This is a genomic window from Brumicola blandensis (genome assembly GCF_031846165.1).
GTDB classification, from domain to species: domain Bacteria; phylum Pseudomonadota; class Gammaproteobacteria; order Enterobacterales; family Alteromonadaceae; genus Glaciecola; species Glaciecola blandensis.
The window spans coordinates 230,685-336,297 of the sequence record NZ_JAVRIE010000005.1; the positions used below are offsets into that span (position 1 = coordinate 230,685).

The following is a 105,613-nucleotide window of genomic DNA, read 5'->3' on the forward strand; positions in this document are numbered from 1 at the left end:
CCATCCAAAGGGCTGCTCAGTTGAAGTGCTTGATTTGTTTTTTAATACTCCCGCCAGGCGTAAATTCCTAAAAGCTGAAAAAACAGAGTTTCAGCACATAGAAGAGATTATCAAAAGAATTGCATTGAGCCATTACGAAGTGGCATTCACTCTAAAACATAATGGTCGAGTTGTTCATCGATTTCCAGCAGTAGTAGAAGAGCTAAAACATAAGCGGATAGCGAATGTTTGTGGCCAGGGTTTTGTTGATACTAGTATTGCTATTCATGGAGAGTTTGAGGGCGTCGTCATCACAGGTTGGTGCAATGCTGTTGGACAAGGGCGCCGAACAAACGATTTGCAATATAGCTTTGTGAATGGTCGCATGATGAAAGATAAGGTGATTATTCACGCAATCAGGCAAGCGTTTGAAGGCATGATAGATTCACAAACATACCCCTCATTCGTATTGTTTATTACGATGCCTCCTGATGAACTTGATATCAATGTTCACCCAGCAAAACATGAAGTGCGTTTTCACAAAACTCGCCAAGTACATGACCTAATTTATAAGAGTATTTCTGATGCGCTATTACTGAGTGCATCTACCAGTGAGATCGAGTTTACCCAGGAAGAGCTAGAATCTGACGGTAAGCAAGATGGTTTGCCAGCAGCAAGTAAGGTAAGCGATTTATTTGCGGAAGTTAAACATGGCTATGGTTCGTCGCCAACGCCAAGCCCGCAGTCGTATGCTACGCCGAGCCCAAATGCTGATTATATCGCGCCATTGCAACAAAAAGAGTCGCGCTTATCGCAATCTAACTACACGCCTAAATCATCGGGGTTTCAAGGTAAGGGCCAGGTATCTAAGAGCGCGTCAGTCAGTTATCAGAATTTGATGAGTTCCCAAAGCAGTCGAAACGAAGAGAGCAGAATAGAGCCATCATGGCTGTTGTTACCGAATAATCAAATGTTGGTCAAACAAGCTTCAAACCAGAAAACGAGAGATGAAAGCCTTGTGGCTCTCAGTTTATTGCCCGCTTGGTTCGTTCCAGCTGAAGCCCTATTCAAACAAATTCAGTCATCACAAGTGCAGCAGCCATTATTAATGCCAGTGTCGGTAAAAGAGCAAGAGCCCCCAGCAATGTTGGATGAAATGAAAACATTAGGTATGGATATTCAATTCCAGATGAACAAGTGGATCCTCAAGCAAGTCCCTGCAGCGCTCAGGCAACTGCCTTGGGTATCAATATTTCCACAACTTGTTGCTCATTCAAAGCCTGTTAGCGGGGCACAGGAGCTAATGCAAATTTTATGTATGTATTGGTCGCAAGCTCATGAATTTAGTTATGTTGAACTAGACAATTGGTTGTCTTCGCTAGCGACAAGTGAACAATCTGAGTTATTACAGAAATTTGGCTCAGCATTTGAAATGCCCATAAATTCGAGTGTAGAAGGCATGAGCACAAAGCATGAGTGAAATAATTCAAGCTGAGACTAATCTTGCCAATCAGCCTCAAGTGATTACGCTGATGGGGCCAACTGCGTCTGGCAAGACCGCATTAGCGATAGAATTAGCCAAACAAATAAATGGCGAGGTTATTAGCGTAGATTCTGCGTTGATATATCGTGGTATGGATATTGGTACGGCGAAACCTGATTTAACTGAGCAAGATGGCATAAAACATTGGCTGATTGATATCATCGAGCCAAATCAGACTTATTCTGTTGCCGAGTTTCGGCGTGACGCGATAGCTTGTATTGAAGATATTGTTGCAAGAGGAAAAGTACCCATTCTGGCTGGTGGCACAATGATGTACTTTAATGGTCTTATTAAGGGCCTATCAAGTTTGCCGAACGCGGATGAAAACGTACGCACTCAAATCCAAGCATTTATTGATACTCATGGGTTGAGCGCAGCACACCGTAAACTGAGTGAGTTAGACCCAGAGAGCGGCCAACGTATTCATGAAAATGACCCACAAAGGATTATGCGGGCTCTTGAAGTCTTTGAACTCAGTGGTAAAACAATAACAGAGCTTCAAGCCATTAAACCCAAGCCTTTGCCCTATATGTTTACTGAATTTAGTCTGATGCCACAGGACAGAAACGTCTTGCATGAGCGCATTGCGCAACGCTTCGATTTGATGCTAACGAATAATTTTGAACAAGAAGTCGCAAAACTGCGTAATGACACTACACTACATATTGATCTCCCGGCAATTCGTAGCGTAGGTTACCGCCAAATGTGGCTTTATCTCGCTGGTGAATATGGCACAGGAAAAGTCGCTTGGGAGACAATGCGAGAAAAAGGCATTATAGCAACCAGGCAATTGGCAAAGCGTCAAATTACTTGGCTAAGAAGCTGGTCAGACGCTATTGAGCTTGAAACTGGGAATGTCGATAATATCAATGCGGTAATGCGCAGGATTAGGTAAAATTCGGTACATATTTCTGTTTTAATAGTATACACTGCATCAGCAGTGAGACTATTCGCAAAGAATAAAACATAATAATAAGAGTAAGGATCGCAAATGGCTAAAGGTCAATCACTACAAGACCCATTCTTGAACGCATTGAGAAAAGAACGCATCCCTGTATCAATCTACCTAGTTAATGGTATTAAATTACAAGGCCAAGTTGAATCGTTTGATCAATTCGTTATTTTGTTGAAAAATACTGTTAGCCAGATGGTTTATAAGCATGCGATTTCTACAGTGGTGCCAGCACGCGCTATTGTCATGCCAACACAAGGCGATGGAGACGGTCAAAGCGAATAGTTCGCACGGCTTCAACTTCACGTCAATTTATCACGTTCAGTAATCGGAGCCCTATTTGTTTGATCGTTACGAAGCCGGTGAGCAGGCTGTCTTAGTTCACGTTGATTTTTCGGATGAGAACAACAAGGAAGACGTTAACGAACTTCAGATGTTAGTGAGTTCAGCCGGAGTGAAAACCGCAACCGTGCTGACTACGTCTCGTCATGCCCCTCATGCTAAATATTTTGTCGGCAGCGGCAAAGCCGAAGAAATTGCCGAAACTGTGCAAGCTATCGGGGCAGATGTCGTTATTTTTAATCACCAACTATCACCTTCACAAGAGCGCAACTTAGAAAAACTCGTTTGTTGCCGTGTGCTTGATAGAACCAGTCTTATATTAGATATATTCGCTCAGCGAGCACGAACCCATGAAGGCAAGTTACAAGTTGAATTGGCCCAATTACGCCATATTTCCACTCGCTTAATCCGAGGTTGGACTCACTTGGAGCGTCAGAAAGGTGGTATTGGCTTGCGAGGTCCGGGCGAAACTCAATTAGAAACCGACCGACGTTTGCTGCGTGGCAGAGTAAAAGCACTCTTACGCCGTTTAGCAAAAGTTCAAAAACAACGTGAGCAAGGGCGACGTTCACGGAAAAGGGCGGAAATACCAACTGTTTCTCTCGTTGGTTACACTAACGCCGGCAAGTCAACGCTCTTTAATACCATTACAAATGCGGGAGTGTACGCAGCCGACCAATTATTTGCGACTCTCGATCCCACACTTCGCAAAATTGAACTAGCAGAAGTTGGACAGGCAATACTGGCAGATACGGTTGGCTTTATTCGACATTTACCACACGATCTAGTTGCCGCTTTCAAAGCAACATTGCAAGAAACACAAGAAGCCGACATATTGTTGCATGTTATTGATTACGCAGATGATCAATATCGTGAAAACATTGACCAAGTAAATGAAGTTCTAGATGAAATAGATGCGGGTGAAGTACCGCAACTCATCGTTTGCAACAAAATTGATCGCTTAGAGGGTGTTGAACCGAAGATAGATCGTGATGATGAAGGTCGACCGATACGGGTTTGGGTTTCAGCACAGGAAGGTTTGGGTATTGATTTATTAAAATCTGCCCTCACTGAATGTTTACACAAGACGATGGTGCAGCATAAATTAAAAATACCTCCAAATGAGGGCAGGTTGCGTGGAATACTCTATAATCTAAATTGTATCTCGGAACAAAGCTACTCGGACGAAGGCGATTGGCTTGTTGATGTAAAAATGCTGGAAAGTGATTGGAATAAAATAGATAAGCAACTAGAGCATCGTCTAACCAATTATATCTTGTAACAGAATTATTTGCGTAATCGAAAATCTAATCGATTACGCTTTACGTATTCACATTAATGACATTACTTACGGAGTAACTATATGGCTTGGAATGAGCCGGGTGGTGATAAAAACGACCCTTGGAAAAATCGCGGTGGCAAGGAACAAGGGCCACCAGACTTAGATGACGTACTAAAGAATTTATTTGGTAAATTCGGCAAAGCTGGTGGCGGCGGTAGCGGTAAAAGCTATACCGGCATGGGTGTCGGATTACTATTAGTGATCCTATTGGTCGTGTGGGCACTCAGCGGCTTCTATACCATCAAAGAAGCAGAGCGTGGTGTGTTATTACGTTTCGGTGAGAATACTGGAATTCTAGCGCAGCCTGGTTTGAGTTGGAAAATGACGTTTATCGACGAAGTTATTCCAGTCAACGTTCAAAGCATCAGGGACCAAGGTTCTGCAGGGGCGATGCTAACGGAAGACGAAAACATGGTTAGGGTTGAAATGGAAATGCAGTATCGTATCTCCGACCCATATCAATGGACGTTCTCTGTTACAGACCCTGAGACTAGTCTTAGTCAAGCTTTAGACAGTGCAATTCGTTACGTTGTTGGTCACACTAAAATGGATGATATCTTAACTGATGGTCGTGAAACGGCTCGTCAGCGAGTTCGTGAAGAGCTTGAGGGTATTATTAGTGCTTACAATATTGGTGTGACGATCATCGATATGAACTTTAAAGATGCGCGACCTCCTCAGGAAGTAAAAGCAGCATTTGATGATGCTATTGCGGCGCAAGAGGATGAAGTCCGTTTTATCCGTGAAGCAGAGGCGTATGCACGTGAACTTGAGCCGAAAGCTCGTGGTCAAGTAAACCGTATGAACGAAGAAGCACAAGCGTATAAAGAGCGCTCTATCTTGGAAGCACAAGGTGAAGTTGCACGCTTTGAAGAACTCTTACCTCAGTATATTGCTGCACCGGAAGTGACTCGACAGCGTATTTACATCGAAACGATGGAGCAAGTGTTCAGTAGCACTAGCAAAATCATGGTCGATACTAAAGGTAGCGGCAACATGATGTACTTACCATTGGATAAAATCATGGAGCGTCAGAACTCGCAAACCCAAGCTCAGCGTGATCAAGCGAAAAACACCTTAGAAGGTTTACGTAATTCGTCTGATGCTGAATCATTGTTAAACCGAGTTCAAAATAACAATATCCGCTCGACAACCAGACAAGGGAGAAACTAAGCATGAAGAATTTATTAGCAGTTGTTTTAGTTATCTTGTTGGCGATTGGTTATGGCTCAATCTTCGTAGTTAAAGAAGGGACACGTTCTATTGTTGTGCGCTTTGGTAAGGTATTACAAGACAATGAAGGCGTAACACAAGTGAATGCCCCTGGTTTACACTTTAAAATGCCATTCTTTGATCAAGTAAAAGTCTTAGATGCACGCATCCAAACCTTGGATGAGCAGCCAGACCGTTTCGTGACAATCGAGAAAGAAGATTTGATCGTTGACTCTTATGTGAAATGGAAAGTTCAAGACTTCGAACGTTACTATCTGTCTACAGGTGGCGACCGCTTCCAAGCTGAGAGCTTACTTAAGCAAAAGGTAAATAACGGTCTCCGTTCTGAATTTGGTTCACGTACTATTAAGCAGATTGTTTCTGGTGAACGTAGCGAGCTTATGGATGAAGCGATGGAGCAAGCATCTGGGAGTTCTGATGAGCTAGGTATCGAGATTGTTGATGTGCGAGTGAAGCAAATCAATCTACCAACTGAAATCAGTGAATCGATCTTTAACCGTATGCGTTCTGAGCGTGCTGCAGCAGCAAGAGAATATCGTTCAGAGGGTCGAGAGCAGGGTGAAATCATTCGTGCTAATATCGATGCGAAAGTAACGATAATGCTTGCCGATGCTGAACGTAATGCACGTCAACTGCGCGGTGAAGGTGATGCCCAATCAGCTCAAATATACGCAGAGGCCTTCTCAAAGGACACTGAGTTCTACTCATTCCTAAGAAGTATGGATGCATACAAAAATAGCTTTAATAGCAAACAAGATGTCCTGATTTTGGAACCAGACAGCGATTTCTTCAGATATCTAAATGCCCAAGGCGGAAAAAAGTAAGGTATCTTCAAAAGGTAAATAAAGCCAAAAGCCTGAACTGTCATAGTTCAGGCTTTTTTTTGTGCGATTAAAATGACAATTTTTACGTCTTGGGATACTCTTATTTTTTAGTTCGGTGAATTCAGATTGGAATACGCTTTCATCGCTTTATTTATTTAATCACAGGAAGCAGCGCACTTCATGCAAATGAATATTCAGAATATCACCTTGGATGATATTAAAGAGCGCTTAACCACAACGCTCTTTAACCTTTCTGCTGCTTTTGCCATTATCACTCTTATTGCGTCCCTAAGCCGAATATCCACTCTGGGTTTCATGCCAGTCATGGCTCTGCACACTGTTATTGTGATTAGCATGATAGTGATTGTCATTTTTAGTAAAAATATTCACTACACTTATCGCGGTCAGTTTCTCTGTATCACCTTATTTATAGGCGGTGTTGCTGGCTTGCATAACTTTGGTTTGTCAGCTGGTGGGACTATTTTTCTCTATGGTTGTAGCATTATCAGCGCAATGATACTCAACTTTAGAGCAGCTATTGCCTTTAATGTTGGTGGTGCGGCAGCATTAATCTTGTATTTGGTATTTATCAATAAGTTAGGTTATACCTTTAAAGTTGATGTTGGTGAGTATGGTCTAAGAACGTCTTCTTGGTTGGTCTATATACTCAGCTATGTTTTTATAAATTCAGTAGTATTGTTTTTGGTAATTCGTGTGAATCAGTATTTAATCAAACTTAGCGAATTGCAAAAAGCCAACTTGACGCGCACTGAAGTAAAATTAGACTATTCTCAAACTATATTGAACACAGTGCTTAATAATCTACCCTTTGCAATTTTATGGAAAGATGCTGATTCTAATTACGTCGGTGCAAATAAACAGTTTTTAGCACAAATGGGACTTAAAAACCTATCTGATATAGCAGGTTCCAAGGATTCTGATTTTCTGCCCAATGATCAGGTGCAAAAGATACAGAAAATGGAGCAAACGCTTATTGGCGATAGAGAAGCCAAAATTCGTTATCATGATATATTCGAAGACGAGCAAGGCAATCGCAAGCATCGAGAAATAATGCGCATCGGTATGCATTCTGACAATGGAGAGTTAGTAGGGTTATTGGTTTCTTTCAATGACATTACAGAGTTTAAACGTCTTGAAGAAAAAGCTCAGAAAGCAATGGAACAAGCCACTGCAGCGAACACCGCAAAATCTCGTTTTCTGGCAAATATTTCACACGAACTTCGAACACCTATGAATGGTGTATATGGATTATTAGATCTGTGCTTACATACTGAGGTAACAGAACAACAAGCTGACTATTTGCTAAAGGCAAGCACGTCAATTCGTTTACTCACGAGAATCATTAATGATCTCCTAGATCTGTCAAAGATTGAGGCCAACCAGCTTCAACTAGAACAGATTCCATTCAGTTTTAAAGAGCTCTTAGTGGATGCTGAGAATCTATTTAGAAAGGACGCTGAAGCAAAGGGATTGCAGCTAGAGCTAGACTATTATGGTAAAGATGATTTGGTTCCGATAGGCGATCCAACAAGGATAAGCCAGATAATCTTCAATTTGTTGTCCAATGCAATCAAGTTTACCGACAGTGGAAAGGTAAAAGTGACGATAAAGTCATTAGAATACTCGGGCATTTTGACTACAAAGATATACGTGCAAGACTCAGGCAAAGGAATAGCTGATGAAAACTTGGATAAAATATTTGATGCTTTTACTCAAGCTGAATTAGCAACTACCCGAGAAAGTGGTGGCTCTGGCTTAGGTTTGTCTATTGTAAAGAAGCTAGTTGAGCAAATGGAAGGCTTGATGTCTGTCAAAAGTAGTGTAGGGGTTGGTACTAAGTTCTGTATTACCTTAAGACATAAACAGCAAGGTAAAGAAAAGCGGGTAGATAGAAAGAAACGCAATTTAATTGATCTTAAAGGAAAATCGATATTAGTTGTGGATGACAACCTTATTAATATCGAGATTGCTGGTGCGATTCTCACGCAAAATGGTGCAGAAACTCATTCAGCGTATAACGGTGTTGAGGCGATTGAATTTTTGAACAAGCAAACTGTTGATTTAGTGCTTTTGGACATTGCCATGCCTGTGATGGACGGTTGTGAATGTATCAAGAGAATTCGAGCAATGCGATCATTAAGAAACTTGCCTGTTATCGCTCTCACAGCAAACGTAATGGCCAGTGAGGTTGAGACTTACAGAGAGCTAGGCTTTGACACCTATATCCCTAAACCGTATGAACGAGCCCATCTATTGGAAACGATTGCTAACTATTTGTAACAGACGCTAAGCCAAGTACCAATTTCATTTTTTGTATCAAATTTGTTCAAGTTGTTTGGTAAGTAACCGTTATTATTGTTAACTTAAGCTAATCTTTATAAGCAATGACTATGAAAAAAGCGCTGATGTTTGGTACTGGAAGTTCTGCTACTCACTTGATTAATAATCTGCCTAATGACCGGGTTTATTTAGCGGCAGTAGACAACGATACAGCACGTCACGGTAAGGTCTTTTTTGATATGCCTATTATTCCTCCTGAGCAAATAGGTGATTATGATTTTGACGAAATAGTGATTGGGAGCTATTGGGAAGGCACCATCAAAAAGCAGCTCATTGAAGATTTCAATATTCCTGAATCCAAAATTTTCACACCAAATAAGAAGTATTTTAAAAACGATGTTGAAAATCAGCACCCCTTTCGTGACCCGGCAACCCTAGGCTTAGCAAGAAACTTAGTCAAAACTATTTGCGGCAATGCATGTAAGGAGAATGTCCCACTACACATTGACTATGGTACTTTACTCGGTATTGTAAGAGAGAATGACCTTATCGAATGGGACGACGATGTTGATCTAGCTGCCGACGTTATCCATGCGCAAAGTGTTCAAGATTTTCTATTGCGAACCGTCAGTAAAATTGATGATAGAGTTGACTGGCATATACGTCGTGATATTGATCAAAATGGGCGGATTATTTTCTTTAGTCTGACATTTCAGGCAAAAGAGGGATATCACTTCAAGCCTTTTGCCACATCTATCGCGATGAAAGGTGTAGAAGATGGAAAAGCCGTCAAATTAAAAAGCTTTGGTGCGTGGTTTACGCCAGCGCACCATCTTCATGAGCTAGATTCCCTTTTGTGGGAAGATACCAGAATCCTTGTACCCAACGATTATGATGGGTACCTTAAGTTCACCTATGGGGATTGGCATACTCCTAAACAAGATGTTTCGATAGGTACAGGGGCCAATTGGCAATGTGTTCCAATCGAAGTCATTAAAAATTCAACTTTTACAAGTGAAGTCATCTATGGAAGTGACCAAACCGATGCCTAGTAAATCAAAAACCATATTCATTTTTGATTTGGACGGAACAGTGACAAAGCAAGAGACATTGCCGTTGATTGCTAATTCATTTGGTCTTGAAGATGAAATTAATGCCCTAACCGAACAAACGATTGCTGGTAATATTCCTTTTGTTGAGAGTTTTATACAGCGTGTTGCGATTCTTGGGAAGCTTGATGTCAATGAAGTGAACCAGCTTCTCTCCAATGTAAAGCTTTTTGAAGGTATCGCTGAGTTTATTAATACGCGTCATGAACAATGTGTTATTGCGACGGGTAACTGTTGTGAGTGGGTAAGTGGGCTTGCCTCCCGATTGAGTTGTGAGTGTTATTCATCAAGTGCAATCGTTGAAAACAATAAGATTGTGAAGCTTAAATCGATTTTAAAAAAAGAAAGCATTGTAAAACGCTATCAAGCTGAAGGTTATCAAGTTGTGTTCATAGGTGATGGCAACAATGATATGGAAGCGATGCGTCAGGCCGATATTGCTATTGCCTGTGGACTAACCCACTATCCAGCTAACAGTATTATGTCAGTAGCAGATTACGCGGTCTTTAATGAATGCAGTTTGTTGAGACTCCTGCACCAAATCAACCATGCGCAACAGGGAACGTCAGTTGTGCTAAGTTGCGCAGGTATTGGTTCTCGTTTAGGTCTAGCCAAAACGAAAGCGCTCATTGAAGTAGGCGGTAAAAAGTTGATTCACTTTCAGCTAGAAGTGTTTGAAAAGGTCGAGGATTTACGCGTAGTCGTGGGCTTTCAGGCACGTAGCGTCATTCAAGCAGTTTTAGATAAAAGAGAAGATGTGATTTTTGTATACAATCATGACTATTTTCAAACAAAAACAGGGACAAGCTTTTTTTTAGGATCACGTCATGCAAATGAATTTTGTGTCGCGTGGGATGGTGACCTGGTGGTGCATCCTGATGATGTAGACCATTGCATTGACTTTGACGGGGAGTACGTTGGTTGCAGTGATATTGTGTCTGAAGACGCAGTTTTTATAAAAACAGACGACAATAAAAATGTCATTGCTTTTGCTTTAGACAACGGTGACTTTGAATGGTCTGGACCGGCCAAAATCAAACGAGATAACATCAAATACCTATCGACTAATGTATTCAATCAAATTGAAGGTTTACTACCTCTTCCTTATCTAAAGATTAGAGCTCAAGATATCGATACGTATGAGGATTACAAAAACGCGATTAAATTTATAGAGAGTTGGTCAAATGAAAAATGAAGATGTAATCCAATACTACGACAAAATGGCGGAGCGAATCCAATGTCCGACCGAAACAAGAAACAAAGCAAAGGACTTTTCACAGTACGATATTGAATTTATGAAAAAGCGAGCTTCTAAACAGAAGACACTATTGGATTTGGGCTCAGGAACAGGACTCTTGATAAATGCCTTAGTAGATGACTTTAAGCATATTACAGCCGTAGAAAAATACCAAAACTTCTCTAAATTCATTTCAACGTCGCCGAATATTGAAGTGATAAATGCCGACCTCTTAGCGCTACCCATCAAACAAAAAACCTTCGATATCATCTCACTGTTTGGTGTTATGAATTGCTTCAACTTAGCAGAAGCGAAGTCAATTTATCAACAAGCTTTCGATTTGCTGAAGCCAGGAGGAAGCTTGATAGTTAAGAATCAAATGGGCATACATGAAGATGTTACCGTTAATGGTTATTCTGAAGAAATAGGATCTAATTATTTTGCTAACTATCGCCATGTCGAGGCAGAAATGGCCTTGTTAAATACATTTGGCTTTACTGATGTAAGAAAATTCGACATCTACCCTAAAGAGTATAATCGTTGGGAGAATACTCACTTTTACGCTCTAAGCGCCAGCAAATAAAACGACACTAAGATGTGTGAGGGGTTATTCTTCGACTAGCCAGCGTTTACTAGTGTAATAAAATCATCAACCGGCAAAGGTCTACTCAAGTAGAATCCCTGCCCTGTTAAGCACTCATGTTCCTCTAAGAAGCGTTTCTGCATCTCATTCTCAATGCCTTCAGCAATTACTTTCAGCTTTAAGCTTTTCGCCATAGCGATGACCGCTAGCACAATTGCTTGATCATCGGGATTGGTTGCCAGGTCAAAAACAAAAGATTGATCAATCTTCAAGCAGTCAATCGGGAGATACTTTAAATAGCTTAGCGAGCTATAACCTGTGCCAAAATCATCGATAGCCACCCTAACACCCATTTCTCGAAGCTCTTGCAGCAGCTTACGGACCTTTTCATGGTTATCGACAAGGACACCCTCAGTTATCTCTAATTCGAGTAAATCTGGAGATACTCTATTTTTGATGACTGCATTGTTGATGAAGTCGAATAAATGTCTATCTGAAATCTGACGAGGAGAAAGGTTTAAGCTCAGAGGCACAGATAGGGATTCTTTGGTTAACCTTGCGAGCACGCGGCATACTTCGGAAATGACCCAGCGACCAATTGAAATAATTTGTCCGCTTTCTTCTGCAATTGGAATGAATTCCTCTGGGCTGATTGTTTCCTCATCATCCATATGCCAACGAAGTAGGGCTTCAGCCTTCACAATTTTGTTACTACACAGATCAAAGATAGGTTGAATGTGTAATTCAAATTGGTTTTTTTCAATCGCGTGTCGCAAAGCTTCCTCTAGCTTTAACCTTCTTTCCGATGCGATTTTTAAATCAAGAGAGTAAAATTGAACCGGTTCAGCTCCCCTTTGCTTAGCATGGTGTAGCGCTAAGTCAGCATACTTCATTAACTCTTCAATTGAGCTTGCATCAGAAGGGTAGTTCGAGACACCTATTTTGAGTGGTAATTCACAGCGATCGTTCTTACTCGTGTAGTAGGGCTCCAGACTGGCGTTATGAATATTGTTTGATAGCATTATCGTATCATCAAGAAAGGCCTTGAAGTCTGGCTTGCTGGCATTCTCCGAAAAGTGAACAATGGCAAATTCATCAGCGCCAATGCGAGCCAGAAAGTCCTTATCTGGCAGTAGGCCGCGTAAACGCTGAGCTATTTTAGCCAACATTTGGTCGCCCGTTAGATGACCATGTAATTCATTGATATTTTTAAAGTTGTGTACGTCTAAATAGATAACATAGAAAGGTATTTGTGACGCAATAGTCTGATCTAGGGTCTGCCAAAAATACTGTCGATTCGGAAGGTTCGTGAGCGCATCGTGCAGTGATAAGTCTTCATTCGTTTGTAACAGGTACTTCACTCGAGTAACGTCACTTAGTGTGAATATCCAGTTCTGTATGGTCCCATTTTGATCTTTGACTGGGTTAATACTCACTTGGATCCATTTATGGTGATTGGGGGGAGAATGCCAATATAGCTCCCCCGACCAAGTTGAACCAGTTTCAAATATCCGCTCTTTTTCCGGATGTTGCTTACCCAACAAAGACATCATTATGTTGATAGGTTGTTGATCAGTAATTTCAGCATCTAGTTCAAATAATGCAAAAGAGGATGGATTGGATTCAAGGATGTTAAAATGAGTGTCAGTGATAATTACACCAATTGAAGCGTACTGGATGGCTTCGCGCATGGGAATACTATCTTCCATACCAAGGTTGGAACGCAACAAGACTGAGCGTAAACGCTCATGCATGTAATCGTGTTTTTCAATGACTTTATCATTTGAAATAAGTAATTCGCGGGCCAATTGCAAAGTTTCTTGTTGTCGCTGGTAAGCTTGTTTAACGTTATTAATGACCAAGTAACGCTCGTTATCCGCGCTTGCCGCAATAGCTTCTAAGTGCAATTGACTTGAATTGAGCACTTCGGTCCATATACCGCTGTGAACTTGACCTTCTGAATGCAGTTGCCAGAATTCGTGGGCATCAACAAGGAAGTCTGTTAGAAACAAACTGACCTCGCCTAAATCAACTTGTTTTCCATCATTCGCATTTGGGATCAGTTGCTGTACCCATTCCGGGGAGGCTTGAACCACTTCAAAATCATTATCTTTTTGCAGCTTAAAGACTGCGCAATCAATAATCCCAAGGGCTTGAATGATAGATGGTTGCATATGGCTATTCCGTTAACATTGTGGCTAAGAAGTGAAACATTTCTTCCACCTGATGGCCTGTTTTGGCACTCGTATGAAAGCTGCCTTTAAACGCCGCCGACAAGTCCTCCAGAGAGTTATTATCCCAGCTCATAGCCGGAGTTAAATCATGTTTATTTATAACAAGTACTGCTGGGATGTCACTGTGTTTTTGCGCTTCTTTAAAAATCTCTACAGCCTCTGTGAAAGATGCACTGCGTGTTTGGTCCATGACAATAATGTACGCGGAGGCCCCTCTTAAATACCTCGGATTAAAACCGCAGTATTTATCGATGCCTTCTAAATCCCAAAGCATCAGTTGAACCGGCGTAAAACTTGAATCTACAATTTTTTTGTCAATCTTAACGCCTATGCTAGTCAGGTATTTTTCCGAGAAAATACCTTCCACGAACTGCTTAATCAGACTCGTTTTTCCGACTCCCGTGGGACCTAATACGCAAATTTTCTTTTGCAGCATATGAATACAACTCAGTTATTTAGTTCGGCGAACATGACATTAAACAGGACCTTACGCGTGGATTTGATATCACCCGGTAAGTCAATTTCGCCAACACCAACGGAAAACACATGTTCAGGCTTCAAGCCTCTCTCTACGAGGGCCTCCCGAACGACTAACGCGCGTTGTCTACTTAATCTTTGATTGTATGCGCTTTCACCAGTACTGTCACTAGCACCCACAATCACTAAATTCGCACTACGATTTAATCGAGTAGCAAGTGCCTCGACTTTTAAATAGAGTTCTCCAACCTTATCTAAATTGGCGCTTTGGTCTTCACCTAAGCCAGACTCACCACTTTCAAAAGTGATTTGTACCGTACTGATTTCACCGACAAGCGTAACAAAAAGCTGTTCATTGACTGCTTGAGATTGTGATAAGTCTATTTGATTATTCAGCAGTACAACTTGACTAGTATCAATTTGTAGCAATTTTTGGCCAGGAATCTGATTCAGTTTGCTTGTCATTGATTGGAACTCGCTAATAGGGAGTTCTCCGCCTAATGTCATGGCTTCGATATCAAAGCGTAAAGTCGGGTAGTCAGAGATAGTTTGGGTAACTTTTTGCGCAATCACTCGCTTATCGACAGACAAAAAGACGACTTCTTTTAGTCGAATAAAATCTGTGTTTATGTTGTTTTCAGCAAGCCAAGTATATGTTTCTGGGGCGATGGGGTCTCTGAGTGATGAGAGTTCAACTTGATATCTTCCGCTACTACTCAGTGATTGTATCACGATGCCAGGAGGTGGATTTAAGTCCTCAATCTTGCTAACTACTTGGTGCGTTACCCACCATCCATATAAGTACCAAGCTAAGACTACAAAGAGAAGACCAAGGGTAATCCAGCCATACCAAGGGCGTTTATTCTTATCATCAATTTCAGCCTTTTCTTCTGCTAACAAACAGTCTTGGAGAAGGCCTGAAGTACTATCGAAGGGCTTTGCATCACCTGCATAACTCTGTAATTCATTGAAGTAAATGCGTTGTATTTCTTCTAATGTGAATTGCAGTTGCTCGAGGCCGGTTCGTGACATATTACCTGTAACAGCAGCCACTAAGATGACTTGCGGCGCTTGTCGAATGAATAGGGTGAAATCATCCGTTTTGATTTGACCTAAATGCTGTTCACCACTCTCTTGCGTTGGACTTTGAAAAGAGTCAGCGACGAAGTCATTAATTGCCCCTAACATTGCAGAAACTAAGTCGGCGTCTTGTGTATCCGTTGTGCTGGCTGCGAGGGAATGCAGTAAGTTACCGGTTTCTTTGTGAATTAAGAGTACCTGTTCAACACGAAATAAAAACGTTTGTGAAGCCACATATTCACTGAATGAAATGCCAGAACGCCATGCATTAATTCGCCATTTTAAACCTTTAAATGTAAAGCTGTTCTCAATGATGTCATTGGTTTTCTCGATAAAGTCAGTAAAGAATACAGCAACTGCTTTTCTAACTAAACTGCCTACGAGAGGGTAAAGATAGTCAACGAAATCTTGGCGTTGTTTTTTAATTGAGCGTTCAACCGACTTAGCGACCATAGGTTGCAACACTTTCTGCACGGAACCGTCTGCACTGTCTCGGTCATGCAGAGCTTCTGTTAGGACTTGTGCAACGGCTGCACGGGACTCGGATTGGATTTCTGACTTTGTTTGTTCTAGCTTTTGCTTGAGCAATATCTGTCGCACTTGCTCAAGTTGTTGTTCTTCTTGAGTGCCGTCCTTTTGCACTTGCTCATCTTCTTGCATGAGAAATTAATCTGTTTCCAGATTAGTTGCCATTGTTGCCAAGAGCCTAGCCAAGGTTTTCCTATCTGTTTTACTGTCTGTCAGTTCGTGTGTTACTTGTTCTAGCTTTTTCATTGCTTCTGCGTATTTTGCTTCAAATACGACATTAATTTGCGCAATTTCTTTGCTAATTCGATCATTTAAGGCATCAGCATCGTCTTTACCTGCTGACTCTGTCATTTCTATTTGAGATTGGAGGCTTTCAGCGGATTTTACTTGGGCACTGTGATTATCTTCATGGTGGGCATCAATACTGTCGAGTTTAGTTTCCATTTCAGCAAACTTAGCTGTCATGCTTTCATTTAACTCTTCATATTGTTTTAACTGAAACTCTCTGAGCGCCTCTATGGCTTGAGATAAGTCCGTATGAACTTGAGTAATCTGTGTCTCTAACGCGTGTTTAGCATCGCCAAATACCAGTTGTCGCAATTGTTCCATTTCACTCAACTGAGTATTTTCTTGTTTCGATTCTTGACCAGACTCGTTCGACTTTTTTGACATTCCCTTCGCCCTTCTTGGTACGATCTCAGGAGACCATTTATCTAACTTGGATGAATTCTACTCTGTTTTTGACTGATTTATAAACTTATTTTGTGATCCCCATCAAGCGGGGCGATATTGGCCGAGTAATTTTTCATATCATGAAATCATAATTTAGGTATAATTTAACATTAGAATAACAAGAATAAAAAAAGTGAGTGAGATTTGAGTAGCAGTAAAAACACTTCCGGTTCATCTTCTTCCAAACCCCAGGACATGGCACAATCGGGTTGGTTTTCCCGATTCTTAGCAACCGTTGAATGGCTAGGTAATCTTCTTCCACACCCGATTACTCTGTTTGCTATTTTAGCCGTCTTTATTGTCATCCTGAGTGGCATACTCGGTTACTTCGATGTCAGTGTGGCTGACCCACGTCCATTAACAGCGAAGGGTCGCGATCCTGACGGCATGATAGAAGTTATTTCCCTAATGAATGCTGAAGGCCTAATGAGAATTGTGACAGGCTTAGTCACAAACTTCACTGGCTTCGCACCTCTGGGGACAGTACTTGTTGCTTTGTTAGGTGTTTCTGTTGCAGAACATTCTGGGCTATTAAGCGCAGCAATGCGCTCTATGGTAATGAACGCATCAAAACGTATGGTCACCATCGTCATTGTATTTGCCGGCATTGTTTCAAACACGGCGTCTGAATTGGGTTATGTTGTATTAATTCCATTAGCCGCGATGATTTTCCATTCATTGGGAAGACACCCCTTGGCAGGTTTGGCGGCAGCATTTGCCGGTGTGTCCGCTGGATACAGTGCAAACCTGTTATTGGGCACAGTTGATCCTCTGCTAGCCGGTATTACTGAAGCGGCAGCCCACATGATAGATCCTGAGTATGTGGTTGGCCCTGAAGTAAACTGGTACTTCATGTTTGTAAGTACCTTTGTTGTTGCCACTATGGGCGCGATTGTGACGGAGAAAGTGGTTGAGCCTAGACTAGGTGAGTATAATCCCTCAGAGGCGTCAATTGATTTGGGCGAACAAAAAATGGATGCACCCACAGCGCAAGAGAAGAAAGCGCTTAAATGGGCAGGTGTTTCTTTTTTCCTTGTATGTGCCGTGCTTGCTTTAACAGTTGTGCCAGAAGATGGTATTTTACGTCATCCTGAAACGGGCTTAGTCCAAGGTTCTCCTTTCCTTAAGGGCATTGTTGCTTTCATTTTCATTACCTTTGCCATTCCTGGTTTTGTGTATGGTCGCATTGCGGGTACTATGAAAAATGACCGCGATGTGATTGATGCCATGGCAAAAAGTATGAGCTCTATGGGTTTGTATATCACTTTGGTATTCTTTGCTGCCCAGTTTGTTGCTTTCTTTAAGTGGACAAACTTAGGCACAGTTTTAGCGGTAAAAGGCGCAACATTCTTGCAAGCTACTGGTCTTGATGGTCCGGAAGTCTTCCTGTTATTCATTATGATGTGCGGTATTGTCAACCTTTCTCTTGGCAGTGCATCAGCGCAGTGGGCAGTGACTGCCCCGATCTTTGTACCTATGTTAATGTTGATAGGCTATTCCCCTGAGGTAATTCAGGCGGCATACCGAATAGGTGACTCCGTGACTAATGTGATTTCACCCATGATGAGCTATTTTGGCCTTATCTTAGCAATTGCTGCGAGGTATAAGAAAGATCTCGGTATGGGAACCTTGATTGCAATGATGTTACCTTACACGCTTACCTTTATTGTAGGTTGGTCAGTATTATTCTACTTATGGGTATTCTTATTTGGTTTGCCAGTTGGACCTGGCGCAGAAACCTACTATATTCCATAAGAACCGAGCGATACGGCAAGTCCAAATCTGGGGCTTGTCCGTATGTGAACACATTGAATCAATATGTAGTTGAAATGGAATCATGAAATATCAGTCCCAAACTAGCTTTACGCATGCTCAAGCCGATAAGATTGGCGTGCTGGTGTCGAATTTAGGCACGCCTCAGGCGCCAACAAAACAGGCACTTAAGCCTTATCTTAAACAGTTTTTGTCTGATCCGAGAGTGGTTGAAGTGCCCAAAGTCATATGGTGGTGCGTACTTAATCTGATTATTCTTAATATTCGACCTAAACGATCCGCTGAAGCTTACAGCACTGTATGGACAGAAGAGGGCTCTCCTTTACTGGTGCATACTAAAAATCAGTCGGTAGCGCTTGAGCGTAAGTTGCAAGAAAAGTATGGCGATAATGTCATTATCGATTATGCAATGCGCTATGGACAACCTTCGGTATCAAACGCGATTGAAAGTCTCTTATCAAAAGGCGCGAGAAAGATCGTCGTGCTACCCTTATATCCGCAATACTGTGCATCAACAACCGGATCGACATTTGATGCCGTTGCCGAAGATTTCGTAAAGCGTCGCTGGTTGCCAGATATGCGCTTTATTAGTCACTATCACGATAACCCTGAATATATTCAATGTATCGCTGACAAGATCAAAAAGCATTGGGAAACCCATCCTCGTGCGGATAAATTAATTTTTTCTTATCATGGCATTCCGAAGCGCTATTTGTTAAACGGCGACCCTTATCACTGCGAATGTCACAAGACAACTCGTTTGGTTGCTGAGGCTCTTGGGTTGCATTCCTCAGAATATATGACCACTTTCCAATCTCGCTTTGGACGTGAGGAATGGTTAAAGCCCTATACAGACCATACCTTAAAGGCGTTACCTGAGACTGGTGTGCGATCTGTGCAAGTCGTCTGTCCTGGTTTCTCCTCTGATTGTTTAGAAACAATAGAAGAAATTGGCGAAGAAAATCGTGAATACTTTGAAGAAGCGGGTGGTGAACGCTACGAATACATAGAAGCGTTAAATAGTGACGACCAGCATATCGATATGTTGTTTAATTTGATTGAGAGTAATCTTCAAGGTTGGAACACAGAGCTCAATGATGCTAGCGTTTATGAGCAAAGAAATAAGTTAGCAGAAGAGATGGGTGTCGACCAAGTGAGTGATAAATAAATGGAAGATGAAGACTTTCGCGCGCCGAGTGCCTTGCTACAAGCGCAAGCGATAGCCAACTTACTCGATACCGCGATTCCCATTCCCTTCGTTGGTATACGTGTAGGTCTTGATTTTTTAGTCGGACTGATCCCCGGGATAGGTGACGCCATCATGTTGCTGGCTTCACTAAGGATTGTGCAACTAGGTAAGCAATTAGGCGTACCACAACCGCTTCGTACAGCTATGTTACGAAATAGCGTTATCGATTTTGGTTTAGGTTTTATTCCTATCGTGGGTGATATTGTTGATTTGTTTTACAAGGCCAATCAGAAAAACGTTCGCATTATGGAACGCTGGTGGATTCAAGAAAACAAGGCGAGGGTGGACGCAGCAGCGAAGCAAAAACTAGTAGAGTGGGAAAAGGCCCAAGAAGTAGACCCTTCCTAGTATTTACTAAGCTAGTACTCGTAAACCAGTTTAATTCCGAAGTTTCGCCCTTGCTGTTGAGGGGCGTCTTCATCTGCCGCGGCTCGAATATCTTCGTTTAGTAGATTACGGCCATAAATGCTAAGTTTAAGGTCGTTGTTTACACGGTAGGCTGCAGTTAAAGACCAATCGATGTAACTGTTCCGGCTCGCCTCTCCATCACCCACATCATCTTGTTTCAGCCCATGTTGAATCACATTATCAAGCGTCCAATCTCCGCGTTGCCAGTGAGTCTTTATATCTACCCGAGATGCCAATATGTCGCTTAGCGTGGCACCATTAGTATCTTCACCACTTTGCTGCTGATAGGCGAAGCTTTGTGTAACAAATGAGTTTACTTGCCAAACTACTGACGCCTCAAACCCTTTGATGGTTGCTTCATCAAGGTTTCTAAATGTCCTATCACGATTTTCTAAACGAAATCTTTCAATATAGTCATCGAGTGCGTAATAGTAAGTTTGTAAGTTCAGCGCAACGTTATTGCTCGCAGCGTAATCGAAAGTAATCTGGCCGCCCTGGCTTTTCTCTGATTTTAAATCTGGATTTCCAATGGTGTTGCCACGAGGCGTTAAGCCATTGAAGTACAGTTCTGAGAGCGTTGGAAACCTGAATCCTGTGCCAAATTCAGCATGCAAAACCAATGCTTCTGATAGCAGCCATTCAGAATTAAAGCTGTAATTAATGCGGTTTGCTGAACGCGATGTAGCACTGATACTTTCTTCTTGTTCTATGTGGTCAAAACGAATACCAGCAGAGATGCTGTGGTCTTCCATTCGCCAATGCTGATCGATGAAGAGGCCAACATTGTCTTGCTTGCCTGCCAATATCTTCACGTCCGCTTGGATATTATTTTCCAAGTCGAATTCTTTGTCGTTAATATCCACGCCTGCACGAGAGACGATATCGAAACCAATTCGTCCATTACCATCAAAGAAAGACAAAGCAGCTAAGCCTGTTGCCCCGATCGTATTAGATTGATACTCAGTAAAATTACGTCGAGATCCGACCCGCAGTGTATCTGTGTCCCAATTTTGATAGTGATGATACAGGCTAAGTAACCAATCACTAGATGAGCTTATTTTTAATTTCGCCAAATTGTGGATTTCGCTGGGATAGCTAGTTTGTTGTTCGATGGGGAACAAGCCAGAGCTTTTGCCAATATCGCTACCTTTGCTGGTAAGCAACATAGCTTCAACATCCAGGTCATTGAATTCAGTCTTATATTTGGCTAAGCCAGTCGTTTGTTCGAAGCCATCATCTAAGTTGTTACCGTTTGCATCTTCACGCTGATTAGATTGTCGATGGCTTATCCCGCCTTGAAACTGATGGTTTTCATAATCTGTCGCAAATGTCGCAAAAAGCTCTGCGTTTTGACCATTAGACTCAGTGACGACGCCCACTTGTTCTACTCCGTAGTTACTTGTAAATAAACTGACTACGCCACCTAATGCATCCGAGCCATAAAGGGTTGAGCTTGGTCCTTTTGCAACATTTAAACCCGACATTAAAGATTGCGGTACGAATGACACTGAATTACCAGCTCGACGGTCAGTAAAAATAGGAATACCATCAACTTCTGTGCGCAATCGCCATCGACTAAACCCTCTCACACTATAACTTTGAAACAGACCTCCTTGGCCAGAAATATCCACTCCTGGGAGAGTGGCCAAAAGATCTGCTACTCTGACTTGGCTGTCGTTGATATCCGAAAAATTAATACCCACCGTGCTTTGATTAACCAAACCCTCGGTACCTAATAAATTACGCTGACTAATGATACTAATCGTTTCAATAGCCTTGGCATCAGCAATATCATCTGAGGCAAAAACGGTGCTTGGAAGAGAGTATGAAAGCGCTAAACAAGTGACAAATCGATTAAAACGGCATAACCTAGTTGGCAACATATATTTTATTTCTCGAATCGATGATGGGTGAAATAACAAGATTAAAGCGCACAACATCAGTGGTGCGAGTTAATCGCGAATCGGTCCTTTTGATTCCTTTTGATTTTCTTGATTCAGTGTCGAAAGGATGCAGGCTTAGCCTGAAAAAGCGATTTTAGGATAACATACAGGATTACATGCATGAAGCGTTTAACGTTGACTTTTATTGCAATTTTTTGCGTATTTTCTTTAAGTGCTTGTCAGGAAAACTCGATGAAAAATGAAGAAACAACAAGTATAGATAATCAGGATTCTATAGATTGTAGCAAAACCAGCGATCCCGAAGCATGTGAACAGGCCAAACGAAGTTCAAAATCATTAAAAAAATTGAGCGAGTCCACTGCAAATAAATTAGAAACTACTTGTAGCGAAGAGTTCCGCAATGAAAATGGCGATTGTGAAATTCCGAATCAAGAACAGCCTGAAGAATTAAAGAAAAAACCCCCAACAAAAACAAAGGTTAAATAATACTTCATGTATGTCCTAATGAATGCTTTTAACTCTTGTTACACAATTGCCAAAAAAGATCACTTTTTTTTTGGTTTACATATAGTTTCAAATCGGCATACTAGGGTATCGTTGGTTGTACTTTAACCATCAGGAAAGTCTCACGGATGGGTTTTCTCCATTACGTGATGTTTCTTCAACTCGTGACGAGCAACAATAATATTTACGGCCTTGTAGTTTAAGGGCGAAGTAAAATAAGGCTTTACGTCACATTCATAAAAAGAAGGCAGGGAACGTGTCTAGATATATAAAAAAAATAACCACCTATTGTGGGTTGGGTATTTTTGGTCTAGCTGGTGCAGTTGGTGTTGCCCAAGCAGACGAAAAAAATCCAAATATTACAACAAACCTTTCAAAACCTAAATTAAGTAAACCATTCCGTGATGTTGCAAAACCTTTGCCAAAACTGACCCCGGCAAGAGTTGATAAAATGCGTGCATCTGGCGACAAAGTGCCAGGCGATGAGCTCGGATATGCGGTACCTAACCAAAATTATCCTCTCGCTTCAGAATACCTAGAGAACGCAGCTGGCGTCGATGCTGATTCTGTTCTTCAGTACGAAATTACGACTGGCGGTAAATTCCAGCGTAACTCCGCTGCGAACGTGACCGTCGGTTTCGGTTTTGATGGTGTGGGTAACGTGACTGGTGCAACGCCACCAGATACCAATGCTGACGTTGGTCCTGATCATATTGTCCAAACTGTAAACGTAGCACTTGCTATTTGGGATAAAGAAGGTAACCAATTGGTAGCGCCTACTTCTATCAATGCACTGTGGGACGGTTTCGGTGGTCTTTGTGAATCAAATAATAACGGCGACCCTATCGTACTTTATGATTCGCAAGCAGACCGTTGGATGATTACTCAATTTGCATTCCCAAGTGGTTTCACTAACAACCGTCAGTGTATCGCGATCTCGCAAACGGGTGACCCTACAGGTGAGTATTACCTATACGATTTCTTATATAGCACCACTAAATTTAACGATTATCCGCACTACGGTGTGTGGACTGATGCTTACTATGCTGGTGTGAATCAATTTTCACAGTCACTTAGCTTCGTAGGTTCAGGTGTTGTGGCTTATGAGCGTGATAAAATGTTAGCCGGTCAGCCTGCTCAACAAGTTATCTTTGACTTAGAAACAGCTGCTCCAAACGCATTTACGCCAATGCCTGCCGATATTGATGGTATTTTCTTACCACCTGAAGATATGCCGGGTATTTTTGTTACTGCTGATAACCCAGGTGAATTGAATGTTTGGCATTTTGATGTTGATTGGAATGACACAGATAACAGTTCATTTACTCTAGCCGATACACTCACTGTTTCTCCATATAATGGTGCCGTGTGTGGTTTTAGCCGTGACTGTATTGAACAGCCTAATGCGCAAAACCTAGATGTTATCGGTAACCGCATGATGTTCCGTTTGGCATATCGTAACCTTGGTGGCACACAGCATAAGCTAGTCGCTAACCATAACGTTATCGGTTCTTCAACAAGCAACGACATCTCTGGTGTTCGTTGGTATGAAATTGATCTTACTGATACTGGTATGCCTTCTTTAGCTCAAAACGGTACGTTTAACTTAGACGACGGTAATTCACGTTGGATGGGTAGTGCTGCAATGGATGCGGTTGGTAACATTGGTGTTGGTTATAGTGTATCGGGTAACGAGACCTTTCCTTCAATACGCTTTAGTGGTCGTTCACAAAGCGACGCTGACAATGTATTGACTGTGCCTGAAGTTACCTTGAAAGCGGGTGAAGCGTCTCAATCTGGTTCAAACCGTTGGGGTGATTACTCTAGCTTAAGCGTTGATCCTACCGATGATTGTACTTTCTGGTTTACTACTGAGTACTACAAAGAAGGGGATGACAATTCAACGGCTTGGTCTACTTATATTGGTAGCGTGAAGTTCGATGACTGTATTGCTGGCCCATCAGGTACTATTGCAGGAACGATTACTGATTCTGCTGGTAACCCTATTGCTGATGCTCAAGTCACAATTGGCGCGTTAACCGCTAGAACAAACGCTGCGGGTGAATACACTGCAACACTGCCCGTTGCTGATGGTTTCACAGTAGAAGCCTTCAAATACGGTTTCGATGCAGCATCAACTGCAGACGTAGACGTAACAGAAGACGAAGAAACAACGGTTAACTTTAGCCTTGATGCTGCTACGCCAGTAACAGTCACCGGTGTGGTGAGTGATGGTTCTGGTTTAGACGTTCCATTATTCGCTGAAATCGTTGTCGATGCCCCAGGAACTCGTTTAACTACCTTTACTGACCCAGTAACAGGTGCGTTCAGCATTGATTTGTTTGAAGGTACCTTGATCAAGATGACAGCAATGTCGGCTGATCCTGGCTACATGGCACAAGCTGTAGATTTCACGCCTGCCGCTGGAACACCTCAAAACTTTGACCTAACGGTACTAGCTAGCTGTACTGCTCGTGGTTACGGTTTCTCTGAGCCTTCATTTGTTGAAGATTTCGAAGGCGGTGTACCACCAACAGATTGGACAATTAACGCGACTGGTCCAGGTGGAACTTGGTTTGCTGCATCGACTAGTACTCGTGGGGACTTACTCGGTTCGGGTGAGGCTGCGATGATTGATAGTGATGCTGCTGGTTTCTCTAATACGTCAGCAACCTTGACTACACCTGTTATTGCGGTAGCAGATGTTTCTTCAACAGTTGTTGCGTTTGATAGCTGGTTTAGAACTTTCGGTGGAAGTGATGTCTACAATTTAGAAGTCAGCGTTGACAGTGGCGCATGGACTGCAGTTCAGGCAATTCCTGCAACAAACCAAGCTGAGTCACTCATCGTTGACCTTGCGGCTGAACTAGCGGGCGCGACTAACTTCCAGCTTCGTTGGAACTATGACGCTACCTTCGAATACTATGCGATTGTTGATAACGTAGCATTAGGTGGTAACACTTGTATTCCATTAGACGGTGAGATTGTTCGTGGTGTCGTTGTAGACGCTAACACTGACGCTCCATTGAATGGTGCAACAGTTAGCTCTAGTGCAGACACTGCAACGACAACGTCTACTGACAGTGCTGACTTCCCGGGTGGTTACTTCTCATTGTTCGTACCTACTGGTGACACCAATGTTTCAGTTGCGCTTTCATTGTATGAAACAGCAACAGTAGCATTAGCAGACGTACTTCCTACGGCGCCTATCGCGTTGAACGCCCCTCGTTTCGAAATTGCTGATTCATTGGCAACGGTAACGGTAACGAATGGTCGTGTTGGTACTTCTTCTATTACATTGGATAACACCGGTACTGCTGACGGTGACTATATTGTATTGTTTACTCAATCACCTACGAGTGCTCCAGAAGTAACGGGCCCTTTCCACGCAACTTCTCGTCACTTCGGTCCTAAGAACTTAAGTGATTTAGATGCGACGAAAGCTCGTCACGTTGTTGACCAAATGGCATTGAACCTACCACAAGCGGCATCTGATGTTCTTGGTGGATTTGGTACGCCTCAGATGGCATTCCCATGGGGTGTTGCAATTAACCAAGACACAGGTTTCTTCTACGTAGGTGACCTAGCTGCTGGTGGCGCTCCGGTTGATGCTATTTTTGAGTACAATGCAAATGGTGCTTTCACAGGCAACACTATCGATAACTCAGCATCATCTGCTATCTTTGGTGCAGACATGGCTTACAACAATCGTACCGGCATGATCTGGCAGGTTGAAGTAGGTGATGATAACTGTATTCACGAGATTGACCCTGTTGCTATGGAAGTGACTGGTAAGCAAATTTGCCCAGCATTCGGCACATCGCAACGTGGTTTAGCTTATGACCCAATTACCAACACGTTCTACTCTGGTTCTTGGAACGATAGCATCATCCACCAATTCGACGTTGAAGGTACGCTACTTCGCTCTGTCAATGTTGGCTTATCAGTGTCTGGTTTAGCGATTAACCCAGTATCTGGCAAGCTTTATGTTATGCAGAACACGACTACTGGTTTTGACGTGACTATTTTGGATTCAACAACAGCAGAACTTGATGCAGAAACAGGCTTCAACCTACTAGCAAGTGATGCGCTTCCTATTGATCCAATCGCAGGTGGTGAACAATCTGGTCTAGCTGTGACTTGTGACGGTATCATGTGGACGCCTTCTCGTTCGTTAGGCGGTATCATCGCATTTGAAAGTGGTGAAACTAACTTCTGTGATTGGAAAAACTTACCTTGGGTAACGCAAACTTCAGCTGTCGCTGGCACTGTTGCCGCTGGTGAATCTGTTGATATCGAGCTAGAGTTCGACACTACAGCACTCGCAACAGGTTCGTTCTCTGCACAAATGGTGACTTCAGGTAATACACCTTACCCTGATTCAAGCACTGCTGTTTCACTTAATGTGACTGCACCAATTCCTGGTGATGTTTCATTGGTTGATTCTACAGTGAGAACACAGAATGGTCAGCCAGCGCTTATTACAGTTGAGCGTGTTGGTGGTGCTGACTTCGAAGTTACGGTTGATTATGAAATTGGTAGTGGTACTGCTGAACAAGGCATAGATTTCATTGGATTGGCTGGTACATTAACATGGGCTGACGGCGATACATCTCCGAAAACCATTAGTATCAACACTGTTAATCAAGAGACGACAGACGATATTGGTTTCTCGATTGTGATTACTAATCCAACTGGCGGTGCTGATATCATCCGCTCAACAACTGCAGTCATCATCGAAGGTGATGAGCCGAAAGATAGTGGTAGCTTAGGCTTCTTACTAGTTGCTCTTTTAGCTGCAGGTGGTTTAGCAAGAAGACGTTATAAGTTCTAAAGTGAACTAAGATACACAATGTAAAAACCCCGCTTTTGCGGGGTTTTTTTTGCATACTATTAAGGTGGTGAAGTTTACTCTGATTGTTTGTGACTATACTTTTCAAGTACATCAAGTGGAATAATGTTGAGTGCACTTTCATTGGTTGCCTCTAAGTCAATCTTCGGAGCAACATCCATATATAAAGCTTCACGCCAGCGCATTGCACACAAACACCAGCGGTCGCCAGGTTTTAAGCCTTGAAATTGATATAATGGGTTAGGTGTGATTAGGTCATTCCCTCGAGATAAAGAATAGTTTAAAAACGCCTCTGAAACGATGGCGCAAACACTATGATTTCCTACGTCACCTTCTGGTACATAGCAGAAACCTTCTCTTGTATAACCAGTATTTCCGCAGCACAGTTTTAAAGTGCCACCTAAGACGTTTTTTTGGTTTGCCATTTCTAATCCTTAAATTACTTCTCACGTATACATACAATACAGCTCATCAACCAATATAGCTCATAAGATGTTAGACAAGAGTAAGCTCAGCAAGCTTTCAAGTAAATCAGACGAAAATACAAATGTGTCTCAGTCAGAGATAGCACGTTTTGACCTTTTGGCAGAAAGTTGGTGGGATCCGAATGGTAAATACAAAACGGCCCTCATTTTTAACCAAGCTCGTATCGATTATTTTGTGCCGCAGATCTGCAAGCACTTCAACCGAGACATCGATGATGAAAATTGCCTTGCTGGTTTGAGTGTCTTAGATGTTGGTAGCGGCGGCGGTTTGGTGTGTGAGCCTTTAGCGAAACTTGGCGCTAATGTAACGGGTATTGATGCTAGCGAAATGAGCGTTGAAGTCGCCAGACGACACGCACAGAAAACAGGCCTGAATATTCATTATCAGCACATCCTGTCGACAGATAAACTCAAAGAAGGGAAGCAGTTTGATATTGTGATAAATGCCGAGGTAGTAGAGCATGTGCCAGACCAAAAGGCGTTGATAGCCGAATGTGCACAACTGACAGCAAATGGAGGCTTTACTATTTTGGCGACGCTGAATCGCACTCCAAAATCATTTGTTATTGCCATTATTGGCGCTGAATATATCATGCGTTACTTGCCAATCGGTACACACAGTTGGGCCAAGTTTGTGAAACCAGTCGAGCTTAATCAGATGGCAGTTGTGGCAGGCTTACAACAGGTTTCTGAATCAGGAATGGCCTATAACCCTTTGTCAGGGAAATGGCGGCTAAGCAATAGTTTGGCTGTGAACTATATACAGTGTTATAAGAAGAATAAATAGCCAATTTATTGCGCCAAAGTAAAGCTGTTTTATACTAGTTGTAGTTCAAGGCTAATCAGAGAAAAGCTAGCATGAAAATCTACGACACTAAAACGGCTCCCACTCCCCGACGCGTTCGCATATTCCTTGCAGAAAAGTCTATTCCGATGGAGTATGTTGAGGTCGATTTGCAAAAAGGTGAAAATCTCTCCAAAGAAATGAGGGAAAAAAATCCCATTGGTAAAATACCGATATTGGAATTGGACGATGGTACCTGTATTAGCGAGAGTGATGCTATTTGTGCTTACTTTGAGGCCTTACAACCCGAACCCTTCTTATTCGGAGAAAGTGCACTCGAAAAAGGGCAGGTTGCTATGTGGCAGCGTCAAGTTGAGTTTGGTTTGTTCATGCAAGTGGGTATGTGCTTTCAACATACGACAGGTTATTTTAAAGACCGAATGAAGCCCATCAAAGAATACGGTGTTGAGGCGGGTATAAATGCGGCTAAGTTTTTGAAATTGCTCAATCGCCAGTTAGAGCAAAACCAGTTTATTGCTGGAGATAAATTCTCTATCGCTGACATAACAGCAATGTGCTCGATTGATTTTGCACGAGTCATCGATGTCAGAGTCAAAGACGAGTATACGGCTCTACAAGCTTGGTATGACAAGGTTAGCGCCAGGCCTAGCGCTAAAGCTTAATTACAGGGACGCTATTAAATGTAGTGAAGGCATTGATTGTGTTCATTTGAACACTAACTCTCAATACTTTCCCCAACATCTTCGAGCAGTTCAGCGCCATCCATGGCTGTCGTAAAAACGACTAGTTCGCTTTTATGTCGAAGCGGTCGTTATTCATTATTTTTGACCATGCTGCGACAAAGTCCTTAACAAATTTTTCTTGGTTATCATCCTGAGCGTAAACTTCCGCATAAGCTCTTAAAATTGAATTTGAACCAAAAACTAAGTCAACGCTAGTCGCTGTGTATTTGACTTCGCCCGAGCGTCTATCCCTAAGCTCATAGCTCTTATCAGCGACAGGATGCCAGCTCATTGACATGTCAGTTAGGTTAACAAAGAAGTCGTTAGTCAGTTGTCCAACCCGCGACGTAAATACACCATGCTCTGATTCATTATAATTGGTCCCAAGTACTCTCATGCCACCAACTAAAACAGTCATCTCTGCTGCGCTCAAGCCCAGTAATTGTGCTTTATCCAAAAGCATCGCTTCAGGTGATACAGCATACTCCTTTAATTGAAAGTTCCTAAACCCGTCAGCGAGCGGCTGCAAGACATTGAAGCTTTCTTTATCAGTTTGTTCCTCAAGCGCATCACCACGCCCTGGCAAAAACGGTACATTGATGCTCATGCCAGCCGCAGTGATAGCGTTTTCTAAGCCAACACCGCCGGCAAGTACTATCGTGTCAGCTACAGATGCGCCGTGCTGTTTGGCGATTGGTTCCAATACCGACAATACTTTTTGCAACCTGTTTGGTTCATTGGCAGGCCAGTTTATTTGCGGAGCAAACCGAATACGGGCACCGTTTGCACCGCCGCGCTTATCTGAACCACGGTAAGTTCTTGCGCTATCCCAAGCCGTGTTGATTAGCTCTACATTGGATAGGCCTGACTCTGCGATAGCAGCCTTTAAAGCATCTACGTCATAATCGCTAGGGCCTTGAGGGATTGGATCCTGCCAAATGAGATCTTCACTCGGTACATCCGGTCCATAATAATTGCTTCTGGGTCCCATATCTCTATGCGTTAATTTAAACCAAGCGCGAGCAAAGGCATCTTTGAAATACTCTGGATCACTCATGAACTTCTGACAAATTTGATTGTAAATAGGGTCAACCTTCATCGCCATGTCTGCATCAGTCATCATTGGCATTTGCTTAACATTTGGATCGCTCGGATCGAGTGGTTTCTCGGATTCAGGCATATCAACTGGTTGGTATTGGTGCGCGCCAGCCGGGGATTTAGTCAACTCCCATTCGTAACCAAATAAATAATCAAAGTAACCCATGTCAAACTTCAAAGGCTCTTTTGTCCAAGCCCCTTCTATACCAGAAGTGAATGCTTTATTGGCTTTTCCTGCCTGATCTGGGTTTTCCCAGCCCAGTCCTTGAGCGTGCACAGGGCAGCCCTCTGGTTCTTTACCAATATTGGCTTCTTTATTCATGCCATGAGCTTTGCCAACGGTATGACCGCCGCAAGTTAGCGCTGCTGTTTCCTCATCATTCATCGCCATGCGGCTAAAAGTTTCTCTGATGTGAAGAGCTGTTTTTGCTGGATCAGGTTCACCATTTACGCCTTCTGGATTGACATAAATGAGACCCATATGGACTGCAGCCAGGGGGTTTTCAAGTGTACTTGGCTTTTCTAATTCGTTATATCTATTTTCTGAGGGTGCTAGCCATTCATTCTCAGCCCCCCAATAAACATCTTTTTCAGGACCCCAAATATCCTGTCTGCCAAATGCAAACCCGAAAGTCTTAAAGCCCATCGATTCATAGGCCATGTTGCCAGCCAACATAATTAAATCGGCCCAACTTAGAGCATTACCGTATTTTTTCTTTACAGGCCATAAGAGTCGTCTAGCCTTATCCAAGCTAGCGTTGTCAGGCCATGAATTTAATGGCGCGAATCGAATGTTGCCTGTTGCAGCACCACCACGGCCATCGCCTAATCGATACGAACCTGCAGAATGCCACGCTAGACGGACCATGAGGCCACCGTAATGGCCCCAATCAGCTGGCCACCAATCTTGACTATCTTTTAACGTAGCTTCAACGTCAGATTTGACTGACTCATAATCGAGGCCTTCCAGTGCTTTAGCGTAACTAAAGTCATTATCCATCGGATTAGTGCGTGTATCGTGCTGGTGTAAAATATCCAAGTTAAGGGATTCAGGCCACCACTTAGTCACTGAGTTTTCTGAACCTGTGTTACCACCATGCATGACGGGGCACACGCCGTTTGACGATTTGTTAGACATATATTCTCCTAATGTAGACTTTACAAAATGAAGTCTTTGCACTTGCTTTAGGTTAATACTAGACACAATCAAACGCTTTTACACACCGAATAAATAGATTGCTCTAATCGCTTTTATTATATTTGAAGAAAACATCAGGCGATGTGCATCCCACTTTACGCCCAAAATATGATCCCGATGACTCCGAATTTGAGCAAAAAAAGCATCACACAAAAATGCACACCCGATGCAATTGTGTAATACCAATAGCTCGATTTATTGACATTGTTGCTTTTTTTAATAAAAACAGTCGCTATGGCAAATACTGAGCATAATGCAAAAATAATCGTCATCAACATGATGCCAATAGATACAATCGTTGGTCCGGCCATATAGTAATATGGGTTTGAGCCAGCAACAAAGAGCAATCCCCAAATGCTGATAAATGCCCATGAAGCAAGTAATGGCCATCTTCTGAGCTGTTTCACTTCAATAGGAACACTACGACCACGTAACTTTGCAATACCAATACCCAGTGTTTTAAATAGTGAAAATATAATAATCAATAACCACAGAAACCCGATTAGTAACTGCGTATAACCTAGCCAAGGGTTTATTTTTTTTAATACCGAGGTCTTAACGGCACTAGCACCATAAGCATAGTGCAATACTTCACCCTCAATCGGGTCGACGACTCTAGCAAGGGAGATTAAACCGGTTTCATCAGAGCGATATAAATCGTCTGAGACTGGGTGATAATAGTTTTTGCTAGCCCCAATGGCCTTTCCTTGAATGAGTGTGTTCTCGTCAAAGGAAAATGTTTTCATATTTGAAATGTAATTTATAAAGCTGAACAACTCTACTCGCGGATTGATTTCGTAATATAGGCCCTCGATTGCCGGTTTTGTTTGCGTGGAAGCCAAAAACGCTTCCTCTGTTTTATTCGTTTTTTGATCCATCAGAAGCACAGCTGCAGGTGCTTCTGAACGACTCAACTGTTGTGTCTCGTAATCTTTAATTAAATTAGAAATTTTTTGAAAAGCCGCAATGTTTTTCGTATTTAATAAAATGACGTGTCCTGTTTGCTGTTCAGGGATATAGGAAATTTCAGACATATAACCTTCAATACCGCCGCGATGCTCACGATATACCCATTGCTTGTAACCCGCACTATAATTACTGAGGCCATACCCCGTTTGCATACCTTTTTGTGCAGATAGCGATGAACTTGGCGTCTCCATTCTCACTAAAGACTGCTCGCTGAGAATTTGCGTACCATTGAACTGTCCTCGCTGAATAAACAGTGTGAGTAAGTTCGTCATATCTTTGATAGAGCTATTCAAAGCGCTTGCGGGACGATTGATGAAATGATGATAGTCGATCGGTCGGTTCTTATCGTCATAGCCAACGGTTGGCATTGAAGTAAAAACCTCATCATACAAAAATGTGCTGTGTTGCATATCTAGCATGTTGAAGAAATGCGTTTGTACGAACGCTTCAAATGTTTTTCCGCTGACTTTTTCTACAATATACGCAGCTACCGTCGGTCCAGTATTATTGTATGCATACCTGCTTCCAGGGTGCCAACGCGAGGTTCTCGAGTGAGGATGAAAATCAAGTCCATCTTTAAGTGAAATAGGCGGTGTTTGGTTATGAGCGAATTCGGGGTAATGCTGTTCGTCCCAACCTGTGGTGTGCTCCAAAAGGTGCATAATCCTTATCGGATGTGTAGCCGCATATGGGTTATTAAACTCAATCTCTGGTGCCAAATCGACTAACTTATCTTGTAAACTAAGCTTTTTATCTTCTACGAGCTTCAATACGCTCAGGGCAACCAACATTTTTGACGTTGAACCTAAACGAAACACAGAATCTGTATTAACAGAGATGTTTTCCTCTCGATTCGCAAGGCCAATAGCATCAAAGTAAACAAGACCTTGTTTATCTATCATCGTAATACCCGCGGCTGGCACTTTATAATGCTGCATTAAATCAGCCAAGGCGACTTTAAGCTCTTCAATGTTGGACGGAGATTGATGCCGTTCTCGACTCTGATTAGCTTGCACAGATAAACAAAACAAAAAGAATGTAATGAGTAACAATAAAATAGGTCTTAGGTTTTTCATTTGGGTTTCCAATAAATAAAAGGCACATGCTAGATATTAGCGACTATTAGATAGCCGCCGATACCTCACCACTTATGTTTTAAAATAGATTCTTATACTAAGCAGAAATACTTAGATGATTGAGAAGAGAGCCACTTACGTGTCGGGCAATTTACTTTTTGTATACAGCCTTTTAATATCAGCTCGAGTGAGGGTGATGACTATCCAGTAAACAAACAGTAAATTGAAGCAGTATTCTGCTATTAAAAGGTAATCTATATCCAAGGCACTCAAAGACAGCTTACTCGTCATGGCTTTGATAAATACTTCAGCGAGTAATCCGCCATTGATCAAAAAGAACACACCACAAATTCCTAACATGGTGTACCTTGCCCAACTTTTTAATCTAAATAGCGGGTAGATGACAGCCACAAACAGAATACAAAAACTAATGACGACGCCGAATAACCCGGAAATGGCAATGCTATCAAAATTCTTTTGCGGTTGACTTATGATCAGAATAATCGAATTGATCAGTGTATAACTGGCAGAAATAGCCAATAGTGAAAGTATTGCAATCAGGCTATTGGGTATCTCTTTATCATCCATTGGCAATATTCGTCGCGTAATAGCTAAAACCAAAATTCTCAACTCCATCCATAATGGCGCAAAATCAATTTCATCTGTTGAAAACTCGAGCTTGTATGCTTCAACGTCTAGTGCATTCGCAACTGCATTTAGCGTTTTTACAGATACCATACCTTCGTTTTCCATTCGCTGAATCGTTCGTGAGTGCACACCAGAGACTTCTGCAAAATCTTCCTGAGTCCAAGATTTTTGCAGCCTTAACTTTTTTATTAGTCCGTGTTTGACTTTAATTTTCATAACTATTCTCAATCGACGCTTAGTTGCCATTTTGCTCGGCGTGCCATTGTTTGTCCACGACACGGCCACGACATAAGCAAATAATTTTCGATTAAAGTGAAATTTTAGGGCTTAAAATTATCTAAACGCTTATATTGATCATTTAAGTGTTATTTCCACGACAAAGATTAATTAAACAAAATAGGCATTTCTCGTCAGACAAGTTGACCCAGAATGGCAGTCCTACATATGGCGTAAAAAGTTTCTATATAGAGATGAATGAAATGTTCAAGTTTTGTGGAGCTTAGTAAGCGCAGACAACTATCTTAGGTCGTTAATCGTTAAATCCAGAAGACTCATCAAAGTGGTAAGCTGCTCAGGTGAAATGGAAGAAAACTGACACTTGATCTTTTCAGGTATTTGGCTTGCTTCTTCTTGCATTTCTTTTCCGCTACGACTAAGCATCACAAAACGCTTCCGTCGATCATCTTTGTCCTTTATTACTAGAAGTAGTTCTTTCTCAGCCATTTTTTTCAATATTTGTGTCATTGCGCCACTGTCGATAGACGTTTTTTGAGTTAGCTCGGCGATGGTTATTCGATCGGTTTCCCATAACGCTAACATGACCAAATATTGTGGATAAGTAAGATTGAGCTGACTCAATGGTTCTCTATATGCGCGTGTGATGCTATTCGAAGCCATATAGAGTCGGTGGCAAAGTTGGTTTTCTAACTTTAGTTGTTTGTAAGACATGAAGTACTCCTAGGTGTGATTATATTAATTTGCATGCAAATTATTTGCAAGATGTGTTTTCTTGCGTTATTGTTTGTATGCAAACTAAATTTACGAGGAGTATTTGATGAATAAATTACAAAACGTTGCATATACCGCACACGCAACTGCAACTGGTGGACGAGAAGGGTCTGCAAAAACTGATGATGGTCGTTTGGAAGTGGCGCTTTCGACTCCTAAAGGTTTAGGTGGTGATGATGGACAAGGAACTAACCCTGAACAGTTGTTCGCTGCCGGATATGCCGCTTGTTTTATCGGGGCGCTTAAATTCGTTGCTGGTCAAGCTAAAGTTAGCCTGCCGGCCGAAACACATATTGATTCCTCAGTGTCTATCGGCGCTATTGACGGGGGTTTTGGTATTGCAGTTGAATTACTCGTTTCTCTAGGTGATATGGATAAAGAAGAAGCGAAGGGCTTAGTGGATAAAGCCCATATGGTATGTCCATATTCAAACGCAACGCGTGGCAATATTGAAGTAACACTCTCAATTAAGTAATCGACCAAGAAATCAGTCATTTTTCGCGGGCTTTCGGGCCCGCTTTTCTTCACGAAGCATTCAAACCTTATTTAGCCTGATGAGTCCTTCTATTGAGGATATTAATCACAGTGTCGTTCCTTCCTTAAAAGCTGACAAACGTAAATAACATGTAAATCCCTTTGAGCTTTTAATTGCTTTCGTTATATTGATTCTATTAGGTCTCTTAGGGCTTTGGATTTGAACGAAGAAACAGAAGCATATATTGCAATGAATCGTTTCGGTTATGGTGCTACCGAAACGGATGTTCGTGCGATTTCAAAAACCAATCCTACTAGTTGGCTGAAAGCACAATTGGTGCCTTACAAAATGCCTGAAAGTAAGTTCACATCAGAAGTGGCGATTACTGAAGTCATGGCATACAACCAAATAAGAAACCAACTTAAAAACGCGAGTGAAGCCAGCCAAGACATGCAAGCTTCTCTGACGCAAAAGCGTAAAGAGATCGTTTCTCATGCTCGCGATTTAGCGATTGAATCAACAAAATTTAGCTTCAAAACTTCACAGGTCCTTCAAGCGCGTCTACTCGATTTCTTCTCTAATCATTTTAGCATTTCTAGGAATAACCTTTTAATCACAGCGCTCGCACCTACGATGGAGAGAGAAGCCATTGCCGCAAATCTGAGTCTGTCATTCGAAGATATGCTTCAGGCGGTCATCTCACACCCAGCGATGTTGTTGTATTTGAATAATGAGCAGTCTATCGGGCCGAATAGTCGAATAGGTAGACGACGCAAAGGGAAGGGTCTTAATGAAAACCTAGCTCGAGAGATCCTTGAACTTCACACTCTTGGTGTTAAGGCCGGTTATACACAGGAAGACGTGGTCGAATTTGCCAAAGCTATAACGGGATGGAGTGTGGGTCGACCGCATAAAAATGAGCCGGCGGGCTTCAAGTATCGAGTATCTGCTCATGAACCAGGAAATCGAGTAGTGCTAGGAAAAGTATACGAGCAAAGAACGAAGCAAGATGGCTTGCGTCAGGGCCAGAATATATTAACTGACTTAGCAATGCACCCTAGCACTGCTCAACACCTTAGTTACAAGTTAGCAAGACACTTTATTGCAGATCAGCCATCTCCCAAACTGGTAGGGGAAATGAAACGAGTTTATTTGGCTTCCCAAGGTAGTATTCCACAAGTAGTTTCTGCGATGATCACTCATCCTGACGCCTGGTCTTTGCAAAATCAGAAATTTAAAACGCCTAGAGAGTTTATTATCTCAAGTTGCCGTGCTTGCCAACTATATCGACCAAAACCAAATGTATTCCAGGTATTAGAATTAATGGGGCAAGGATTCTTCAATGCCGGTTCACCAGCAGGGTACGCAGATACCTCCGATGCGTGGTCTAGTGCACAGGCTTTGCGAGACAGAATAGAGTGGGCAGGGCATTTTGCTGAACAGGTGAAGTTACCTGTAAGTGAGATTGCTAAACAAGCACTCGGACCTCTATTGAGCGCGAAGACAGCAGAGACAATCGCCAGAGCGGAGAGCCAAACCCAGGCTATTACCCTGTTATTACTCAGCCCTGAATTTCAGAGAAGATAGCGCTTATGAAACGTAGAGACTTTTTAAAAGCGTCGGCGGCTAGTTTAGTCATGTTGCAATGTCCTACCGTTTTTGCTTTCAACCCAGTTGCACAAACCAAGACAAAAAAAGTGATTTGGGTAATGCTTCGAGGAGCGCTTGATCCCTTACACACCTTATTTCCGATAGGTGATCCTGACTTTGCTGGCTACCGACAGTCTGTTGTTCAGCCCATTCAGAAAAGCTTACTGACACTTGATCATCAGTTTTCTTTGCATCCCGACTTAGCGTTTTTGCATCAGCTTTATGAGCGCAAGGAAATGACGCCTGTCGTTGCGGTAGCATCAGGATATCGAAAGCGTTCACATTTTGATGGGCAAGATCAACTTGAAAGTGGGCTAGATCACACGCAACACGAAAATGGTTGGTTGGCTAGGGCACTCAATCAGTATCGAGGTAATGGCGTCGCAGTAGCCAGAACGGTTCCAATTGCGCTGCGTGGTGCGACCAATGACGTTGATACTTGGTTTCCATCTAGTTTTCCTGAAGCAGATGAAGATACTCTGGCCCGATTAGCCGATATGTACGAAGGCGACACACACCTAGCCGGTCTGCTAGAGCAAGCTATCGAACAAACTGAAAATCCGAATATGCAAATGAAGGAAACACGCAGACCTAAGTTTCCTTTCTTGGCGCAGCGCTGCGGCGAGCTTTTACGAAATGAGCAAAATACAAGCTGCGGCATGTTAGAAATGGGTGGGTGGGACACCCATAATAATATGAGTAAACGCCTGTCTAGGCAGTTTAGCTTGTTGGATGAAGGCCTAAAAAATATCAGGACTGAGCTGGGCGATACTTGGCAAGATACCTTAATTGTAATCAGTTCTGAATTCGGTCGAACTGTTAAGCTAAATGGCACTGGTGGCAGCGACCACGGTACCGGCGGTGTGATGTTTTTTGCTGGTGGTGCGGTGCGTAAGTTAGGTGGCAAACTACAAGGTGGCCAAGTCATGGGTACATGGCCTGGCTTGCACGAAGATCAACTGTTCGAAAAACGTGATCTCATGCCAACGACAGATATACGTTTTTGGCTTGCTGAAGCATTAATGAGTCATTGGCGTTTATCGCCTTCTCAAATCAAAGCGATCTTCCCCGATATTTAGTCAAGGGCTAGCGCAAAAGCAGTGCGCCAGCCAGAGAAGCGCTTAGTCTATCAGTGCTTGGTAAACCAAATTGCGGAGATCATCATGATATCGGTGGGTACCGATAGGCACAAACTGCGCCATTCCAATGATAATAAGATTCTCTTTTGGGTCGACTCTAAAGTAAGTTGATGCTGCGCCTCCCCACCCAAAGTTACCTTCTGAACTTAAAAATCGACTTTGCCCCTCGTCGACGGTTACCGAAACTGCTAGTCCATAGCCTTCACCAAGTGAATTAGCTGCATATGGAACTAAGTCTGCAGGAAGATGATTGCTCGTCATATATTCAACTGTTTTTCGACCTAAGATCCGAACACCGTTTATTTCACCCCCATTTAATAGCATTTGTGCAAAGGTAAGATAATCGTCCATGGTTGAGACTAAGCCGCCGCCACCATTATGAACTTCTGGGTCACTCAAAAAGTCGCCTAAAGGTTCATTTTCCATCGGAATCGTGTTTCCATTCTTGTCGCTACTGTATATTTGCGCTAGTCGGTGAGCTTTATCAGGAGCAACTGAGAAACCAGTGTCGGTCATTCGAAGAGGTACAAAAATGTTCTTTTGCATGTATTCGCCCAGTTTCATTCCAGACAACCGTTCAACTAACGCCCCAATCACATCGGTATTCACACCATAGTGCCACTGAGTGCCAGGTTGATGATTGAGTGGGAGTTTAGCCAGTTCACTCATGACATCTTCCGCTTTCACTTTGCCCTGTGTCATGGGAGATGCGCGATACAAATTATCAACTTCGCTACCAGTAAAACCATAACTGAAACCGGCAGTGTGCATGAATAAATCAATAATTCTGATGGGTGCATTTGCATCTTCAAGCACCATATCATCACCGCTACCACTAACATACACTTTTAAGTTTGCTAGTTCAGGTATATACCAAGCAATGGGATCATTCATATGAAACTTGCCTTGCTCCCATAGTTGCAGTGCGGCCACAGCAGTGACTGGTTTTGTCATTGAATAAATACGGAAGATAGTGTCTTTCTGTAACTCAAGTCCAGCCTCGCGATCTTGCATGCCAAGTGTGGAGTCATGGACTATCTCTCCATTCCTGGCGACCAATGTGCTGATTCCTGCTAGTTTACCTTCGTCAATATACCTTTGCATTTTAGTGTCGATGTTTTGTAATCGACCTTTAGAAAAGCCTTGGTTTTTGTTAGCAACTGCATTGGTGTTGGCGTCATAGGGTAGGCGATGCTCAGTAACCGATATACTGCATGCCGATAATATAAGGCAGAGGCTTATGAGGAGATAATGCCGCATAAATAAGTCCTTTTCTAAGAAGTTTTTTGTAGTGTAGCCCGCCGAACCATTTGAATCTAGTTTATTATATTGAGTAAATATAGCGCTATGACTTGTCTTTTTTTGTCTTGCTTATTCGATGAATTCACGGTCCTCATGGTTAAATTAATCGCTTTTAATCTAATTTTAATGTTGAAGCAAAGTCTTTTTCAATTTACTCGCCTATACTCTTAACATCCACAAAGCCTATAGAGTGACTATATCTCTATTGGTCGGAAGTTTTAAAACCATAAAATAAAGTGTATTAGAACGAGTGCTTGCGGCTTATTTCCGCAGTCATTTATAAATTAGAAAACGTTGACGACACCAGACAAAGTCTGCTGTAAAACCCAACAGAGGTTAAATATGAACAAGTTTACACCTACAAAACTAGCTATCTTTTCATCACTTGCTGCAGCTCTATTAGTTGGCGCGAGTCCTGCAATTTCTAAAACTGTCGGCGACGATGTTATTGAGAAAAACCGTGCCGCTCTCGAAATGAACACTGATGGAAAGGGCTTTGGTCCCCAGTCTCCAAGAGACATCGATTCTAAAGAGGGTACTAACAAGCGAGTTTTTGGCTTTGCTGCACCGTCAACACAAATGAACTTGTGTAACATTCATTTTCACAAAAATGCAGAACACAAGGGTGGTGAGTTCACAACCTATGCTGGTAATGGTGACGGTAAAGGTTACATGACTGGCTTCAAATATGATGGTGCACTTTCTGCTGCCGAAACAAAACCAGTCAACAAAAACATCTGTGCTGCCAAGGGTGGTTCACTAATGGCGGGCGATACTATTGAATTGCATTATGTCTATACGTCAAATGATATCAAGCCAGGTCCAACCTTGGGCGCGTGTTTGTCAGACAGTTCAATGAACCCAGGTCTTCGTGTTGAAGGTCAAGTGTTCGTTCTTGTAAACGATGACGATGCATTAGACTTCGAAGACTTAGCGAAAGTAGAGCAGCGCGATGGCTATTATCAAGCTGTCAACATTCCGAATAATACGGGTACACCGGTTGAGTATATTGGTTCAACCACAGGCCCCTCATTCAATGAAAAAGCTTCTCCTCTGAAAGTAAGCTGGAGCGTAAGACCTCAGGTTGCTAAAGTAGATATCAATTCAGTTGGTGAATGGTGTGAAAGCAATGAGTTCAACGAAGATCATGCTCACGGCGTTAGAAATCTGGTAACAAATGAGAAGCTACTTTCTCCAATCAAGTAGTAGAAACGGTGTTTACGCTTGGGCGGTTTCGCCCAAGCGATATCCATTCCCGCGTAATGTCTGAATCGCAATTGCTTTATCCGCATCCAAGCGCTTTCTTAAGCGACTAATATAAACATCCACAATATTGGTGTTGGGGTCACTGTAAGTCTGCCACACTCGGCTCAATATTCTTTCTCTCGACAAAACTTTGTTCTTGTTTTCGAGCAAATACTGAAGCAACTCATACTCTATTTTAGTTAAGCCTATTTCTTCTCCGTTTAGTTTTGCCACTCGCTCATCTAGCAATAGTTCTAGCTTTGAGAATTTCAGCGAGTTTATTGTATCGGGTGTTTGTTGGGTTACTCGCCGTTTCAAGGCAACGATCCGTGCTAACAATTCATCGAAATCGAAAGGTTTACATAAATAGTCATCTGCACCTTCTTGTAAGCCTTTGACTCTCTCATTAACTTCATCAAGAGCCGTTAGCATTAAAATCATGGGAGGGTTGGGAAGGGCTTTCAATGCAGAAACAATAGACACGCTATCCTCATCACCAAACATTCTGTCCAATACGAGGATCGTAGACGAATGCTTTTTAACAAAAGGTAATATCTCATGCAGTTGGCTCAGAGTGTCACATTCGTAGCCTTCTGTTTTAAGACCTTTTTCTAAAAAACGTAATAGCGGTAATTCGTCATCAGCGATTAATATTTTCATGATTCATTTTTCAGTGTTAAGTTATCTAGCGGTAATTTGACAGAAAAGGTCGTTCCTTCACCTTGCACGGAATTGACACTAATGCTGCCTTTATGGGCCTCAACAATCGCTTTGGCAATGGGCAAACCAAGACCAACTCCCTCATTATGCTTGCTGAAGCGAACAAAACGTTCGAAGATATTCTCAATTTCAGCTCCTGAAATACCCTCGCCAGTATCCGACACTGAGATGTTAATGCATTCCTCAGAATAACCTATCGATATTTTAATGGCTTCATTCTTGGCTGAATACTTGTTAGCGTTATCGAGTAATATTGAAAAAACCTGTTCTATTCTTGGTTTGTCTATGCGTACCTTTGTCAGTGTATTTTTAATATTCTCATCAACTTCAATATTTCTGTTTTCGCAAAGTTTACGCCACTTTGCGACTTCTGACATGATAATGGGCTCCATATCCATGCTAGAAAGCTCTAAATGAAGCTCAGTCATCTCAGCTCTTGTGAGTAGTAATAAACCATCAACTAAGTGGCTCAAGTTGACGGCTTGATCGAGTATTACTTGCAGTGTGTCTTTGTATTCTGCCTCTGAGATAGACTTCACACGCAAAGTCACTTGAGCCTCACCTCTTATGATCGTTAAAGGCGTGCGCAATTCGTGCGATACATCAGCAATGAATTGACGACGACGAGAGTCTATTTTGGTCAACTGTAGGTTGGCTTGGGTTAACTCGCTAGTGCGTTGCTCTACCTGGAACTCTAAATTTTTGCGGGAGCGAGCTTCGTTTGCCTCGTGTTCTTGCAGCCGCTTAGCGAGCTGATTGATTGAGGTGGCGAGTTGCTGAAATTCACTATCAAGAGTATCAGAAATAGGCTTTCGGTAGTCACCGTTGGCTATTGTATTGGTGGCGCGCTGAATGAGTATAAGCGGCTGATAAAGTTGGTTAAATAACCAATAGCAGGCATAGCCAATAAGCGGGACTACCAATAGACCTAGAATCAATGTAAACCAAACTATCGCTGTATTTAAGGCATTTATTCGCGCATTGATGCTACTCACTACTCGACTTTGACGCACTTCTGCTGCGTTTATCGCTTCTCTAAATTCATTGTCGATACTCTCTTCTAGCAAGTTGCGTAGGTTTTGTTTTTGCGCAATGGGGACACTAGTACTGTTTTCTACAATCATCTCAAATTCATTGATTATGGATGTAATTAAACTATCAAGTTCGTCGGTATCTTCTACGGTACCTAGCGTGAAATCTTCACCTAAAGCTTCTCGTTGCTTTAATTCCAAGCGTCTAATATTGACGATAGATTCAGCGATAATCGCCCGCTTTTTGCGGACATTTGCTTGGTTGGCATTTTTACCAAAAATAATTTCATCGGTAAGCTGTTTAAAGAGCCGGTAAGAAATACTGGAAAGCTGTTGATGCTCACTTAATAAGGACTGAGCAATTGTACTCTGTTCCAAGTTCTGCCGCGTAAGGTGCGCAGATACCGCTGTGCATGCAAGTGCAATGAGTAGGATAAAGGCCGTGCCCAAACCAAAAAAGAAGAGCTTTTTCTTATACATCTCTAAAACAATCCTTATTTAATATTTCATCTAATATTTAGTTGTTGCCGCAATCAATGTCATTCCCGCCACCAACGTCATTCCCGCCACCAACGTCATTCCCGCCACCAACGTCATTCCCGCCACCAACGTCATTCCCGAGTAGTCGGGAACCTAGCTCCCCATCTGCATGGGGATGACGCAATGCACATAGTCATTCCCGAGTAGTCGGGAACCTAGCTCCCCATCTACATGGGGATGACGCAATGCACATAGTCATTCCCGAGCAGTCGGGAACCTAGCTCCCCATCTGCATGGGGATGACGCAATGCACATAGTCATTCCCGAGTAGTCGGGAACCTAGCTCCCCATCTGCATGGGGATGACGCAATTCACATAGTCATTCCCGAGCAGTCGGGAACCTAGCTCCCCATCTGCATGGGGATGACGCAATGCACATAGTCATTCCCGAGCAGTCGGGAACCGAGCTCCCCATCTACATGGGGATGACGCAATGCACATAGTCATTCCCGAGTAGTCGGGAACCTAGCTCCCCATCTACATGGGGATGACGCAATGCACATAGTCATTCCCGAGCAGTCGGGAACCGAGCTCCCCATCTACATGGGGATGACGCAATGCACATAGTCATTCCCGAGTAGTCGGGAACCTAGCTCCCCATCTGGATGGGGATGACGCAATGCACATAGTCATTCCCGAGCAGTCGGGAACCTAGCTCCCCATCTACATGGGGATGACGCAATGCACATAGTCATTCCCGAGCAGTCGGGAACCTAGCTCCCCATCTGGATGGGGATGACGCAATGCACATAGTCATTCCCGAGCAGTCGGGAACCTAGCTCCCCATCTACATGGGGATGACGCAATGCACATAGTCATTCCCGAGTAGTCGGGAACCTAGCTCCCCATCTGCATGGGGATGACGCAATGCACATAGTCATTCCCGAGCAGTCGGGAACCTAGCTCCCCATCTGCATGGGGATGACGCAAATTGCATGGGGATGACGCAATCTACATGAGTATGACGCAATGCCATAGCATAGCAGTCTACCAACAAGACTTTGAATCTCAAACAATCATATTCTTAAGCGTCTGCAACTGGTCTGCTTCATCAGCCGGCTTGTCCCAGCGAATGCGATGGATTCGAGGGAAACGTAAGGCCAAGCCGGACTTATGACGTTTTGATTCATGCACAGAATCAAAGGCTAACTCAAATACTAGCGCTTTGTTCACTTCTTTCACTGGGCCAAAACGGCCGATAGTATTCTTTCTAACCCATGCATCGAGTTGCTTTAGCTCAGCATCGGTAAAGCCACTATAAGCTTTGCCGACAGGTAATAGTTTACCGTCCTGCCAGCACCCAAAGGTATAATCAGAGTAGAATGATGAACGTTTACCGTGTCCTCGTTGTGCATACATAATGACAGCATCAATGACTTTTGCATCGCGCTTCCATTTATACCACTGACCTTTAGGTCTGCCCGCTACATACCTACCTTCCAGGTTCTTGAGCATTAAGCCTTCAATGTACTCTTCACTCGTATTTGCTGTTTCTCTCAAAGTTTGCAAATCATTGATAGTTCGATACGTGAGCGCTTTCGAAAGTTTTAATTTTGCAGTGTTGTGCTTTTGATACCATGTAGCTAAATGCTGGTAACGCTGTGAAAGCGGTAATTCACGCAAGTCTGCGGCGTCTAAAAAGAGTGCGTCGTATAACATCATACCCACCGGTATCGAAGCGATTAATTGCTTGCTCGGCTTCTTTTTATTTAAGCGTTGTTGAAGCTGGTTGAAGCTCAAGATCTTGCCTTCCTTCATAGCCAATAATTCACCATCAAATACGCCAGACATTGTGTTCTCATCAATACTTGCTAGTAGGTCTGGAAAGCTATGGCCAATGTCGTCACCTGTGCGACTAAATAGCGCTTTTCCGTTGGTGTTACAGACAAGTTGAACACGTATCCCGTCAAACTTCCATTCTGCTTGCCATCTGTCTTCTGATTGCACTGAACGGTCATCTGAATTCAACATGCGGGGCAAGTCTACTTCGTCTAAGGGATGGGATAGCATAACCGGTTGAAAGGTGATTTTTTCGGATATATCTGGTTTTGGAGCATCTCCTTCTAACCATTGCATAAGGTCGGTGTAAGGCGGCTCGACACCATGCCAAACCCGCTCAATATCTTCTACTTGAATATCTGATGAAACGGCATATTCAGCGAGTATTTTTTTTAAGAAACGTGAAGACAAGCCTATTCGCAAACCTCGGGTACCGAGTTTAATGAGCGCCCACCGTTGATTTGGCGTCATTCTATTCAGTAAGTCAATGAGAATGTCTTGGATATCTTTTTTCGCACTTGATTTGAAGGTAAGAACGAGCTCATTCAAACTCGGTAAAGGGCTATCCATTGTTGCCTCTGCTTGGTCGCTTGGCCACAAGTGGGCAACCGTTTCGCTCATTTCACCCACATAATCATAGCTTAAATCGAACAGTACTGGGTCGACACGCGACTTTATCAAATCTTTTATCAGCTTACGTTTGAATAAGTCAAAGTTGAGCGTTCCGGCGATCGCGGCGATAGCCCAACCTCTGTCTGGGTCAGGAGTGCTTTTCAAATACTCTCTAAGAATGGCGGACTTGGCCAGATTACTTGACGTAAAATAGAGTTTGTCGACTAGCTCTGCAAACTTCTCCATTACTCAGCAGCCTCTTCATCAAAGCCAACGAGGGACAAGGCTTTGGCTCGATAACCCATCTGTTGCGCTTGATGAACGAGAGCCGCTTCTCGACCATGTGTTACCCAGACCTCCCCAGGATTTACTTCACTGATGGTTTGCAGAAGCTCTGGCCAGTCGCAATGGTCTGATATGATAATCGGCAACTCTGCTTTTCTTTGCTTTGAACGCGCTCGAATTTGCATCCAACCTGAAGCCATGGCGGTAATCACATTTGGTAATTTGCGAGACCATCGGTCATTCAATGCTGAGGGTGGCGCGAGCACAATTTCGCCAGCTAAGGTTTTAGTATCTTCGACCTCACTAACAGGAACGATAGCGCCCATATCAATGCCAAATTCTTTGTACAGAGTGCACAATTTTAGCAAAGCACCATGCATATAAATGGGCTTTTGATAGCCCAATTCTCTCAATGCAAGGACTACCCGTTGGCATTTCCCTAAGGCATAAACGCCTACAAGATGACATCGCTCAGGAAATAGTGATAACGAATCTAGTAGTTTGTTCACTTCCTGTAATATCGGCGGGTGATGAAACACTGGCAATGCAAAGGTTGCCTCGGTAACAAAAACATCGCATGGGCAGACTTCAAAAGGCGCGCAAGTTGGGTCAGCACTGCGTTTGTAATCGCCTGAAATGACTAAACGATGGCTTGCGTGATCAATGACGGCTTGGGCTGAACCTAAAATATGTCCAGCAGGTTTCAGCATTAATTGGCCTTTAGCTAAATCGATAGTCTGATCATAAGCGAGTTCAATTTGCTTTTGTGCGTGGTCTTCACCGTAACGAATGCGCATGATTGCCATTGTTTCAGGGGTGGCATACACTTCCCCATGGCCAGCACGCGCATGGTCTGCATGACCATGAGTGACGATGGCACGAGCAACCGCTTGCATTGGATCGATATAGGCATCAAGCGCTTCACAATACAAACCATTTGGATTTGTAGTAATCCAATGTTGCGGATGCTGCATATTAGTTGGAGTTGATAATTTCATAACAGAGTTACTTACGCGTGTAACTCCATTTTGGTGCGTTTAGTGACAAGAACTTTTTCTGCTTCTGTAAAACGTTTAAAAACCATACCCGTTTTGTTTTCGAGTTGGTTTGAAGATAAACAATGGTCTGTGCGCCCCTATCAGAAGCAAATGGTTAAGGCTTTTGCAGAACAACGTTCTACCTTATTGATTGCTCCTACTGGCGCGGGTAAAACGCTCTCTGGATTTTTGCCTACCTTAATAGATTTAGCTAAGCACCCACAAACGGGTTTGCACACTATTTACATCTCGCCCTTAAAAGCCCTCACGCAAGATATTCACCGTAACCTACAGCAGCCTATTGATGATATGTCTTTGCCGATTACTGTGGGCGCAAGAACCGGAGATACCACCGCTTACCAACGTCAGCAGCAGCGCAAGAGGCCGCCCAACATATTGCTCATTACACCTGAATCACTGATGTTAATGTTGTCTTACGCTGATGCCCCACGCATTTTTGGGCAAGTTAAAGCCATTATCGTTGATGAAGCTCACAGTTTTGCTTTCACTAAGCGGGGCGATTTTACGGCCTTAGCATTGGCCAGATTGCAAAGTCTCAGTCCAGAGCTTGTTCGATTTGGCTTATCTGCCACGGTAGCTCAACCAGAAGCATTAGCAGCGTGGTTGGGATCAAGCGGAGAACCATGCGAAGTATTAGCGGTAAAAAGCAAAGTTAAGCCGAAGATAAAGTTGCTGAAAACCAAGGAGCGTATGCCATTTGGCGGTTATATGGGGAAGTACGCTGTCAAAGATATCTATGCGCAAATAGCCACAGCGAAAACCACCCTGGTCTTTGTTAACACACGCGCTCAAGCTGAACTTATTTTTCAACATTTATGGACTGAAAACACACAAGTCTTACCTATTGCCATTTATCATGGCTCATTGAGTAAAGAGCAGAGACAGAAAACAGAAGCAATGATGGCATCTGGAAAACTACGAGCAATTGTAGCAACCTCGGCGCTTGAGCTTGGCATTGATTGGGGGGATGTCGATTTGGTTATTCAAGTTGGCGCTCCTAAGGGCGTAAGTCGCTTACTGCAGCGTATTGGTCGTTCAAATCATAGAATGGATGAACCTTCGCAAGCCCTTTTGGTGCCCGCTAACCGCTTCGAAACCTTGGAATGCCAAGCTGCTATTAATGCAATCAAACAGGGGGAATTAGATGGCGACAGTCCCCATTCTGGCGCGCTTGATGTATTGCCACAATACATTTTAAATTGCGTTTGTAGTCAGCCTGCCAGCATGGATGAAATTTATCAACAAGTCCTCGACGCCAGTCCCTATGGTGGGCTTGATTTGCAAACCTTTACGTCACTTTGGCAATTTACCGAAAACGGGGGTTATGCTTTGCAGGCCTATGAAAGATACAACCGTTTGACCGAAATTGAGCCTGGTGTTTTTGCGCCTGCCTCAAAACGCATTACTATGCGTCATAGGCAAAACATCGGCACTATCGTTGAAGCCGGACGACTTCGAGTTAAACGCCTTCGGCGTGCACATCAAGGCAAAATTATTGGAGAAGTTGAGGAATACTTCGCGCAACAACTTGTGCCTGGAGATACCTTTTTCTTCGCTGGTGAAGTGCTGCGATTTGAAGGTATCAAAGATATGATGGTAGAAGCGAGGCCTGGCAAAGCAAAAGAGCCGAAGATCCCAAGCTATGTGGGTGGGCAGATGCCACTTAGCACCTTCCTGGCTGACGGCGTCAGAGCTTTACTTAATGAACCTGAAAAATGGCGCGCCTTACCCAAGCAAGTCAGAGAATGGCTGGATTTACAAGCTGGCTTTTCTTTAATTCCCTCAACAGACAGAGTGTTGGTAGAGCAGTTTCCGTTTAGGCAAACACAATACACCTTGTTTTATACATTTGAGGGCAGAAAAGCGAATCAAACATTGGGTATGTTAGTGACTCGTAGGATGGAAAAGTTAGGTTTAAAGCCTCTAAGTTTCAGTATCACAGACTATGGCTTATCCATCTCCTCCATTGCGGTGGTAGAAGAGGCTCACATTCCAGCATTGTTTAACCCAGATATATTGGGCGACGAACTTGAAGACTGGATGTTAGCGGCGCCAATGTTAAAACGCTCATTTCGACGAGTGGCTGTGGTCAGTGGGTTAATAGAGCAACAATACCACAGTACCCGAAAAACCATGAAGCAGGTGACCTTTTCCACAGACCTCATATACGATACCTTACGCGAGCACGATCCTGACCATATCTTGCTACGAGTCACGCGAGAGGATGCTGAGAGAGAGCTTTTAGACTTGCAGCGCCTAGGTGATACGCTAATCCGCTTTAACGGCATGTTTGCATTTCAACAATTGGAAAAAGCATCGCCGATGGCTATCCCGATTGTGTTGGATGTGAAATCGGAACAGATAAAAGGCCAAGGTGCAGAAGCCCTACTAGAGCAAGCAAGCTTGTATCAAGAGGCCGAAAACATGCTACAAGAAGTCAAAGACTTGCTGAGCAAAAAACGAGATGTTTAATGATTACTGAAGATGCCTTGTTGGCCAAGCTGCATGCGCGAACAGCTTGTCTGATAAACTTTGCTGACCACCGCTTCATCTTAGATGCCAGTGGTGCCTTAGTTTGGCCTAGACATGACATGGTGGTATTTTCTGATCTGCATTTTGAAAAGGGTAGCTTTCTTTCTCAGTTCGCGAACCCATTACCTCGCTTTGATACCGCAAAGACCATAACAAACATGCAAAACGTGCTACAGGAATATAACCCTAAACAGGTCATTTGCTTAGGTGATAGTCTGCATGACGGCAATGCTCTCAGTCGCATGAATAATAGAGACTTATCTGACATAAACGACTTAGTCCGCGGTGTAAATGCTTGGTTTTGGGTCTTAGGCAATCACGACCCAGAAATGCCAGATGCAATATTAGGGCAGTCGAGCGAATACTATGAAATAGATAACATTCTCTGGGTTCATGAACCTGAGAACCTAACTCGCTTTGCAAACGCGACAGCGCAAGTGATTGGTCACTTTCATCCAAAATTGAGTGTAAAAAAGGCCCGACATAGAATGACGGGAAAGTGTTTTGTCAGCACTGAGAATATCCTACTGATGCCAGCATTTGGTCAATATACCGGGGGCTTGTGGGTTGAAGATGAAGCTATTCAAAGCCTACTTCAAGATCCCTATCAAACGCATTTGTTATTTAATAACAAACTCTATTCGACTGGGATCAAGGCTTAATCTCGCCACCTAAGCGTTAAGTCATCATATGCATCAATACGGCGATCTCTAAAGTACGGCCAAATACGCTTAATGTCCTCGGTGCGCGTCATATCGAGTTCGACTTGTAGCGTCTCTTCTTTATCGCTGCCTGCTTGAGCCAGTATTTCACCTTGTGGGCCAGCAATAAAACTATGGCCCCAGAACGCGATACCTGCATCACCAGTCACAGGAGAGGGTTCAAAACCGACTCGGTTCGCCACAATAACTGGCACTGAGTTCGCGACGGCATGAGAGCGTTGGATAACTTGCCACGCGTCCTGTTGGCGCTGCTGTTCTTCCTTCGTATCGTTTCGGTCCCAACCTATAGCTGTCGGGTAGAAGAGTATATCGGCGCCAGCCATTGCCATGAGCCTAGCAGCCTCTGGGTACCACTGATCCCAACAAACTAGCACGCCGAGCTTACCGACACTGGTTTGGATAGGTTCGAAGCCCATGTCGCCGGGGGTGAAATAAAACTTCTCATAAAAACCAGGATCGTCAGGAATATGCATTTTGCGATACTTGCCTGCGATTTCAGCGCTGCGATCGAACACTACAGCCGTATTATGATAAAGGCCTGAACCACGTTTTTCGAACAAAGAGGTGACTAGCACGATACTCAATTCTGCTGCCAGCTTGCCGAAATACTCGGTGGCTTCACCAGGAATTGGCTCAGCCAAATCGAAGGCATCAACATCCTCTTCTTGGCAAAAGTACAGCGTGCTGTGAAGCTCTTGCAGTAAAATACACTCGCAACCATTTGCGGCAAGCTCTCTTACTTTTTGTGCGCTATTCTGCCAATTTTCGAGCTTGTCATTTGAGCTTACAGCTTGTTGTACCAAGCCCACTTTTAGGCCCACTTTTAGTTTTTTTGTTTGAGATTGATTCTGTTTCATAATACGGCGACTCCATCTCTGGCTAATTCTATAATATCGGATGTGATTGTGTTGCTTGGCACTTGCATCGTAATACAATGCAAGCTACCAAATTGTTGCACCAAAGGAGCACAGTTTATCGCGACTATACGGTGATTTGGAAAAGCGTTTTGAATGACTTCTAACGCAAGTGCATCTTCGCTTTGTTGGTACACCGGAAACAATACGCTTTGATTGCAAATGAGAAAATTTGCATAAGAAGCCGGTAGTCTTTCACCTTCTGCATTTTTCATATTTGGCAGCGGTAATTCATAAATCGCGTGTGTTGGAAATGTTTGCTGACAGGCTTGTACCAATTTGAACAGGCCCGGAAAGTGATTATCCTCTGGGCAATTATTGGCACTTTGAATCACTAAGCCGTGCAAGGGCGTAAACCGTACTAAGGTATCTATATGTCCGTCGGTATCATCGCCTTCCAAGTGACCGTCAGCAAAAAGTGTGGTTTTTTCAGCGCCTAACTTCCCGTGAAACAGGTTGTCATATTCCTGCCCAGACATGTTCCCATTCCGAAGAGGATTGAATAAACAAGATTGAGTCGATATTAAGTGTTGGTTTTGGTCAATTTCAATTGCGCCACCTTCTAATACAATATCAAAATGTTGCATTGGGTTTTGACATAGCTGCGCGAACACACCCTCATTGATCATTGTGTCTTTGCTTGCATCAAACTTTTGGCCCCAACCATTAAACTGAAAATTAACGGGAACATTGCCGTTTTCACTTTCGCAAGTCAGAAAGGCATAATCTCTCACCCAAGTATCGTTATAGTCACATGGAATACACAGGACTTTGTTGCGATAAGGCACCAAGCTTTTAATTATACCAAGCTCGCTCTCACGACACAGCAAAAGGACCACGCAGCCACTCTCATTTATTGCTTGAATAAGGCTTATATAAGTACTTTGTACTTCGTCTAACCAGGGTTGCCAGTCAGTATCTGAGTGTGGCCATGCGAGTATGACAGCCTCTTGCTCAGCCCATTCAGGCAGCAAGGTAAGTGCAGATTGATGTTGAAAACTTGCCATGTTTTTTGAGTTCTCGAGTTCGAGCCAATTTCCGCTAAGTATAGCCGCCTTGTGCTTGACACAAAAGCGGCATATTCACATTTCTCTCAGGGTTTATTTGCTATTGCTGAGACCATGACCATGTAGCACCGACAAATATCCTGCGAGGCTGTCCTGCAAAGTAACGATAGTTACCAAAGCCAAAATCTGCGCGTTCAGCATAGTCTTTATCCAGTAAGTTATAGATGTTTGCATTGAAGCGAAGTTGCGGTGAATATTCGTAGTGAAGATTCAAATCGACCAATGTGTGACCATCGTACTCAGCCGTGTTTTCAGGGTTCAAAAAGTAGTCGCCCACATGCTGAAGTGATAGTTCAGTTTGAATAGTGTCACTGACATGCCAGCCAAGCTGAGCTGAACCAATTGTGCGAGGCGCTGTGTCTATTTCATTACCTTCAATATTGGTATTTGAAATGGCAATGGCATTCGCATATTCATGTGTCGCATAAGTTGCGTTGCCAGAAATATAAACGCTTGGCGAGAGATGATATTTTCCACTCAACTCAAGACCGCGGTGACGAGTCTCTCCATTAGATATATTTTGCCGATTAGTATCTTGGAAAATAAAGTCTTTTTTCTCTTGCCAAAATACAGACGCATTGAACGCATATTTGTCGCTGACTAATCGCCAACCCAATTCTATAGCGTCTATCTCTTCTTCATTTAGGTCGGCAACGCTTTGATTGTTTTGCAAACGAAATAGCTCTGTTGCTTGAGGGGCGCGAAAGCCTTGACTGAGTTTGAAGTAAGCCGTTTGATACTGGTTTACACTATACAAGGCTGAAAAGCTTGGTGAGAATACAGTGAAGCTTACGTTTTGATCTTCAGGGCGCGTAAACCGACAGGTTGCTACCTCAGGTGCGCAAGCGTTTCCATCTTTTAACAGGTTGTCGTAGTCAAAAAGTACATTTTCAAGTCTTCCCCCCAGCGTTAGTTGCCAGTTAGATAGCTCCCATTGCGCCTGAACGTAAGCTGCTGTTGTTGAGGCATTCACATTGTAATCATAGTGCTCACCTTGAGGAATGTTAGGTGAAAAAGCCTGGTCTTGAGTTTCGCGTAAATTGGCCCGAGTAAAATCAAAATCAAAACCTGTCGTCAAGTTGAGATTATCTTTTTGATAGCGATATTGTGATTGTATCCCGGCACTACTGTGACTATTTTCTTCTAGAGCTTTCCAAGGCAAAAAATGTTGCAAGAAGGCCATTTGGTTTCGTCTGATATATGGCGTTACTGAGAAGTTACCATTCGCTGTTTCCATGCTGAACTGTGAATATGCACGCAATGATGTTGCATCCCGAAATGCTTCAGGGTTTGGGTTTGAACGACGTATTTGTTTATCCTTAAACACCTCAAAGCCTTGCACAAAACCTGCTGTTTCTTGCTCTAAGTTTGCTATATCCAGAACCGTTTTATTTTGCCACACGTTTCCAGTTTGTTGGTATACCAAGGTCATTTTTTGTTGGTCGTAGCCACTGTTTTGTTGATAACCATTATTTTGAGTAAGGTTGCCAAAAACAGCGAAGGCGCTGTTATCTTCTTGTGTGCGGTATGCAAGACTCGCTCGAAGGTGGTCGTCACGTCCTGCCCGTAAGCCGACCGAGTTTGCGGTGCTAGCATATGCATCAGGACTGATGATGTTGATTACGCCATGCACAGCATTCGAGCCAAACAAGGTGCTTGATGGACCGCGCAAAACTTCGATACGTTGAGCTTGCTCTGTGTTGGCATCAAACAATTGATTCGCATTACAGAATCCAGGGGCGCGCAATGATATGCCGTCAAGTGCCATAAAAAAAGCGCCACACCCGCCAGCGCCAGTGAGTACTGGAGATCGAATAGCGGTGAGGTGCTCTTGGCCATTTCCTCTGCTGATCCATGTGCCAGAGATTCGATGCAAAGCTTGATTAATGTGCTGGTGGTTTATCAAATCCAACTCGGACTTGTCGACACTACCAATACTGGCAGCGGTCGTCAGCAATCGACTAGGACTGCGGTTTGCCGTCACTAGAATCCGCTCTACGGCTTGAGAATTCGCTTGCTGTGATACATCGTTATCAAAAGCGTCATTTTGAGTTTGCGCTTGAGTAGCCAAACTAAACGTTGCTAGTGTTAAAGCACTGAAAGCGATGCGACATGGTGAAAATAATACGTGCAAACCTTGTTCCTTTGTTTATAAATCAAAATAGCAAAATGAAAACTGACGAATGGGCCTATTTTAAGTGGCGTCCACCATCGAGATGAATTGTCTGTCCGGTTATATAGTTGCTGTTCAACAAAAAGTTCACTGCTTTAACTGCCTCTTCTGCGCCGGGGCAGGTTTCCAATAGTGACTTTTTCAAAGCGCGTGCGCGGTATTCCTCTGAGTCATGATCGTTGAACATAACAAGAGCAGGGGCAATGCTGTTAACTTTTATCTGCGGCGCCAGCAAGGCACTAAATGACAGAGTGAGGTTATGTAAGGCAGCCTTACTTGCCGCATAGGCGATATGTTTCTTACTTCCCTTTAACTGCACATAGTCAGTCATATGGATGATATCGCCAAACTCCTCGGATTGTGTCGCGTGTTTCTGCAACAAACCTTGCAAGGCAAGGTTGATCTGATAAGGCGTGTTAGCGTGAACTTGCATCATTTTACCAAATAGTTGGTTGTAATCCTGCGTATCTGATTCTTGGTCCCAATCAGACGCATTATGGACTATGCACCTGAGGGATGTTGTTTCTTTTTTTATTGCTTCTATAAAGCAGTCTATGCCATCTTGAGTTGAAAAATTGGCTTGAATGGCCAGAGCACCTAAGCCTTTTAATTCATCTACTGAGGGCTTTTTCGTTCTATATGTTATAATCACTTTATGATGTTGACGTAATAAGTCCTTTGCGATGGCTAATCCTAGGCGTTGAGCGCCACCGGTAATGAGAATGGGAGAAGTCATGAAGCGAGAGTTTCCTTATCGTATTTAGAGGCTTGCTGTTTCGTACTATGATTATCATAGTACGACCTTGTACGTGGTGTCGGTTTTATTTAGACCATAATTGGAAGAATTGCTGCCTATATGAACAAATTGTCATTTTTTAGTAAACCAATTCATCAGATCATACCGTATACCACTTTATAAATATTCACCGGAAGACCAAATGTTAGCAAAAGAAGCTATAAAAATCCGCGAAGCAGCAGAGCCTTCGATTTCTGCAGAAGCGGCTATTGTCAGACGTGCATTGGAAGCTAAGGGCCTAGAAACCCCTATGGTGGAAAACGGATTAAGCAATGAAGAAAAGCGAACCAAGATACAAAACGCAATGCGTGAGGTGATGGAAACCTTGGGCTTAGATCTGCAAGATGATAGCTTGCAAGATACACCAAAACGCATCGCGAAAATGTACGTTAATGAAATTTTTTCAGGTTTAGACTACCGCGCGTTCCCAAAAATAACGCAAATTGAAAACAAGATGAGCATCGACCAACCTGTCCAGGTGACTGATATCAGCTTGACTAGCACTTGCGAGCATCACTTCGTGACGATTGATGGTACAGCGACGGTCTCTTATATTCCCAAGGACACCGTGATAGGTCTATCTAAAATAAACCGTTTAGTTGGCTTCTTTGCTCAGCGCCCGCAAGTGCAAGAGCGTTTGACACAACAAGTCATGGTTGCGTTACAGGCACTCACGGGAACCGAAGACGTTGCGGTAAGTATTAACGCTACGCATTACTGTGTGAAAGCTCGCGGTATCCGCGACAGTAACTCATTCACCAGAACGAGTTCACTAGGCGGTGCGTTCAACAACAACCCTGAGTTGCGTAGAGAATTTTTTCAGCTTTAGGTTCTAGTGATTAACAATCCAAAGAAACGTGGTAGTGTTCAACTGCCACGTTTTTTTTTTAAGTTTTTTACATCATCCCTTCTTAGGTTCTACCGCGACTCTTGCCCTTTTTAGCTTCATCAATACTCAAGCATAAAAACGAACAATGACTGCTAAGCCTGTTCATAACCGAGCCCGTTCATAATCCGCTAAATAAACTGTTTTATTCAAAATAAATAAGGGCTGAAACAAAAAGACCCCCACTCATGAGTGGAGGTCTTCTTAACGAGCTTTTAAGCTTTACATTGCTGCTGGCTCAAGCGTCTCTGTAATCACTGTGTCGATAACATGAATGACACCGTTAGTTGTGTAGATATCGGTGGTCGTTACGTTAGAACCTTGGATTTGAAGAGCAACAGGTGCTTGACTAACTTTAAACCAAACATTGCCAGCGCCGTCACCATTCATATCACCCGCTTCAGTATCGCTAGCGAAGAAGTACAATGGACGTCCTTGATATGCTGCTTGCATTCCACCATCGGCACGTTCAATCGTGCTTAAACCAGGTACACCGCTTACAGCATCGTCAGTAACCAACACAGGTGGCCAGTTAGTAGCACACGCATCATTACAGTTGCTGCTAGCAGATCCTAAATCATTGTTGAATACATATAATGTTAAGCCTGGGTTTGCTGAGCCATCACCGCCCACCAACATTTGGTTTACTGCATCATAAGCAACTTCCGCATTGTCGTCGTTCACAGATTGTGTGAAGTTAACTAGGTTTACGCTTACATCATTACCTGAAACCGTATCCACACTTGCGCCATTTGCCGCATATGCTTGTACTGCAGTGATTTCAGCATCTGCTACAACATGTTGCAGTAGTACACCTGTTAGCGCATCAACATTCATCAGCAGGCCATCTAGCGCAGCGTCTTCGATTTTATCAAAGGCTGCATTTGTTGGTGCAAACACGGTGAAAGTAGCATCTTCGTTTGCTAAGGTATCTACAAGATCAGCCGCCTGTAGGGCTGTTACTAGTGTTGAGAAATTATCGTCTGCCAATGCTGTCTCAACAATATTTAGCGTAGGCTCGCCGCGCATTTCTGGTGGTAAAATGACTTGGTCAAGCACATGAATAACACCATTATTAGCGATAACGTCAGTCGATGATACTGCTGAGCTATTTACGTAAAGGGTTGAGTCTGGGAAGCTAAGTGCAGCGCCTTGCTCATTCGCCATCGTCACAATGTTGTCGCCAGATTGTGCTACTGTTACTGCTGCATCTTGCAAGACTGCACTGCCTGCAATTACGTGGTACAGCAAAATATTTTCTAATGTTTCAGGATCTGCAAGTAAGGCGTCGATAGTATCTTGACCAAGCTGTGCGAATGCCGCGTCAGTTGGCGCGAAAACAGTAAACTGCACACCACTTTCATCCGCTAATACAGCGTCCAAACCAGTTGCTTGTAAAGCTGCAACAAGGGTAGAGAAGTTTGCGTTATCAGCTGCGACTTCAACGATATTCTCGCCCGCAGGTGGTACAACAACGTCAGCAACGACAACCATATCAATTACATGGATAACGCCATTCGTTGCATATACATCTGCAGCGACAACATTAGCACCGCCAAATGTGAGACGATCATTATTTGTGTTAATACTTAGTGGGATTTCAGCACCAGAAGCCGTTTCTACATCGTTTCCTGCTAAGGTGAATGCGGTAAGTGAATCGACAGTTGAACCAACGACGACATGTTGGAGTAAAATTGCCTCTAGGACTTCAGGGTTTTCACTTAAAGATGTTAAGACGTTCTCACCTAAACTCTCAAATGCGGCGTCTGTTGGCGCGAATACCGTAAACTCCTCGTCTGCATTTGTCAGCACGTCTACCAAGCCAGTTGAAGTGAGTAAATCTGCTAGGATAGTGAAATCACCTGCAGCCACCGCTGTCTCAACGATATTTGCATTTGGCATTCCACGCTCAGCTGGTTCTGATAAAACTGCATCTAAGATGTGGATGACGCCGTTTGATGCTTGAACATCAGCTAGTGTTACCGTTACGCCATTGATCAGCAAGCTGTCGCCAAGCAGAGTAATTGCTATGCTAGCGCCGTTTACTGTCTCAACGGTTGTGCCAGCTGCAGCGATAGCGGCTGCGGCATCTACTTCGCCCGCTAATACGTGGTAAGTTAAGATTGACGTTAGGGTGTCAGTGTCGTTTAACAATGCGTCGATGGTATCTTGGCCGAGTGCGCTAAATGCTGCGTTGGTCGGTGCAAAAACAGTAAACGAACCTGCAGGGTCCGCTAATGTTTCGTCTAAGCCAGTCGCTTCCAACGCTGCAACTAAGGTAGTCAAGCCAGTGTTCTCTTTCGCTATATCAGCAATTGTATTTGCTGATTCAACTGGAGGAATTGGTTGAGGTGCAGGATCATCATCATTACATGCTTGCAATAGAAACATTGCAAATGTCACAGACACTATTTTTGTTATGAGCTTCATGGTTAACATTTCCTTGATTGTTTTTGATAACAATAAGATTACGCTGCGGTAAAAATGGCAGATCAGGATATTGAACTGCAAAATGAAGGTGAGTTTTGTATCTAGCCTGTAAGCCTTTATTTTAAAGGCCTACAGAATCATTACATTTTTTTAACCTTTGGTAATATAGCTGGAATACCGCTTGGTTTTAGGTGTTTCTGTTCATACCTAATTGGGAAAGGTTGAGATTGAAGTTCAGCTATTGTGCTTCGACTAAGTGAAATTGAGTCTGCCTACCATCCATATATTCTACTCTTTCGCCATCAAAGTAAGCATTTTCCTCGAGCATGATCCGGATTTCTTTACCCCATTCCTCGACGAATGTAGCGGCGTTCAACTCAATGGAATAGGCTGTGTGGGCGTGCAATGGGTAATCGCCTTGAATGGGAACCCCACCCTGCGAGTCCCACATGCCTAAAGTTGTTCCCGCGGCATGGCCATGATAACCCAAAGGATGAGTGTAAATTGATGGCTTGATTCCCTCTGAAATAGCTTGCGCACGCGCTTCCTTCAGAACGGCATTACCTGTTTTATCCAGTTCAAATAATGAGGTAAATATATCTTGTAGGCGATTCCCATTGGCTAATGCTTTTTTCAAATAATCAGGCGCATCAGTTTCGCCATCATTTAACACATAGGCATGTTGTTGTTGATCCGTATTTAAGCGCAAGTAGGTGATACCAAAGTCCATATGTAACAAATCGCCTTTTTGCACAACCTGAGGGGCAGCGCGCTTACTGAATGCTTGAATATGATTGAACTTTTCTGGGTTTGCTCGCTGAATACTTACGCTAGGGTGAAACCAATTTGTAAGGGCCAATGAACGGCTTTTGTCTCTGAGCCACCAAATAATATCTTCTGTTGTTGTTTCGCCGGGTTTGATAAAACCACTGGTGTAGGCTTCTTTTATAATCTGATGTCCAATGCTCACAATAGTCGGATACAGTTCCATTTCAAGTTGTGTGCGTGTTTCGAGCCAAGCCAAGCTTAACATTTCGGCAGACACAACGCGTTCACGGTATTTTTCTCCGAGCTTCTCCATAAACGCAAGATATTCAGTCGCAGTGATGCCGTCTGCAAGGGCAAAATGTTCTGATTTATTAATACCGATTTTCTTAGGGTTGATTTGCTTAATAAGATCGACAAGACGCTGCCACTGATCTGGTTCGGCTTCTTTATCCCAGGCCTTTTTAAACAAGGTGTCAACTTGATAACGAGCAACAGCATAGCGCTCTAAATCCTTCCCTTCACCCGGATCAACAATCAGTAATATGGTGCGTCTACGAGCAGACAACCAAGTAGAAGGTAACATTGTTTTTAATACTGGATCTTCATTGTATTCACGTGAAATGAGCAGCCACATATCGATACCCTCACGCCGCATTAAGGCGGGCAAGGTATTATTGAGTTTATCATTTAATAGCTTGTCGATAGTCTCAGCGCGTTCTCGCATTGGCATGATCAGCTCATAAGGACTCTGCACTTCAACTTCCTTGTGGGGGGCAGAGGTATTAGCCTGTGTGATTTCGGCAAAAGCGAAGGAAGCTATTAACATCCCTAGTAGTAATGAAACCCTAGCATTATATACATTCAGCATTAACAATATTCCTTTAAATGGAAAGCACCATAGAGTCACGCATGTGTAGAAAAAAATCAAGACATGGCGTGGTTTAGCATGCTGTGGATTTGGGTGTCATTGATTTTATGAAGCGCTTTTGCAATACGGAGAGCACGTTATTTCGTATAATAATTATCTGCAGCTAGCTTTAGAAACAGGGTTTACCGTTCAGTAAACCCAAGTTCATTTGTCAGACCTATAGTTTGAAGGTTTTACTCATTTCGTTTTCGCTACTGTCTTTCACAATCACTTTCAATTGTGTAACACCCTCTAATTGCTCTGGGAGCAACACTGCGCGATAAGGCGACGTATCATCGTTTGATAGGAACGTTTCAGCGCCGCTTTCATCCACAGCATAGAATGACACATCAGCTACCTGTAAAGCTTGTTGCGAACCAAAGCTCAAATTCACTGGCAAAAATACGCGCTCATTGTCAGTATATTTTTCACTCATTTTTACATCAAAAATTTCGCTGCCTTTGTGTACTTGGTCGGCCTTTAACAAAACGAAGCTGAGAGGCTCTATGGTGGTTGTAAGTGAGCCTTGATTTACCTTAGCGTTATTACCAAGCACGCTAGAATATGAAAGTGAATCGACGTTTAAAGCAACCTTTCGAGTTTCCGTATCCATATTGAAAATAGCTAAGTATTCACGCATTTCTTGTTTATCGATGCGAGAGAAAGCGACGATACGATTTTTGTTATCAATCAAACGATTTTGGTGAATACCGGTGCGTAATGCTTGATGCTCACTTCTTACTTTAGCGAAGTTTTTAAGTGATTGATAAATTGGATGTTTCTGATCGAAATTATCATCGGCGGTAGTGCGTGATGTGCCAATGAGTAGGTTGTCGTTGTACTCTGCCACGAATGACGGATCCATATTTTCTCGTGCATCTACGTCTCCTCCGTCACCTGTAAAACCTTGTTCATCGCCATAATAAACGACTGGAATACCTCGGGACATATACATAAATGCATGACCTAATACCGAGCGTTGTAATTTCTCGGCCTTACTAGCATCCGCAAAACCTTGGTTGATAAACAGGCCCACACGACCAGCGTCATGGTTTCCTAAGAAATTCATTAACAAATCAGGTGAAGAGTCTGCATCACGATAATAGTCATCATTATCAAACAATTGACCGATACGATTCACATCTTTGTTATGGAAGAGCGCGTCTTTCACATTAAAATGAAAACTAAAATCAAGCACGCTAGGCAGCTTTCCTGCTGTCGTGAATTTACTCAATACTGCCGGGTTTCCATCATAGACTTCGCCAAAAATGTGAAAGTTTGGAATACCGGATGATTTTGCATGTGCCACAATTGCTGGCCCAAAGGATTGCCAGAAACTAAGGTCGACATGTTTTACTGTATCAATACGAAAACCATCGGGTTTAAATTCAGTAATGATGTTTTTGAATATTTCCGTCATCCCAGAAACGACTTCTGGGTTGGCTGTGTCAAGATCATCTAAACCAACAAAATCGCCATGCACTGCGCTTTCGCCTTGCCAGAAGCTATCCCCCTGATTGTTATAATATTTCGGATCGTTTAACCACTGAGGTACTTTAACGCCTTTCTCTTGGTCTAAAATAAACGGCGTGTAGGTATCGCCCGCAGCAACGTCAGCTTTTGACTTGTATTTGCAGCCAGGTTTGCCACTGATAAATGTGCCATCTTCGTTGTGGCATTCTTTGTATTTAATTACGTCGGCAGTATGATTGGTGATAATATCGAAAAAGACTTTGATTCCGCGCTCATGTGCGGCATCGATCAAGCTTCGAAGATCTTCGTTCGTGCCAAAATGCGGATCAATTTCGGTAAAGTCAATTACCCAATAACCATGATGGCCAAAACCATCACTTTGAACCGCTTTGTTACGCAATAAGGGCGTCATCCATATTGCCGTTACGCCCATGTCTTGTATGTAGTCTAGTTTAGCTTCAACGCCGCGCATGTCTCCGCCGTTAAAAGCCCACTTGGAAGTATTATCGAAACCGCCGTATGAAATTGGGCGAGTCGGATCACCTTGATCATTGTCTGGATTACCATTATGGAAACGATCTGGCATCACAAAATAGAAAATGTCGTCACGAATATCCCGCGTGAGATATTCTGCCGTCGCCGTGTTTTCTTCTTCAGCCGTTTTGCCACTATCAGGCATTTCATTTTTAGCTGCACCACAAGCACTCAAGCCCATTACAATTGAGCTGACGAGCAAGGCTTTACCCAAGAGAGGGCGAAGACTGTTTGACCAAAGCGCGCGCGAATTTTTCATAATCTATCTCGTTTTTTATGGTTCTTTTAGTTGATCAAGGGAGCACATTTTTACCTAGGGTAATCTCGCCTATGGAATTTCGTGTCCTCGGGCTTTTTCGAATAGCTGATACCAGTCTTCTCGACTCAGATTGACCTTACCGGCTTTCGTGCATTCAATAATCCTATCAGTGTTAGTGGTGCCTATGACTGGTTGGATATTTACCGGGTGCTTCATTAGCCATGCTAAAACGATGGCATTAGCATTACTTGAGTAGCGATTGGCTAGCTGACAGACTAGCTTGCTTGTTGCCAATTCAGCCTCGGTCGGTGAGTCACTACCATTACCGGAGTATTTCCCTTGAGCGAGGGAACCCCATGCTTGCAATTGCATATTTTGCTGTTCACAAAACTCCAGCGTACCCCGTGGAAAGCCGCTGCTGCAGCCCTCTTTCATATTCGTGGTAATTGTTTCTTCGACAAAATCAGCATGTTCTAAGCTCATCTGCAATTGGTTTGCAATAATGGGTACTGTCGTCGCCGATTGTAACCATGCAATTTGTGCGGCATGCATATTCGATACAGCAAGATGACTAAATTTACCTTGTTTGTGTAACTTGTTAAGTGCTTCTGCAGTATCGTCCAGATCCATAAGTGGGTCGGGGCGGTGTAAGAATAGAATATCGACATTTTCGCTTTGTAAGCGTTTCAAACTGTTGTTTAAGGCTTTCGTAATCCATTCTGGTGACAGATCATATTGTTTAACTTCGTGTGTTGGCGTGAGCTTAATACCAACTTTGGTTTGTAAGATCATTTGCTTACGTAGTGATGGCATCGACTTCAGAACTTGTCCGAAAACTTCTTCCGATTTTCCAAAAGTATAGATATCAGCTAGGTCGAAGACATTAATTTTGTGTGCCAGGCATGTTTCAACGATCGCCGTCGCTTCCTTAATATCGCTGTCGCTCACGCTATTGTTGTTCCAACCGCCACCCAAATTCATGCAACCGTAGACAAGTTGACTAGCTTGAGGGTAATAATCGTGAATAGGTAATTCGGTCATTGTTCGCTCTCAGTATTTCGTTAAATAAATGTAACAGGAATTCAGCGTATCTTAGAATGAATACGTATGCGTAGCGAATGCTAGGCAGCAAAGCTGAAATAAGACTGACAAGTGTAAAGATTTAGTACTCAAGTACAAGATATCTATCTTATTTAGTAGTGTGACGGTAACGTGATAATTTCGTTATGAAAAAATTAAAGATCAGTGAATGCAGCTGTTATATGCTAGTTATCTTGATTTTACGCAATAATAATTCAGCTTTTCGCTGTTTTTGCGCGAATTATAATAAAAATGAAATAATTTATAGTAACCTAAGGTCTACAATGAGAGCTGGTTAAGACCTCGTATTTGCGATAAATGTGAAACACCACTAGTATATCGAACATTGATTGTTTGTAGCTCTAGTATTCTGAAGAAGTGTTAGCACGGTAACAAACGAAAAAGAAAAACGATAAGGGTAAACATGTCAAACAGTTACGTCGATGTAGTAGAGCAAGCAATCAGTTTACTGGATGACATTAGTCTCACTGATTATCAAGCCTCTCTGAAGCCTCATTTCTCGAGTAGTATCGGTGCTCACATTCGACATATTGTTGACCATTTTCTAGCGATTGTTGATGCCGCTGACAGCGGTGAAATTAACTACAACAAACGAAATCGTCATGGTGAGGTTGAGCAGTTTCCGCAGAAAGCGATCGCGAGACTAGAAGAAATCAGTACATGGTTAGCCGATACCTGCAGTCACACATTATTAAATCGCAAAGTCAAAGTGACAACCGAGATTGATATCAGTCATACAAAGTCAACGACGTGCGAATCCACTTTAGAGCGCGAACTGGTTTTTGTCGCAAGTCATGCCATTCATCACTATGCTCTGATTCGTATTATTCGCAATATGCAGGGTAAAGAGCTTCCTGAGTTCTTTGGATATGCTCCTGCAACAATTACGCATTTAAATCAAAGTGCATAAACAAATATAAATCCACATTATTTTTGTGTGTTTGCGTGTTATTATGCGCGCAAATTCACAATGACTGCTCTAACTACATTATGTCCATCGAAACAACCTTACATGCTCGAAGCAATGAAAAGTGCGAGCTATGTGCCAGCACTAGTGACCTTTCTGTATATCCATTGCCACATTCTCCTGATGAAACAGCCAACTGCGCAGTGCTTGTATGTGGACATTGTTTGTCACAAATCACAGCAAGCGAAGACTTAGATTATACCCACTGGCGTTGTCTGAATGATGCGATGTGGTCAACAGTACCTGCTGTGCAAGTGCTTGCGTATCGGATGCTGCATAAATGTAATTCTGAAACATGGGCGCAAGATGCGCTTGATATGATTTATTTAGAGGAAGACACCAAAGCTTGGGCCGATGCTGGTGTGGCAGATGATCAAGAGCCAACTCTAGATGTTAACGGTGTTGCTTTATCGGCCGGTGATTCGGTAACCATTATCAAGGACCTTGACGTTAAAGGTGCTAACTTTACCGCTAAGCGCGGCACACCAGTGCGTAATATTGGTTTGAGTGACAACCCTCTGCATATTGAAGGCAAAGTAAATGGGCAGCGGATTGTGATTATTGCGGCCTACACGAAAAAGAACTAAGCGAACTACGAAGCTTGCCAATCTCGATAAGCTTCGTACTCCTCACCCACATATAACTTCAATAATTTTTCAGGCGCACTCGGGAAGTGAACACTTAGCAGTAACCCTGGCGTATGATTGAAGCTGGTATCGATACCTAAAGCATGAAACTTGCCACCCATTTTTAAGTATTGTCTGGCGAGCACCGGCACATCTTTTCCATCACTTTCAATGCTACTTAAAAAGCTGGTGAGTTGATCTCGAAGCTCAATTTCTTCAGCAAGTTCATCAATTTCGACATGACTGTCAAATTCAAATTGATTGTGCGCGCTCACCTGAGATGCACTTTCATTGTCAATATAGGCCTGCTCTATCAGCTTTACGCTTCGCGGATCGAAAAGCTTACTGATAGAGACCGTTCCATACAATGTGCGGTATTGTGGAAATTTTGCGGCGAATCGGCCAATTCCTTTCCAGAGCAAGAGTAAGCCTTGATATGAACCTTGCATCTCGGGGATCAAAAATGAGCGTCCCATTTCCATACATGGACCTTGTTGATTAGCAAAGCTAGATTTGAACTTGAACATCTTATGTAAATACAAACCTGCTATACCGTCCTTCTCCATGAGCTTGTCACTCAGCCCCATACGATAAGCACCGACAATTTTCTGTTGTTCATTATCAATGATAAATAAATGTGTGTAGGTTGCATCGTAGTGGTCGGTATCAAGTGGCTGGCCACTACCCTCATTATGCATGCGAAACACTATTTCACGTAAGCGAGCAATTTCCTGAACGATTAGAGGGAGTTGTGATTGATAACCATAGTAAACAGAGTAACCTTTGTTGGTGAGGAGTAATTGGTCTGAAGGCAAGGCTTGAAGCTCTGTCAGCAATTGATGTTTATCTATTTCTTCAATAATAGGTAGCTGTTCGGTTATTTTATCTGCTGGCCATTCATAGCGCCATCTATTGTCTTGCGCGTAACTCAATGCTCGGCAAAGTTTTGCTTTCTGCTCGTAATTCAGGTCTCGTGAGATTTGTTTTTCTTTAATCGCATTGCCGCAAGAAACCTGAATCGTTGCCCCAGTTTTGTTCAGTAACTCTCTTCCTAAAAAAAGCATACGTAATTTGAAGTAAAGCTTCTCAATACGATAAAACGCTGGGCTATTAAAGCCATTCACAAAAACAGGAACGTACTGACATTGATCAATGCTCACGAGTCTTCCTACTAGTTTATTCCAAGTGTGCTCGCTAATACCTGCTTTTGCTTTTTGATAATAAGACACTTTGCCAGCGGGAAAGATAAGCAGTGCACCTTGTGCGTTTACGTGCTTCATACATTGGCGTAAAGAAGGGCCGTTTTTGGGATCATTGGGCGACAGTGGATTCGTAAAAATAAAGTAGTCTGACAGTTCTTTGAAAATACCTAAGCCTTTATTTGCAAGAACTTTGAGGTCAGGGCGAACTTCACCAATTAAACGGGCCAGTATCACACCCTCTATTCCACCGAAAGGATGATTGCTAGCAATCACCACAGGACCCGATTTAGGAATGTTGCTCTGCAGCGCTTCAATCCCTTGTATATCCAATTCAAGTAACTCAATTAAGCGATCAGAGAACGACTCCTTGCTTAAACCCTGCATTTTATGTTGTTGATATAGGGCATTCATTTTTTTTACCCCAAGTATTCGATCCAATGCCCAAATTAAGGCTTTTTTGGCGGGGCTAGGGTTGGGCATAATGTTACGGATACTAATCGAATGCTGCATGAAGATATTCTTTACCAAGGTCTAAATATGTAAAATAGGTTTGAGTCTGATGACTTGTCTCTAAAAGACCAAGATTAGCGGTTTTTCTTTCATTTTGCTACGTAATAAATAGCAGTGTGCACGCTATTCAAAGCAGATAATCGAGTGAGGGAATACATTTATATTTCGGCTTGGGGTATCATCTATGCAAAGCAAAACAACGATTTGGGCAACATGAACACTGCAGCAATACTGAGTCAAGCGGAGAAGCTTCATCAACAAGGTGACTTGCAACAAGCAGAGCTAAACTATCAAGCCGCTCTAGCACAGGCTAAAAGCCAACAGGAGCCTTCAAATATAGCGTCAGCCTTGTTTGGTATTGCCACGCTATATAATCAAACCAAGCGCTTTGATCTTGCTATTCAGTCTTTTTCAGAAGCGCTTCTCTTAGAGCCAGAGGCTTTCGATATTAATTTCAACGCGCTTGTTTGTTTGGTCAACGCAAAGCAAGATAAAGAGGCAAAGAAGCGACTTTCCAAGGTATGTTCACTTGTACCAAATGACCAGAGAATGAAAGAGCAACTTGCTGCAATAGCTTCTCGTTTGGGCGAACATCAGCAAGTCATCGAATTGCTCAAGAATTTTTCAAGCTTGTCTGCACAAGCAAAACTCAATCAAATTTCAGCTTTTATGAAGCTAGAACAATGGCCAGCCGCTTTAGCGCATAGTGAGACCTTAGTTAAACACTTTCCCAAGGAGCCGAACGTTTTAAGCCAGCATGCGATTTGTCTGTTGAAGATGCAAAGTTTCCAGAAGGCTGTCGAAGCTTATACAACGCTCAGTCAATTGGTACCAAATAACGCACAAATACATATTAAATTTGCTGACCTATATTTACTTACGCATCAATCTACACAGGCGAGACAAGAGCTAAACAAAGCCATTTTACTCGGTGACCAATCGATTCAGCGCTTTGAATTAGAGTGTAAGGTATGTCGTATTGAAAATGATAAGGCGGGTGCGCTAGTAGCTGCGGAGGCGGCGCTAGGTATTAAACCTGAAGCAGAGTTTGCATGGCAAGTAAAACAAGATCTCGGTAGCGAGAAGGACAATGCTGAGTGTATTGCTCATTTGCCCGCGTTAATTGGGGAAGAACTTCTCCAACAGCAAAAAATAGAGGTCGAAAAAGTCTATTCATACGATCGCCAACACAACCTATTTACCCTTGCTAAGGCTTATGAAAAGCTAGAGCGCTACCAAGATGCGTTCGATACATATGCTATTGCTAATGAATTACAGAACCAACACTTAACGATACATAAAAAAGGCTATCAGCCACAGGTGATTGAGGCGCAGTATCAGCGTTTGCGATCCTTCCCCTATGTAAGTAGCGGGAGCCGTATAGGTGAAAATGCGCTTAAGTCGAAGGAGTCGCCAGCACATTATTTTATTGTTGGCATGCCTCGCTCAGGTACTACCTTGGTGAATCGTGTTTTATCTCAACAAGCTAATTTTCAAAGTGTCGGAGAAAGCAACGCTGTTGCCAATCTATTTGAAAATAAGCTCTTATACCCGAACACGCAAACATCAACTGAGCAAGTTGTTACAGATCTGAAAAACATGCAAGCAAGCATCGATTCACAATACCGAGAGTTGAATCAAATATCTGATAAGCAGCTGAATTTGGTTGATAAAATGCCTCACAACTTCCGTTATGTGGGAGCTATCTTGAGCGCATTTCCCAACTGTAAAGTTGTTCAGATGCGCCGAAATTTAGGTGACCTAGCACTATCAATTTATTCCCAGTTTTTCAATGTGCATCATGCGTATGCTTGTCGTTTAGCTGACATCGCACACGCCATATACACTGCCAATACCTTGATGGACGAGTGGAGTAGACGCTTCCCAGAGCAGGTGATTGACGTTTATTACGATGAACTTGTTACAGCCCCGGAATCACAATTTGCGAAGCTGTTTTCTTTTTGTGAACTCCATTGGGATGAAAAATACCTGCAGTTCCATCAAGAGGTTGTCGCCAGTTTTACCTTCAGTGAAACACAAGTACGTCGGCCGATTAATACCCATAAGCTCGGTTACTGGAAACGCTATGAGCAGCAACTTAAACCCGTTTTTGATGCTTATCAATTACTTGAAGCCACATAAATCAACGCTAGTATTCTAGTTTCCGACTAATAGGGTATTGATAAAAATACGCTATTGAGTGATTTCTCCGCGATAATAAGGCTTAAGCGACATTCGCCGATAAAGGTGTATATCGACATACGAGCTGCGCTTTTGTGCGGCCTGTGATGTTCGTTAAATTGTTACTCACCGTGCTGAGGAAAATAGAAAATATATGTTAACCATGTCTCAAGTGCATATTGATATTGCGCGCAATTCGACAGATGATTTTAATTTGTTTCATGATAAAAATCGCTGGCATTGGTTGCGCGACAATCCATTTGAGGGGCCTATTTCCCTTGGTTTTCAACTCGGCTGTTACATTGAGTACCAGTTTCGTTTACTGGCCACTCAAGATGCCGATGAAGTGGATACTGAACACTTTCGCTATAGCGCTTACGACTTCAACTTTGCTTCGTGCGTTCGCCCTGATGATGAAGTAGCGCTATCGGTAAAGTCAGGAAAATGGAGTCACAACGATGGACCAAGCATTTATTCTCGCCGACTCGTATTGAAAGCAAATAAGAAACCCGCGATAGTGGGCTTCAAGCGTGATGGTAATCAAATGACCTTAGCGCTACCTGCGGGCTTACCTCCTATGCACATGCTGAATGACCTGCCAGATAGAGATTTAGTACCAGGGACGGATTATTTTTTAAAAAGAAAATACATGATCCTTGGGAACGCAAAGAATTTTCTCGCCAGTGCGGGAGCAGAACAAAACCTCTTCATTGATGAATTTGCAGATAAAGTCGACTTTCCAGAAATGTACCCTTTAGGGCTCATCTCATCAGCTTTGCTAGAGCGTGCGGCGTTCGAAGATATCGACTTGATTTCTAATCCTATGATTTACGCGACACAAAAGATGTGTATCGATAAAAAACAATTAGCGGCTTTGCGCAGTAATGATGCCGTGAACATCCTTGTTGGTCCTGATATTTCAGAGGATGCAAAAGAGTTTGGTCCTGAATCGAGTCAGAAGAAAAAAGTGATTCAAGAATGTGTTGCTTATTGCAAAGAGGACACACCTCTGTTCATTGCCAAAGTAAGCTTACTGCCTGTGCAGTCATTAAAGGGAATTGAAAGGTAGTTTTTTACCCGTTCAAGGTCATTTTAGGGCATAATATGCGCCATTGATTTTTCCTCTTCTACAGCATGGTGAGACTGGCATGACGGCAACCCTTACAATTCAAACTCCTGATGATTGGCATTTACATTTCCGCGATGGCGATATGTTGCAAGAAACAGTGCCAGCCACTGCTCGTTGTTTTAAACGCGCCATTGTTATGCCCAACTTAGTTCCGCCTGTCACGACGACGAAAATGGCCTTAGATTATAAGCAACGGATCATGGCCTGCGTACCTCAAGGTGTTGACTTTGAGCCACTGCTTACCCTGTTTCTCACTAACAATACGACCAGTGAAGAAATTAAAGAAGCAAAAGCGGCGGGCATTGTGGCATCAAAGCTTTATCCTGCAGGCGCAACGACCAATTCAGATGCTGCGGTAAAAGGTATCAAAGCTTTATATCCTGTGTTTGAAGCGATGCAAGAGGTAGGCATGTTATTACTCATCCACGGTGAGGTGACAGAGTCTCACATTGATATATTCGACCGTGAAAAAGCCTTCATTGATACCTATTTGCGCGATATCGTTAAAGACTTTCCGGGCTTGAAAGTCGTGTTTGAACACATCACAACCAAAGACGCGGCTGACTTTGTGCTTGAATCGTCGGAGAATGTCGCAGCAACGATTACTCCTCAGCATTTGTTATTGAACAGAAACGATTTGCTTGTTGGTGGAGTAAGGCCACACAACTATTGTCTGCCAGTACTAAAGCGAAATACGCACCAAGAGGCTCTTAGAGCTGTTGTTGCATCGGGTTCTAAGAAGTTTTTCTTGGGCACAGACTCAGCGCCGCATGAAAAACACAAAAAAGAAAATGCTTGTGGTTGTGCAGGTTGTTACAGCGCCTGGAGCGCAATTGAACTTTATGCACAAGTCTTCGAAGATTTAAACGCTATCGATAAACTAGAAGGTTTCGCGAGTCATTACGGGCCGGATTTTTACGGTTTACCTAGAAATGAGGGGACAATTACCCTGCACAAGCAAAGTTGGGATGTTCCAGACAATATCGTATTACCAACAGGTGATGACATAGTCCCTTTCTTTGCTGGTGAAACACTGCAATGGAAACTCGCATGAGCAATGAATTAAGCTTTGCCAAACTTGGTTTGATTACCGAGTTAAACGAAGCGCTTGAAAGCGCAAACTATACACAAATGACTGAGACTCAAGCGGCTTGTCTACCGGACGTACTTGCTGGCAAAGATATCGCAGTACAAGCAAAAACAGGGAGCGGTAAAACTTTGGCTTTCGCCCTCGGATTACTCAGCAAGATTGAGGTCAATGCGAAAAACCCTCAGGCGCTGATCATGTGTCCAACTCGTGAATTAGCCGAGCAAGTGGCAGAGCAGATTCGTTTATTAGCCAAGCGTATGTCGAATTTAAAAGTCGTTAGCTTAGTTGGCGGTATGCCAATGGGTCCGCAGATTGTAAGCTTACGTTATGGTGCGAATGTGGTGGTCGGTACGCCAGGTAGAATCATGGACCATATTGGCAAGCGCACCTTGAGTTTGAAAAAAGTGAACACCTTTGTACTTGACGAAGCCGATCGGATGCTCGATATGGGATTTGAAGATGAAATGAAAGTCGTCATGCACAACTTATCTCAAACGGCACTAGCAGCAACACGTCAAACTTTGCTTTTTTCAGCAACTTACCCCGAACAGATACAAATTATTACTAAGCAGTATCAGCGCGATGCAAAAATTATTAAAGTAGAAGAAGATAAGCAGCAAGCGCCTACAATTGAGCAACAAGCTTATCGCATTAATAGCGAACATAGAACACAAGCTGTTGCAGCGCTACTAACGCATCATCAGATCGAATCGACGATCGTTTTTTGTCGTACCAGACGCGAAACTAAAGAACTAAGTGACGAACTTTATCAAATGGGGTTTAAAGCACTTGGTCTGCATGGTGATTTGGAGCAATCAGAAAGAAGCCAAGTATTGGCGCGATTCTCAAATAAAACAGTCAGTGTGTTAGTCGCCACTGACGTTGCCGCGCGTGGCTTAGATATTGAGCGCGTCGATCTTGTCATCAATCATCGTGTTAGCGAAGATATTGATACACATACTCACCGTATCGGACGGACGGGTCGAGCTGAAGAAAAGGGCTTAGCGATTACCTTAATCGACCAAGCTGAAGAAGATAAGCTAGATGAAATTGCAGCAAAAACAGATGCGACGATTAAAAAATTAAATATTCAGACCGTTCGTTTTCATGCAAATCGTATCAAGCAACCAGAGTATGTTTGTATTGCGGTAGATGGCGGAAAAAGGGATAAGCTGAGACCTGGCGATATACTTGGGGCGTTGACTAAAGAAGCTGAAATACCCGGGGCTGATATCGGTAAGATTTCGATCAGCGCTCGTCACGCATATATTGCTATTAAAGAAAGAAGCGTCAAAAGAGCGTTGGCGCAGTTCCGTGAACGTCGGATCAAAGGCAAACGTTTCAAGGCCAGAAAACTGTAGCGTTTTGATAAGTACTTAGCGTGCTAAATAACGCGCTAAGTACTTGCTGATATTCATTCAGGCGCTTGAACCTGCTGCCATAACTCTATCTTGATGCCGTCAGGGTCGAGTAGCCAAGCAAACTTGCCATAGCCCTCGTCCACCGAATCTAATATAGCCACGTCTTTGTTTTTCAATTCTGCGAGAAATCCATCGAGGTCATCCACGCGCAGATTGATCATAAAATCTGATTTCCCCGGCTGAATATAGTCATGTTTTTCAAAGTGACTGATTAACGAGTAAGGTTTATCACCTGTTTCTTCAGACCAGTTTAGTTGTGGTCCATACTCTCCATCTATACCCAGCTTCTCTTTGTACCACTGTCGAGTTTTTGCTGGATCCTTTACAACATAAAACACACCGCCTAAACCTGTGATTTTAGCCATTTTACGTCCCTCATTGAATAATTAACCTTAAGCTTAGCTGAATTTCACAATGAAGCACAATTTGCCCTACAAGCTAATTTAAGTCGCGGTGCAACAGGACTTGGCCAATACAGGCTTTCTCTTATTTAAATTTAAAAGGACTAAATGTCTAAAGCTTATAGCGCGTTGCCTTTGAAAGTAATAGTATACAAAGTAAGCAGCAGGGCTTTAATGAAAAGGTATTTATGCACTTCTTGAGACGTAGTTTTTACTTGGCTCTTGCCATTGCTGTATTTGGCGGGTTCGAAGTAAAAGGACAAGACGCAAAATACAGTACCCCAGACGACTTAATCTCTGAGCTACGCGCCTTAGCTGAAGATACGACTCAAACACCTATCGAGAAACGTTTAAGCGTCGCTCAATTAAAGGCTACAAGTATCAATAAAAAATGGCAATACGCCGAGCTTCTCGCATCAATATTGGATGTTGAACTAGAAGTCAGTCTCGATAATACCAATGAAGCAAATCGTAAACTCAAGCCCCTTTACGAAGCAGCAAAATCGTTTGAAGACCCAGAAGTTCACTTGCGCTTAGACATGAGCCAGATAAGAATTGACGCAGCACTTGGAAACTTTAAAAGTGTGAAGGTATTGCGACAAAAGTTACTTGAAGATGTTATTGAAATAACAAAACCAAGCATAAAGGGTGATGTATTCGTAGCGGTAGCAGAAAGCCAGTATATGATTGCAGAATATGCGGATGCGATTCAGAATTATCGTTTTGCCTATCAAGCTTATGCAGAAACTAATAATGATTCTGACAAGGCCTTTGTGAAGCTAGCTCTAGGTAATGTCAATACAGACATCGGCAATCCAACAAAAGCGATGACGTATTTTAGCGAAGCCTTGAAAGCAACCAATGCTGCCGGCGATCAATTTCTGAAATCTGTCGTGTTATACAACATAGGGAATACTCACTTTCAACAGGGTGAATATGAACTCACGATTAACTCTTTGTCACTTGCAAAGTCGATCAGTAAAGAAATCAATGATGAAATTGGCATTGCCTGGGCAGTCAAACGTCAAGCTGATGCCCACAAAGAACTAGGTCAGTGGCAATTTGCGATTGATGGTTATAATCAAGTTGTAGATTTATTCGCCGAAACAGGCAGTTTGTTAAACCAATTTGATATTCATGTTGGTTTGGCGGCTTCATACCTTGGACAAGGCAAGTTTGATAAAGCGCTTGAAAGCTTGCGAAAGAGTGAGCCTTTCTTAGACAAGCTTCAAGAAGCATCTGATCGTGATGAGTATTTTCTTACCTTGGCTGATATTCACGCTGCAAAAGGCGAGTTTAAGCTGGCTTTTGAGGTGATAAGTAATAACTATGATAATTTAAAAAATGCGTTTTATCTTGACCGACAGCGTGACATTGAAAAGTATCGGATTCAGTTCGATAGCGAATTAACAGACGAACAAAATCAAATGCTACTGAGCGAGAACCAACTTAAAAACCTTGAAATACAGACTAAACAAGAGCAAACCAAAACCTTGTTATTAATCAGTATACTGGTTTTAATGCTCCTACTCGTCGTTGGTTTTTTACTGTTTAAGCAAGTGAAAAACCGAGACTTATTTAAAGCCTTAGCACTTAAGGACTATTTAACGGGCTCTCCGAATAGACGCGCTGTCTTAGACAGTTTATCGCTGAAATTTGAACAAGCTGAACAAGGAAGTACTGAATTAATCGTTGGCCTCATTGATTTTGATAACTTTAAGCAGCTCAACGACAAATATGGACATGCGGCGGGTGATAAAGCGCTACAGGCATTTTCAGACACCTGTAATCAGGTGCTACGAAAGCAAGATAGTTTTGGTCGCTATGGTGGTGAAGAATGGTTAATCGTTTTTGACGATATTGAGTTTGGTAAGGTTTTTGACGTTTTTGAGCGCCTTCGCCATTTTCTAAATGAACACGAAATTGAGGGTGTGCCTAGTACGCATCAATTTACCTTTTCAATGGGCCTAGCAAAATATGACGCTTCTCTCGACGATAATATGGAATCGTTAATTAAACGTGCCGACCAAAGTTTGTATTTAGCAAAAAGTGAAGGAAGGGATCGCGCGGTTGAGTGGAGTGAACAAGCATAAGTTTTTAGAGGTATTTGTAGCAAATTACAAATAGGTAAAGATGAAAAAAAAGCCAGCAACGATAAGAAAGTGATGCTGGCTTTTTTGATCAATTAGCGTCTTACCAAATTTTCACACGCTCTTCAGGTGGAAGGTAAAGTGCATCACTTTCCTTAACATCGAAGGCAGTATAAAACTCAGGTACGTTACGTACAGAGCCATTGGCTCTGTATTGTCCTGGTGAGTGCGGGTCGGTATTGATTTGGCTTTTCAGTGCTTCATCTCGATACTTTCCAGCCCAAACTTGACCGAAACCTAAGAACACACGTTGTTCACCGGTAAAGCCATCTAGTACAGGTGACTCTTCACCCTGTAGCGACATTTCGTATGCTTTCAATGCAATACTAATTCCGCCTAAGTCACCGATGTTTTCACCCAGTGTAAATTCGCCATTAACGAAGACGCCTTCTAAAGGCTCAAACGCGTTATATTGCTCTACTAATTTGCCAGTACGCTGTTTAAATTCCTCACGGTCTGCATCTGTCCACCAATTACGAAGAACGCCGTCTCCATCGAAAGTGCTGCCTGAGTCATCAAAGCCGTGACCTATTTCATGGCCAATTACTGCACCAATGCCACCATAATTGACAGCATCTTCAGCATTTAAGTCGAAGAATGGCGGCTGCAATATTGCAGCTGGGAAGACAATCTCATTAGCCGTTGGATTGTAGTAAGCGTTTACTGTTTGGGGTGTCATTCCCCATTCAGTTTTATCAACTGGCTTACCTTGTTTTGCCAATTCTTCCGCATAAGTGACTTCAGATGCCTTCCGTAAGTTACCAAATAAGTCTTTATCTGAAACCTGTAGGGCAGAATAGTCTTTCCATTCATCTGGATAGCCAATCTTCACGGTGAACTTAGACAGCTTATCTAGTGCTTGTTTACGCGTTTCATCAGTCATCCAATCTAATTCATTGATACTAACTTCATATGCTTTAATTAGGTTGTCGACCATCACTTGCATGCGTTGTTTTGCTTCAGGTGGGAAGTGCTTTTTCACATACACCTTACCAATCACTTCACCTAAGGTGCTATTCAGTAGACCTGTCGCTCGACGCCACATAGGTCGCTGTTCTTCTACGCCGTACAATATGGTGCTGTAAAACTCAAAATTTGCCTTGTCCAAGTCCATGCTTAATGAACCAGCTGAAGCGTTGATTAAGCCCCACTGAAGAAAGGTCTTCCAGTCTTCTATAGAAGTTTCAGTAATAATCGTATCAATGCCAGCTAAAAAATCGTTTTGCATAATGATCATGCTGTCTGGCATATCAAAACCACTCGCTGCAACGAAAGCGTCCCAATTAAAATTAGGCATTAGTGCTTTTAACTCGTCCATACTCAATTTGCTGTAGTTCTCTGCCCAGTTTCTCGACTGTTCTTTTTTCATGTGCTGGCCAGCAATTTGCGTTTCTAAAGCAAGCAACATTTCCGCATTTTCGGCACCGTTTTCAATACCAGCCAAGCCAAACATTTTTTCGATATGCGCTTTGTAGGCGGCTAATATCTTCTTCCCATCTTCATCTTCTTTGAAGTAGTACTCTCGATCCGGAAGGCCAATGCCAGCTTGCCACGCATAAAGTGCATATTCGTTTGGTGACTTGAAGTCAGCATATTGGAAGAAGCTGACGGGTGTGCCATAGCCATATTTAATGGCATAGGCAAAATATTCCACTAAATCGTTATAGTTTGAAATTGCCGCAATTTTGGCAAGCTCTGGGCTAAGTGGAGACACTCCCATTGCGTTTCGGTTATCAATATCCATGTAAGAGCTATACATATCACCGACTTTCTGCTCGTCTGAACCTACCGCGAAGTCGCCTTGTGAAGCTGTATCGATAATTGCCTTTACATCTTCTTGTGCTTCGTCTGCCAAGATAGCAAAACTGCCGTAAGATGCTTTATCAGCAGGAATTTCTATCGTTTTTAACCATGAACCGTTCACGTAACGATAGAAGTCATCACCTGGTTTTACGCTCAAGTCCATATTTTCAGTGATAATGCCTGATTTTAAGGCCACAGCTTGCTCGGCTGCTGGCACTGCACTTTCACTACTTGCTTGTTGAGCCGGCGTACAAGCACCCAGTGCGACTGCAACACTCATTGCTAAGAGTGCTTTGCTTAAATGTTTCATGTGTCTTCCTGTGTTGATATTGATAACTCGAATTTCGGTAATACAACACCTTATCCGCTCTTGAAAAAGAATCAACTACAATGGACAAAATGAAATAACTTGTAACATTAATCTGTCTATCAAACAGAGTATGCATTAGCATAGGTGTCAATACGGCGGTTTTTTTACTCAAAAAAGTGACACTAAAAATAATAAAATAGGATATTTATGAACGAAACAATTATTACTCTTTTAGGGTATATTTCCATCATACTCATACTGCTACTCATGCTGGCAGGGTATCGTAGTGCTATTACTTTCAGCGGTAAAAAGAAAGGTTTAAAATTTCAAGCGGATGGTAGTGATGTACCAGAGCTCGGACAACGCTTAACTCGGGTTCATGCTAATGCAGTAGAGTGTTTTAGTTTTATTGGTGGCACACTGATTCTCGCGATTGCGACCGACTCAACGGCCATTACCAATGGTTTGGCCTATGTCCTGTTACTTGCTCGTGTATTGCAAGCTTTAGTGCACTTAGTGTCGACGTCAAATGTGGCCATTCAAGTTCGCTTTGTCTTTTTCTTAGTGCAATTTGGTATTGTCATATACTGGGTCTTTAAATTACTTCAAAAATTCCTCTAGCAAAAACAAAGAATGTGGTGTCATTTGATGCCACATTTTCAAGATCACGTCACAATTGCCTGTTATCATTGTTCACTCAATGCAAGTACCTAAAATTACCAAGCTAATAAAAAGAGATTGAATGTTTTCATTTTTCGAGAGTTTAACTAAACCTTTCCCAGACACTAAGCCAGGCAAGCCGCCTACCGATTTTGTTGCATTTTGCCGTCATTACTCTACGGGAATGTGGCCAGTCCTATTTGCCGTTTCAACCATCAGTGCACTCGTGGCGATGCTCGAAGTATCATTGTTTGGGTACATGGGACAATTAGTGGATTGGTTTTCTACGCGCGACAAAAGCACTTTTATTGATGAAGAAATGACAAGCCTGATTTGGATGGCGGTTGTGGTCTTGGTCGTATTGCCTTTCCTTGTCATATTAGAATCTGCGTTAACTCATCAGTCTTTATTGGGCAACTTCCCGATGCGTATTCGCTGGCAAGCTCATCGCTATCTATTAGGGCAAAGCTTGTCATTTTATCAGGATGAGTTCGCTGGTCGAGTTGCAACCAAAGTGATGCAAACCGCCTTGTCTGTGCGCGAAACTGTGATGAAAATCATGAATTTGGCGGTGTATATTTGTGTCTATTTCATCAGTATTATCGTGCTAGTTTTTTCGACCGACTGGCGTTTAGCGATGCCGCTCATCATTTGGTTAGTGGCCTATGTGACGATATTGCGAATACTATTGCCGCGTCTAAAAAGAGTCTCTCAAAAACAAGCTGATGCGCGTTCAATCATGACCGGACGGATAGTTGATAGTTACACCAACATCATGACGGTGAAACTGTTTTCACATCATAAGCGAGAAGAAAACTACGCGCGTGAAAGTATGGATGGTTTCCTGCAAACCGTGTATCCGCAAATGCGACTAGTGACAGTCTTGCAGGCCTGCGTTTGGACCAGTAATTCCTTATTAGTATTCTCAATGGCTGCTTTGGCTATTTATTTGTGGGTCAACGGCGTTGTATCTCCTGGTGATCTCGCCATCGCAGTGAGTTTAAGTCTGCGCTTAAATGGTATGTCACAATGGATAATGTGGGAGGTTTCCTCCTTGTTTGAAAATATCGGTACCGTGCAAGATGGGATCAATACGCTTGCCGTGCCTGCTGCAATTACGGATAAAAAAGATGCACCAAAACTGCAAATGCAGGGCGGAAAGATAGACTTTGAAAAAGTTAACTTTGCTTATGAAGCAAAAAATAACACTGAAATAAGCGTATTTGAACAACTCGATATCAATATTAAAGCAGGTGAAAAAGTCGGCTTAGTTGGCCGCTCTGGTGCTGGTAAGTCTACCTTGGTTAATCTTCTCTTGCGATTCTATGACATTAAGTCAGGTCGGATACTTATTGATGGACAGAATATTACTGATATCACGCAAGAAAGCCTGCGTGGACACATTAGCATGGTCACTCAAGATACATCTCTTATGCATAGAAGTGTGCGGGACAATATAATTTATGGTCGCACTGATGCCACCGAAGAAGATATGATCACAGCCGCCAAACAAGCAGAGGCACATGAGTTTATTTTGAGTCTGAGTGATGCAAAAGGGCGCACAGGCTATGATGCTCATGTGGGTGAACGAGGTGTAAAACTTTCAGGTGGGCAAAGGCAGCGTATTGCGATCGCTCGGGTGATGCTAAAAGATGCCCCCATTTTGATTTTAGACGAGGCAACATCCGCGCTTGACTCAGAAGTAGAGGCGGCCATTCAGCAATGTTTAGATAAAATCATGGAAGATAAGACAGTCTTGGCCATTGCACACCGCTTATCTACCATTGCGCAAATGGATCGATTATTAGTACTTGATCAGGGCAAGGTTGTTGAAGCTGGCAGTCACCAAGAGCTAATCGCCTTAAATGGCATTTATGCAAAACTTTGGGCGCATCAAACTGGCGGGTTTATCGGTATAGACTAAGTGACAAACTGAGGAGCAAGAAAAGTGAGTGAAAGCTTTGTACCTAGCAATATGCCAAGCCCCTTGGTATTTGAGCGTGTATCTCGCGAGCAGTTTGAGCAAGAGTTACAACCAATGGGCCAGCCATTCGTTATGAAAGGCTTTGCCAAACATTGGCATATTGTTAAATCGGGTTTGAATTCACCCAATGACTTGCGCAGAAAGGCACCACAGCTGAACGAGGCTATTTCGGTCACTCGTATTTTGGCCGAAGAAAAAAGCCGGATGTTTTATAACCCAGATATGACAGGGATGAATTTTGGTGTCGCAAGCTTGTCTTTAGATGACTGCTTGCGACGCATGCAAGAGACAGCTGATAATGGTAAAGATGACAGTCCTGATTATGCCGCTCAATGTGTGCCCGTCGCAAAATATTTCCCTCAGATCCTGAATAACATTGATAACCCGCTGGTTGAAAAAGGCTTGGAGCCCTTTATTTGGTTTGGAAACCGAGTGATTGTCGCTCCGCATTTTGATGAAACAGATAATATCGCCGTCGTCGCAGCAGGGAGAAGACGCTTTACACTCTTTCCACCTCAACAAACAAAAAACCTATACATTGGCCCGCTCGACTTCAACCCAGCCGGACAAGCCATTAGTTTGGTGAATATCCTAAAACCTGACCTTGATGCGCACCCAAAATATGCAGAAGCTTACAAACATGGCTTGTCTGTAGAGTTAGCACCTGGAGATGCTATCTACATTCCAACTCCTTGGTGGCATCACGTTCAGTCATTGTCTCCTTTTAATGTCTTAATCAACTATTGGTGGAGTCAAAATGACTTTGGCACTGCAAAGCCCCTCGGTGCGCTATTGCACGCAATCCAAGCATTCCGGACGTTACCAAAGCCTCAGCAAGACGCTTTTAGGGCGCTTTTAGATTATTACGTATTTGACGAAGCTAATGCTTCACGTGAACACATACCTGAACATGCTCATGGTTGGTTAGGGGAGTTGGATGACGAGAAGCGTCGTGTATTAGAGCATTGGATTAAGAATTTTTCGCAGTAGAATGAATATCAATCACACACGTTGATGAGGATGAATGTGAACAATAAGCACGAAACACTACTGCAACTATTAACAGAGATTCTTCATTCCTTTCAGCCAGCTTTTCGTGATGGTATCAGTGAGTTTGAACTCATTTCAAAATTAAAAGCGAAACCATTTTGTCTATTTGATGAAGATGCTTTGCGCGAGCCCTTAGTACTCTTCCAGACACATTTTGTATTGTTTCATGCGCTTTATATTTTGCGTGAAGAATGGCGCCAGCAAAAAGTGGGTGAGCTAACTATCAGTGCACTGAAAATCAAATTAGAGACATTTATTGATCAAGATGCTGCCCTAGTTCAAGCCGATCCACTAGCAGATTACTACCTCGATTGGCAGAATCTATCAAAGACAGATGAAGCTGGTGTTGAAGATTTACTTAATCAATTTTGGCAAAAAATGGGAGGAATGAAAGCCAACAAAGAACCCACGCTAGAAGAGATTAATGTAGCGTTGGAGCATATGCAATTAGAGGCTATTGAAGGCCTACAACTGGATGAACTTAAGCGCCAGTATCGGAAATTACAACACATGTACCACCCTGATAAAGGCGGAACAGCAGAACAGGCGCAAATTATTTTAGCCGCTTATACTACTCTTCATTCTGTGATTTATAATTCAACCAAGTAAACGTCATCAAACAAAGGATTTCGTTCAGGCTCCCAAACGCCATCTTTCAATTCAATACCACTTACATTCAGTTTTTCAAGTGTATCTATTCCGTAGTAAAAACCGAAATATCTATAAGACTGGTAGGTGCTTTCATAATCGTGGAGCTGGCCATAGTAAGGAATGTTTTTATCCATAAAGGGATCGACACTGTCATATAGCATCTCTTCCATTTTGATAAGAAAATTTAAACGTTGTTGGGCGCTGTATGGAACGCAGCGGCCATCAAAATTCCGTATTTGGTCTTCAGGACATTCGTTTCGCTGGTTTGCGCTTCGCAAAGCATAACGGGCTTGTCTATAATCTTCTGAAATTGTCACTACGGCTTCGTAGTTTTCGACACCATAACTTGTCCCAACCGGAGCATCCTCGGCGTACGCGCGCTCCATTTGGTCAAGAAAGTTCTTTTGCTTGGGACCACCGTGAAACACGACCAAGGCATGGCGACTAAGTGTTTTTACCGGTGCAGATAAAAATACATAATTCGCACAAGAAGAGATACAAAAGTCGACAACCTCTAATGGAATCCTGTTCTCATGAATGAATCGCCCAAAAGCCATCCCTACATTTAGATCACCGCCTGTACTTCTGATTAACAATCGGTCACCGCGTTGATACAGTCGTTTGAACTCTTCGAAACGTCCATTATCAATAGGGCCGTAGTACTTGATTTCTCCGTTTTCATTGCGCGAAACACCGGTAGTATCGGCTTCAAATAGAAAAGAGAAAGCCCATGTTAGTCCTACTAATAAGGCAATGAAAAATAACGATGTTTTTACTGCTGGGCTCACATTATGTCCTTATATCCTAGCGTGATTGATTTCTTACAAAGCGATTGTTTTGAGGATTTGCATCATTAGCGCTTTTAAAAACCAATACTTAATTAAACTGATTTGTCATTGCAAAGGTTCAAGATATCATGTTTAGTGGATGACAAATAACAGTTAAGTAACGTGAATGTGTTGTAGGAGTAGGGATATGCAACTTCAAGGATGGTGGAAAGGCGTTTGTTTAGTCATCTGTTTGCTTTGGGTAAATGCTTGTGCGGCTTTTGAAAACCAACTTGGTAATCGTATAGGAACGGATCCGCAAGATGACCCTATTAACCTAGAGGAGTCTAATATTGCTCCAGACGAAGTGCTTCAGTTCTTCACAACAGATGCTTTTCAAAGTGACATTGATGGTGATGGAAACTATATATGGCAAATACCTGTGCACGCTTGGGTGTATGAACCCGTTAACAGCCAATTGCGCATGAAAATGGTAAAAGAAAGTATGGCATTCGTTTACGATCTTCAAGTTTCATCAGAAAATGTCGCTACTTTTGAACAAAGAGTGAATCATTTTTTGGTCGATAATGAGCGTGGGAAGTGGTTTACGGTACAACTACAACAAGCGGGAAATACCGACTCAAGGTCGTTAGTTAGAGTGGGTAATACTGAAGCGAATGGGCACGTGACTGCCAATCTATTAGCTGAACAGTTTGTTCAAGGATTGGCACTAAAGCCTGCCACTGCATCTTTATATTACTGCGCTAAGGTCAATGCTAGGAAAGTATGCGGTCGTGCACGTTTGATATCTCAACAAGGCCTTTCGGTCATCAGCGATATTGACGATACAGTCAAAATTAGCGATGTAAGATCTAAGCAAGCGTTGATTGAAAATACCTTTTTTAATCCATTCGTCGCGGTCCCTGATATTGCTGAAGTCTACTCCGCCTGGTCTAAACAAGGAGTGAACTTTCACTATGTTTCTTCTAGTCCATGGTATTTATATACTGAACTTACTTCATTTCTGGAGCGGGCAGGGTTCCCGGACTTTTCCCTTTCGCTGAAGTCATTTCGTTTTCGAGATGAGAGTTTGCTAGAACTGTTTAAGGATGGCGAAGCAACAAAGCCAGGTCAAATTCGCCAAATTTTAGAAAAGTTTCCGCAACGTCAGTTCGTGTTGATCGGCGATAGTGGTGAACAAGACCCCGAAGTATACAGCGCCATAAAACTGCAATTTCCTGAGCAGATAAAGGGTATCTACATCCGAGATTTGGGGCCTGAAGATACCAACCAACTACGAGTGAAAGGCTTGATGGATAATATGGATGGCTTTCCTATCATTCTGTTTAAAGACGCATCTGAGTTACCAGTGTCTCTAAAGCCAACACGCTAAGTTCAGCTTTTTATTTGAATCAGTGACAAATGTCATGTGGTATTGATGACTTTTGTGTCTACCTGAATATATCCCAATGTAAGACACTGTTTACCTCGAAAACTTATTGATAAACAGGTGCAACATTATGGATACATCATTAGATCATCAACGAGAATTATTCTGCCAACGTCGCTTCTTAGCAATGCCATTAGCAGGGGCGATTGTCTGGGCACTCATCGGTATCATTTCTTTATTTGCCAATGAATATGTAAAAACTTACGCAGTGTGGCTTGGTTGTGGCAGCATTTTCTATCTTGCAATCTTCATAGCCAAGTTCACGGGTGAAGACTTTTTTGGTAAGCACAGAGAAAAGAATGTATTCGATAACTTGTTTATGGGTGGGGTGATCATGTGCCTCTTAATGTTTTCGGTTGCCTTGCCATTTGCTACATATGACCATACCGCTGTGCCCTTAGGTGTCGGCATCCTGGCAGGACTAATGTGGATACCTTTTTCTTGGATCATCCAACATTGGGTCGGTTATTTTCATGCCCTAAGCAGAACTGTTGGCATTGTCACTGTTTGGTACTTGTTTCCTGAGCATCGCTTTGAAGCTATCTCATTAGTAATAGTGGTGATTTATGTGATTTCCATTTATGCTCAAGAGCGCAGGTTTCAGTTGGTCCATTGTGAAAAGGGAGTTTGAAATGTCTGCCACTCAGTTTGTTGCAAGCCGCAAAGTCAACATGCCTTCTTTGGTCGCGGGTAGAAAGAAAATATGGTCTGGTGTTAGTGTCCTTTTCTCGTTATTTTATTTTTTACCCTACTTTTATTTCGAAACACCACAATTTGAATTAGGCAGTTTACTACTCGCTTACTTGGCTTTTTTATTTACCTATGTGTTGGCTTTACGTAGCCAAGTACCTCAAGTCCTAGGACATTTACTCTTGGTAGTGGTCGTCTGTTTTATGGCATCCTTACTGACTTATGGTGGCTTATTTTTATTTGCTTATATCGCATTTGTGATTGCCTATCACTTACCTTTTTCCTCTCAAGAGCGAGGGGCGAGTGAACAAAATGAAAGACCTTCCTTCTTGTTACAGAGTCGTACTTGGCTTATTTTTTTATTACTTGTCATCACTTTCCGGTGGGCGATACAAGACACGTATTCTTTTTGGTTAAGCGAAACTATTATTCAATGGCAGTTCACGCACTTCACGCCAATCTATGCGGCTGTACTAATGTTGTTTTGCTTCGGCTTTTTGGAACGACGAGAAACGCGTTTTGCTTCAATGAATGAGCGCTCTCGAGAAGAGATTGAACAAATCAGTACTATTGCCGAGCGCGAACGTATCGGTCGAGATTTACATGATATTGTCGGACACTCATTATCGAGCATCTCGGTGAAAGCAGACCTAGCCGACAAATTAATTATTAAAGGAAAGGTAGATGCAGCGCAACAAGAGATGCGTGATATTGCGAGTATTTCTCGAGATATTTTGAGTGATGTACGCAAAGCGGTTAGCAATATCAAACACCGCAGTTTGCACGATGAAGTGCGCAGTTTGACGAAACTGCTGGAAAGCAAATCCATCATGGTAGATTGCGACATTGATGAAAACGCGCTCCAAAAGTTAAGCTTGAAAAGTGAATCACAGCTCGTACTGATACTCAAAGAACTGGTCACGAATGTGCTTCGTCATAGCAATGCCAGCGAAGTCTATTTCAGTGCGAGAGAAAAGCAAGGTGCGCTTGAAGTTATCGTTCATGACAATGGAGCAGTATCGAATATTCAGTTTGGAAATGGCTTGTCTGGTATAAAAGAGCGATGTAGAAATATTTCTGCAACTGTTTATTTTAATCACGACAACGGTTTTAAATGCGAGCTTGAACTCGGGCTACACAGCGAAAGATAGCCGCAGATTGGCAGAAATAGCCTAAGGATTGATAATGCAGACAATCATGGTGGTAGAAGACCAAAGCTTAATTCGAGATGCCATTTCGACGCTGCTTTCATTGGAAGATGACTTTGACGTAATTCACCAATGTGAAGACGGAGAGCAAGCTTTAAACTTACTTACTCAATCAAGTGCACTACCTGATATTGTCTTGAGCGATATTGAAATGCCGAATGTCACTGGCATTGAGCTAGCTGAACAAGTTTCTGAACTATTCCCAGATATAAAGTTTGTTATCATGACCACCTTTGCTAAAGCAGGTTACGTTCGGAGAGCTATGTCGAGTGGCGCAAAAGGCTTTATTCTTAAAGATGTACCTAGTGATTATTTGGTATCTTCATTACGAGATATTTGCAAGGGTAAGGTGATTATTGATCCTGAATTGGCAGTACTTGCTTTGGGCGACAAAGACCCCTTGTCTGAAAAAGAGCGCAAAGCCATACAACTGATAGGGGATGGCTTATCTACTCAGCAGGTGGCGGATAAATTGTTTCTTTCCCAAGGCACGGTTCGCAATTATTTATCAGAAGCGATATCAAAACTAAATGCAATGAATAGCAACGATGCTGCGCGAATAGCTAGGCAGAAAGGGTGGCTATAGCGTTTTTACTTTGTTATTGATAGTAAGAGAGTGTCGAAGACTGATAAAAGGAGAAGATACTTGAATAGTTAATTTACGCCCCTACATTTAAGTATGGACGAAGAATACAAAAAAATTGTAGCAAGACAGAAAAGTATCGTTGTAAGGTACTTGTATAACTTGCTTGCATGAGTATAATACGCGTCCCTCCCTTATGACGCTGATGACTTCCTTTCAAGAACACAACATCACAAGGGAAATGTAACTAAAATATGTATCGCACGGATGTAGGGGTGTAGCTCTAATTGGTAGAGCAGCGGTCTCCAAAACCGACGGTTGGGAGTTCGAGTCTCTCCACCCCTGCCACTTTGTGGTGAATCCTGTGAAAAGAATTAATTAATAGCCGGTCCGTTATGACGCGGCTAGTTTAGGGTAACACTGATGAGTGAAAAGGCAGAAAACACGTCTAACCCGTTAGACTTAGTAAAGTGGTTATTAGTAATCGTGCTGTTGGGCGGTTTAGTATACGCTTATGGTGCGTATGAAGACGTTTCAGTTCTTTACAGAGCCTTAGGAGCGGTAGCTATCGTTGCTATATCTTTGGGCATTGCTGCAACGACAGCTAAAGGCAGTGCGTTTTTGGTCTTTGCAAAAGATTCACGCACAGAAGTACGCAAGGTTATCTGGCCAGACCGTACCGAAGCCAATCGTATGACACTAATCATCCTTGTTGCTACCGCAATCGTTGGTCTGTTCTTATATTTGATTGATATGTTCATCGTTTGGGGAATTGGTCTGTTCACTGGGATCGGAGGTTAAGCATGTCTGACAAGAAATGGTATGTAGTTCAAGCGTTCTCTCAGTACGAAGGTCGAGTTCAGAAAACCCTACTTGAATACATCAAAATGCACGGTATGGAAGATTACTTCGGTGAGATTCTTGTACCTACAGAAGAAGTCGTTGAGATGCGTGCTGGTCAAAAGCGCAAGTCTGAGCGTAAATTTTTTCCTGGCTACGTATTAGTAGAAATGGAAATGAACGAAGAATCATGGCACTTAGTGAAAAGTATTCCTCGAGTACTTGGTTTCATTGGCGGAACATCTGATCGTCCAATGCCAATCACTAAGAAAGAAGCTGATGCAATATTAAATCGTCTCGAAGAATCAGTTGATAAGCCAAAACCAAAAACCTTGTTCGAACCAGGCGAAGTTGTTCGCGTTACCGATGGTCCATTTGCTGACTTTAATGGTGTGGTCGAAGAAGTTGATTATGAAAAAAGCCGCTTGAAAGTATCAGTGCTCATCTTTGGGCGTTCAACCCCAGTTGAACTAGAGTTCGGTCAAGTAGAAAAAGGCTAGAGTTAAAAGCAAAAAAGGGGTCAGAGTTAATTAATTTGCATTCGCATATTAATTAACTCTGACCCCTTTTTTTATTGTTAAAAATTAAACAATTGTAATGTTACATCTTTATGAGTTGGAAACCGGTATCAAGCTACAGAAACGCATCTTGCGATTCTTACTACTTTCAATCAAAAGGATAATTTATGACAGCTCTAGCCAATAAAATGTTAAAAACAGTTTCTGTACTAGCACTTACTTTCATGATGGCCGCCACTGCTTCTGCGGGTCACCACGGCGATAAAAAGGACATTGTTGATACTGCAGCAAGCAACAAAGACTTCTCTACTTTGGTTGCAGCAGTGAAGGCAGCTGGTTTAGTCGACGCGTTGAAGGCCGATGGTCCACTCACTGTTTTTGCACCGACAAATGCAGCATTTGCAAAACTACCTGCTGGTACCGTTGAATCCTTATTAAAGCCTGAGAATAAGGACAAGTTAGTACAAATATTGACTTACCATGTGGTTGCTGGAAATGTGATGGCAGCCGATGTAGTGAAGTTGAAGTCAGCAACTACACTAGAAGGTTCAGATGTTACAGTATCAGTATCAGATGCCGGCGTTAAAATTAACAACGCTAATGTAGTAGCAACAGATATCAAAACATCTAATGGCGTAATTCACGTTATCGACACAGTAATCTTGCCATAAGAAGTATCACCCATATTAGGGAAGGGGTATTAATCTCTTCCCTAACTATTTTCTGCGACAGCATCAACCCGCGATACAATATGCGAAAAAGGGCCTATTGAAGGTCGAAAGGTAACAGCGCTTCTCGCATCTTTGCGATTCTTAAAAAACTGGCAAACCGTGGTACTCCGTTTTTCGTGTAGCCGTGAAAAGTAAAGGTTATTGTGCTGCCAATAGCGGGTGGGGTTTTCCGTTCTGAATCAGTAAAGCCTGTACCGATTTTGAACGTCACTTCGTTTCCGTTCTTATCCTCACTTTGCACCAACAGAGAACCCAACAAGCCAGAGTACTTCCCTTTTCCTTCAATATGCCCCAAGACAAGTGCTTCACTATCCATGTATGGCTTTAATTTTAACAGGTCATCACTTCGACCAGATTGAAAGTCGCTATCAGCCTTATGGAGCATAAGCCCTTCCGCACCATTTTGAGTGATATCCATTAATAACTCCGTGAGTTGATGGTTTGTTGCAAGCGTTAATTGTTCAACCGGTAAAACATGAGACAAATTCAGTGCCAGCAGTACGCTAGTGTAGTGTTTTGATCTGATTGTGAACTTGTCTTCAAAATTTGGCGCATCGAAGACCATATATTTCACCCGTTTCCATTCGTTATTGTCGGCTGTATATCTACTAACGATTGAAGCGACTTCCTCAAACGTGTTTCGAGCTATCCATAGCTCCCCATCTAACCACATATCGGGAAGTTTTTCGGTAAACCAAGCTGGGGCATTAATCCTATTGCCTTGACGGGTCATCAGTGTTCGATTTCGCCAAATTGCACGAACACCATCAAATTTCTCACTGACCAAGTAACCTCGGACATCTTGTGCTTCATAAACCTTTGCGAGTTGCACTCCGACAGCATCTGAATTCGTCATGGCAGAAGTGTCTATGCACCATGAAGTAAAAAGCACAAATATCACCAGTTTGAGTGCGGGTAGTTCATCAGGTGTAGATCGGTTAAATGGGATCATATTATTCTCGTTTTAAAACATATTTCTGATACCAAATATTGCTCAATTTCAAGGTTTTAAACAACTCAACCAAAGCACAGTTCTGCCAATAAAAAACTAACTCTGACACCTTTTTCGGGCGCTTTTCGGCAAACGCTAAAATAACTTGAATTAAGGCTTGTGTTTACTGCACCAAAAGCATATAATTTGCGCCCTTTTTTATGCACAGGGAAGCCGTTTGAGAAGATATTCTCAGTATCTTCAAGGCGTTATACCCACAAATAGAGAGTAAAAAGTAATGGCGAAGAAAGTCACTGGCTTAATTAAGCTACAGGTTGCAGCAGGCGCTGCTAACCCAAGTCCACCGGTTGGTCCTGCACTAGGTCAGCATGGTGTTAACATCATGGAATTCTGTAAAGCGTTTAACGCAAAAACAGAATCTCTTGAAAAAGGCGCTCCGGTACCAGTAGAAATTACTGTATACGAAGATCGCTCTTTCACATTCTTAACGAAAACTCCTCCAGCTTCTTTCTTACTTAAGAAAGCGGCAGGCATCAAGAGTGGTTCTGGCCGTCCTAATACTGAGAAGGTGGGTAAAGTTACTCGCGCTCAGCTTGAAGAGATTGCAAAAACAAAAGAACCTGATTTAACAGCTGCTAGCCTTGACGCTGCAGTGAATACCATCGCGGGTTCTGCTCGTAGTATGGGCTTGGTAGTAGAGGGTTAATAGAATGGCTAAATTATCAAAAAGAATGCGTAACATCGCTGAAAAAGTAGACGTTACAAAAGAATACGAAATTAATGAAGCTGTTTCACTTTTAAAAGAACTTGCAACTGTTAAGTTCTCAGAAAGCGTAGACGTTGCAATTAACTTGGGTATCGATGCTCGTAAATCTGACCAAAACGTTCGTGGTGCAACTGTACTACCAAACGGTACTGGTAAAGAAGTACGTGTTGCTGTGTTCACTCAAGGTGCAAACGCTGAAGCTGCTAAAGAAGCTGGTGCTGACATCGTTGGTATGGAAGACCTAGCTGAGCAAGTTAAAAAAGGCGAAATGAACTTTGACGTTGTAGTTGCTAGCCCTGACGCGATGCGTGTTGTTGGTACACTCGGTCAAATCTTAGGTCCACGTGGCCTAATGCCAAACCCTAAAACGGGTACAGTTACACCAGACGTAGCGACTGCAGTAAAAAATGCAAAAGCTGGTCAGGTCAGATATCGTAACGATAAGAACGGTATCATCCACGCTAGCATTGGTAAAATTGCTTTTGAAGCAAACCAAATTCAAGAAAACCTTGAAGCATTGCTAGAAGCGTTGAAAAAGGCTAAGCCTTCTTCAGCCAAGGGTACATATATTAAGAAAGTTAGTTTAAGCACAACAATGGGCGCTGGTGTTTTATTAGACCAGGGTTCTTTGACTCAAGCTTAAGTAACTTTTCTCTTTAAGGTTATGGGTTGGAGTTGTTTGCGCCAAAAGCGTAACTCAACTCCCGTCCAAGACCGCAGGCGCTAGGCAGTGAAAGAGGTAAGAGAACTTTCACACACTTCTTCGGGAGCGAAATGCCAAGCTTAATATTACCTGCGCAGACGGTGGTTTCAACTCAGACTCTCTGGGAATGAACACCGTAGAGCGGTACAAGATATGCTTCAGATGTTCGCATCCAGTATATCGAGTATCAATCTGTTAACGCTGACGATAGCGTTTATCGAAAGGTAAACAAAAGAGTCAGATTTTAAGAAGGTGAACTCAGTGGCACTAGGCTTAGCAGCAAAAAAAGAGATCGTAGCTGAAATTGAAGAAGTTGCTTCTCGCGCTCTATCCGTTGCCGTCGCTGAATACCGTGGGATGGAAGTTCATGAACTGACTGACCTACGTAATAAAGCTCGTGAACAAGGCGTATTTCTTAAAGTTGTACGTAACACACTAGCTAAACGTGGATTGGCCGACAGCAAATTTGCTGACATGGATTCTGCATTAGTTGGACCGTTAATTTATGGTTTCTCTATCGAAGCACCGGGCGGCGCAGCGCGCTTGTTCAAAGACTTCGCTAAGACAAATGATAAGTTGAACGTGACAGCATTGTCTATTGGTAGCGGTTTACTAGGTCCAGAGAAATTGGACGCAGTAGCATCACTACCTACCCGCGACGAAGCGCTTGCGAAATTACTTGCAACCTTCAAAGCACCTGCCGAGAAATTCGTTCGTACTATCAACGAAGTTCCAGGCAAGTTTGTGCGCGTATTGGCGGCGATCAAAGAAGAAAAATAATTTTCTTTTTTGGCATTATAAATTTTTAACATTAAACCCAGGAGTTTAGAGAAATGGCTCTAACCAAAGATGATATTTTAAACGCGATCGCAGAAATGCCAGTTATGGAATTGGTAGAATTGATCGAAGCAGCAGAAGAAAAATTCAACGTATCTGCAGCAGCAGCAGTAGCAGTAGCTGGTCCAGCTGCAGCAGCTGAAGCGGCTGAAGAGAAGACTGAATTTGACGTAGTTCTTACTTCATTCGGTGCTAACAAAGTTGCTGTTATCAAAGCAGTACGTGGCGCAACTGGTCTTGGCTTGAAAGAAGCTAAAGAAGTAGTTGAGTCTGCACCTAAAGCAATCAAAGAAGGCGTTTCGAAAGAAGACGCTGAAGCATTGCAGAAAGAACTTCAAGAAGCTGGTGCTGAAGTAGAAGTTAAGTAATTAGTATTTCTAATTACTGGCCTTAACAGGCTCAGGCAGGTGATTTTTAATCACCTGCCTTTTTGCGCTGTAGGATATGCAATATTTCACCCTTTGTTTGCTATCCAGGAAAGCGTTGGTATTTAACCGGTAAGTTTTTGTTTTCGTTAGAAAGCAATATTACATTTTATGATGTATGCTTAGGTTAATGCCCTATTAAAAGGGTACTGGAAGTTTGTTACACGCAAGGCAGTATGTGTAGCAGGTTGGGTCTAAAATCAGTCGGCTGAGGAACCCATGGTTTACTCTTATAGTGAAAAGAAACGTATCCGTAAGGATTTTGGCAAGCGCCCCCAGGTATTGGAAATTCCATACCTCCTTTCAATTCAACTGGACTCATTTAAAAAGTTCATTGACCAGGATCCTGATGGTCAATATGGCTTAGAAGCGGCTTTCCGCTCTGTGTTTCCAATAAAAAGCTACAGCGGTAACAGTGAGTTACAGTATGTAGCATATCGCTTAGGCGAGCCCGTGTTTGACGTAAAAGAATGTCAAATTCGTGGTGTAACTTATTCAGCTCCTTTAAGAGTCAAGCTGCGTCTTGTCTTGTTTGATAAAGAAGCCGCGCCAGGTACAGTTAAAGACATCAAAGAACAAGAAGTATACATGGGTGAAATCCCATTGATGACTGAAAACGGTACGTTCGTGATTAACGGTACTGAGCGAGTAATCGTATCTCAGCTACACAGATCACCAGGTGTTTTCTTTGACCATGACAAGGGCAAAACTCACTCGTCTGGTAAAGTTTTATATAACGCTCGCGTAATCCCATACCGTGGTTCATGGTTGGATTTTGAGTTCGATCCGAAAGATAATTTATTCGTTCGTATTGACCGTCGTAGAAAACTACCAGCAACAATTATTCTTCGTGCATTAGAAATGAGCACTGAAGAAATTCTTGAACTTTTCTTTGAAAAGACAGCTGTTCGCATCGATGGCGACAAGCTGATGATGGATGTTGTGCCAGATCGCCTACGTGGTGAAATTGCGCAATTCGATCTTCTCGATAAGAAAGGCGAAGTGATTGTAGAAACCGGTCGCAGAATATCTGCCCGTCACACTCGTGCATTAGAGAAAGCAAAAGTATCAGAATTGGAAGTTCCAGCTGAATACTTACTTGGTAAAATTTACGCCAAGACTTTCGCGAACGAAGAGACTGGTGAGATTGTTGTCAATGCGAACGATGAAGTCACTTTAGAAAACCTACTCGCTCTTCGTGAAATGGGAATCGATACTTTCGAGACATTGTATATCAATGAGCTTGATCACGGTTCATACATTTCAGACACCATTAAGATTGATTCAAGCACTAATAAATTAGAAGCGCTTGTTGAAATCTATCGCATGATGCGTCCTGGTGAGCCACCAACGAAAGATGCTGCTGAAACACTGTTCGAGAACTTATTCTTCTCTGACGACAGATATGACTTATCTGCTGTTGGTAGAATGAAGTTCAACCGTCGCTTAGGTCGTGAAGAACTCACTGGCTCAGGCACACTAGCGAAAGAAGATATTGTTTCTGTAATGAAGCAACTTATCACTATTCGTGACGGTAAAGATGAAGTTGATGATATCGATCACTTAGGTAACCGCCGTATTCGTTCGGTTGGTGAAATGGCAGAGAACCAATTCCGTGTTGGTTTAGTCCGTGTTGAACGTGCTGTTAAAGAACGTTTAAGCTTGGGTGACCTAGATGCCATCATGCCTCAAGATCTTATTAACGCTAAGCCTATCTCTGCGGCTGTGAAAGAGTTTTTTGGTTCAAGCCAATTATCTCAATTCATGGATCAGAACAACCCGCTTTCAGAAGTAACGCACAAACGTCGTATTTCTGCTTTAGGCCCGGGTGGTTTGACGCGTGAAAGAGCTGGCTTTGAAGTTCGAGACGTACACCCGACTCACTATGGTCGAGTATGTCCAATCGAAACGCCTGAAGGTCCAAACATTGGTTTGATCAACTCGCTTTCGAGCTTCGCAAGAACAAATGACTTTGGTTTCTTAGAAACCCCATATCGTCGTATTGTAGATGGTGTCGTGACTGACGATATCGATTACCTATCGGCTATTGAAGAAGGTCAATTTGCGATTGCACAGGCAAACGTATTATTAGATGACAAAAATGCATTAGTTGAAGACTTGATTCCATGTCGTCACCGTGGTGAAACCACATTGATGCAGAAGCAAGACATCACATACATGGATGTCTCTCCACAGCAAATCGTATCAATCGCTGCAAGTATTATCCCGTTCCTAGAACACGATGATGCTAACCGTGCATTGATGGGATCAAACATGCAACGTCAAGCTGTACCAACGCTAAAAGCGGATAAGCCTTTAGTTGGAACGGGTATGGAGAAGACCGTTGCGGTTGATTCTGGTGTGACTGTGGTTGCTAAGCGTGGCGGTACTATTGACTATGTCGATGCTAGCCGTATCGTGGTTAAGGTTAATGAAGAAGAAATGACAGCCGGTGAAGCTGGTATTGATATCTACAACCTAACTAAGTACACGCGCTCTAACCAAAATACTTGTATTAATCAAAAACCAACTTGTAATGTAGGTGACCCTATTGTTACTGGTGATGTACTGGCCGACGGTCCATCAACAGACTTGGGTGAGCTAGCGCTTGGTCAAAACATGCGCATCGCATTCATGCCTTGGAATGGTTATAACTTTGAGGATTCCATCCTTATTTCTGAGCGAGTTGCTCAAGAAGACCGTTTCACTACGATTCACATTCAAGAACTTAGCTGTATCGCTCGTGATACCAAGCTTGGTCCTGAAGAAATCAGTGGCGATATCCCGAATGTGGGTGAGTCAGCGCTAGGTAAACTAGACGAATCTGGTGTTGTATACATCGGTGCTGAAGTGAAAGGTGGCGATATTCTTGTAGGTAAAGTGACGCCTAAAGGCGAAACACAACTTACGCCGGAAGAGAAACTACTGAGAGCAATCTTCGGTGAAAAAGCGTCTGACGTTAAAGATACTTCATTACGTGTACCAAACAGTGTACGTGGTACGGTTATCGATGTTCAGGTGTTTACTCGCGACGGTGTTGAAAAAGACAAACGTGCGCTAGAAATCGAAGACATGCAATTGCGTCAAGTGAAGAAAGACTTAGGTGATGAATTCAGTATTCTAGCCGATGGTATTTTCGCTCGTGCCCAGAACTTGTTACTTAAGTCTGGCATTGACCAAGCTAAATTAGACAGCACTCCTCGTGAGAAGTGGTTCGACATCGTATTAAAAGATGAAGATGCACAAGCTGAGCTTGATCAAAGCGCTGCGCAACACGAAGAAGTGAAAAACGACTTCGATAAGAAATTTGAAAACAAACGCCGCAAGATTACTCAAGGCGATGACTTAGCACCAGGTGTGTTGAAAATCGTTAAGGTTTATCTTGCTGTGAAACGTCATATTCAGCCAGGTGATAAAATGGCTGGTCGTCACGGTAACAAGGGTGTTATCTCAGCAATTCAACCTGTTGAAGATATGCCATACGATGGAAACGGCACGCCGGTAGACATCGTATTGAACCCGCTAGGTGTACCGTCACGTATGAACATTGGTCAGATTCTTGAAACTCACTTAGGCATGGCAGCCCATGGTTTAGGTGTGAAGATTGACCGCATGATCAAAGAGCAAGAAGAAGTCGCGAAATTGCGTAACTTCTTGAAAGAGGTGTATAACCTTGGTGAATCTCATCAAGAAGTTGACCTTGATACTTTCTCTGATGACGAAATTAAGCGTTTAGCTGAAAATCTGCGCAAAGGTGTGCCTGTTGCTACTCCGGTATTCGACGGTGCGCGTGAGTCAGAAATCAAAGAAATGCTGAAACTAGCAGATATTCCTGAAAGTGGTCAGATCGAGTTATTCGATGGTCGCACAGGTAGATCTTTCGAGCGTCCTGTTACTGTTGGTTACATGTACATGCTGAAACTTAACCACTTGGTTGATGACAAAATGCATGCACGTTCAACTGGTTCATACAGCTTGGTTACGCAACAACCGCTTGGTGGTAAAGCACAATTCGGTGGTCAGCGCTTCGGTGAGATGGAAGTGTGGGCACTAGAAGCATACGGTGCTGCGTATACGCTACAAGAAATGCTAACTGTTAAGTCAGATGATGTTAACGGCCGTACTAAGATGTATAAGAACATCGTAGATGGCGACCACAGAATGGAGCCTGGCATGCCAGAATCCTTCAACGTATTGTTGAAAGAAATCCGTTCATTGGGTATTAACATCGAGCTTGAAGAACAGTAAGCGTTCGGGTAGAGCAGAAACAGGTTGGCCCTGTCTTCACCTCGGTGAATTCAGGGTCGTGACAATGACTCCGTTGGGAGAGAAATGTGAAAGACTTATTAAAGTTTATTAAACAACAAAACAAGACCGAAGAATTCGATAATATCAAAATCGGTCTTGCTTCACCGGACATGATTCGATCATGGTCTTTTGGTGAAGTTAAGAAGCCTGAAACGATTAACTATCGTACGTTCAAGCCTGAGCGTGATGGTCTTTTCTGTGCTCGTATATTCGGCCCAGTAAAAGACTACGAATGTTTGTGCGGTAAGTACAAGCGTTTGAAGCACCGCGGTGTTATCTGTGAGAAGTGTGGTGTTGAAGTAACACTCACTAAAGTACGTCGTGAGCGTATGGGTCACATTGAACTGGCAAGCCCAGTTGCACACATTTGGTTCCTAAAATCATTACCGTCAAGAATCGGTTTGATGCTAGACATGACACTTCGTGATATCGAACGTGTTTTGTACTTTGAATCATATGTTGTGACAGAAGCGGGCTATACAGAGCTTGAAGCAAGACAGCTATTAACTGAAGAAGAATACTTAGATTCTTTGGAAGAGCATGGTGATGAGTTTGAAGCGAAGATGGGTGCAGAGGCAGTATTTGAATTGCTTAAGCAACTTGACGTTGATGCAGATGTTGCTGCAATGCGTGAAGAGTTACCATCAATCAACTCTGAAACTAAGCGTAAGAAAATTACTAAGCGTTTGAAACTGTTAGAATCTTTCCAACAGTCTGGCAATAAGCCAGAGTGGATGATCTTAACTGTGTTACCGGTATTACCACCTGAACTTCGCCCACTAGTTCCACTAGATGGCGGTCGCTTTGCGACTTCAGATTTGAACGACCTTTATCGTCGAGTAATAAACCGTAACAACCGTTTGAAGCGTCTTTTAGACCTTGCAGCACCAGACATCATTGTCCGTAACGAAAAGCGTATGCTTCAAGAAGCGGTTGATGCGTTACTTGATAATGGTCGTCGTGGTCGTGCAATCACAGGTTCTAACAAGCGTCCATTGAAATCACTTGCTGACATGATTAAAGGTAAGCAAGGTCGTTTCCGTCAAAACCTTCTTGGTAAGCGTGTTGACTACTCTGGTCGTTCTGTTATCACCGTTGGTCCAACATTGCGTTTGCACCAGTGTGGTCTACCTAAGAAAATGGCTCTTGAGTTATTCAAGCCGTTTATCTATGGCAAATTAGAAGGCCGTGGTCTTGCGACTACGATCAAAGCTGCTAAGAAATTAGTAGAACGTGAAGCGCCGGAAGTATGGGACGTTCTTGACGAAGTTATTCGTGAACATCCAGTGTTGCTTAACCGTGCACCAACACTTCACAGACTTGGTATCCAAGCGTTCGAACCAACCTTGATTGAAGGTAAAGCTATTCAATTGCACCCATTAGTATGTGCGGCATATAACGCCGACTTCGATGGTGACCAAATGGCGGTTCACGTACCATTGACTATCGAAGCTCAGTTAGAGTCTCGTGCGTTGATGATGTCAACTAACAACATCCTTTCACCAGCCAACGGTGAGCCAATTATCGTTCCTTCACAGGACGTTGTATTGGGTCTTTACTACTTAACACGTGACCGTGTTAATGGTTTAGGTGAAGGCATGGTATTTACTAGCCCGCACGAAGCTGAAAAAGCATATCGTACAGGTAACGCTGAGCTTCATGCTCGCGTAAAAGTACGTATAACAGAGTTTGATGTTGCAGAAGACGGCTCAAAAACTGAAAAAGTAACGCTAACAGACACTACTGTTGGTCGCGCAATTTTCTCGTTGATACTTCCTAAAGGCCTGCCTTTTGAAATCATCAACAAAGCAATGGGCAAAAAGCAAATTTCTCAATTGTTGAACACTTGCTACCGTGTTCTAGGTCTTAAAGATACTGTTATCGCAGCTGACCAAATCATGTATACCGGTTTCCACTACGCGATGATCGCGGGTGCGTCTGTTGGTATCGATGATATGGTTATTCCAGATGCGAAGAAAGAAATCATCGACGCTGCAGAAGCAGAAGTTGTTGAGATTCAAGAGCAGTTCCAGTCTGGTCTAGTAACAGCGGGTGAGCGTTACAACAAAGTTATCGATATTTGGTCTACGGCAAACGAAAGTGTTGCCAAGGCGATGATGGACAACTTGAAAACTGAAACTGTTAAGAACAAAGACGGTGAAGATGAAGAGCAAGCTTCTTTCAACTCAGTTTACATGATGGCCGACTCCGGTGCTCGTGGTAGTGCTGCACAGATTCGTCAGTTGGCGGGTATGCGTGGTCTTATGGCGAAACCAGATGGCTCAATTATCGAAACGCCAATTACTGCAAACTTCCGTGAAGGTCTAAACGTACTACAGTACTTTATCTCTACTCACGGTGCTCGTAAAGGTTTGGCCGATACAGCATTGAAAACAGCTAACTCGGGTTATTTGACTCGTCGTTTGGTTGACGTTGCACAAGATTTGGTTATCAATAACGACGACTGTGGTACTTTCGAAGGGGTTAAAATGACTCCATTAATCGAAGGTGGTGATGTTGTTGAAGCACTACGCGAACGTGTTCTAGGTCGTGTTGTTGCTGAAGACGTTGTTAAACCAGGTACTGACGAAGTGTTGGTTGAGCGTAATACGCTACTAGACGAAGGTTTAGTAGATATGCTTGAAAGCAACAGTGTTGATCAAATCATGGTTCGCTCGGTTATCACTTGTGATAATGACTTTGGTGTTTGTGCGAAGTGTTACGGTCGTGACCTAGCACGTGGTCACATGGTTGGTTCTGGTGAGTCTGTCGGTGTAATCGCAGCACAGTCAATCGGTGAACCTGGTACACAGTTAACCATGCGTACATTCCACATCGGTGGTGCGGCATCAAGAGCAACAGCAGAGAACAACGTACAAGTTAAAACAACCGGTACATTGAAATTCTCTAACGCGAAGTTCGTACGCAATACAGATAAGAAAGTGGTTATTATCTCACGTTCAACTGAGTTGACAGTGATCGATGACCAAGGCCGTGAGAAAGAGCGCTATAAAGTGCCTTACGGTGCAGTACTAGGTGTAGATGACGGTTCAGCGATTAATGCTGGCGATGTTGTTGCTAACTGGGACCCGCATAGTCACCCAATCGTGACTGAGCGTGAATCTAAGATCAGCTTCGCAGACATCGATGATTCAAACACTGAAATGCAACAAGACGAATTGACGGGTTTGACTCGTATCGTTGTTAAAGATCTTTCTAAAGCAAATGCGAAAGAGCCGAAGCTTATTCTTGAGAACGACGAGTTCGGTCTTCAAGAAATCCGCTTGCCAAGCTTTACGACTATCGAGGCCTCTGATGGCAAGGTAGCTAAAGAAGGTGACGTGTTAGCTCGTATACCGCAAGAAAGTTCGAAAACTCGTGATATTACCGGTGGTCTTCCTCGAGTTGCTGACTTGTTTGAAGCACGTAAGCCGAAAGAGCCTGCAATCTTAGCTGAAATCTCTGGTGTGATTGGCTTTGGTAAAGAAACCAAAGGTAAGAAGCGCTTAACGATTACGCCGAAGGCGGGTGAATTTGCTTCGCAAACAAACGACGCAGGTCATTACGAGGAGATGATCCCGAAATGGCGTAACCTGAACGTGTTTGAAGGTGAATCAGTTGAAAAAGGTGAAGTTATCGCGGACGGCCCAGAGTCGCCACACGATATCCTACGCCTAAGAGGCATTAGTGCTGTTTCTAATTACATCGTAAACGAAGTACAAGAAGTATATCGCTTGCAAGGTGTAAAAATTAACGATAAGCACATTGAAGTTGTTATTCGTCAGATGTTACGTAAGTGTATGATCACTGCGTCGGGCGATACCCAGTTCCTAGAAGGCGAGCAAGTTGAGGTTTCTCAAGTTAAGATCGCTAACCGTGAAATGGAAAAACAAGGTAAGTTACCAGCAAGCTATGAAACACAGTTGTTGGGTATTACTAAAGCTTCATTGTCGACTGAATCATTTATCTCAGCTGCATCATTCCAAGAAACAACTCGTGTGTTAACGGAAGCTGCTGTTCAAGGTAAAGAAGATGATTTACGTGGCTTGAAAGAGAACGTTATTGTTGGTCGCTTAATCCCAGCTGGTACTGGTTTTGCGTATCACCAAAAACGTGCTGCTCGTAAAGCAGCTGAGAGAGAAGAGTCAGTAGAGCCGTCAATGGCTGCTGATGAAGCTGCTCAAGCAATCTCTGAACTACTAAACGCTGGCGATGACAGCGCAGAGTAAGTCAACTTAAGGCGAAAGCTTTTAGAAAGAATAAAAACGGGGAGCTGACGAAAGTCGCTCCCCGTTTTGTTTTGAAAAAGTGAATAAAGGAGCATAAATTCATTATTGAAATGTCTTCACAAATTCAGCTTGAAATGGATCTACTCTCGATTCGTCACACGCATCATGAAAACCATATTCAAAGATGCTTTCAATGTGTCTTGCAATGTAGGGGTCTCGATTCGTATTTTTGTATCGAGTGAGCATGTCAGTCGCCATTTTGTTGTTTCCATTACAAGCAAAACGAAGGGCATCGTATATTCGGGCATAGCTATCACCGTCATTAGACGCCTCTCGAACTAAAGATATTCCATCCTCTTCAATCGTCATCATGCCCAAAATAAACTTTGCTCTTGGTTCTTGTCTTTCAGAAACTAAGTACTTTAAGATGGTTTTCGCTTTATATGTTGAGCTTGGGTAATAGCTTTCAAAGTAACCGTACTTGTTCAGCAGAGTTCCACTATAGAAAGCGTAAGCATGTCGCAGCGCCACTTTCGTGGTCAACTTATCTAAATCGTTTACTTCTACAGATATTGCTATATTTTCGAATGACTCTTGTCTTTGTGCTACAAACTCTTCTGCTTGCTTAGCCTCGATAGCTATATCGAATACATAAAGAAAACTAGTTGAAACCAACATAAGCCCAGAGCTTAATACCGCCATTACGGGTAGTGATATAAACCAACGGTTTTTCATTGTTTTGTAGCTAGAATGTGGCTCTATTTCTGTGAGCCTAAAAAAAGCTCTATGCAATTCAAACGGTATTTTCTTGCGTGCTGTGAAGACGGCTAACCAAGCTCCTCCTGCACACATCCCAAGTAGCACAGAGGCCCATACTAATGATCCGGGAGGTAATAAAATATTAAGTAATACTGCAGCATAGATAAGTAACGCATGAAGTAGAAAAGCGATTAGTGAAAACACTATCGTATAGCCTCGGCCATGCATACGCACGGCGCCGCCTATGACTAAACCGCTTATTAGTATAAATGTTGCTGCAATGTCGGGCACTTGCAAATATGTAAAATACCAGAGCCACAATGACAAAACACACCATAATGAGCCCAAGACTCCTGCTTTGAGGGCGTTTTGTTTTGATAATAGTTTGTCTACCTCAGCCAATTCCTTTTGCGTCACTTCCACGTTTCTTTTTACTCCTTCGATACCTACAATACTCATTCATAGGCTGAAAAATCTCACTATGTTCTAAGCTATCAAAGCAACTCAAATGAAGAAAGTTTTATTCTTAGAATACTGAAAAATTCTAGTTTTGTAGTGCATTTTCTGTATACATTTTCATAAGTTCACCGATGCTTATTTTACTGTTTTAGCGCCCAGCCTGCTTGACATTCAGCCCTTTGATCTATAACATTCCGCGACCCGAATTTGCCAAAGTCTTATTTTTTTAAAAATCTGACTGAAATATTCAGCTTTATTCGATTGCGTAAGTTATTGGTTTTATTCGGTAAAAGAGCAGCAAGTTTATTTTCATAAAGACATAAACTTGTAACAGTACTCGTGTAATCTTCGGCGCTTTCGTCAATTTTACATTGAGAATATATTTTTTAATCAGGAGCTAGTTAATGGCAACAGTTAACCAGTTAGTGCGTAAGCCACGTAAAAAGCCGGTCGAGAAATCGAACGTAGCTGCTTTACAAGCCTGCCCACAACGTCGTGGTGTATGTACTCGTGTATATACAACTACGCCAAAGAAGCCGAACTCTGCACTACGTAAAGTATGTCGTGTTCGCTTAACAAACGGTTTTGAAGTGTCTTCATACATTGGTGGTGAAGGTCACAACTTACAAGAGCACAGCGTGGTACTTATCCGCGGTGGTCGTGTAAAAGATTTACCAGGTGTTCGTTATCACACAGTTCGCGGTACATTGGATTGCGCTGGCGTTAACGATCGTAGACAAGCCCGTTCTAAGTACGGCGCTAAAAGGCCTAAGTCTTAACGGTTCTCCGTTAGTAAGGCCAAACTATTAAATTAGAGTTTTGGGTTATACCTGAATTCCACGGAGAATTAAGATGCCAAGAAGAAGAGTCGTAGGTCAAAGAAAAATCCTACCGGATCCTAAGTTCGGATCACAGTTGCTTGCTAAGTTCATGAATGTCGTAATGCTCGACGGCAAGAAGTCCACCGCTGAAAAAATCGTTTACGGTGCCCTTGATATTGTTGCTGAAAAAACCGGCAAACCACACCTAGAAGTGTTTGAAGATGCACTAGAGAACATCCGCCCTACAGTCGAGGTTAAATCTCGTCGTGTGGGTGGTTCTACGTACCAAGTACCTGTAGAAGTTCGTCCAGTTCGTCGTAACGCACTAGGTATGCGTTGGATGGTAGATGCGGCACGTAAGCGTGGTGAGAAATCCATGGCACAGCGTTTAGCAGCTGAAATGATTGATGCACAAGACAACAAAGGTAGTGCGGTTAAGAAACGTGAAGACGTTCACCGCATGGCAGAAGCTAACAAAGCATTTGCTCACTACCGCTGGTAGTCTTGAGATATTGATTGAATTGGAGTCAAAGCGTTTTGCTTTGGCTCCTTTTGAGTTTTAAAACACGAAGAATAATGCGGTCAAGGCTAGATATAAATTAACCCTGACCACATTGTTTTTTTTAACAAATAAGAGAGAAGTATGCCTCGTAACACTCCAATAGAACGCTATCGCAACATCGGAATTGTTGCACACGTTGACGCGGGTAAAACCACGACAACTGAGCGTGTTCTTTTCTATACCGGTATTTCACATAAAATCGGTGAAGTTCATGATGGCGCTGCCACTATGGATTGGATGGAGCAGGAGCAGGAACGCGGGATTACGATAACGTCTGCAGCAACGACATGTTTTTGGGCAGGTATGCAGCAGCAATTCGACCAACATCGTATCAACATCATTGATACTCCGGGGCACGTTGACTTCACTATCGAGGTTGAGCGTTCGTTGAGAGTACTGGATGGTGCTGTCGTCGTATTTTGTGGTTCTTCAGGTGTTGAACCTCAATCTGAAACGGTATGGCGTCAGGCAGATAAATATCACGTCCCTCGCATGGTTTTTGTTAACAAAATGGACCGTGCTGGTGCAGATTTTGAGCGCGTTATCAACCAGATCCGCAAGCGTTTGGGCGCTAACTGTGTGCCTATTCAATTGAATATCGGCGCTGAAGAAGAATTTAAAGGTGTGATTGACCTCATCAAAATGAAGTCAATCAACTGGAATGAAGCCGACAAAGGCGCGACGTTTACATACGAAGACATTCCTGCAGAACACTTAGATAAAGCCGAACAGTATCGTACGGAAATGGTTGAGGCTGCGGCCGAAGCAAACGATGAACTGATGGAGAAATATCTTGGTGGAGAAGAATTAACAGAAGCAGAAATCAAAGAAGGCTTACGCATTCGTACATTGAACAATGAGATTGTTTTAGCAACTTGTGGTTCAGCGTTCAAGAATAAAGGCGTACAAGCTGTTCTTGATGCTGTTGTTGAGTATCTGCCAGCGCCAACTGAAGTACCGGCGATTAAAGGCATCCTAGATGATAAAAACGAAACTGAATCGACTCGTGAAGCTGATGACAGTGCACCGTTTGCAGCCTTAGCATTTAAGATTGCGACAGACCCATTTGTGGGTACATTGACCTTCTTCCGTTGCTATTCTGGTGTTATCAAAACAGGCGATACGGTTTATAACCCAATTAAGGGTAAGAAAGAGCGCATTGGCCGTATGGTGCAAATGCACGCCAACGATCGAGCAGAATTAAAAGAAGTTCGTGCAGGTGATATAGCTGCAGCGATCGGCTTGAAAGACGTCACGACAGGGGAAACCTTGTGTGATCCAAGTAATATTATTACACTTGAAAAAATGGACTTCCCAGATCCCGTTATTTCGATTGCGGTTGAGCCAAAATCAACAGCTGACCAAGAACGAATGGGTATTGCCCTTAGCAAGCTGACGGCGGAAGATCCTTCATTTAGAGTGAAGACTGATGATGAGACGGGACAAACGATCATTTCTGGTATGGGTGAATTACACCTAGATATCATCGTTGATCGTATGAAACGTGAATTTAATGTTGAATGTAACGTAGGTAACCCTCAGGTTGCTTATCGTGAGACAATTCGCAAATCGGTTGAAGCTGAAGGTAAGTTTGTTCGTCAGTCTGGTGGTAAAGGTCAGTATGGACATGTTTGGTTGAAGATAGAACCAAACGAAGAAGGCGCAGGCTACGAATTCGTAAACGAAATTGTTGGTGGTACAGTGCCAAAAGACTTTATACCAGCAATTGATAAAGGCATCGAAGAACAGATGCAAAATGGTGTGCTAGCGGGTTATCCCGTATTAGACATCAAAGTAACCTTATTCGATGGTTCTTACCACGATGTTGACTCTTCGGAAATGGCGTTTAAAATTGCTGCTTCGATGGGTTTCAAGAATGGGTGCGCTGATGCAAACCCAGTGTTACTTGAACCAACTATGCAGGTTGAAGTAACGACTCCTGAAGACTGGATGGGTGATGTGGTCGGAGACCTAAACCGCCGTCGAGGGATGATTGAAGGTATGGAAGAGGGTGTAGCAGGCATTAAGATTGTGCGTGCTAAGGTGCCACTTTCGGAGATGTTTGGATATGCCACGGCATTGCGTTCTGCAACGCAAGGTCGCGCGTCATACTCAATGGAATTTTATAAGTATGCGGAAGCACCGAGTAATGTCGCTAAGGCAATAATCGACTCCCGTATGTAAACAATTTTATTTTTAATTTAAACTATAGAAGTTAATTCACTCCAATATTGGAACGAATACTAAACTTAGGAAACAAAGAAAATGGCAAAGCAG

Annotated in this window: 81 protein-coding genes and 1 tRNA gene (1 of these 82 running past the window's edge); 52 read left to right on the forward strand and 30 right to left on the reverse strand. The window is 42.8% G+C overall.

Annotated features, from left to right (window positions below; all coding sequences use genetic code 11):
* From mutL to RM544_RS13305, 10 genes are all read left to right on the forward strand, one after another.
* Positions 1–1,459 carry the 3' portion of a DNA mismatch repair endonuclease MutL gene (mutL, locus tag RM544_RS13260; protein ID WP_311362280.1) on the forward strand. Its footprint begins 413 nt before the window's first position, so the window shows 1,459 of its 1,872 coding nt (coding positions 414–1,872); the start codon falls outside the window, past its left edge; it ends in the stop codon at positions 1,457–1,459.
* Positions 1,452–2,417: a tRNA (adenosine(37)-N6)-dimethylallyltransferase MiaA gene (gene miaA, locus RM544_RS13265; protein ID WP_311362281.1), complete on the forward strand. Its 966-nt coding sequence runs from the start codon at positions 1,452–1,454 to the stop codon at positions 2,415–2,417. The genes mutL and miaA overlap by 8 nt, the downstream gene beginning before the upstream one ends.
* A gap of 96 nt (positions 2,418–2,513) precedes the next feature.
* The gene (hfq, locus tag RM544_RS13270) at positions 2,514–2,759 is read left to right on the forward strand and encodes an RNA chaperone Hfq (protein WP_311362282.1); all 246 of its coding nucleotides are present in this window, start codon (positions 2,514–2,516) and stop codon (positions 2,757–2,759) included.
* Between the two features lie 55 nt (positions 2,760–2,814).
* Positions 2,815–4,098 carry a ribosome rescue GTPase HflX gene (gene hflX, locus RM544_RS13275; protein ID WP_311362283.1) on the forward strand — a complete coding sequence of 428 codons (1,284 nt, stop codon included), beginning with the start codon at positions 2,815–2,817 and terminating at the stop codon, positions 4,096–4,098.
* Positions 4,099–4,179: 81 nt separating this feature from the next.
* Positions 4,180–5,331: an FtsH protease activity modulator HflK gene (gene hflK / locus RM544_RS13280; RefSeq protein WP_311362284.1), complete on the forward strand. Its 1,152-nt coding sequence runs from the start codon at positions 4,180–4,182 to the stop codon at positions 5,329–5,331.
* A gap of 2 nt (positions 5,332–5,333) precedes the next feature.
* A complete protein-coding gene (gene hflC, locus RM544_RS13285) occupies positions 5,334–6,215 on the forward strand; it encodes a protease modulator HflC (protein ID WP_311362285.1) in 882 nt (293 codons plus the stop codon).
* Positions 6,216–6,395: 180 nt separating this feature from the next.
* Positions 6,396–8,516, forward strand: a complete 2,121-nt coding sequence (locus RM544_RS13290; RefSeq protein ID WP_311362286.1) for an ATP-binding protein — start codon at positions 6,396–6,398, stop codon at positions 8,514–8,516.
* Positions 8,517–8,626: 110 nt separating this feature from the next.
* Positions 8,627–9,568 carry a LicD family protein gene (locus tag RM544_RS13295; protein WP_311362287.1) on the forward strand — a complete coding sequence of 314 codons (942 nt, stop codon included), beginning with the start codon at positions 8,627–8,629 and terminating at the stop codon, positions 9,566–9,568.
* Positions 9,543–10,820, forward strand: coding sequence for an HAD-IB family phosphatase (locus RM544_RS13300; protein ID WP_311362288.1), 1,278 nt, complete (start codon positions 9,543–9,545; stop codon positions 10,818–10,820). The genes RM544_RS13295 and RM544_RS13300 overlap by 26 nt, the downstream gene beginning before the upstream one ends.
* Positions 10,810–11,445 (forward strand): class I SAM-dependent methyltransferase, encoded by a 636-nt coding sequence (locus tag RM544_RS13305; protein ID WP_311362289.1) that lies wholly within the window; start codon positions 10,810–10,812, stop codon positions 11,443–11,445. Before RM544_RS13300 ends, RM544_RS13305 begins: the two co-directional genes overlap by 11 nt.
* Positions 11,446–11,480: 35 nt before the next feature.
* On the opposite strand, the gene RM544_RS13310 is transcribed toward RM544_RS13305, so the two are convergent.
* The 4 genes from RM544_RS13310 to RM544_RS13325 are packed head-to-tail and all read right to left on the reverse strand — an operon-like array spanning position 11,481 to position 16,436.
* Positions 11,481–13,619 (reverse strand): putative bifunctional diguanylate cyclase/phosphodiesterase, encoded by a 2,139-nt coding sequence (locus RM544_RS13310; protein ID WP_311362290.1) that lies wholly within the window; start codon positions 13,617–13,619, stop codon positions 11,481–11,483.
* Between the two features lie 4 nt (positions 13,620–13,623).
* Positions 13,624–14,115: a Rab family GTPase gene (locus tag RM544_RS13315; protein ID WP_311362291.1), complete on the reverse strand. Its 492-nt coding sequence runs from the start codon at positions 14,113–14,115 to the stop codon at positions 13,624–13,626.
* Positions 14,116–14,126: 11 nt separating this feature from the next.
* A complete protein-coding gene (locus RM544_RS13320; protein ID WP_311362292.1) occupies positions 14,127–15,896 on the reverse strand; it encodes an OmpA family protein in 1,770 nt (589 codons plus the stop codon).
* A gap of 6 nt (positions 15,897–15,902) precedes the next feature.
* Positions 15,903–16,436 (reverse strand): hypothetical protein, encoded by a 534-nt coding sequence (locus tag RM544_RS13325; RefSeq protein ID WP_311362293.1) that lies wholly within the window; start codon positions 16,434–16,436, stop codon positions 15,903–15,905.
* Between the two features lie 255 nt (positions 16,437–16,691).
* On the opposite strand from RM544_RS13325, the gene RM544_RS13330 reads away from it, so the two are divergent.
* The 3 genes from RM544_RS13330 to RM544_RS13340 all read left to right on the forward strand — a co-directional run bounded on the left by RM544_RS13330 (position 16,692) and on the right by RM544_RS13340 (position 19,866).
* Positions 16,692–18,251 carry an AbgT family transporter gene (locus RM544_RS13330; RefSeq protein ID WP_311362365.1) on the forward strand — a complete coding sequence of 520 codons (1,560 nt, stop codon included), beginning with the start codon at positions 16,692–16,694 and terminating at the stop codon, positions 18,249–18,251.
* A gap of 82 nt (positions 18,252–18,333) precedes the next feature.
* On the forward strand, positions 18,334–19,437 hold the full coding sequence (hemH, locus tag RM544_RS13335; RefSeq protein WP_311362294.1) for a ferrochelatase: 1,104 nt from the start codon (positions 18,334–18,336) through the stop codon (positions 19,435–19,437).
* A complete protein-coding gene (locus RM544_RS13340) occupies positions 19,438–19,866 on the forward strand; it encodes a DUF4112 domain-containing protein (protein WP_311362295.1) in 429 nt (142 codons plus the stop codon).
* An 11-nt stretch (positions 19,867–19,877) separates the two neighbouring features.
* On the opposite strand, the gene RM544_RS13345 is transcribed toward RM544_RS13340, so the two are convergent.
* Positions 19,878–21,809, reverse strand: coding sequence for a TonB-dependent receptor plug domain-containing protein (locus RM544_RS13345; protein WP_311362296.1), 1,932 nt, complete (start codon positions 21,807–21,809; stop codon positions 19,878–19,880).
* Between the two features lie 180 nt (positions 21,810–21,989).
* Between RM544_RS13345 and RM544_RS13350 the strand changes: the two genes are divergently transcribed.
* Both RM544_RS13350 and RM544_RS13355 read left to right on the forward strand, forming a co-directional pair.
* Positions 21,990–22,316: a hypothetical protein gene (locus tag RM544_RS13350; RefSeq protein WP_311362297.1), complete on the forward strand. Its 327-nt coding sequence runs from the start codon at positions 21,990–21,992 to the stop codon at positions 22,314–22,316.
* Between the two features lie 274 nt (positions 22,317–22,590).
* Positions 22,591–27,168, forward strand: a complete 4,578-nt coding sequence (locus RM544_RS13355) for a carboxypeptidase regulatory-like domain-containing protein (RefSeq protein WP_311362298.1) — start codon at positions 22,591–22,593, stop codon at positions 27,166–27,168.
* Positions 27,169–27,242: 74 nt separating this feature from the next.
* Here RM544_RS13355 and RM544_RS13360 read toward each other — a convergent pair whose 3' ends face one another.
* Positions 27,243–27,611 (reverse strand): DUF2237 family protein, encoded by a 369-nt coding sequence (locus RM544_RS13360; protein ID WP_311362299.1) that lies wholly within the window; start codon positions 27,609–27,611, stop codon positions 27,243–27,245.
* A 67-nt stretch (positions 27,612–27,678) separates the two neighbouring features.
* Between RM544_RS13360 and ubiG the strand changes: the two genes are divergently transcribed.
* Together ubiG and RM544_RS13370 are read left to right on the forward strand one after the other, a co-directional pair.
* A complete protein-coding gene (gene ubiG, locus RM544_RS13365; protein ID WP_311362300.1) occupies positions 27,679–28,458 on the forward strand; it encodes a bifunctional 2-polyprenyl-6-hydroxyphenol methylase/3-demethylubiquinol 3-O-methyltransferase UbiG in 780 nt (259 codons plus the stop codon).
* A gap of 71 nt (positions 28,459–28,529) precedes the next feature.
* The gene (locus tag RM544_RS13370; protein WP_311362301.1) at positions 28,530–29,138 is read left to right on the forward strand and encodes a glutathione S-transferase family protein; all 609 of its coding nucleotides are present in this window, start codon (positions 28,530–28,532) and stop codon (positions 29,136–29,138) included.
* A 121-nt stretch (positions 29,139–29,259) separates the two neighbouring features.
* Here the strand turns inward: RM544_RS13370 and katG are convergent, their stop codons facing one another.
* The 4 genes from katG to RM544_RS13390 all read right to left on the reverse strand — a co-directional run bounded on the left by katG (position 29,260) and on the right by RM544_RS13390 (position 35,135).
* Entirely contained in the window at positions 29,260–31,434 is a 2,175-nt protein-coding gene (katG, locus tag RM544_RS13375; RefSeq protein ID WP_311362302.1) for a catalase/peroxidase HPI, read from the reverse strand.
* Between the two features lie 155 nt (positions 31,435–31,589).
* Positions 31,590–33,539, reverse strand: a complete 1,950-nt coding sequence (locus RM544_RS13380; protein WP_311362303.1) for a serine hydrolase domain-containing protein — start codon at positions 33,537–33,539, stop codon at positions 31,590–31,592.
* A gap of 135 nt (positions 33,540–33,674) precedes the next feature.
* Positions 33,675–34,403 carry a helix-turn-helix domain-containing protein gene (locus RM544_RS13385; RefSeq protein WP_311362304.1) on the reverse strand — a complete coding sequence of 243 codons (729 nt, stop codon included), beginning with the start codon at positions 34,401–34,403 and terminating at the stop codon, positions 33,675–33,677.
* A gap of 300 nt (positions 34,404–34,703) precedes the next feature.
* Positions 34,704–35,135, reverse strand: coding sequence for a MarR family winged helix-turn-helix transcriptional regulator (locus RM544_RS13390; RefSeq protein WP_311362305.1), 432 nt, complete (start codon positions 35,133–35,135; stop codon positions 34,704–34,706).
* A 106-nt stretch (positions 35,136–35,241) separates the two neighbouring features.
* On the opposite strand from RM544_RS13390, the gene RM544_RS13395 reads away from it, so the two are divergent.
* The 3 genes from RM544_RS13395 (at position 35,242) to RM544_RS13405 (ending at position 38,399) form a co-directional block, all read left to right on the forward strand.
* Entirely contained in the window at positions 35,242–35,670 is a 429-nt protein-coding gene (locus RM544_RS13395; RefSeq protein ID WP_311362306.1) for an organic hydroperoxide resistance protein, read from the forward strand.
* Between the two features lie 219 nt (positions 35,671–35,889).
* The gene (locus tag RM544_RS13400; RefSeq protein ID WP_311362307.1) at positions 35,890–37,257 is read left to right on the forward strand and encodes a DUF1800 domain-containing protein; all 1,368 of its coding nucleotides are present in this window, start codon (positions 35,890–35,892) and stop codon (positions 37,255–37,257) included.
* Between the two features lie 5 nt (positions 37,258–37,262).
* Complete coding sequence (locus RM544_RS13405; RefSeq protein ID WP_311362308.1) at positions 37,263–38,399, forward strand: DUF1501 domain-containing protein; 1,137 nt, start codon at positions 37,263–37,265, stop codon at positions 38,397–38,399.
* A 42-nt stretch (positions 38,400–38,441) separates the two neighbouring features.
* Here RM544_RS13405 and RM544_RS13410 read toward each other — a convergent pair whose 3' ends face one another.
* The gene (locus RM544_RS13410; RefSeq protein ID WP_311362309.1) at positions 38,442–39,719 is read right to left on the reverse strand and encodes a serine hydrolase domain-containing protein; all 1,278 of its coding nucleotides are present in this window, start codon (positions 39,717–39,719) and stop codon (positions 38,442–38,444) included.
* Between the two features lie 384 nt (positions 39,720–40,103).
* Between RM544_RS13410 and RM544_RS13415 the strand changes: the two genes are divergently transcribed.
* Complete coding sequence (locus tag RM544_RS13415; protein WP_311362310.1) at positions 40,104–40,967, forward strand: delta-class carbonic anhydrase; 864 nt, start codon at positions 40,104–40,106, stop codon at positions 40,965–40,967.
* 12 nt (positions 40,968–40,979) lie between these two features.
* Here RM544_RS13415 and RM544_RS13420 read toward each other — a convergent pair whose 3' ends face one another.
* The 5 genes from RM544_RS13420 to RM544_RS13440 form a co-directional block, all read right to left on the reverse strand.
* The gene (locus RM544_RS13420; RefSeq protein ID WP_311362311.1) at positions 40,980–41,666 is read right to left on the reverse strand and encodes a response regulator transcription factor; all 687 of its coding nucleotides are present in this window, start codon (positions 41,664–41,666) and stop codon (positions 40,980–40,982) included.
* On the reverse strand, positions 41,663–43,237 hold the full coding sequence (locus tag RM544_RS13425) for a sensor histidine kinase (protein WP_311362312.1): 1,575 nt from the start codon (positions 43,235–43,237) through the stop codon (positions 41,663–41,665). Before RM544_RS13425 ends, RM544_RS13420 begins: the two co-directional genes overlap by 4 nt.
* Before the next feature lie 37 nt (positions 43,238–43,274).
* Positions 43,275–43,421 carry a hypothetical protein gene (locus RM544_RS13430; protein ID WP_311362313.1) on the reverse strand — a complete coding sequence of 49 codons (147 nt, stop codon included), beginning with the start codon at positions 43,419–43,421 and terminating at the stop codon, positions 43,275–43,277.
* 884 nt (positions 43,422–44,305) lie between these two features.
* Positions 44,306–45,934 carry a cisplatin damage response ATP-dependent DNA ligase gene (locus RM544_RS13435; protein ID WP_311362314.1) on the reverse strand — a complete coding sequence of 543 codons (1,629 nt, stop codon included), beginning with the start codon at positions 45,932–45,934 and terminating at the stop codon, positions 44,306–44,308.
* A complete protein-coding gene (locus RM544_RS13440; RefSeq protein WP_432264487.1) occupies positions 45,934–46,971 on the reverse strand; it encodes a ligase-associated DNA damage response exonuclease in 1,038 nt (345 codons plus the stop codon). The genes RM544_RS13435 and RM544_RS13440 overlap by 1 nt, the downstream gene beginning before the upstream one ends.
* Before the next feature lie 42 nt (positions 46,972–47,013).
* On the opposite strand from RM544_RS13440, the gene RM544_RS13445 reads away from it, so the two are divergent.
* Both RM544_RS13445 and pdeM read left to right on the forward strand, forming a co-directional pair.
* The gene (locus RM544_RS13445) at positions 47,014–49,503 is read left to right on the forward strand and encodes a ligase-associated DNA damage response DEXH box helicase (RefSeq protein WP_311362315.1); all 2,490 of its coding nucleotides are present in this window, start codon (positions 47,014–47,016) and stop codon (positions 49,501–49,503) included.
* Complete coding sequence (pdeM, locus tag RM544_RS13450) at positions 49,503–50,225, forward strand: ligase-associated DNA damage response endonuclease PdeM (RefSeq protein WP_311362316.1); 723 nt, start codon at positions 49,503–49,505, stop codon at positions 50,223–50,225. The genes RM544_RS13445 and pdeM overlap by 1 nt, the downstream gene beginning before the upstream one ends.
* Here pdeM and RM544_RS13455 read toward each other — a convergent pair.
* From RM544_RS13455 to folM, 4 genes are all read right to left on the reverse strand, one after another.
* Positions 50,222–51,142 (reverse strand): carbon-nitrogen hydrolase, encoded by a 921-nt coding sequence (locus tag RM544_RS13455; RefSeq protein WP_311362317.1) that lies wholly within the window; start codon positions 51,140–51,142, stop codon positions 50,222–50,224. The two genes, pdeM and RM544_RS13455, sit on opposite strands and share 4 nt — an antisense overlap.
* Positions 51,139–52,206 carry an agmatine deiminase family protein gene (locus RM544_RS13460; protein WP_311362318.1) on the reverse strand — a complete coding sequence of 356 codons (1,068 nt, stop codon included), beginning with the start codon at positions 52,204–52,206 and terminating at the stop codon, positions 51,139–51,141. Before RM544_RS13460 ends, RM544_RS13455 begins: the two co-directional genes overlap by 4 nt.
* A gap of 100 nt (positions 52,207–52,306) precedes the next feature.
* Positions 52,307–54,400, reverse strand: coding sequence for a TonB-dependent receptor (locus RM544_RS13465; RefSeq protein WP_311362319.1), 2,094 nt, complete (start codon positions 54,398–54,400; stop codon positions 52,307–52,309).
* A 55-nt stretch (positions 54,401–54,455) separates the two neighbouring features.
* The gene (folM, locus tag RM544_RS13470; protein WP_311362320.1) at positions 54,456–55,175 is read right to left on the reverse strand and encodes a dihydromonapterin reductase; all 720 of its coding nucleotides are present in this window, start codon (positions 55,173–55,175) and stop codon (positions 54,456–54,458) included.
* A gap of 202 nt (positions 55,176–55,377) precedes the next feature.
* Between folM and folE the strand changes: the two genes are divergently transcribed.
* Positions 55,378–56,064 (forward strand): GTP cyclohydrolase I FolE, encoded by a 687-nt coding sequence (folE, locus tag RM544_RS13475; protein WP_311362321.1) that lies wholly within the window; start codon positions 55,378–55,380, stop codon positions 56,062–56,064.
* A 279-nt stretch (positions 56,065–56,343) separates the two neighbouring features.
* Here folE and RM544_RS13480 read toward each other — a convergent pair whose 3' ends face one another.
* From RM544_RS13480 to RM544_RS13495, 4 genes are all read right to left on the reverse strand, one after another.
* Positions 56,344–58,551: a fasciclin domain-containing protein gene (locus RM544_RS13480; protein WP_311362322.1), complete on the reverse strand. Its 2,208-nt coding sequence runs from the start codon at positions 58,549–58,551 to the stop codon at positions 56,344–56,346.
* A 238-nt stretch (positions 58,552–58,789) separates the two neighbouring features.
* Positions 58,790–60,187 (reverse strand): Xaa-Pro aminopeptidase, encoded by a 1,398-nt coding sequence (locus RM544_RS13485; protein ID WP_311362323.1) that lies wholly within the window; start codon positions 60,185–60,187, stop codon positions 58,790–58,792.
* A 217-nt stretch (positions 60,188–60,404) separates the two neighbouring features.
* Positions 60,405–62,492, reverse strand: coding sequence for an alpha-amylase family glycosyl hydrolase (locus RM544_RS13490; protein ID WP_311362324.1), 2,088 nt, complete (start codon positions 62,490–62,492; stop codon positions 60,405–60,407).
* A gap of 69 nt (positions 62,493–62,561) precedes the next feature.
* Positions 62,562–63,533, reverse strand: a complete 972-nt coding sequence (locus tag RM544_RS13495) for an aldo/keto reductase (RefSeq protein WP_311362325.1) — start codon at positions 63,531–63,533, stop codon at positions 62,562–62,564.
* Positions 63,534–63,996: 463 nt separating this feature from the next.
* Between RM544_RS13495 and RM544_RS13500 the strand changes: the two genes are divergently transcribed.
* Together RM544_RS13500 and RM544_RS13505 are read left to right on the forward strand one after the other, a co-directional pair.
* Positions 63,997–64,503, forward strand: a complete 507-nt coding sequence (locus tag RM544_RS13500; protein WP_311362326.1) for a DinB family protein — start codon at positions 63,997–63,999, stop codon at positions 64,501–64,503.
* Between the two features lie 80 nt (positions 64,504–64,583).
* Positions 64,584–65,147 carry a PhnA domain-containing protein gene (locus RM544_RS13505; protein WP_311362327.1) on the forward strand — a complete coding sequence of 188 codons (564 nt, stop codon included), beginning with the start codon at positions 64,584–64,586 and terminating at the stop codon, positions 65,145–65,147.
* A gap of 5 nt (positions 65,148–65,152) precedes the next feature.
* Here RM544_RS13505 and RM544_RS13510 read toward each other — a convergent pair whose 3' ends face one another.
* Positions 65,153–66,898, reverse strand: a complete 1,746-nt coding sequence (locus RM544_RS13510) for a bifunctional lysophospholipid acyltransferase family protein/GNAT family N-acetyltransferase (protein ID WP_311362328.1) — start codon at positions 66,896–66,898, stop codon at positions 65,153–65,155.
* Between the two features lie 213 nt (positions 66,899–67,111).
* On the opposite strand from RM544_RS13510, the gene RM544_RS13515 reads away from it, so the two are divergent.
* The 4 genes from RM544_RS13515 (at position 67,112) to dbpA (ending at position 72,659) form a co-directional block, all read left to right on the forward strand.
* Positions 67,112–69,040, forward strand: a complete 1,929-nt coding sequence (locus RM544_RS13515) for a tetratricopeptide repeat-containing sulfotransferase family protein (protein ID WP_311362329.1) — start codon at positions 67,112–67,114, stop codon at positions 69,038–69,040.
* Positions 69,041–69,233: 193 nt separating this feature from the next.
* Complete coding sequence (locus tag RM544_RS13520) at positions 69,234–70,148, forward strand: hypothetical protein (protein WP_311362330.1); 915 nt, start codon at positions 69,234–69,236, stop codon at positions 70,146–70,148.
* Between the two features lie 79 nt (positions 70,149–70,227).
* Positions 70,228–71,262 carry a dihydroorotase gene (gene pyrC, locus RM544_RS13525; protein ID WP_311362331.1) on the forward strand — a complete coding sequence of 345 codons (1,035 nt, stop codon included), beginning with the start codon at positions 70,228–70,230 and terminating at the stop codon, positions 71,260–71,262.
* On the forward strand, positions 71,259–72,659 hold the full coding sequence (gene dbpA, locus RM544_RS13530; protein WP_311362332.1) for an ATP-dependent RNA helicase DbpA: 1,401 nt from the start codon (positions 71,259–71,261) through the stop codon (positions 72,657–72,659). The genes pyrC and dbpA overlap by 4 nt, the downstream gene beginning before the upstream one ends.
* Before the next feature lie 53 nt (positions 72,660–72,712).
* On the opposite strand, the gene RM544_RS13535 is transcribed toward dbpA, so the two are convergent.
* Positions 72,713–73,084: a VOC family protein gene (locus RM544_RS13535; protein WP_311362333.1), complete on the reverse strand. Its 372-nt coding sequence runs from the start codon at positions 73,082–73,084 to the stop codon at positions 72,713–72,715.
* Between the two features lie 233 nt (positions 73,085–73,317).
* On the opposite strand from RM544_RS13535, the gene RM544_RS13540 reads away from it, so the two are divergent.
* Positions 73,318–75,213 (forward strand): tetratricopeptide repeat-containing diguanylate cyclase, encoded by a 1,896-nt coding sequence (locus tag RM544_RS13540; protein ID WP_311362334.1) that lies wholly within the window; start codon positions 73,318–73,320, stop codon positions 75,211–75,213.
* A gap of 100 nt (positions 75,214–75,313) precedes the next feature.
* Here RM544_RS13540 and RM544_RS13545 read toward each other — a convergent pair whose 3' ends face one another.
* Positions 75,314–77,383 (reverse strand): M13 family metallopeptidase, encoded by a 2,070-nt coding sequence (locus RM544_RS13545; protein ID WP_311362335.1) that lies wholly within the window; start codon positions 77,381–77,383, stop codon positions 75,314–75,316.
* Between the two features lie 207 nt (positions 77,384–77,590).
* Here RM544_RS13545 and RM544_RS13550 point away from each other — a divergent pair, with 207 nt between their 5' ends.
* The 4 genes from RM544_RS13550 (at position 77,591) to RM544_RS13565 (ending at position 81,686) form a co-directional block, all read left to right on the forward strand.
* Entirely contained in the window at positions 77,591–78,004 is a 414-nt protein-coding gene (locus RM544_RS13550) for an MAPEG family protein (RefSeq protein ID WP_311362336.1), read from the forward strand.
* A 121-nt stretch (positions 78,005–78,125) separates the two neighbouring features.
* Positions 78,126–79,967, forward strand: coding sequence for an ABC transporter ATP-binding protein (locus tag RM544_RS13555; protein ID WP_311362337.1), 1,842 nt, complete (start codon positions 78,126–78,128; stop codon positions 79,965–79,967).
* Between the two features lie 24 nt (positions 79,968–79,991).
* Positions 79,992–81,017, forward strand: a complete 1,026-nt coding sequence (locus RM544_RS13560; protein WP_311362338.1) for a cupin-like domain-containing protein — start codon at positions 79,992–79,994, stop codon at positions 81,015–81,017.
* Between the two features lie 36 nt (positions 81,018–81,053).
* Positions 81,054–81,686 (forward strand): DNA-J related domain-containing protein, encoded by a 633-nt coding sequence (locus tag RM544_RS13565; RefSeq protein ID WP_311362339.1) that lies wholly within the window; start codon positions 81,054–81,056, stop codon positions 81,684–81,686.
* Here the strand turns inward: RM544_RS13565 and RM544_RS13570 are convergent.
* On the reverse strand, positions 81,668–82,516 hold the full coding sequence (locus tag RM544_RS13570; RefSeq protein WP_311362340.1) for a hypothetical protein: 849 nt from the start codon (positions 82,514–82,516) through the stop codon (positions 81,668–81,670). The genes RM544_RS13565 and RM544_RS13570 overlap by 19 nt on opposite strands.
* A gap of 187 nt (positions 82,517–82,703) precedes the next feature.
* Here RM544_RS13570 and RM544_RS13575 point away from each other — a divergent pair, with 187 nt between their 5' ends.
* The 8 genes from RM544_RS13575 (at position 82,704) to RM544_RS13610 (ending at position 88,455) form a co-directional block, all read left to right on the forward strand.
* Positions 82,704–83,888, forward strand: a complete 1,185-nt coding sequence (locus tag RM544_RS13575; protein ID WP_311362341.1) for a phosphatidate phosphatase App1 family protein — start codon at positions 82,704–82,706, stop codon at positions 83,886–83,888.
* A 127-nt stretch (positions 83,889–84,015) separates the two neighbouring features.
* Positions 84,016–84,576: a DUF7010 family protein gene (locus tag RM544_RS13580; RefSeq protein WP_311362342.1), complete on the forward strand. Its 561-nt coding sequence runs from the start codon at positions 84,016–84,018 to the stop codon at positions 84,574–84,576.
* A 1-nt stretch (position 84,577) separates the two neighbouring features.
* On the forward strand, positions 84,578–85,786 hold the full coding sequence (locus RM544_RS13585) for a sensor histidine kinase (protein WP_311362343.1): 1,209 nt from the start codon (positions 84,578–84,580) through the stop codon (positions 85,784–85,786).
* Between the two features lie 34 nt (positions 85,787–85,820).
* The gene (locus RM544_RS13590; RefSeq protein WP_311362344.1) at positions 85,821–86,429 is read left to right on the forward strand and encodes a response regulator transcription factor; all 609 of its coding nucleotides are present in this window, start codon (positions 85,821–85,823) and stop codon (positions 86,427–86,429) included.
* 268 nt (positions 86,430–86,697) lie between these two features.
* Positions 86,698–86,774 (forward strand) — tRNA-Trp (locus RM544_RS13595).
* A gap of 75 nt (positions 86,775–86,849) precedes the next feature.
* Positions 86,850–87,227, forward strand: a complete 378-nt coding sequence (gene secE / locus RM544_RS13600) for a preprotein translocase subunit SecE (RefSeq protein ID WP_311362345.1) — start codon at positions 86,850–86,852, stop codon at positions 87,225–87,227.
* Positions 87,228–87,229: 2 nt separating this feature from the next.
* Positions 87,230–87,766 carry a transcription termination/antitermination protein NusG gene (gene nusG / locus RM544_RS13605; RefSeq protein ID WP_311362346.1) on the forward strand — a complete coding sequence of 179 codons (537 nt, stop codon included), beginning with the start codon at positions 87,230–87,232 and terminating at the stop codon, positions 87,764–87,766.
* A 185-nt stretch (positions 87,767–87,951) separates the two neighbouring features.
* The gene (locus RM544_RS13610) at positions 87,952–88,455 is read left to right on the forward strand and encodes a fasciclin domain-containing protein (protein WP_409220103.1); all 504 of its coding nucleotides are present in this window, start codon (positions 87,952–87,954) and stop codon (positions 88,453–88,455) included.
* A 94-nt stretch (positions 88,456–88,549) separates the two neighbouring features.
* On the opposite strand, the gene RM544_RS13615 is transcribed toward RM544_RS13610, so the two are convergent.
* Entirely contained in the window at positions 88,550–89,467 is a 918-nt protein-coding gene (locus RM544_RS13615; RefSeq protein WP_311362347.1) for a DNA ligase, read from the reverse strand.
* A 277-nt stretch (positions 89,468–89,744) separates the two neighbouring features.
* On the opposite strand from RM544_RS13615, the gene rplK reads away from it, so the two are divergent.
* From rplK to rpoC, 6 genes are all read left to right on the forward strand, one after another.
* The gene (gene rplK, locus RM544_RS13620; protein ID WP_311362348.1) at positions 89,745–90,173 is read left to right on the forward strand and encodes a 50S ribosomal protein L11; all 429 of its coding nucleotides are present in this window, start codon (positions 89,745–89,747) and stop codon (positions 90,171–90,173) included.
* Between the two features lie 4 nt (positions 90,174–90,177).
* Positions 90,178–90,876 (forward strand): 50S ribosomal protein L1, encoded by a 699-nt coding sequence (rplA, locus tag RM544_RS13625; RefSeq protein WP_311362349.1) that lies wholly within the window; start codon positions 90,178–90,180, stop codon positions 90,874–90,876.
* Between the two features lie 321 nt (positions 90,877–91,197).
* Positions 91,198–91,716 carry a 50S ribosomal protein L10 gene (rplJ, locus tag RM544_RS13630; RefSeq protein ID WP_311362350.1) on the forward strand — a complete coding sequence of 173 codons (519 nt, stop codon included), beginning with the start codon at positions 91,198–91,200 and terminating at the stop codon, positions 91,714–91,716.
* Positions 91,717–91,769: 53 nt separating this feature from the next.
* On the forward strand, positions 91,770–92,141 hold the full coding sequence (gene rplL / locus RM544_RS13635; protein ID WP_311362351.1) for a 50S ribosomal protein L7/L12: 372 nt from the start codon (positions 91,770–91,772) through the stop codon (positions 92,139–92,141).
* A gap of 276 nt (positions 92,142–92,417) precedes the next feature.
* Positions 92,418–96,446: a DNA-directed RNA polymerase subunit beta gene (rpoB, locus tag RM544_RS13640; RefSeq protein WP_311362352.1), complete on the forward strand. Its 4,029-nt coding sequence runs from the start codon at positions 92,418–92,420 to the stop codon at positions 96,444–96,446.
* A gap of 86 nt (positions 96,447–96,532) precedes the next feature.
* Complete coding sequence (gene rpoC / locus RM544_RS13645) at positions 96,533–100,735, forward strand: DNA-directed RNA polymerase subunit beta' (RefSeq protein ID WP_311362353.1); 4,203 nt, start codon at positions 96,533–96,535, stop codon at positions 100,733–100,735.
* Positions 100,736–100,837: 102 nt separating this feature from the next.
* On the opposite strand, the gene RM544_RS13650 is transcribed toward rpoC, so the two are convergent.
* Positions 100,838–101,917, reverse strand: a complete 1,080-nt coding sequence (locus RM544_RS13650; protein WP_311362354.1) for a hypothetical protein — start codon at positions 101,915–101,917, stop codon at positions 100,838–100,840.
* Between the two features lie 440 nt (positions 101,918–102,357).
* On the opposite strand from RM544_RS13650, the gene rpsL reads away from it, so the two are divergent.
* The 3 genes from rpsL to fusA all read left to right on the forward strand — a co-directional run bounded on the left by rpsL (position 102,358) and on the right by fusA (position 105,520).
* Complete coding sequence (gene rpsL / locus RM544_RS13655; protein WP_195733806.1) at positions 102,358–102,732, forward strand: 30S ribosomal protein S12; 375 nt, start codon at positions 102,358–102,360, stop codon at positions 102,730–102,732.
* 73 nt (positions 102,733–102,805) lie between these two features.
* A complete protein-coding gene (rpsG, locus tag RM544_RS13660) occupies positions 102,806–103,276 on the forward strand; it encodes a 30S ribosomal protein S7 (protein WP_311362355.1) in 471 nt (156 codons plus the stop codon).
* 141 nt (positions 103,277–103,417) lie between these two features.
* A complete protein-coding gene (fusA, locus tag RM544_RS13665; RefSeq protein WP_311362356.1) occupies positions 103,418–105,520 on the forward strand; it encodes an elongation factor G in 2,103 nt (700 codons plus the stop codon).
* Positions 105,521–105,613 lie beyond the last annotated feature (93 nt).

What these genes read in the sequence shown, in the direction of transcription:
- RM544_RS13345 (WP_311362296.1), bottom strand. Translation starts at nt 21,809, where the DNA reads ATGTTGCCAACTAGGTTATGCCGTTTTAATCGATTTGTCACTTGTTTA.
- RM544_RS13555 (WP_311362337.1), top strand. Translation starts at nt 78,126, where the DNA reads ATGTTTTCATTTTTCGAGAGTTTAACTAAACCTTTCCCAGACACTAAG.
- RM544_RS13520 (WP_311362330.1), top strand. Translation starts at nt 69,234, where the DNA reads ATGTTAACCATGTCTCAAGTGCATATTGATATTGCGCGCAATTCGACA.
- nusG (WP_311362346.1), top strand. Translation starts at nt 87,230, where the DNA reads ATGTCTGACAAGAAATGGTATGTAGTTCAAGCGTTCTCTCAGTACGAA.
- RM544_RS13330 (WP_311362365.1), top strand. Translation starts at nt 16,692, where the DNA reads ATGGCACAATCGGGTTGGTTTTCCCGATTCTTAGCAACCGTTGAATGG.
- RM544_RS13405 (WP_311362308.1), top strand. Translation starts at nt 37,263, where the DNA reads ATGAAACGTAGAGACTTTTTAAAAGCGTCGGCGGCTAGTTTAGTCATG.
- RM544_RS13410 (WP_311362309.1), bottom strand. Translation starts at nt 39,719, where the DNA reads ATGCGGCATTATCTCCTCATAAGCCTCTGCCTTATATTATCGGCATGC.
- RM544_RS13315 (WP_311362291.1), bottom strand. Translation starts at nt 14,115, where the DNA reads ATGCTGCAAAAGAAAATTTGCGTATTAGGTCCCACGGGAGTCGGAAAA.
- RM544_RS13380 (WP_311362303.1), bottom strand. Translation starts at nt 33,539, where the DNA reads ATGAAAAACCTAAGACCTATTTTATTGTTACTCATTACATTCTTTTTG.
- RM544_RS13460 (WP_311362318.1), bottom strand. Translation starts at nt 52,206, where the DNA reads ATGGCAAGTTTTCAACATCAATCTGCACTTACCTTGCTGCCTGAATGG.
- hflK (WP_311362284.1), top strand. Translation starts at nt 4,180, where the DNA reads ATGGCTTGGAATGAGCCGGGTGGTGATAAAAACGACCCTTGGAAAAAT.
- pyrC (WP_311362331.1), top strand. Translation starts at nt 70,228, where the DNA reads ATGACGGCAACCCTTACAATTCAAACTCCTGATGATTGGCATTTACAT.
- RM544_RS13585 (WP_311362343.1), top strand. Translation starts at nt 84,578, where the DNA reads ATGTCTGCCACTCAGTTTGTTGCAAGCCGCAAAGTCAACATGCCTTCT.
- RM544_RS13505 (WP_311362327.1), top strand. Translation starts at nt 64,584, where the DNA reads ATGTCCATCGAAACAACCTTACATGCTCGAAGCAATGAAAAGTGCGAG.
- RM544_RS13295 (WP_311362287.1), top strand. Translation starts at nt 8,627, where the DNA reads ATGAAAAAAGCGCTGATGTTTGGTACTGGAAGTTCTGCTACTCACTTG.
- RM544_RS13545 (WP_311362335.1), bottom strand. Translation starts at nt 77,383, where the DNA reads ATGAAACATTTAAGCAAAGCACTCTTAGCAATGAGTGTTGCAGTCGCA.
- RM544_RS13395 (WP_311362306.1), top strand. Translation starts at nt 35,242, where the DNA reads ATGAATAAATTACAAAACGTTGCATATACCGCACACGCAACTGCAACT.
- RM544_RS13415 (WP_311362310.1), top strand. Translation starts at nt 40,104, where the DNA reads ATGAACAAGTTTACACCTACAAAACTAGCTATCTTTTCATCACTTGCT.
- RM544_RS13535 (WP_311362333.1), bottom strand. Translation starts at nt 73,084, where the DNA reads ATGGCTAAAATCACAGGTTTAGGCGGTGTGTTTTATGTTGTAAAGGAT.
- RM544_RS13300 (WP_311362288.1), top strand. Translation starts at nt 9,543, where the DNA reads ATGGAAGTGACCAAACCGATGCCTAGTAAATCAAAAACCATATTCATT.
- katG (WP_311362302.1), bottom strand. Translation starts at nt 31,434, where the DNA reads ATGTCTAACAAATCGTCAAACGGCGTGTGCCCCGTCATGCATGGTGGT.
- RM544_RS13425 (WP_311362312.1), bottom strand. Translation starts at nt 43,237, where the DNA reads ATGTATAAGAAAAAGCTCTTCTTTTTTGGTTTGGGCACGGCCTTTATC.
- ubiG (WP_311362300.1), top strand. Translation starts at nt 27,679, where the DNA reads ATGTTAGACAAGAGTAAGCTCAGCAAGCTTTCAAGTAAATCAGACGAA.
- hflC (WP_311362285.1), top strand. Translation starts at nt 5,334, where the DNA reads ATGAAGAATTTATTAGCAGTTGTTTTAGTTATCTTGTTGGCGATTGGT.
- RM544_RS13485 (WP_311362323.1), bottom strand. Translation starts at nt 60,187, where the DNA reads ATGCTGAATGTATATAATGCTAGGGTTTCATTACTACTAGGGATGTTA.
- RM544_RS13390 (WP_311362305.1), bottom strand. Translation starts at nt 35,135, where the DNA reads ATGTCTTACAAACAACTAAAGTTAGAAAACCAACTTTGCCACCGACTC.
- rplL (WP_311362351.1), top strand. Translation starts at nt 91,770, where the DNA reads ATGGCTCTAACCAAAGATGATATTTTAAACGCGATCGCAGAAATGCCA.
- RM544_RS13350 (WP_311362297.1), top strand. Translation starts at nt 21,990, where the DNA reads ATGAAGCGTTTAACGTTGACTTTTATTGCAATTTTTTGCGTATTTTCT.
- RM544_RS13495 (WP_311362325.1), bottom strand. Translation starts at nt 63,533, where the DNA reads ATGACCGAATTACCTATTCACGATTATTACCCTCAAGCTAGTCAACTT.
- RM544_RS13615 (WP_311362347.1), bottom strand. Translation starts at nt 89,467, where the DNA reads ATGATCCCATTTAACCGATCTACACCTGATGAACTACCCGCACTCAAA.
- RM544_RS13490 (WP_311362324.1), bottom strand. Translation starts at nt 62,492, where the DNA reads ATGAAAAATTCGCGCGCGCTTTGGTCAAACAGTCTTCGCCCTCTCTTG.
- rpsG (WP_311362355.1), top strand. Translation starts at nt 102,806, where the DNA reads ATGCCAAGAAGAAGAGTCGTAGGTCAAAGAAAAATCCTACCGGATCCT.
- RM544_RS13440 (WP_432264487.1), bottom strand. Translation starts at nt 46,971, where the DNA reads ATGAAATTATCAACTCCAACTAATATGCAGCATCCGCAACATTGGATT.
- RM544_RS13305 (WP_311362289.1), top strand. Translation starts at nt 10,810, where the DNA reads ATGAAAAATGAAGATGTAATCCAATACTACGACAAAATGGCGGAGCGA.
- RM544_RS13590 (WP_311362344.1), top strand. Translation starts at nt 85,821, where the DNA reads ATGCAGACAATCATGGTGGTAGAAGACCAAAGCTTAATTCGAGATGCC.
- RM544_RS13420 (WP_311362311.1), bottom strand. Translation starts at nt 41,666, where the DNA reads ATGAAAATATTAATCGCTGATGACGAATTACCGCTATTACGTTTTTTA.
- RM544_RS13575 (WP_311362341.1), top strand. Translation starts at nt 82,704, where the DNA reads ATGCAACTTCAAGGATGGTGGAAAGGCGTTTGTTTAGTCATCTGTTTG.
- dbpA (WP_311362332.1), top strand. Translation starts at nt 71,259, where the DNA reads ATGAGCAATGAATTAAGCTTTGCCAAACTTGGTTTGATTACCGAGTTA.
- folM (WP_311362320.1), bottom strand. Translation starts at nt 55,175, where the DNA reads ATGACTTCTCCCATTCTCATTACCGGTGGCGCTCAACGCCTAGGATTA.
- RM544_RS13510 (WP_311362328.1), bottom strand. Translation starts at nt 66,898, where the DNA reads ATGCAGCATTCGATTAGTATCCGTAACATTATGCCCAACCCTAGCCCC.
- RM544_RS13325 (WP_311362293.1), bottom strand. Translation starts at nt 16,436, where the DNA reads ATGTCAAAAAAGTCGAACGAGTCTGGTCAAGAATCGAAACAAGAAAAT.
- hemH (WP_311362294.1), top strand. Translation starts at nt 18,334, where the DNA reads ATGAAATATCAGTCCCAAACTAGCTTTACGCATGCTCAAGCCGATAAG.
- RM544_RS13385 (WP_311362304.1), bottom strand. Translation starts at nt 34,403, where the DNA reads ATGAAAATTAAAGTCAAACACGGACTAATAAAAAAGTTAAGGCTGCAA.
- RM544_RS13480 (WP_311362322.1), bottom strand. Translation starts at nt 58,551, where the DNA reads ATGAAGCTCATAACAAAAATAGTGTCTGTGACATTTGCAATGTTTCTA.
- RM544_RS13360 (WP_311362299.1), bottom strand. Translation starts at nt 27,611, where the DNA reads ATGGCAAACCAAAAAAACGTCTTAGGTGGCACTTTAAAACTGTGCTGC.
- RM544_RS13455 (WP_311362317.1), bottom strand. Translation starts at nt 51,142, where the DNA reads ATGAAACAGAATCAATCTCAAACAAAAAAACTAAAAGTGGGCCTAAAA.
- miaA (WP_311362281.1), top strand. Translation starts at nt 1,452, where the DNA reads ATGAGTGAAATAATTCAAGCTGAGACTAATCTTGCCAATCAGCCTCAA.
- hfq (WP_311362282.1), top strand. Translation starts at nt 2,514, where the DNA reads ATGGCTAAAGGTCAATCACTACAAGACCCATTCTTGAACGCATTGAGA.
- RM544_RS13320 (WP_311362292.1), bottom strand. Translation starts at nt 15,896, where the DNA reads ATGCAAGAAGATGAGCAAGTGCAAAAGGACGGCACTCAAGAAGAACAA.
- RM544_RS13515 (WP_311362329.1), top strand. Translation starts at nt 67,112, where the DNA reads ATGAACACTGCAGCAATACTGAGTCAAGCGGAGAAGCTTCATCAACAA.
- RM544_RS13340 (WP_311362295.1), top strand. Translation starts at nt 19,438, where the DNA reads ATGGAAGATGAAGACTTTCGCGCGCCGAGTGCCTTGCTACAAGCGCAA.
- fusA (WP_311362356.1), top strand. Translation starts at nt 103,418, where the DNA reads ATGCCTCGTAACACTCCAATAGAACGCTATCGCAACATCGGAATTGTT.
- pdeM (WP_311362316.1), top strand. Translation starts at nt 49,503, where the DNA reads ATGATTACTGAAGATGCCTTGTTGGCCAAGCTGCATGCGCGAACAGCT.
- RM544_RS13435 (WP_311362314.1), bottom strand. Translation starts at nt 45,934, where the DNA reads ATGGAGAAGTTTGCAGAGCTAGTCGACAAACTCTATTTTACGTCAAGT.
- RM544_RS13290 (WP_311362286.1), top strand. Translation starts at nt 6,396, where the DNA reads ATGCAAATGAATATTCAGAATATCACCTTGGATGATATTAAAGAGCGC.
- RM544_RS13610 (WP_409220103.1), top strand. Translation starts at nt 87,952, where the DNA reads ATGACAGCTCTAGCCAATAAAATGTTAAAAACAGTTTCTGTACTAGCA.
- RM544_RS13580 (WP_311362342.1), top strand. Translation starts at nt 84,016, where the DNA reads ATGGATACATCATTAGATCATCAACGAGAATTATTCTGCCAACGTCGC.
- rpsL (WP_195733806.1), top strand. Translation starts at nt 102,358, where the DNA reads ATGGCAACAGTTAACCAGTTAGTGCGTAAGCCACGTAAAAAGCCGGTC.
- RM544_RS13500 (WP_311362326.1), top strand. Translation starts at nt 63,997, where the DNA reads ATGTCAAACAGTTACGTCGATGTAGTAGAGCAAGCAATCAGTTTACTG.
- rplK (WP_311362348.1), top strand. Translation starts at nt 89,745, where the DNA reads ATGGCGAAGAAAGTCACTGGCTTAATTAAGCTACAGGTTGCAGCAGGC.
- rplA (WP_311362349.1), top strand. Translation starts at nt 90,178, where the DNA reads ATGGCTAAATTATCAAAAAGAATGCGTAACATCGCTGAAAAAGTAGAC.
- secE (WP_311362345.1), top strand. Translation starts at nt 86,850, where the DNA reads ATGAGTGAAAAGGCAGAAAACACGTCTAACCCGTTAGACTTAGTAAAG.
- rpoB (WP_311362352.1), top strand. Translation starts at nt 92,418, where the DNA reads ATGGTTTACTCTTATAGTGAAAAGAAACGTATCCGTAAGGATTTTGGC.
- RM544_RS13310 (WP_311362290.1), bottom strand. Translation starts at nt 13,619, where the DNA reads ATGCAACCATCTATCATTCAAGCCCTTGGGATTATTGATTGCGCAGTC.
- RM544_RS13370 (WP_311362301.1), top strand. Translation starts at nt 28,530, where the DNA reads ATGAAAATCTACGACACTAAAACGGCTCCCACTCCCCGACGCGTTCGC.
- RM544_RS13550 (WP_311362336.1), top strand. Translation starts at nt 77,591, where the DNA reads ATGAACGAAACAATTATTACTCTTTTAGGGTATATTTCCATCATACTC.
- folE (WP_311362321.1), top strand. Translation starts at nt 55,378, where the DNA reads ATGTTAGCAAAAGAAGCTATAAAAATCCGCGAAGCAGCAGAGCCTTCG.